Consider the following 115,343-nt stretch of genomic DNA (forward strand, 5'->3'; position numbering starts at 1 on the left):
AATGGATACATATATCACCGTGAAGAAAATGTAGAGGGCAACAAGATTTACAAATACACAATTCGTGTGAAAAATAGTTTAGGAGAAGTCATAAAAGAAATAGATGTAACGATAGATGCAGGACAAACTTCTCAAACAAATGATGAGGTGAAAAAAGAAGTATCTTGGGAGTCTACAAATGAGGTAAAACCGCCTGTAGACGAAACAAAACCACCTGTGGATGGAAATAACAACGAATCATCAAAAGACGAGCTTGGAACAAAAAAAGAATATATGGAAAACGGAAAGCTTGTTGAAGAAGTAACGATTTCAAAAGATTCATTAGATAAATATCTAAAGAACAATACAGGTAGTAAAACAATTAATGTATGTTCTTCTGATGCAGCTGAAGTACAAAAAATAAAATTACCTGTTGAAACAGTCGATACATTAAAAGAAGAAAAAGTAACTATTGAATGTGGAACCCAAAGTGAAAATATAAAATTAAAACCTGAGAATATCGTGCTTCCTTCGAAAGCAAAAGAAATACAAATAGAAACAAGTAATAATAAAAAAGAAGTACAGGAAAATCTTAATGGTGGAACTATAGAGGGTGATTTATGGGCAGGTATCGAGCTTACTTTTATTGATGAAACCGGAAATGAAATTGATATGTCCCATCATGAAGGTGGAGCAAAAGTAGAAGTTCCATTCTTCTCTAAAGAAGATATTCATGAATGGAATGTATACAAATACAACGAAGAAAATGGAACTTATGATGTAATTAGAAGCAAAAGCAAAGAGGGATACAAAGTGTTTGAAATAGAAGGCATCGGTGGCAATTACCTATTTGGTAAATTTGATAAACAATTCGAAGACATACCAGCTCGTCACTGGGCATCTAAGGTAATTGAATTCATGGCAGATAAACATTTTATTGATGGAACAGGGGATAAAACATTTGACCCAGATAATCAAGTCACTCGTGCAGAGTTTACTTCTATGTTAGTGAAGGCAATGGGATATAAGAATCCTTCGTTAAAAGAAAGTAAATTTAAAGATGTAAACAAGGATACTTGGTATTATCAAGATGTATTAATTGCCGAGGAACATAATTTAATAAGAGGAATATCGAATACTGCGTTTGCACCTGAACAAACATTAACTAGAGAGCAAATGTTAGCAATTCTAGTTCGCGTTATGGAAAAAGAAGGTGCAACATTAGACGTAGATGATGAAGATACAAAAAACGTAACTACCAAATTTAAAGACTTTTCGAATGTGTCTCAATGGGCAAGTAAATCCATTGCGAAGTCTGTTAAATATGGAATTACTGTTGGAACAAGCGAGTCTTCGATAACACCAAAAACAGATTCTACTCGTGCACAATCTGCTGCATTTATTCAAAGAACAATGAAGCAGTTAGAATGGTATTAAAAAGAAAAGGTTATCTTACCTTATGTTTTAGAAACAAATTAACAATAGTTCTTGTTTTTTGTGAGAAAAATCATAAATAATAATTCATTTAGAGTGCTGCTAAATCACAATGATTTTAGCACTCTATTTTTTATGGATAAAAAATAATTTTTTTTAACAAATAATTAAAAAAGCATGTATATTGTCAAAAAAACAAAGGATGATTAACATGAAAAAACTTGGAACTTTTGGAATGGTATTAACAATTGTGGGGTTATTATTAGTGATTCTCGTTGCAAAAAATGAGTTTTGCGGACCTAATAACATCATTGAAGTTAAACCACAAGCGGAAGATTTTCAAAAAGAAATTGAGAAGTCTAAAAAAAATCCATACGAAGGTATGGTTATTCACGATTACACAGAAAGAATTCCTTATCAACCTGAGGAATCAATGCAAATTTGGGAACAGTGGTATAAATAGTATTCTGTTTACCTATTACCTAAAACGAAACTAAAAACAACAAAAGCAGCGGAATTTCATCCCTCTGCTTTTTTTATTTATATACAACTTATGATAATTCTATTATTAAATAAAAAAGCATAGCAAAGGCTATGCAATAAATCCGATATTTATATTGGCTAATGCTCGCAATCGTTCATTTTGGATATCTGTTAATTTCCCCTCATGCCATAACAACATACTTTGTGCTGCATCTCGAACGAATTTCTTTCTATTTTCTGTATGTAAACATGTTTCTAAATGCGAAATATAATCCTCCAAAGATTTTTGTGGCACCATTCTCGATTTGTGTTTTATTTTTTTTGTTTGAGTTTTCATAGATATTTCATTCTCCTTATCTTTTTCAAATTATACTTGTTTTTTATGAAAAGAGTTGAAATATCTTAAATACATGTGGATATAACTGAAACGATTTTTGGAAATAATGATGAAAATTGAATCGGGGTGAATGTATCTTGACATTTGGTATGATAAATGAATGGAATGAAGAATGGAAACTGTTTATGAAAGAGCAACTTGAAGGTGAAAACCGTTTGAAAAGTGTGTTGTTATTTTCGGAACAGGTACAAGATTTCTTGAAAAATAGCATGTTTAAACAAGCATACACAGATATGGTATACGTCCTTGACTCGTTCGGAATGAAGGTATTCTATGTTGTAATATCAAATACACAAGAACAAATTTCATTTGAAATAGATAAATGCGGTAACATCGATGAATTGAATGCAATCTCACATATGGATGAAAAAGAACAATGTGCATTTTTGGACTTATTAAAAGAATTCAATATTGTTCAAAAGGTGATGGATTATTGGGAAAAACAAGAGAAACCGATAGACATAAACGAATGGTATAATTGGCATGAATTATAATAAAGAACAATAGGGTAGTATCTGATTGATAAACAAAGAAGGAAGACTGAATACGGAGCTCTTATATCTTTTATTTTCAGAAAATGTTTTACCCGTTTTTTTAAATTGTATATATAATTTAAAAAACCAAAGAAGGTAGGATATTGAATTATGATTAATACACAAGAAAACGAATTACATTACACAAAAGATGTATCTGAAGATGAGTATGTGGAAAGAAAGGTTTATGAATTAGGAATCATAATGGAACTAGGTAGTGAAGAGGAATTCTTGGAGCTAAAGAAAACAGAAAAAGAATTGATAAGTCAAATGCTTGAACAGAAAGCATCATTACCTAATTTCCTTGATTACGTAGTGTACGCAAAATCTTTAAACGATATCGAAAGCTCGGTTAATATAGATTTATCTATTGTAGATGATACTCTTTATGTTGAAGGAATGACAAGAGCTGAATATGAATCTATTCTAGAATATCGCGTTATTGAAGAAGTTGAAGGAAATTGTAATGATTTTTACTTCCCTTTCAGTTTACCTGGTCTATTCGAAGCTTTAAAAAAATTCAATGCACTTTATACAAAATTATCTTTTGAATAAATAAATCCTATCCAAATACACAAACAATCAATAACCATTGAAGCCTCTAACGAATATGCAGTTAGAGGTTTTTTAACGAAATCCCAAATTAAAAGAGGAAATTAATGGATTTAATTTCAACCTAAAATTTATATATATGGTACGATAATTAAAAAAACGTGAAAAGGCAATCATCCTTTTCCATTAAGGAGAATGTAAAATGAATCAAATTCTAGTTGAAGAAACATTAACTGAGGTTATCAAAAGTTTCAAGGAGGAATACAAGAATAATATCGGAACTTGTAGATTCCATAAAACAAAACCTAAGTATGGTGGTTATAAATTTCAAGTGGATTATGTAAAGGGCGAAATCGATATTAAAGAACAATCTATTAGCGCTACATTGGAAGTTGCGAGAGATGTAGATAAAATTCCATACTGTCTCGAATATTTAAAAATGGTTGCTGATGCATTAGGGTTTAAAATTGTTTCTATTAATTTAGAAATGGATTACACTTATCGTATTTCGGATTTAGAGGAACAAGCAAAAGCTGCTATTCTTGACGCAGGTTGGAAACAAAAAGACTTCGATGTATTCGGGTTATTCTACGTAAGACAATTCTATTATGACTTTACTAATACAATTGTAGATATTATTGATTTAGCAAATCGAATTTCTACTTACGTATTTATCAGACATGAAAAAGATTCCTTATTTGAACGTGATGCAACTTTACTCAAGGGGAGATTGTTTGCGTGGAAATTTGAATATAAAGGTTTCAAAGGGATTATATCGATTGTAAAAGAAGAAGACTCTATATATGTAACAGAAGAAACAACTGGTTACAAAAAACAAGTATCTCCTAAAACTTCGATGATTCGAATCGTAAACGAAATATTGGAAGACGGATTACAACAACAATCATTGCAACTACTTATTAAACCTTCTTTTAAATACTTTGAAGGAAGATTGAACAGTATTAGCGTTAAGTCTCATGAAATGGCAGAAAAGATGTTTGAAACACTTATCCAAGAAAGAGATGCAATAGAAGTTGAATCATATTTTTCAAAAGAATACATTCACTATGAGAGTTATGTAGTTGAAGGAAGTGCAGTTCTATTAACGATTTCTAGCTATATTTTTGTATTTTATGCCCAAATACCAGATACTTTCTCTGTTTTTACTGTAAATGAAATAGAAAAAGCAAAAACAAAGTTTCAAGAGTTGATAGGTATTCAAGGTATGCATAAACGAGAACATGCTATTGAACGTCTTAAAAACGAATTAAAGAAAAAAGGGAAAATGAATATATAAAAAGAAGCCTTTAATGGCTTCTTTTTTTCGTTTCAATGTCTATTTAAATACTAAACTTGTATTTTGGTTGAAAACAATAAATTGAAGTGAATATAAAGTTTTAATAAGGGGATTCTCATTACGTAGTGTTTGATTCTTTTCTCTTTCATATAATTTAAATTATAACCAATAGAAATTATTGACAAAAAGGAAAACTAATTTATAAATAAACAAATAAATACAAAAAAAGGATGATTACCGTGAAAAAAGATACAATAAAAAGAGAGATATTTAAAAGACAAATTACGAAAGTTATAATCGATGGAAAAGATGCAATGATTTATTACTTAGATGGGAAAAAAATTCGAATTTTAGAAAGAACAATTGATGATATTAATATTTCTAAAACAGAAAGTCATGTAGATGTAGTTGAAACAGAAATTCCTATAACAAGAAATAAAAAACGCATTGATTTTCAATTCGGAAACATCGAAGTAAATTTAAAAGACATTCAATACAAATAAACCTCTATTTATAGAGGTTTTTTTAATTTAAGTGTCTATGTAAATATTAATCTCCTATTTTGGGTAAAAACAACAAAATGCAGAAAATATAGATTCTTAATAAAATTATTACCATTAGGTAATTTTTTTCTATATAATGTAATAGAATCACCTAAAAATAACCATTAAATTCATTGACAAAAAGAAAATTTGAATTATAAATTAATAAATACCAAAAAAAGGATGATGACAATGGCGACACAAGAAGCAGTAAAAAAACAAATTACAAAAGTGATAATCACCGGAGCAGATGCGTTGATTTATTACTTAGATGGAAAAAGAATGCTAACGGTAAAAAAACCAGTAAATCTAATTGAGATTTCTGAAACGGAAAGTTCTTTAGATGTTACTGAAACTACAGGTTGGAAAAAAGACTTCCATGACTATGACTTTACCAACATCTTAGTGAAATTAGAAGACATTCAATACAAATAAACCTCATTTTGAGGTTTTTTGTTTTGCTCGTAAGTTTAAATACAATCTACCAAACAGTTATCTAAACTTGGAAAATAATGATAAAATGATAAAAAATGAAGATTGGAGATAGTAGATTATGACATATAAAAATGATTGTGTTCAAGAAAGCCAAGGAGGAAACGGTAATAAATTAAAACAACTGCTACATGTAAATATGAAAGCAGAGATATTGGATAGCGCATTACAACATGTCAGTTATCAAAATGATAAAAGATTCTCATCTGAACACATTGAAAAGGAAAAAGCGAAATCAATTTTGGGACGTTCATTGCTAAACTTATTATTTACCACTCATTTTTTACAGCATTCTCAAATAACTATACAAGACATAAATAAAATAGGTAACGTTGAGCAGCTAAGTAATGATATTTGCTCGTATTACAAAATAAGCGACTTTATATACTTAGGAAATGGGTTACAACAAGAACAAAAAATCTCGCATATTGATATATTAGCGAAAATTATTTATGAGATTTATCATCATTGCGGATACGAAGAAATTTATCGTATTGTGAAACCTGCTCTTCTTTTATTTAATCCTATAAATAATATGGACTACAAAACAAAACTACAAGAATATGCTCAAAGAAAAAAATTAAGCGTTTCGTATAAGTTAATCAAAGAAGAAGGAGAACACCACGATAGGACACTTACAATCAAAGTAGAATGTGGTAGTAAATACGCAATTGCTATAGGGAAAAATAAGAGAAAGACAGAAAAAATGGCAGCAGAAAAATTTATAAAAGAACAAAACATACCAATTGAAATAGGAGAAAAAAAGGAAGAATCGCTTATACGATTAGGGAAACTGAAACATGTTAATCCTAATAGAGTAAAGGAAATAAATATTTTAAAAAATTCTTTCGGTCTTTCTAATAAAGACATATCGGATTATTTATTAGACACATGTTTAATTCATAAATCATACAGAAATGAAGTGAAAAATAAAAACTTAGATACAAATGAGATATTATCTTTTCTAGGTTCATATGTATTAAGTTTTTATACGGAGGAATACCTCTTTGAAAATTTCACAACTTTTTGTCAAGATAGTTCTAAGAATTTAGCAAAAAGAAGGGCAACCATTATTAATAATGAGTTTTTACACTCTAATTTACATGATTTCAACAGAGAAAGTTGGTTGCCTTATATAAAAGGTACCAAGGGTATTGTTGACAGTGTGCCAGCGAAATCTCTTGCTCCAACTATTTTTAAATCTCTCATCGGCTCATTGTTTATTCATTCATATATTTACAAAAGCAACAGTATAGAAGATGCAAGGAATAAAATCTTTTCTATGATTTCCAAAATTTCCTCAGGACAAGAAAGTAGTATATTATATGGAGTTTGGATACAAGAGTTTTGTGCTCCATTGGAAATGGAATATGTATACAGAGTTAAAGAGAAAGGAATGTCTAATGAAAGAGTATTTTTAGGTGAATTAACACTATCTTACTCAAATAACGCTCTTCCAAAACAAGTATTTAAAACATCTGCTACAAACAAAAAGAGACTTCGAGAAGAATTAGCTAAGCTTATGTTTTTATATTGTGAAGATAATTTTAATTTAAATAAAATGCAACTTAAAATTCCAAATACGGAATCTTGGAACCTACTCTTGAGGGAAATCATCGAAGCTGCAATTGAAAATCGCAAAAAAAATAACGCTAACTTTAGTATTGTCTTAGGTGGGATGTGTTTTGCACATTGGGACTCACAAAATGCAGTTTCTATTTTAGGTCATTTGTATGAAAGAATGTTGTATCAAGAAATTATTGATATTTACATCATCTGGAAACAATTACATTCAGAAATAGATGTAAAAGAAGAGATTCAAAAGAGTAAGTATGTAAAAGAATTAAACTTCCTTCTGTGTGAAGAAGACAACGATTCGGATGAAGTTAACAATGTTGAATCTACAAATGAGAATGATATCGAATTTATAGATGGTCGAGATAAAGCACAAGAACAAACAACTTCAATTGAGAAGCCAATCATTCAACCGAAAAAAATGATATCAAAAGAAGTGAATAAAGAAGTGAATAAAGAAGAAATGCCTCTGGACATTAAGTCATCAAATTCATTGCAACAACCAAAAGTTATGAAGCCTATTGGAGATTCAGTTAACGTTGATGTGCCTGGATATATACCAAAACAGCAAAAGAAAACAATTATTTTTACAAAGATGTATGAATTCCAAACAAATAATTGTCCGTTTTGCGAAAGTTCATTAAATGAAACAGATAACTATATTCAAACTGTATATAAAAAGAATCGAATCATTATTGAACATAGTATATTGAGTTGTTCAATCTGTAGTATAAAAGGTGCATCGAGGAAAATCATAAAAGAGTTAGATAAACATGATTTTTCAGTAGAAATATACGGAGGTTCACCTTCTTACTATGCATCTACTATTATTGAGAAACGTAATGTGGTGACTTATGTAATTGAAAAAAGCAAACAAAAGAAAAAAACAAGTTCAAATACAATAACACCAGAAGAATTGGAAAAACAGTTAGAAATTAAGAAAAAAATAGGATTAGAGGGAGAATCTTATGTGTTTCTTGCAGAAAAAGAGCATCTAAAAAGTATAGGTAGAATGGATTTAGCGGAAAAAGTAACATGGGTTGCTAATGAAAATTGTAATGCCGGTTATGATATCCAATCCTTTTTCGAGGATGGTTCTTATAAATACATTGAAGTAAAAAGTACAACTGCTAGAAATGAAAACTTTTATTTAACAAATAACGAATTAGAAGTAGCTAAAATATTAGGGGATAATTACTTTATATATCGTGTAAGTAATTTAAGAAGTATTCCTCAAATCAATAAGATTCAAAACCCGTATGATTTAATCTCGCAAAACAAGATAGAATTAAAACCAACACAATATATGGTGACGGTAAAATAAGTGGTAATCAATATCTATTCGTACAACTAACAATATAAAACTTAGAAAAGGAGCACATGCTCCTTTTTTTGTATATACAGAGAAAAATATGAAAAAAGCGTACAAACGTTCTATCTTTTTAGAAGAAAATGTATTAAAATAAAAAGGTAACTAAGAGTTTTAGGGTGGGAGGTTCATTCCTTTTCATTGCGATTTTGCAACGAAAGGAGGTGAACCGAATGGATATTTTGATTCTCATTATTGTGGAAATCGTAAAGGCTGTAGTGCGAGAAGTCGTGACTTATTCGATTAAAGTCTTTGCTGATAAGAAACGAAAAAACGAGAAAACCACCCGAAAGCTCCGCAAAAGCAAAAAGGGTGGTCGTTCTCGTAAATAATTCTATTTTGCATGAACCAAACCCTTAAGGCTCGGTTACATAGAGGGCATCGATATTGAGAGTATCGGTGCTCTCTTTTTTATTTTATGCTGTTTGTTAGAATTTATACATACAAAGATGTTTGTCTTTATTTTATAACAGAGAGAATTAAAATTGCAAACACTTTAATAATATTTCAATATTAAAATCTCAATCACCCATAAATATCTGATAAATCTATCTATTATATTTTTTTATTTTTTATTTATTTTCTACAAGGATAACTAGATTTTATTTCCAAATTTAAGGCATACGATTGATGTAAAATTTATTTTCACATGAAGAGTTATTTTTTTTAGATGCGAGGGATAGTTACACATGAAAATGCCAAAATTCAATATGTCAAAAGGGAATATTTCTAAGAAAGGCTTGTGCGCAATATGTGCAGTTACGCTAGGCGTAGGAATATTATCAGGGTGTTCGTTTGACTCAAAAGATTCAAATCAAACAGAGAAAAAAGAGAGTATGTCTAAGGAAGAATTAGCAAAACAACAAGAATTGAAAAAGAAACAAAAAGAATTAGAAGAAGCAGAAAAAGCGAAGAAAGAATACCTAAAATTATATAAACAAACAGATGGGAAAGATTCTTCTAAAAAACCTGCGGTTCCTGTAAAAGCGGATGAAAAGGTAGCATATCTTACATTCGATGATGGACCTAATGAAAACACGAAAAAAGTATTAGAAACACTAGCAAAATACAAAATAAATGCTACATTCTTTGTTTTAGGAGATAATGCGGCAGAGCATCCTGAAACAGTAAAAGCTGCGCTAGAAGCTGGACATTACGTTGGTATGCACTCAATGAGTCATAATTTCAACAAACTATATAAACAAAAGCAGTTTGTTCCTGAAATGAAAAAAGAACAAGAGATTCTTTCTAGTAATGTGGGAATTACTCCACACTTAGTTCGTCCTCCATATGGTTCAAAACCAGGTTTAAAACAAGACATTAGAGACCAATTAGCTGCTTCACAATTCCATGTTTGGGACTGGACGATTGATTCATTAGATTGGACATATAATAAAAAACCAAAATCAGAATCAGTTCCTGCTATTGTAAATAACATATTAAAGCATGCAACAGGCAAACAAGAAATCATTCTAATGCATGACATTCACTCACAATCAGCTGCTGCATTACCAGCTGTTATAGAAGGTTTGAAAGCAAAAGGATATACATTTAAACCATACGATGAAAATAGCCACATTGAAATGAATTTCTGGCATGATAACCGCTTGTAAAGCGAATATAAAGAAGTTTCCAGTGTTTACTGGAAGCTTTTTTCATTGGTTCAAAGGCTATATTTTGTTAATTTTCATTTCATTATTTATAATGGATAGTAACACATAGATTGGAGGTAATTTTATGCTGAAACAAAGATGGCGTTTCACTGTAAAGCAAAATAATGACACTTATGGTATATATCGTGCCGAATACAATGATGGAACAGAAGAAGTATTTTTCGGTTTATTGCATAATGTCTTAAAAACTATTAATAACATTCCAATCGAAAATAAAATACTTTCAGGTGGTTCGTACGAAATTATTAGCGAATTCAACAGAGATGTACAGTTTCTCCGTGAGTTAAATGAAGATGATGTTCTTCTAACCGAAGTGTAAGATAAAATTCGAATTAATATTTAATATACATTGACTTACAAAACAAAAACACCGCTTATAGGGGAATCGCCAGCATTTTGGAAAAAAACCACGTTAAGAGTATGCAAGATTTTATACATTTTTTCGGCTCATTCAGTAACAAACGAGAACCTTAAAACCCACGCCAGGATAGGAATGTATAAAATGATGTATAGAATAATACAAAAAGAAAACGCACAAACCTAATTGTATCAAAGGTTTGTGCGTTTTCCTTGCTACCGATAATGAGACGTTATGTTAACCTCCTATGTATAAGATATACAAAGGAAAATCTAAGTAAAGCATCGAAGAAAATCACGAAAAGAGGGATACCAATGGAAAAATATTTTGAGGAAGCACATCGTTTCTGTTCTCGTAATAGAAAACTTTTAGAAAGGGATATTATATGTGGTTGTTTCCACTGCTTAAAAGTATTTAATCCTAAAGAAATAACAGATTGGTGGGAAAAGGAAGAAGATACAGCAGAATGTCCTCATTGTGGAATTGATTCGGTTATAGGAGAAAGTTCTGGGTTTCCCATCACAAAAAAATTTCTAGTAGAGATGAATAAGAGATATTTTTAAAGATTTATTGACTACCGACTTCGGTAGTTATGTAAATAAGCTGTCCATATGGACAGCTTATTTTATTTTTTTGCTTAGCGTGTTTTTTTCCGAAATGCTGGCGATACCCCTTATATGTAAGGGTGTTTTTGTTTTTATCTTTTAGTTAACATGCATGCTGTGTAGCCAAAAAGGGTGATTATCAACCGCCGGTATTACCATGAGAGGATTGTACTGAAATATCAACAATTGACTGTGTTTTCATCAATGTGCTTGTGTTGAAGAATACAGTAACAGCTAGTAGAGTTCCGATGAGACCAAAAGTTATTTTTTTCATTTTAAAGCCCCCAATGCATGATTTTGTTTGCTTGCTTGTACGCCTAAGTAAAAATAGCTACTTGCTTTGAAAGAGTTTTCTTCGTGATAGAATCGTAGTGCTAATTTCTCAGCGTATTCAATAACATATTCATATAATCTTTCTTTTTCGAAGTATTCAATACCTGCTTTTACAATTATTTCTAGTTCCGAACCTGGAATTTCTTGAGTAAGACCTTTTAGGATTTTAAAATGATGTTGATATTCTTCGTTTTTCAACTCTGTGCTAACCTTTAATCCTTCTTCAATTAATAGTAGAGCAATATCATTTTTTCCTAACTTTTCATACTCACATGCTTCGATGAACATTGCACGGTAATTTCTAGGTTGTTTCTCTATTACTTCTGATAAATAGCGTATCGCTAGTTCTGAAAGGTTTTGATTTGCATACATAAATCCTAAATTGTGACGAACATATAAGATTGCTTGTTCCTCATTGTGCTTTTGGAATATATCCATAGCAGAGATAAGATTCTCTTCTGCTAACTCGAATTCCCTTAAGTGAATACAGGCTAATCCATAGACGTTTTGGCAGTAACCAATATTTACTTCGTATCCATTGTATTTAGAATAAACCTCTTTTGCTTTAGAAACTTGTTTAAGAACTTCAACATATTGTTGATTATGGCAACTAAATGTAGAAAGTTTAAAATAAAACTCGGCGTGTTCCAGTTGGTCTGGAATGTGTTTTAAGCCACTTTCAGCTTTGTCATAATATTCTTTTGCTGCTTTATAATTACCGATTATATTTGCATGAATAGCTTTAAAGAAGTGGTAATAATATAACAAAGTTTCATCTGTTGTAATCTCAAAAGATTCAATTTCATCAAAACTGTCTTTCCCAACGCCTAAATTATCAACTAGGTATTGGTGACGGAATTTTAATAAAGAGTAATATAAAAGTATATTCTCCTCATTTGCTACATCTTCCATCTTTTTATCAACTTCATTTTTTAGTTGTTTAGCATTATGTATATTTCTTTTGCGAATTTCTGTGTGCCAATTTTCTAATAAAGACGCTAATTTTTCGTTCCCCTTCATTTGAACGTCCATAATATCCTCCTTTTTCTTACAAAGCTTTTATTATTCATAATCATAACAAGAATATAATATAATTTATATGGTATTTATTTATTTTTCAACAATTTTCTGATAATTTAATAAGAGTATGATTGTTTTGTCTATTTCTTTTTATGTAATTGTTATATGATATTGAAGCAGACGTTATATACTTACTTCCTAAAATATTTAATAAAGATTAAAAGCTTAAGAAAAATGAGATATTCTTCTTAAGTTTTTATATAAACAATATCAGGTTCTTTTCATAGAGCCGCAGAGAGGATGGGGAATGAGTTTGCAGACGACATTTAAAAGAGTGCCGATTGGGGAATTAAAAGTAAGTTCTGTTAGAGATGCAGTTATTGTAACGCAGCATCCGTGGTTTATGAGTTTATTAAAGGAGCATCATTTGTACTTCTTTAACGCGGAATTAGGTGCTATTACACCGATGCAATATCTCTTGTTCTATGAAACAACAAAGGAAGAAGATGGAGTTACAAATGAGAATCCTAGGCACATTGCTTATTGGGGGAAAGTAAAAGAAATTATTTATGATGTAAAACCAGTTGATATTATTCATATACCAGAACTTCATTCCATGACCAACGAACTTAAGTATTGGAATGAAATTAAAACGTGGAAAATGAATCACATTGTTTTATTAGAAGAAATCGGAGAATTTAAAACTCCGCTACCTCTTGAAGACAGTTACCAGGCACGATATCTTGTAAATAAAACAACTACATTCCCTAAACTAAGAGATGCGAATACAATAGACAAACTGTATAAAGAAGAGTAATGGTAAACAAGAAAAAGCCGCTAATCCTATTCAGAAATTAACGGCTTTTTCTATTCTTAAACCTTTTAGGCATGAACTTATCAATGTTAATTATCTCTATTAATGTATAAAAGTATATTCAAAGGGGATTGGGACATGCAATTGCAAAATTTAATAAAAAGAAAGAATTTTTGGACACTCATTATCAGTGTTTTAATTGGATTGGTAGCTGTGGTATCCATAGGGGTAAAATACGTAGAGTTGAAGAATGAAAAAGTCAGGATGGAAGCAAAAGAGGAAGAAACCAAGAAAGAAAATGAGAAAGAAACAGAACAAACAACAGTTGGTACTAATACAATATTTAATCTTGATTGGGAGACGTTTAAAAATCAATGGTATAACTACCTGAATGGTACCAATGGACATTTAAGTGTTATTACCGATATGGAAGAAAAACCAAGTGCATTTAGTATTCGTCATAATGGGAAAATTAGTAAGTCTTTGTTTGTTGGTGTAAATACGGATGAAAAGACCGGTAAGGTAATATACGCAGCGGTAATAGGAACTACAAATACAGATGTTGTTACAGCTTCTGCTAATTTAATCGCACTAACTGATTCATCCCTCACACCTGAGAAAAAGAAACAGATTATTCTACAGCATCTAGGTTTAGGGAATGGAAAAATAGAAACAGAAAAAATTCTTTCTTATTCTCATAATGGGATTACTTATCAAGCAGAATATGAACCAGCGAGTGGAGGTTTAGCGACTTTAACTGTTTCAGTTGAAAAACAAAATAAATAGTAAAAGTTTATGAAAGTTAGAAACACTTTGATAAATAATGCTGTATTATAAAAAGCTTTTGATTGCTAAATAAAATCAAAAGCTTTTTTGTTTTGGATGCATGTGAGTAAGATTACGATTTTAAGTGATAAAAGACAAAGACTTTAAAACTTGATAAGAAGTTATGAATAAGTGTTGTTTTTGTTTCAACAAGCAAGAAGTATTATAAGGGCTTAGAGTTAACCATAGAGTCTTTGTAAGAAAATCTAGATAATCAGACATTACCTTATTAAGTTTAGTGGGTTGACAGTATTTGTAAAAAATATTACGCTTGTTTTGTAAGATATAAAAATGCTTGAGGGGGAATTTTTATGTTGAAGAAATTAGTAGTTGGGGCATTAGCAACTGGTATTATGTTATCTAGTGCAGGTGTAGTAATGGCTGCAACACCTAATACTGAAAGTCCAAAGCAAGAAAAGGTGGCTAAAGCAGCGCAATTGGTTTGGCTGGTAAGAGAATATCCTTCTAGAGAGTCTATACCTAACACATTAACAGTGGATGGTATCAAGTATTACTTGAAAGACGCAGGACAACTAACGAGTGATAAATGGACAGCTTATTTTGAAGGCTGGAGTTATTAATTAAACTTATTTTTTATTTGTGTAAAATTATACAGCTGGTTTTTTAATGTTTAATGTTCTATTTTTTGATAACCAAATATTATTTTATTAAGTTTAATAGGTTGACAGTATTTGTAAATAAATGCTATGTTTGTTCTGTAAGATATAAAAATACTTGAGGGGGAATTTTTATGTTCAAGAAATTAGTAGTTGGAGCATTAGCGACTGGTATTATGTTATCTAGTGCAGGTGGAGCAATGGCTGCAACGCCTAATACTGAAAGTCCAAAACCGGAAAAGGTTACTATGGCAGTGCAATCAATTGAAAAGATTAGGAAATATGTAAATGGATATCCTTCTAGGGAGTCTATACCGAACTCATTTATAGAATCTAGTACCGGTATCACGTGGTACTTAAAATGGGCAACGGAAACAATGGATGGTAAATGGACAGCTTATTTTGAAGGCTGGAATTAATTAAATCTATTCATAATTTAAAAAAACCGTTAATTTCCGAATAGGATTAACGGTTTTTCTGTTTTTTAATATTTTAATAGCTTCAAAACTTGGTAAGAAGTAATAAAGTTTTCTATGATTCATACCCCCGCTCATTAAACTACTGCATTATAATCCAAAGTAATGCCTGAAGGCGCAGAGATTAATTTGAGCGATTCCTTATCGACATTTCACACAAAACCCTTATTAAGAAAAATAACGTGTTTAAAAGAAAGATAGAGGTATTATATAGAACGAACAATAACATATAACCATCCTTTTGAAATCTCACCTAATAAATGATTAATAGATTATAATATACGAAACGAACAAAGGGGTAATGATTACATGAACATTAAAGAACAAATTCTCAATGAAATCACAAACATATTTTCAAAGGACGATGAAACATTTGGTGAGCTCATTCCTTTTACAGAGAAAAAGTTTCAAGATGAAGTTGAAAAGTTTAAACAAAATCTATATGAATTTCTTCAAGAAGAACCTTTGGTGCAAAATTTAGAAAAAGCTGCTATCAAAAGACAAGAATACTTCCAACAAAGAAAACAAATGATGCATGCTTATCGTTTGTTATATGGTGGATGGAAAACAGATGGAATCAATACAATTGGTTATTATTATCTTGGCAATGACAATGGCGATACAATGAATGTATTTATTGTAAATGGTCAAATATATGAAGCCTTCACGAAAGATAAAATTAGTTTGAATGCTGTTTTATATCGTGTTCCGATAGAAAAATTCGTCGTTGAGCGTGTAGTGGAACTTTTCGCGAACAAAATACCTGGTGAATTAGCAGTGGATAGTGCGAGTGCAGAATCAAAACAATTCTTATCTTTGTTTGAATGGTAATTAGACTTTTATTTTCAAACCAAGCAATAAAAACTAATGCAAGAAGGTGAATTTTAAGATGGAAAAAATATCACAATCTATTCTTAATTTAAGGGATGAATATATCCAAAATCAATACGTAAATAATTATCAAGAAATTAACCGTGGTTGGTGTGTAGCTTTTGCAGAGGAAATAGAATCAATCTTTCAGAACTGTGAAGTTATTAGTAATGATTTCTTAATGAAAGATTTAGATGAAGGTTGGAATGGTAACGAAGATGACGATTGGGACATAAATCAATTAATGAAATATAATTCTCCTTCTCCCATTAACGTTCAAGAACTAAAAAACAAAATAAGAGGATATCATAGATGGATTTATTATGATGGAAAACACTTTGATGCAGAGTGTCCTTATGGAGTAAATAATTTGTTTGAACTACCATTCTTTAAAAGTCACTTAGAAGATAATTGATATACGATTAAATATCCTTGATTCTAAAGACTATAACAATACAATGCATTAGAACTACTAACAAATATATATAGAAAAAATACAATTGTGTAAACCTCTAGCTAACTAGGGGTTTTTATTATTTTAAGCAGGAAAGGTCCCTTTACGGAAAATACGTTTGAAATTGAAGTTAAAATCTCTGAAACACCCTGTATATGTTTATTAGCGAATGATATAATTGGAAATATAAAGAAAAAAATCAGTTATGTTTTGCGATTAGGGAAGCGATATAAGGATATACGACGCTATGCATAAAACAATAGACTTCACATCATAGAAGATACACTCTAACTATTAGTTTCAAACGATGAATATAGAAGGAGGAATTTTATGACTCGTTGTACAAATTGCTATGGAAAATGGAACGCTTTACAGGTATGGGCATTGTTCTTCGAAAGAGACGGTAAGGAGTGTCCATATTGCCTTAAGACTCAATATTTATCTGCGGATACATTGCAATATTTTAATGGAATTGATTTGAGAGGATATTTTATGTGGATGTTACCTGTATTAGCTACATTGAGTGACACAGACGAAACATGTAATGTGCTTTTTAAGGACAAATCAAATCCCAAATAAACCATAATATACACTGCTTTATAAAACCATTTTTTAAATAGGGCACGGTTAAGTACATAAGGTACTGTGCAGTATATGGGTAACACTTTGCATTACTTCGTGGAATATACACTCTAACTATAAGTTTCAAAAACTGAACTGAATATAGAAGGAGGAATTTTTATGACTCGTTGTGCAAATTGTAAAAAGAAATGGAATGCATTGCAGGTATGGTCATTGTTCTTTAAAAGAGAAGGAAAAGATTGTCCATATTGTCATAAAACTCAATATCTGTCAGCTGATACATTAAGGGCATTTGCAAGAGACGGATTAACTTTAACTCCAGTATTCTTGTGGATTTTCCCTATTTTCTCTAAATTGAGTAATAAAGATGAGAAAGACAATGTTATTAGACATAGTTTTAATAAAAAATAAAGCATATTACGCATAACTCTAAACTCGTGTTTTTTAAACGTATCAAGGTTTATGATTTCATGTTAATTCATTACATTATTATACTTAATACAGGGATGTTATTTCATCATTAGAATCATTAAGTAGAGATATTTAATTTATTAACAACAAGGAGGAGCAATATATGGCAGCAAAGAAAATAGAAGACCTTCCCGTTCATATGCAACAAATGTTAAAAGATATAAGAGAAAAATCCGAAAAAACACCTGGCAAAAAAACAAAAATGAAAGTAGAAGACCTTCCAGAAAGTGTTCAACACATCTTGAAAGTTATGCGAGGGGAGATTGAATTACCACCACGTAAACGTATTAAACCAATAGATTTCTATTCATATGAAGCTAAAGATGTTTTCCCAAACTCTCCTGATATGCAAAGATATTTTAATAAGATGAAAAAAAAGGAAATGGAACGTAGGAAATATATTAACGAAATTAAAAACAGATATTAAATAAAAGCTCTCCGGATTGGTATTTCACCCGTATCAAGGTCTAAATAAGAGAACGAGGAAAATGATTGGGACCTTTTTAGAAGTAGAACTGGTGATTATAGAAAATGATAATTGTGAGAACCTCTAGTTAACTAGGGGTTTTTATTGTTTTAAGCAGAAAAGTAAAAGGGAAATTACACCCAAAAAACAAAAATGAATTATAATTTTCAAAAACCCAAGGAGAAGATAAATATGAAAACAACAAAAACAATTTCAAAAGAATTAGTGAGCAATTTTTTAACGGAGAATGGATTAACTCGCGAGTTACTTCCCTTTACAGAAGATACATTTGAACATGAAGTTAAAACTCTTGAGAATGAGTTGTGCACTGTCATTGAAAACTTCTTTACTTCTAAAGAAGATAGTTCATCAACAAGAGCACATTCTATTGTAAAAAGCATTCAAGAGGCTGCAATCAAAAGGAATGAAGAAATAATCAAAAAGGATGAAGAAACAAAGAGAATAAAACAAAGCATCCATTCTTACAATATGGGACATGGAGGCTACATTCCAGATGAAACACATAAAATCGGATTTTACTTCCTTGAAAATAAAAATAGAGAAACAATGAATGTCTTCATTGTAAATGGTACAATTTATGAAGTTTTCATGATGAGAGATGGATTAGCAGCGTCTCCTTTATATAATATTCCTTTGGAAAGCTTTGAAATCAATAAAATTATTGAGTTTTTCGCAGATAAAGAAGCCGGGGAACTTATTTTAACGGAAGAAGAAGCGAACGAAGTATATCATCTATTTGATGTATTAAAATGTTAAAGGATATTACACCCTAACTTTTTCTCATATTTTATGTGTCGTTAACAAATATGGAGTAATGTATTAAACTAAACGAAAAACTAAAAGAAAATATCAAATGTAAAAGAGGAAAAGAAACAATGAACCAACAACAAATATTACACAGTCCATTTAACCTAGAGATTCACAAGAAAGAGTTTATTGATTACTTAGAAGTCATTATTGACGAAAACGGAACGATTATGTATGCCGTTCCTTCGCATCAAGAAAAATTGATTTCGATTGCATGCGATAAATTGAAAATAACAAGGGATGAACTAATTAAACGGTGCCCAGTAGAATATTATTTTGATGTGATGACTTGGTTATGCCAAGTATCTGATTGCGTTGCTTTATGGACTTCTAGAATGGAAGGAAAAGCGAATAAAAAACAAGAAGAAACAATTGAGAAATTAATTGAAGAAGATTTATATATTGGAAGAATATTTGTACAAGAAAATTCAAAAGTAATATCTCTCTTAAAGTAATAAGCATGAAAAATATATAAAAGCATATATAACGGAGGAGATAACAATGAATAAACATGAATTTGAAAAGTTAAACAAAATCCAAAAAGAAAAGGAACAGGTATTAACGATTGATGATTTAACAAATAAAGAGGATAGAACTTTACTGTATGGATATACTTGCGAAGGAAAAGCTCAGCATGTATACGTAAAGGATAATGCCATTTATACGGTTGTTTATAATTATGGTAATAATGCAGAGTATGTTGAGGTTGAATCGAATCAGGAGTATGTACCAGATAAGAGATTGTATCCAGAAAGATGTGATTTTGAATTCTGTAGTTTATTAAAACAAAAAGGTGTTTATTTGACTTTTACAACTTGGCAAGATGATATCAAAGAAGAAACATATTATGGACAGGTTATGGGTATCTAATATAGGTATTATATATAACTGAGATTCCAAAAACAGAATAAAACAAAATATATACAGAAAGCCCTTAATATAAGGGCTTTTATTTATTTTAAAAGTAAATTGCGAATATGGGGCATTACATTTCGTATTACTTGTTATATCATAGGGACTGAAAAGCACTTTAACATGAATTTTTGTAGATATAATCTACTTTTTTTATTTTCATTTTATCATCTCAAACTTGTAATTACGTAATTTTTACGGTATTGTAAATGCATAAATACAGGGGAAGAGGTGAAAATGCGTTATTCAAAATGAAAATTTTTCCTTTATCTACGCTATGTTATTGATGTTCCCCTTTTGTTTCCATATAATAGAAAACAAAGAGGGCTGTTATAACGTTACCGGAATATCCGAAGTTTGAAATCATTCATTTCCGTATAATAGTAAAAAGCTAGAGTTATACTCAAATACGCTTACCTGATTACAAAACAGTTCACTATTAAATTAACAGTATTTAAAACAGGGGGAAACAAATATGTCAATTTTAGAGGCTGATTTTCAGCTATGTGCAAATCAATTAAATCACATGTCCCAAAATGTTGATATGCATATGAGAGATGTTACTTCGGGATTACATACAATTTCACATAACATACAGGACGTGGCTTCGGAATTGAGCTCGGTTGCATATGGAATATCCGAGGTAAATGCTAGATTAGACATGCTGTTAAATGAATTTATTGAATTCCGAACAGAATCTTTCATCCAAAACGAAGTACGGAATAATCACTTGCAGCAAATAGAAATGACGTTAAAGAATCCAAACAAGACAGAAGCTCTAGAGCTTTTCCATACTGGAATCGAACTAATTCAACGTAAGCAGGTAAGATTGTCATTAGATTATCTTCTAAAAGCGAAACAATTAAACCCGCTACATTACAGAACTTATATTTACTTAGCGGCTGCCTATAGTTTACTTAATGAACATGATACTGCATTACAGTATGCAATGGACAGTTTAAGTCATGCCCCAACAGATTCAGATTTCAATTACAAAAGTACATCTTATCAACTAATAGGAAAAATTTATTATCATAAGGGACAATATGAAGAAGCATATAATTATGTGAATAACGCTTTACATATCTATCAGAATGCTAGTTTGTACTATGATAAGTCAAGATACGCTTCGTTAATTAAACGTACACAGGAAGCAGAGGACTATTTAGAAAAAGCTATTAAAGAAAACCGTGTATTCTTTAATTTGGCTTTGGTCGATACGGCGTTTGTATCTTTAGGAGAAAACAGAACGGTTTTACTAGAACGTATTAAGGTAGAAGCGCAGCAAACATTGAAGAATTATACAGCATCAATATCAAAAATAAAAATGCCTACACAAAACGAGGTACAACAAATCCTTCAAAGCTCTAACATGCTTGAAGACGGACTAATCAATATTATATCCTTTACGAGTAAAATGCCTTCATTAAAAGGTGTAGATTTAGTAATAGAAAAATACCGATATTGCCATAAGAATCTAAGCAAGGCAATGAGAGAATCTCAAGATTCTATAAACCATTACAACCAAACAATGAACTCTATATCTAAATTACTATCTTCAGAACACGAAGAGTTAGCAAAACAAATATCGACGTTACCAAATTACTGTGAGGGCACTTACGAAAATATTCAAAATGGTTTAGATAGAGCGGTTATGTTTAAGGAACACTTGCTGACTTTTCCAAATCGATTAGACGAAGTAATCCAAGCTTATAGAACTCACCTTATCAATATATTTAATGATGCCCAAGGAAGTAGAAATTCGTGGGTAGGAGGAAATGCAAGAACTATCGATTCTTATTGTCATGATTTAGATAAAGTTGACAATGAGTTAAAAACACTAAAAGATAAGTTTATAAAATTTAAACGCGTTCCTTTCTTTTCCGATAGAAAAAAAGAAATGGAGAAAGATATAATTAACAAAGAAATGCAAGTATTTGCATATGCTGCGAATGCTATGAGTATCAGGCATTACAAATATGGATATTCCTTATACCATACACGAATACCTCAAGTAATAGAGTTATACAAAACAGGAACTAAGTTAAAATAAATTCATGCCTATCTCTAACTTATATGATAAAGTACAGATAAAGCCCTTAATATAGGGCTTTTATTTATTTTAGAAAGAGATTTTTAATAAATGATAGGTAGGAATAATGGAAAAAATTGTGCAAATAATAAAATCAATTCTTATGGTAAAATGTATAGCAGTGTGTGTTAGGAGATTAATTTCTTTCGGAAATTAATCTTTTTTTCGTTTTTATCGCTAGGGTAAGATTTTTTTGAGGACAACAATGAATAGAGAAATTGAAGAAACTGAGATTAAAGAAAATAAAATTGTTATATTATAGGGAGTGTATTATTCAATTTAAGAAGTATCAATTTGGAAATCAATTTTTATCGTTAAGGATTAAAAATATATTGTTTTACGATAAAACATAAAAGGGTAATTAAAAAAAAGAATTAATTATACTGATAGGATGATAAGGCAGGTATCGCATGAATAAATACTTTCGATGCTCTTTATATCCTGTTTTTAAAAACAGAGGGACTTTTATGATGAAAAATAAATATTTTTTAGCGTCTATACCTTTATTTATGGGGATTTTATGTTTTGTATTAAAGATGATAACTCCTGAAACTCTTGAAGCAGATGGAACTTTAAGAGAAGCATTCTTATTGTTACCATTAGGTTACTTATTCCTTTTAAGTGGAATTATTTCATTATCAGTTACAGCCATTAAATCAAAATCAAAAAAACACTAACATCGTATTATAACTACATAATTGGTTCTATCATTTCGATTATAGCAGGAACTATGTTTAGTTTATGGTTGTTGCATAAGAATATTTAAAACAAGAACGGTGCATCTTATTTTGATGTTAGTTTTTCATTATTAAACCTAAATGTTCATTTAAGTGATATAATTTTACAAATCAAGAATGGCTATATAGTCATTTGTAAAAGGAGATACTCAAATGGAAAAAATGAAAGTGAAACTAACTAAGATTAAGGATGAAAAATGGGACGTTGAAGTAAATGGAGAAGTTGTAGGAGAATGCAATTTCAGTCCTTTGAAAGGTGGCTGCTACGAGGCAAAAATGAATGATGGAGTTAAAATCATGGCTTTTACCCAGCCATCATTAAAGGGAATGATTGAGAAATGGGCTACAAAATAGCATTAGAAAATAAAACATTGGATACAACAGAAAGGGAAATTTAACTTATGAATAAAAGAAACAATTTCAAATTACCAAAGGAAATAGATTTACAAGTAATCCAAGTAAACTACACTAAAATAGCTAGTATAGAATTTATCGGAATTGAATTTCGCTTAAAAAATTATGAAGAACAATTTCGTTTCGTTACAACTAAAGAACCCATAGAAAAGAGGCTTTATGAAATTCTTATAGTCGAAGAGACACAACTAACAGAAATATACTCGAATAAAAAACCGAAAAAAAATCACATACGTGAAGAAAGAGTAGATGATATTAAAGCAAAAATATTAGAATCAATTGAAACTAATGATGAATTTGCTGAATGTAAAATCGATTTACTTCTATTGTTAGCATAATAGTTATTATAATTACTTAAAAGTCGGTATTCATACTGACTTTTTTAATTACTGCTGCGAATGATGGATTACATAAAATTTATAACTAAAACTAAAAGAAGATGATAAAATTATACAAAAAACATTTAAGGAGAAAAACAATGAATATTGCAAACCCTGTAATCATAAAGGAAATCCAACAAACAATTAAAATGAAGAAAATGATTTTAGAAATCAGCAAGTTAAAAATATCTATGAAAATTCAATTGGGTAAAATGAAAGGTCATAATTACATCGTTCTAGCTGATAATGGTAAGGTTGTAACCAGTTTTAGTTCTTCGTGTTACCTGGATTTAATCCATAATTATAAACACATTGAAAGGTTTAATTTGAACGAAGAAACGCCCACTACCATTAGCCAAAAGTTACAAGAAGACATTAATAAATTACAGGGAGACATTAACAAAGGAAATGAAATCATTGAAAAATGGAATAGAGAAAACTCTACAGTTACTAAAAGTGATATAGTAAGAGTCGCAAACATGTGGAAAAATGGTGAGATAGAAGAACAGTATATCCAAAGATTTCATAACGATAACCCCCTTATAAAACGTAGGGTAATTGATGAAATTTGTTCTTTCGGACCAGATTTCAGAATAGCTGCGATTGAAAGATTAAGTTAAATTTTAAAAATATAATTAACTAAAAGTCGGTATTCATACTGACTTTTTTTAATTAATGCTACGAATGATGGATTACATAAAAGTTAATAATAAAAAAATAACCAAAACCAAAAGAAATCAGTAACTTCATATAAAAACATTAATATTAAAAAAGAATACCTGTAGAAATAAACTGCACAGAGCTCGAAACTGCATTTTTCAAACCAAAAGAAAAATCGATACTTATTTTGTTTTCTAATGAAAGGGATATTTAATTTATGAAAAGAAGAAAAACTTTCAAGTTACCAAAGGAAATAAAATTACAAGTAACCCAAGTAAAACATTATATATCGCAGGATGTTGTTCATGTTGATATTTATTTCCGTTTAGAAAATTATGAAGACGATTTTTGTTTCGAAATAACTAAGGAACCTAAAGAACAGAGTAGTTTTAAAATTATGATACAAAGACGATTGAAACCTCCAGCGCTCAAAGAAATATACTCGGATAACTCGTTAAAAAAATTTAGAAAATATATGGAAGAAGAAAGAATAGAGGAATTTAAAGAAAAAATATTAGAATCAATCGAAGCTAATGATGAATTTGCTGAACATAAATTAGAGTTGCTTCTATTGTTATCATTATAGTTATTATAATAAACTAAAAGTCGGTATTCATACTGACTTTTTTTAATTCACGCTACGAATACTTCTAAAATACACAAACAAAAGAAAAAGCAGTTAGTACACCAACTGCTTTTGTTTTTAATATTTACTTCATATTTATTTGGATATCTAATACTGCTCTTCTCCTTTAATTCTATCCCAAACAACTTGCTTGCGTTCTGTTGTTTTTAGACCTTTTGCCATTAGTTTTTCATATGGAGTTAATCCATCATCAGCCTTTAAAATAATTGAGTTACTTTCCTTATCAACACTGATTTCTAGTGATGAATCAACTTCTAATTTCAAATCATCTAAAATGTTTCTTGGTATTCTTATACCTAAACTGTTTCCCCAAGTTTTCACTTGTACTTTTTGCATAATACAATCCTCCTAATTTGCAGTATAGGTCTAATACAAAATAACTTTCACTTAAAACTACATTAATTTTAACAGACATTTCTTAAATCGTGAAATATAATACCTAAACAATATAAGTTATTGGTATGTTGATTCTGTATTTTTTTCTTTTTTAAACATAACATTTCTAATCTTATTCATTAAGATGATATAATCTATAAAATACGTAAACAAATGGATTTCTATCATGTGTCTATTTGTAAAAGGAGAGAATTATATGGATAATATCCAGGTCAATCAAACAAAATATTCGGGATTACCTTTATCTGCTTTAATTCATTTAATTAAAACCTCTGCACCAGTTAACCAAATGCTTCGTAGGGAGGTTTGGAAGGAATTATTCTATCGGTACTTCACTGAAGGAAGAACGTTTAACCTGTATGAATTATTAAACCGTAATCCACAAATGTTTGCTAATACAATTGGTTGGGAATTGAAAAGAGCAGATGTAGAGGTTCCTGTAGCGCATGCAGAATACTTTATGAAGAACTTACTTGAATTCATTGTTTACATAGATAAACAGGTATTACAATCAGGAGTTCAATTTGAGTGGCAGCTTCACGAGTTAAATGGTATGAAAGAAATGATTGAAAGAGTAAGAGATGCTAAAGTAAAGGATATGACTCTTCGACAAAATATAAATCTCTTCATAGATAAAATCAATCAAACTAGAAAAGAAAGCCTTTTACTGATTGAGGAAGCAAAACAGAAACAAACAAAACAAGAATCTTCGGTTAATAATGAACTGACTATTGTAAGAGAAAATACCGAGATAATGATTACTAAAGAAAAACATGAACTAATGAAACAAGAATTAAAGCGATTGTCTATTCCAGTATCAAAAATGACAAAAAAGCAATGGACAGAAGCAATAAATAACTTTGAAATCTATTATGAAGAAGACAAAAAGAAATTAATTAAACAAGGTTTAAGAAAATATGACTTTTATGACCATAGGCATGTAGCTTTATTGGCATTTAAATTAAATCTAGAATTCAAAATCCCTAATGTATCTATGAGCAATCTATTGTTTTATTCATTTAATTATTATAAACAACCTACTGAATTATTTGGTTCCGATGAAAACTTATACTATGTAATAAAAGAACTGTATTTCAGTGCGGCAGGAGCAACAAAAGAAGGCTGGTATGAATTTTCTACAGCATTTCTAAAAAAATTAAATGGAGACTTTTCTAAACAAAAGTTATTGAAACGTACAATTCAATTAATGGAAGAGGTATATCCTCTTGTGAAGCAATACTACAATTCAGCTTTATCTAAAACTCTACAAGATAAAATAGTGGATATGCTCGAAAAAGGTAGGGTTGTTAAAGGCATTCAGTATGAAAAAGAAATCGGAAATTGGGCTGTCGACGAAGTAGATTCTAAGGGGAAAGAAATTTCTGTATTTGAACAAATCTACAAAGTATTAGATTATATTCGTGGATATAATAAAGGTCATCGTATTGTCCAACACGATATAGAAACTTTTCCAAAGTCAGAAATCGAAATATCAGAAAATGTACCTTATCAGTATCATCAAATGATAAGAGAATTTTGTTTGTTCCCTTCATCTCTTGTGTTTGATGCAGGTGTATATGACTTAATAGATAAACCATATGTACATGAATTACTTCCGGACTTTTTCAGCAGGGGAAGAGGAGAATATCTATTATATTTATTAAAACATAAATACAATAGTGAACAGATTACAGATGAAGAGTTAATTTTCCTGTACAAAACAGATGAAGGACAAGATGTATTTAAAAAAATGACGAATCAAGCATCTGCTATGCAAGGTTGGTTGAAACGTGCAAGTGATTTCATCGGCAGGTTCTTTGACCGTACGCTAAACTTATTTGATTTCAGCAAAGAAGAGGATAGAAGGTTATTTTTCCGATTACCTTTTAGAATTGAAGATTTCTTCCGAGGTCATGGATATACAAAGAAAGAATATGTAGGGTGGATAGCTAATAAATTACGCGAAGAAGCTCCGCACGAATACAATTTAATCGCTGAATACTTTAGCAACATTAATGAGACGTATGAGGACTATAAGAGCTATGATGGGTTTGAATACCTTTCTGATTTCGAACGCTTAGTATTGGAGCGAGAAGGCGTTCAAACAGGTGAAACGATTAAACATCAAGGATATAAAGAAAGAGATATCTATTATTCATCTGAAGAAGCACAGAACAAGTTTTTAATTGAATACTTTCAAAAGTATTATGAGTAAACAAGACGAATGAAACATATACAAACATCCTCTATACCTGGATAGCTATTTACAGCTTCCAGGTTTTTTTATGTATTTAATATGACCTCACATTTATTGTGTAGATACGAAAGATATACATGCTTTAACAAAAAATCCAAATACAATTTATAATTGGATAAAACACTCAGGAGGAATACTTAGATGGAAATTCAATTTGTGGGAGATTATAAAGGATTAAAGCCAATGGGATATCGATTTTTAAAGTTATATGGAGATAACCGTATTTGTTATAGAAAAGAAGATGTTTGGATATGGAGAAGAGATAAATATGTCGAAATAAACGATTTAGATGTGGATTATAGTGCTTTGGCGTTTAAATACTTAATTGATAACAATTTCACAATTAATAACAAATTCAATATCATCGTGATTAATACAAAAACAAAGTCAGTAGAGGACTATGATGCAACAAAACACGAAGATTTATTTTTGTTTACGCAGTTTAATGATTCCGAGATTGATGGAGAATTAAACAAATTCCGTGAAAAATATAGAAAGACAAGGTTAACTAACGAAACAATAGAGTGCTTGAAAGAACTTTATGAGAAGCTGCTGGTTGTAATAGAAAGTGACGAATAAGGAAATTAAAATTTTAAGACGGGTATTATCCTGTCTTTTTTTATTTATTACATGTTGTTTGTTTCTATTTAGATAATAACCTTGCAAAGTTTGAATTTCATGGTAAAATTCCTTATAATTCTATATATCGAGATAATAATAAATTGAGAAAGGGGGATTTTTCATGCAAGTAAATTTAGAAACTATTAAGCAAAAATTAGATAGTGGTGACGAGGTTTTAGCAAACATACGGTGTTCTTTGGAAGTGTATATATATAGAAACACGATGCGACCAGGTATGCTCGTAGCAACTCAAAATAAACTTATTTTTTGTGCAGATTCTTTTTTAGGTGACGAATTCACTGAGATTTACGAGTATAAAAATATAAGTGATATTGCATTAAAAAAAGGAATAATAAACAAATACATTTCAATTAAATATAAAGAAGATGCAGTAAGATTTACACATCTAATAAACGATAATGCAGAAGACTTTATTGCTGCCATTAAGTCAAAAATAAGTAACTAAATGTCTAATGTTTATAAAACTAGATTTATATAAAATAAAAGTTACCACACATGGTAACTTTTATATTTGTATTGTTTGAAATTATAGTTCAATCTTTTCATTTTCCAAGAAGGAAAGAAGATTATAAAATCCAGACTTGCTCTCATATTCGGATGTTTTTTTACATAAATAAGATTTTAAGCTATCAAGAACATCGGACCATTTTTTCCAAAGAAGATATTTTTCACCTTCGTCAAAAATGTATTTACACCCAACGACAGTTCCATTGATATCAACTAAGATGTTTTTCATAGTAAAATCCGATTCACCAATTTCGTAATCGGGATATTCAATATCAAATACTACAGATTCTACCGAGAATTGGTTTTCACGAGCCCAATATTGAATATCTTCTTTAATTAATCTTATATATTCATATTTAACTTCTTGTGATAACGCTATTAATTTTTCCATATTTTTCATCCTTTTTTGTTTTTTTCATTTTATCATAAAATTCTTTGTTGATGTTATTAAAAGTTTTTGTTTCATTATCTGCTATAATATCAAAAAAGATAATGAGGGGAATATATGAAATTAGTTAAGCAACCAACAAATAGTTATATATGCGGGCAAACCTGTGTTTCCATGATTACAGGTATTCCATTAAATGAAGTAATCAAAGAAGTTGGACACAGAAACAGTACGTATACAAGAGAATTGATTAGTATAATGAAGAAATTTAACATTAAATGCGCAGATAAGCATATAGAGGTGGAACATAATAGTCCATACACTCTTCCTAATGTAGCTATCATACAAATTCGAAATAAACGAAAAGGTCATTATGTTATTCATAATAACGGTAAATTTTTTGACCCATACGGAAAAATTTATACATCTGAAGAAGAGTTATTTAAAACTTGTGAGGGTTATGCTATTAAGTATATTATCGAGGTGGATATACCAGGAACAACATTAACAGACAAAGAAGTAGAGTTAATTAATGAAAACCTAAATAAACCGGTAAAACACCATGTGGTTGAATGTGTGAATTGTGGTCATAAGTATAAAAAACAGAGAAAATCAAAACTTATCACTCAGATAGAACGTTATTGGTGTCATAAATGCGGACCTAAACTTGGTAAACTTGAATATAAGGGTTATATGTAATATTTACCTATAATACAGATTAAAAATACAATCAATAGAAAGTTGGTTATCGATGCCAACTTTTTTTCTTTTCAAACGAGAGGGCATAGAGTTTGAAATAATTTGATTATGTAAACTAAATTGTATAACAATTTGTTCTCAGACACAAAAAACTTTTCTTTTGCGACCTAAGATACGTTTAGCTACAAATTTCAGAAGCTCTTTTTTAAATAAAACGACCACAAATGTAGTCATATCAATATGTACAGAGGTTTTTTACCCTTAAAAAATAATGCATTTTATTTAGAATTTCTTTGATTTCTATACAAATGTGAGTGAAAAACGTAGTTTTTAACTTTCTGAACACCAAATAATTACAAATAAAAAAATTAGCAAAAGAAATTTTTAAAAAAGGGTTATTTTCTTTTTTAAAGCATTTACTACCATCAAGATAAAGGAGGTGGATGTAAGAACCATCCAACGACAATCATTGAATATAACAACCAAATGAACCAAAATCAAAATGAACAAAAAAATAAAATTTCAGATTCAGAGAATTTCAGTTTTTTGTATCCAAAATCAAGAAAGTATAAATTTCATCTTAGAAACAATTTTTTGTTGATTTTTTCCAATAGGAGAAATTTTAAAAATAAAACTAAATGAAAGTAGTTAAAAAATAAAGTTTATAATAATTTAGTTATGTAAACTAAATTGTATAACAATTTGCTCTCAGGCACAAAAAACTTTTTATTCATGAACTACGATACGTTTAACTTCGAAATTCAGGTGGTGTTTTTTCAAAAAAATCCACCTGAAACGTAGTAATACCAAGCCTTAGAACGTTTTTTTAGATGCAAAAAATATTGCATTTTCAAGTGTTTTTTCAAGAAAAGAGTGAAATTACATGTAATTTATCGAAAAATAACCACAGAATTAGTCTAGAGACAAGGTGCGATGATATAATGAACGAAAATGTTTTTATCTGTAGAGGAGAAATGTATGTTTACAAAATTTATAGATATATTAAACGCTGTTTTGGATGAAGAAAAACTCACTTCCAGAAATATTATTATTGATGCTCATTATGATTTTGTTTCTGGTGCAGTAATCCATGCAATTAACAGAAATATAAACGGAAATAAATATTCTCTAATTCATTTCGATGATTTCCCTGAATCATTGCAAGCAATTCCTCAAAATAGCATTATTATATTTGATTTGAATACGTTGCAAAAATACACAATCTTGGATATTTTTCGGTTTATACGCGTATCAGAACACCATCGTGGCGATTGTATCCATATAATCATAACTAAAACCGATGACCTCGAAGTCACTAACACTAATGAGTTTGGACTTTTGTACAAGGAATTTACACAGAAGTTATTCAATGTTAATTTAGAAACGAATATTACCGCTACACCAAATCCGCACGTTTTATGGAGCATTCTAGGTTCGTCCGCATTGTTGAACAATCAAAAGAAAATTTTAGTGGAGAGTTTATTGTATGAACAAAAATTTAAGCGGGATGTAATTCCAGAAGAAATATATGAAACCCAGGTTTAAAGACCTGGGTTTCATATATAGAGAAATTAAGATATGATAATACTTTTTTAGACTTTGGTAAAGATAATCCCTAATTATCATTACCAAAGTATTTTGCTTATAAATAGGAATTATTACGTTTTAAAACTAAGAAAGGAGAAACAACTGAGAAACTAGAATAAGACCTTTAAAACACAATTGACGAATACCAAATCCGTGTTATATATATAAAAAATAAAAGAACATATTGGAGGAAATAATATGGCGAATTCACATGATGATTTCTTAGAATTGATGACTGGAGTAAATTGGGGATGACTTGATTAAGAAACACAAAGTACCAACAGGTTCAGTAATCATAAATGAAGTAATAAAGAAACCTGAAACAAACAATGAAAGTTATATGCATACGATTGATGATGATACATGTAATCAAATGAATGAAGTTTTAATGCAATTACGAAAAGAAATTCATAAAAAAGTAATTGTTCAACAGATTAATGACAATTTAATCAGCATTAACGGCGTGTTGGTAAAAGGAAATCGTTATTATTATTTTGAATCTGGCGATTTAGTAGGTATGCCTGCAAAGGAAAAAATTAAGCGACATCGTAGATTATCCGGTTCAGTTATTCTTCCTTTTGATTTATTTTAAAGACTATAGACATTAAAAATAAAAAAGACTTTCAAATTGATTAAGTTCAAAAAGTCTTTTTTCTTATTTCATCTCACTCGACTAGTAATCTTAAAAAATTGAGACGAGATTCTGAATTTGTCTCAATCGAGTAGTATTCTTAAAAAAATGAGATATCAAAAATTAAAAAAGTTAAAACTTTAAATTACTTTAAAACGCTTTAAAATCCTTTGATTTTCTTTAAATTCCTGTAGCTAAAACTAAATAATTTTAATGAATCGGTACTTATTATAAATGTCCAGAAAGATTTCTTGTTATGAAATGATATTTCCTCTAATAACAATTTTTATAATAGAATCGGTCATAATTCAGAATGGTTTTTGATTCATCCGTATTAACATTTAGCCTTATTACTACATTGATTTACACTCTCCTCCACCTATCCCTTTCTGTTTGCACTCTAGTTTACATAATGTATTTATCGTAAACATTCTCCTGTCTATTGAATTATTTAGTAAAAAAACAAGACCAATTTCATTAGTCTTGTTCCAATGAGTATAATATCAAATAGTTTCTTCTTAATACTATTCATGTCATGTATGAATTCACTATCGTCTCCTAAAAACATCTATGCTTATTTTAAAATTCCGTTGGCATTCCAACCCCTTCTACATAAATTCCATCCTTTTCAACCGTTACTCTTATTATGCTTGTTACAATTATTAAAGTACCATCTGTAGCTTTTTGTTTATCTCCTATAACTACACCTACATACTTCGATTCCTTAGAAAATTCAGCTGTAAACTTCTTCATATTTGCTGCACTCATCTCTTCTCCTCCTTTGCTTGCTACATATTTATCAAATTATAGCATCATCTTTAATATTCGCTTCTATTTTCAGCAAAAACTTACCTAATCGTTTATAAATGAATCTTATGGTATTCCTATTTATTTATAAAATATTCCATTAATTTACCAGGTCTATTAATTTCTATATAATGTATATGAGATGACAGAATAAGGGAATGGGGGATTTTCATTGGAGAAAATAAACATAGAATTAGACAATGCATCTTATAGGAATATTCATTTATTATTACATATTTTAATTGAATTAACTTCTACGATATCAACTAGAACTCAATATTCTCCGGAACAATACCAGGGACTAATAAAAAGTATTCATGAGCCACTGAAAACTATAAAAATGACTTTAGAATCAAAGTAATATATTTAACTGAATGAAAAGTAAAAAAAGACCATTATCATAAATAATGGTCTTTTTTCATAAATTTAATTTTCTTTATTTAATGAACATCTGAAAATCTTAGAGATAACATCACAAAATGGAATACACTAGCTGCGCTATTTCAAATGCATTTTTCCCAGCAAGGTGTTTACTTTGGTTCTGTATCTCCATAAGTCCCCCATCTATGTATCTATAAAACAAGCGTATGATGCGTTGATTGCCAAAACATATTTGAATTTCAAAGGTCAGCCAGTTTGGTTCGTCTATCAACACCTCTTTTACCTCTGCATACACCAGGAGTTGAAATACTTCAAACATTTCATGTAATTCTTTTATAGCTTGTTCTTGAATTTCTTTGTTTGTTCCTTGCATGACACGTATCAATCGCAACATCTCCTTTTTAACTAGTATACCTTATATATTGTGCATAGCATAAGTAGTTCCACCTACATTAGACGACAAGCAATTATCTCATTCAGTCTAATATGCCTCCCCTCCTTATATTAACTTCTAACTATTTTTTAACCATTATCTAGAAATTCAATTAGAATAAGATAAAAACAAACCAAAGGAGCAATACAATATGTTTAATTTCAAGGTGTCTTATAAAATTGGTGATTCAGCAGTTTCAACAATCGAAAAAATCTCCACTACAGCTAAACTTGCAGGAGATTTAGTTGAAACGGAGTTAAAAAGACGTTTCGAAACTGCTAAAACTTCTGTTTCTATAGTAGGCGTCGAGTTATTACAGACAATGAAATTCAAAAAAACTTGCTAGTTAATGGTAAGTTTTTTTCTTGTATCCTCATTACCTTTGTAATTAGCTTCTTTACATTGTCATATAGAATAAAGTTGTTTCCTATTTAACATAAATACATATATCTATACCTCCCTCCCCTCTTCCCTATTATTTCTTTTGTTTTTTCGCTTGTCGTAAAAATGATTTTTTTAATCAGAATAGCTCCAGAATTGATTACATATGTCCATATTTTGAATTTGCACATGAGAATAATCAATATATGTATAAAAAAATCCTTAATCTATGAAAAAAAATCCGATTTTTGATTTTTTCTGGATTTGTATTTGTTAAAATAAATTCAACATCAATCGAATTGAAATTAAAGGAGAATTACAACATGAAACTTTTAGAAAGAGCTATTTCTTTAGCTTTAAAACATAATTCTGTATTAATTAGTGAAGAAGTGCCTCATCGAGATGAAAAACTTATATGGGAATGCCAAGAGGGACATCAATGGGAAGATACATATGGATATATGAGAACTGCATTTCGTTGTAAGGAATGTATGATACAAAAAAAGAGTAAAGAAAGAATTGCTTTGGCTCAAAAAATGGCTGCCGAACACAACGGTATGTGTTTATCAGAAGAAATGTTGTATTCAAAAGAAGGTACTTTAGAATGGAAATGTGAAAAAAATCATATTTGGAAAAGCAGTTTTTACTCTGTTAAAAACGGAAGCTGGTGCCCAACTTGCGCTATAAAAGGTCGTGGTCCAAATTCAAAAAAATGGACAATTGAATCTTTACAAAAGCTTGCTGAAAGCCGAGGAGGAAATATGCTTTCTTCTGAGTATATTGACCAATACTTGCACCTCAAATGGGAATGCGAACATGGTCATCAATGGAATGCAGCCCTAAACGATGTAAGAAATGGCTCATGGTGTCCATTGTGTAGAAAGGTATCATTGGAACAAGTACAAGAAGTTGCTGCTTTACATAAAGGAAAATGTTTATCTACTTCTTGGAAAAATGTTAAAGATAAACTTCTTTGGGAATGCGAAAACGGTCATCAATTCAAAAAACGTTATAATGAAGTTAAAAGTGGCTTTTGGTGTCAAGAATGCAAGAAAGACGAAAATTTACTTAATGCTCAGCGAAAAGCAATAGAGTTCGGAGGGAAATGCCTATCCGACAAATATGAGCATTCTAATAATAAATTGCAGTGGGAATGCGAACACGGACACACATGGGAATCTAGATATCATTCCGTTATGGCAGGGCATTGGTGTTACGTATGTAGTAGAAAAAATGCGAAACGTGGAGAAAATTTGAAACCTAGATTTACAATTCAAGATATGAATCAAGTTGCAGCAAAATACGGTGGAGAATGCCTTTCTGAGCAATATCAAAATGCAAGAGAAAAACTGAAATGGAAATGTGAGAACGGTCATATTTTCGAAAGAAGCCTTAATAACATAAGACGAAAACGCTGGTGTACAGAGTGTAAAAAAATGAATCAAGTACATGAACAACTTAAGATAGAAATTGATGCTCCGAGAAAATTAAAGTTTACTATTGAAGATATGCAAAATTTTGCGAAACAACTTGGCGGAGAATGTCTTTCAACGGAATATCTAGGTCAAAGAAATAAATTAACGTGGAAATGCGCGAATGGTCATACATGGGAAAGAAGCTTAAATGAAACTAGACGTGGATATTGGTGCACAACATGTAAAAAAGAAGAAAAGAAAAAAGTTAAGCTCTAAGTCTATATAGTCATAAATTCAGTCTCAAAAAGAAATACAGAAAAAAAACGCTGTTGTGTATATCAACAGCGTTTTTATTTTGTTATCTTAAAAAATGATATTTAATGGCTTTCTCTTGCTTAACGTTTGTAAATAGCAATCCAAGAACCATATCCATCTTGTTTAGGATATTTATCTTTTAAATAAAATGCCTTACCACATTTTGTTACTGAATTAGAAATTAAACTTTGAGACTTATATTCCATTTGAAATGCATCTGGTACAGTTTTGCTGCAATCAATCGTGCTTGCATCAACATATGCAAAAGCACTTCCTGCTCCTCCTAATAAAAAACCTGCTGTTAAAGCTCCTGCTACTAATTTCTTGAACATAAAATTTCCCCCTCAAATATTATTCATATCTTACATTTCAAATGTAACATATTTGGTGGATTTGTAAATATCTTGAATATGTAGAAACACTTATCGAAATTTTCGGAAAATATTCCCTAATTGGGGTGGAACGCCCATTTTCCGCATAGAAGTTTGCAGGTTTTTGTCGAAATTCATCCATCGTATATTTTTGATATTATATTTTTCGTTTAATCGGAAATAGTAAATGTAATTTTCTCAATAATAGTTATAATTTTCCGTCTTTTTCTTCATCAGTATTCACGGATGTGCTTTATATATAGGAAATCCTTACTCTCTCTAACTCGTACGCTAAAAAATTGTGTATATTACCTTTGATAATCTATTGTTGTGGAACTAAATGAAGGTCTTTTTTCAACAAAAAAGAAGCCATTTGGCTCCTTATGATTTTATTTTCCTTATTAAACTTTCTATTTCTATTTCATGTTCACCATATTTACGACTTAGAGATTTAATTTTAAATTTAGTATCTCTCAACTCTTCTTTTATTGCTTCAAATACTCTTTTGTTATCATTAAGTTTTTCTTCTAATTGCATAGTTAGATTATCTACCTTTTCTTCTATACGCACTTGACCTTTTTCTAATCCATCCAATTTTGAAAGTATTTGTTTTAACATATCTTCCATTTGTTATCACCCCATTTTCTTTTTATTATATCACTTGTTTTTTAGTCCAATCTTTAACTTTCCGCTGCTTCAGAATAAAAAAGTATTCCTTTCAAAAATAATATGCCTATCTATAATTAATTTAAATGTGCATCTAAAAAAGCCACCTGATTAAGGTGACTTTTATCATTCGTCAGGTACTTTTATACCTTCCTTGTTGTATCTGCGTTCTTTTCTCTTCTCTTTAATCGTTTTGATTGAATAGACAATAAGATATAAAGAAACTGCCGCAAAGAACGCTATAGTTAGTTTTAATATTAATGAAACAATAGCAGTATCTGTAATCGAATAAGCAAATAGTACAATACAAAGCACTAAAGCCCAGACAATGAATAGTTTTATAACATTAGCCAATTCATATGCTCCTTTTGTTTATATTATATATGTTCTGTCCAGTTGAAAATGTGTGTTGATGAACTTCCCGCCTCAGAGTACCAGACGATTGCAAGGTAGAGGAAGAATTCTTCTTTTTTATTTTATCACATCAGTTCCTATTAAGCATAAATAATCAATCCAGAATAGCACCTCCCTCCTCCCCTCTGTTCATAAAGAAAATGCTGCTACCGCATTCAGGAATACTTTATTGTGTATTTTTTCACCAAACCGCAAAAAGTCTATTATAATTAGTAAAAAAACATCTATATCTATGTATATAGCAAAAGGAGAAATTAACTATGAACAAATACACAATTGAAAGTTTAAAAGAAATTATGAGTAATGCAACATACGATTACAATCATCAAATCAAGCAATTCGATGTAGACAAAGCGAATAAATTGGTAAAAGCAATCGAAAGTAGTCGTAATGACAAATCACCACAAATTGGAGATATTGTAGAGTTTACCAACAAACATGGTGACTACTGTGCAAATGCTCATGTTGAAGAATTAAAAGAAGATGGATTATATATTTGCGAAAGACCTTCATCTTCCTTTGTATCTGTAAATGAAAGTAATAAATCTATTTACACTTCAACTGGAGGCGGAAGCTGGACAGATATCCCAATGAACTTAACTTATGTTGGAAAAAGAGAAAAAGCATTTGTCGCTTGGGGACATGGTGGAGCTTGCGGGAATGGTGCAATTACTTTTATTGCAGAAGTAAATGTGTGGGAATATAAAGAAGCTGATTTAACATACACGACAAAAACGCATGATAAATTCCATGTTTCAATTCGTGAAGATGCGGATTCTGCTCATTATAAATACGTTATAACAAAAGGTGCTTTAAGCCATACTGCATTTAAAACGGATGAAGAGTATCAAGCATGGTTAAAAACATATCATGGTGTAGAAAAAGATGGTGCTTGGGAAAACACTAAGATTGTTTGGACATATAAGCAAACGTCAAGCTGTATCCCTCTAGAAGAGTATTTAAAAATTGAAGGTGCAGTTTTAGATAGTGAATTATGTAACGGAACGATTCAACAATGCAAACGCATTTACGAAGGCACTTCTGTAACAACATTTTTACCATTTCAAAATGATAAAATCGAGCTTACAGGTGTAAAACAATATAAAAAGTCTTATGAAACAATGTAATTAAATATAAAGGTCCATTCTTAGAATGGGCTTTTTCTATCTTTTGTATAAATAATTAGCAAACATTGTTGTTTTTTAAAACTTTTTTAAAATAAAGGTTATAATTTAATCATAAGGAACAACTGACAAATAAAGTGCATATACAGGAGATGATAGTATGAACCTTGAAGAAGCAAAAGCACATAAGAAAGAGCTTGACGGTATAAATAGAAAACACTCAGAAGTATTACAACAGTTTGAAACAAATGGCATGGGATTAGTACCAGACAATATCAGAGCAACACCAGAATGGCAAAAAGCCAAACAAGATTTTGACCGTTCGTTCGCAGAGTTAAGAAATTTCAATGCATGGTTTGTAAAGGAATTTAGAAAGAAAAAAAGCAGATAAAATGTTGATTTTATTAGTTCCTATTGCAAAAAAATATTGCATTAAACACGTTAATAATAATTAGATAACAACTACTTACGGAGGAATCAATATGAGTGAAACATTAGATATCGCTACAAGAAGATTTAATATTTTTTTGAAAGAGTTAGCAAAAAAAGAAAAAGCGAGTGGTAACGACGAAATTGCACAAAAGTTATTGTTGTTAGAGGAAGAAACTAATAGTTATGTAGAAATTAAAGAGTTAGCAAATACATTCTATGAAATTTACCACAAAAAATAAGCAATTATTCTTATCTAAGCATCCATAATGGGATGCTTTTTCTATAGAACCTTTCATTCTATTTCTAAAACTATAATAGAATATAATAAATTTGATTATAAGGAACAAACGTTCTATAATGTTAATAATGTTTATATGGAGGTGTTATGAATGAGACCTATTCTTACAAAAGAAATTAGCATTCAGGATTTTAAAAATTATTATTGGTTAAAAGAAGAATTACAATCATTTTGTAGAGAACATGGAATAAGTGCATCGGGCTCTAAAATAGAGATTTCTGATAGAATCGAAACATTTCTTCGGACCGGAGAGATAAAAAAACCACAAAGAACTTCAAAGCCTACTAATAAAGTTCGAATGAATAGCGAACTAAGTCTTGATACAGTCATTACGGAAAATCATCGTTGTAGTCAAGATGTGAGAGCCTTTTTCCAAACAGTAATTCCAAAGTTTCATTTTTCTACCTATATCCAAAACTATTTTAAAAGCAATATTGGTAAAACGTATCGTGATGTTGTAGATGCATGGAATGAAGAAGCAGAACGTAAAAAAGACCCGTCATACCAAAAGAAAATCGCCCCTCAGTTTGAATATAACCAATTCACTCGTGACTTTTTCGCTGACTCAAAAAATAAAGGTAAGAGTCGTGCAGAAGCAATTGAAGCTTGGAATAAGATTAAGAAACTACCTGGAAGTAACAAATATATACCTGAAAGAGAATAATAAAAAAAGGAGCAAGTATATGCGCTCCTTTTTAGATAATAATGTCGATTGTTATTTAATTAGAAGGAATCTTTATTTATTATTCTATCCCCTCTTCACTCTTGTGATTCTAGCCATTTAGAAGCAACTAAAATCATTTCATCAAATGTCGTGATATTTTGAGAATCTGGTATATATACACCATAGTTCTCTGCATATATACCTTTCTCCTCACCTATAACATTTTCAAATGTTACACCTTCTATTACAACAGTCATACTTTTAAAGGTAACGTTCATTTTACCTCTCTCCTTTTTAAATCATTTTTATCGCATATGACTTATTTTGTAGTCTCTATCTTCTCTCTCCAATTCAATCCAAACTGTGAATTTGCAGCTTCTAAAATGGATTTATGAGAATAAGAAACAGGATAATCTAACTTAGTTGATTTGCATTTTCCTTTAAGATTATGAAGTTTCTGAAGGAGTGAATCCACTTCCGCCATCAAGTCTTTGTCTAACCTTTCTTCAACAACACTAAATGCTGTTTGTTCTGCTTCTGCTGGAAGTTTATCCTCCTGGTTAACAAATACCCAAGAATCACTTTTTACATTGGAATGCATGAAGAACCAATAGTTCTTTTCAGTTTTGATTTTGTAAATAGTAAACTCTTTATTAAAATGCTCCTTAAAGACTGGTAACTCTTCTTCAGGCATAATAAACTTGCTAATAACCTCTGTTGGTCTTAAGTATTTATTACCTTCTCTTCGTGCATCTTCTAAAATGGTTTTCATTTCAACGAATTCGCTTTCTGCATCTTCATTTACAAGAATTTCATTGAACTCGCGAATCATATCTTCCAATCTTTCGTCCTCTTTATTTTTAAATCTGAGAAGGAAATATTCATTAATCACAAATTTAAAGTTAACAATTGGTGGATGAAGTAGGTTATAAAGTTTTGTTTCTTCTTCAACCTTATCTAATACCTTTTTCATAACTCCTGCCTCTATAGGAAGACGAATCATTTCTTGTTTATTCTCATTATCAATCACAACAACATCATCATTTTCAACTTTTAAGTTGAAATATTTATTTTGATAATAGAAAGTTGTGTCGAGTAAAGCAAAAAAGGTATTTCTGAATTTCTTACTTGAAAAAGTAGGATTTTCTTCCTGTAGTTGATTTACTTCTTCCGTTAATAACAACATCTGTGCTAGTTTATTATCCGGTTGATTTTCTCTGAATAACTTTGAATTGCCGTTTGATGTATAAATAATAGAAAATAAGTTCTTTATTGGTGGCACTTCGGTTAAACCAGCGTTATCAGTTGAGTGAATGAAAGCTAACGTTTCGTTACTCATTCTAAAGAAGAGTCTATCAATGTCCTTTAACTGTTTATATCCTTTCCAATACTCAAGCAATGCAAGAATGCTTTTTTCTCTAAGTTGTAAATCTTCTTGTGAGTATTCACGATAAGAACGAACCTTACTTGTTGTTTCCAAGTTAATTATCATATAACTAGGAGACTCATTCTTTATTGAGATAGAAGAAGTTATATCTAGTCGAGTTTCTGTTGTTTTAACGTTTATCACAGCTTGTTTAACGGTATATTTCACTTCTACTTCTGCTTTCTTTGCCTCCGTTAATTTACTTGCTGCTTCTTCTACAATGTTTTGACAGTTCTTTTTTAATTCAGGAAGTTTCATTTTGTTATGCTCCTTTTGTTTTGTTTTTTTGGAAATTTTAACACAATATTTGAGATGTGAGTGGAATTAGTATAAAAAGAGAATGAAAAAGAAAAATACCCGCCTGTAAAAGCGCGAGTATCTTGATTGATGTACTATTCCTCTTATATAAGTTGTATCGAATCGATGTAAAACTACATCAAGCACTTCTCCTTCTTTTCTTCTTCTTTGTTTTAAACATCTTTTTGCGATTGGTATTCAGAACATCCGCAATGATATGCATGGCACTAGCTGCAACAATTCCGACAAATAAAGAAAAAAGAACGGTTTGATTCTTTATAAGATAATCTAGTAAATCTCCATGCATGATGAATGTATTTACTCCATATAAAACGGGTGACATTATAATGGCTAAATACATAACACGAATAATGTCTCCTAAAACAATCGTATGCGATAAAAAAGAACGATGAGGCATGATACGCATATATGGGTACCATAGAAAACGGAATATCCCCCATTTTCGATACGAATCACTTTTAATATCCATATCCGGCGTTATAAAATATGTACCTATAACATAACCCAATCCGAATAATACATAAAAGGATGCATTTGTAATCCCCCAAAGTAAGAGCGCCACTACTAAAGCAGGTAATGTAAAGAAATTAATTTTGGTGTGCGTTTTTCCAGATGGCATAAGGATTCCTCTCTAACAATAGTTTCATAGTCTATTCATAATTATAAAGAAAGGTTACAAAATTGGAAAGTATATCCGGAAAATTCTGCTTTAAATCCTTTGTTTTTTATTTTTATAATAGAAATCATATATATCTCTAGTTTTATGATAAAATATATAAAATCCATAGTGATTTTACACTAAATCGCAGCAAAAGGAGAGATAACATTGGAAAGACCAGAAAAGAAAGATTTTGAATTACTTATTAAATTAATGGAATACGATTCAAAATATACAATGAGAGTAGGTATTTCAACCAATAAATTGTTTTTAATGACTTCGAGAAACGAACTCATATTAGAATTTAATTATTCTGAAAAGGAAATTATCATTAAAAAAATTCTTATTTATAACCAAAGAAAAGGGATTGGTAGTTACATTATAGATTTCTTAAAAAAATATATGAAGCAAAAAGGATATACGAAATTAACATTATTACATGCACAATATTATGATATGAAATGTTTTGCTGAAAAATTGGGCTTTGAAGATGCATATACACATGATTTTCGTTATGAATATGTAATAGAAGAAGACAATTTAGAAGATGCTTCATGATTTGGTGAATTAATAATACAGAAAAGAATAGTTTTCTAATAATAAAGATACTTACAGATAGAACAAACGAAATTATTTAATAACAAAAGGTCGAATATATAATATATTCGACCTTTCCATTTTGAAATATATTGATTTTCACATCATACGTTATCGTATTTTCATTTCTTTAACTCTTATTTCGTGAGTACGAGTTTTTCTTTTTTATTCACCGTCAGTTCTATCTCATTTGCACTTTTTAAGGAAATCTCTACTGGCTTTCCGAACCATTCTGTTTTATAGTTCTCCCCAGGGGCACCCGCAACTTTTCCCTTTAATACATTACCTTCAGTGTCAAAGATGCCTATTTTCAATGATTTATCATCAGATGCCCTCATGCTTATTTCATTATCTGAGACCATCATAAAAAATTGTTGGTTATTCTGTTTGTTTATCCAATTTCCAGTTAACTCATTTTTGTATTTCGTGCTCTCTAAATCTGCACTTTTCAACGTAAGTTTTTTTGCATTTCCAACATATACGTCTAAACCACCATTACCTGTTGTTTTGATTGTTGCATCTTTCCCATTCCAATTAGAGTTCTTCGTCGAATTCACGACTTTCCCCTTATATTCGTTATTCGAAACTTTATTGATTTTAATATTTAATCCTGGGGAATCCATTGAAGAATCTTCAAAATATGTGAAAGTAATTTCATCGCCTGCATACCATACACGACTTATTTCTTCATTTATCCAGTTCTTCTTTACTAAAGTTTCTAATTCCCCCAAAAGTTCATCCCTTGTAGCTTTTTCTTTTCCCTTTTGCTGTTCCCATGCAGAACGACTTTCTGTTGCTTTTTGGAGTTTTATCGGTTTATTGTCTGCAATCATTTCTAAATCACCATTACTTTTCAATTGCAATGTCATTTTTAAACCAATAGAACGTTCTTGTGCTTTCGAGCTTGAATTAACCACTGTGGCTTCTACCTTATTTCCCTGTACACGCTGTGTTTCTAAAGTTAAGTCCCAATGATTCCCGTCATCTTCTAAACTCATCACGATATTGTCATTGTTTTTCTTGATTGTGATATACGTATCATCATTATTCCAATTCCCGACTATTTTGCTAACTGCATTTTTTTCATTTTTATCTTTTGATTCCGTTGATACCTGTTCTGCTTCTTTTTTTTCGGAACACCCTACAATACTTACCATCACCATTATTATTACTAGTGTCATCCATCCAATTTTTTTCATTATTTTCCCCCGTGTACATATTTTGAACGTTCTTCCTTCTATGGTTTGTTCACATATGACTATCTCACATGCATCTATTCGCCCCCTATGTCTCAATAATATGTGTAAATCTTACCATAAAAACATTCTTAATATTATAAAATGTTAGTAAATAATTATAGCAAAAGGTCGAGCACATTCGACCTTTTTCATTTAATAGATTTACATATTATTAAATGAACATAGAAACGCTATTTCTTAGAGGTTATTGTTTTTACTAGGTGTTTTGAAGAAGCAAGGGAATTATGGATATGAGGTGATAGAATTGAACAATTTTCAAATAAAATCTTTTGTGTTATCAGAACATGCAAAAGGTAAAAATGTTATTTTAATTGATACAGAAAATGAATACAAACAACTGTGTGAAAGTCTAAATGGAGCTTATATCACAAACGCAAACGAATTAAATACTGTAGAAAATAATTTCGTTGTAATAAATAAGTAGCAGCTGTTACCTTTTCATTACATAAAAATTGCTCAGAGCCAACAAAAAACTCTGAGCAATTTTATATCTATCGATGTGAGTATATTTGGCTATTTAAACCCCTCTCTCTTACTAGTGGCGGTCTGCTATTTTTTCTCTTCTCTAAATAGTTAAGCCAAGCCTGTATATGTAGATACATGTTTCTTCCAGGGTCTTTAGTCTTAAGCCCTTCGGAAAAATCAGGGTCTAGTAATAATTTAACTATAATCTTATCGGTAATTTCTCTTCGTTCTTTTGTTCTTGGTTCTGTGTTAAACATCATTTCGCTATCAATAATGTTCCAAACTACCTTCATTTGTTCTACTTCAGTCCAATTTGCATTCCCCATTTTAAACCCCTCCTTTTAAAATGAAACAACTCACAAAGTAAATCTTAAAATTCAATTAATATCATAACATCATAAGTAAATATTTTCCAACGCAAAAAATACGTAATTTTAGCATGTATGTCCTCTGTGTAAAATAAATGAATCCAGCTATTTCTATCGCAAAAATAAAGATTTCCCCTTAATTATCGTAAGCTAGTACACGAAGTGAGGTGAGGAAATGAAACCAATATTTTTAGAAATAACTATTAGACTGGAAGATTGGCTCAATAAGCAGATTAGCACTACGACTTATTCTCATTATACGGTTATAGTATGCGCGAAAGACGATATGTACCCTTTGTTAGAAAAAGGTCTGATTTATGATGTGATTACCTTTGAGAATAAAGATACAACTATTAATAAACATTCCGAAGAGTTTTGGAACATTATAAAACAGCTAGAACAAAAAAGGACAATCGCATCCAGATATGAAAGAATGATAAAAATGATTAAGAATACATATCCAGAACTTTTGGAAGAAGAAATACATGTTGTAGCTTTAGGAGGAATAAATGATTATTTGATTTATGTAGCAGTTATTGTAGTTTTATTAACGCTAGCATTGTCTCCTACGTATCAAAACATGTTGTTTAATTGGTTACATCATTTCATTTAAATAAGCCCAAATCGTCCAATATAAAGCCGCTGAGAGCATATATGAAAAAAAGCCGGAAGTCCCGGCTTTTTGTTTGGTAATGTTTCCTTTTAATTGTGTAAATTAAATCACTTATACAAACCTCAAACAATAATGATATCCACTATTTACAGAATCAACAGGTACCACAGTATCTGTGTACTTTTGCATTACATCATCTATTGCTTTTTCATTGAGTTCTAGTATGTGATTGAAAAAGTCTTTTTCTACTAAAACATGCTTTGCTTCTTCTAAGCCTTCTGCTGCTCTTACAACAAGATTAGAGAACGAATATGCTTCTCGTAATAATCTAGCATTATCATTTGGAACAATCCCAGCAAGAACCTCCTGGACCTCTTTTTGAAGCTTATCATCTTGCCTCCATACTTTGAAAGTATCTAAGTGATATGGAGTGTTAGGATTATTTTCTTCGCATGTTGTACAATGCCCACTTACAATATACAAATCGTTAATCGCATATTTTTGATAAAGACCTTTGTAAATGTCCTGTATGGTCTCTTTAGGGATTTGTATTTCTGTGCTAGTTTCAGCATTGTATCCATAGTTTTGTCCGAAATTATCAATTGCCCATTCTTTGAATGTATCTAGGTTCATATATTGATTCTCCTTGTATGAATGGATTCAACTTTATTTATCGCCATCTATTACATAAAAAGTTGTTTCTTCATAATCCTCTTCATCGATTTCTTCCATAAGTTTTATTATTTCCTCAATATCTATTTCTAATATTTCCATTACTTCAGCCAATGAATACTCTTCTTTCTCTTTCATACCCAAAAAGGTCACTCCTCTTGTTGGAAAAGTCAATCTTGCTCTTGAGCTGAATGATAAAACTGAACTGCTTCTTCCTTTGTGACTACCTCGATTTCATTATCGTTATAATAATCCCATGCATTATAATGGTCCTGAAAAACTACATTTTCATTTTTATCAAAACCGATAATTTCGTAATGAATACTGTTTGTGTCATCTTCATACTTGTATTCACACACCAAGGCAACTTGCTTATCAACGATTAGAAAATCATCTTTTTTTACAACTTTTCCGTTTTTATCTTTTCTCACACATAAACACCACTTTCAATTATTTCTTTATGTTTAATTTTTCGAATTTCCAAAAGTAAGCAGCATGTCCACAGTCCAGGCACCATTTAATTAGTTTCCCTGTTACTGTTTTATGTGGGCACAATGATTGTACACGCTGAAGCGCCATTTCAGTTTCTGTATTTGCTAATTCTAGCTCATTCCATTTCTGGATTCTATTATGCTCTGCATCTTTATATTGTTTTTTTGCTTCTTCAAAACGCATTTTTATTTCTCCTTTTTAATGAATGTTTTTTAATATGAATTGAATTGATAGATTGCTTTTCTACTGCGTTTTAAATATAAAAAACTGGTTGTTCGAAATACAGTTTTTTAGCATAACCAATTTCCCCTTCGTATCTTGCATTGATTTCTTCCTCAATTGCTACCAACCTTTGTCTTACTTGCTGTACTTCGTCATCATTTATATCTGCAAGTAACAGAATTTCAAAGTCATTAAAATCATTCCATTTGCTATCGTAGGTATAATTGATAAGGTTGACAATAGGAATAGCTTTTATTTGATTAATAAACTCATTTCTCATTCTTAAATGCAGCAAATAAGCTTCTTTTTTGTTATTTTGATATGTCTCTGCGCGTTCTTCATACCACTCATTTGAATGTGTTTCTTCTGGAATTACTCCATAAGTTTCATATACAAGACTCTTACCGAAATGATAATTGCTCATCGACAATTCCTGAAGCAGCGAAATCAAAATATCGGTATTTTGAATAGAAATCACCTTGTTTTTTACATAGCATTTTCCCATCTTGTCATACAGTTCATCAAAATCAATCCAAACAGAGATTTCAGAATCAGAATTCCGCTTAAAAATCACTGTTAAATCCTGAATTGTATTGTAACAAAAATTCGGAAGACCATAGTTTGTAGAAGGTTCTTTCCCTAAACTTATTTGTAATGCTTGTAAAAATGGTTCGAAAAATTCTTTTTGTTTTTTCTTTGCAATCCGTTTTTTCATGTTACATTCTCCTTTTTTCTAAATTATATCATCGAAATACATTTTAGAAGTTATTTGTAGCAAAAAAGCAGGTGCTCGCCACCTGCCTATATAAAACATATTGCGTCTATTGTACGTTATTTTGCTTCTTTCGTAATACTTGTAAGTAAATGTGTTTCTTCTGCATTAAAAACAACTTATTCTAGCAAATAACAATATTAAGCATCCACATAATCAATTAAGAAATTATCAAATGAAAATGTCATAGATTCATTCCATTCAACATATTGATTTTTCTCTGTGTAATTCACAAATTCAATTGTTGTGTCTACACCATAAACATTTCGTACCGCAATTTGCATGTCTTTGTACAATAGATTAAACCCATCATTCGCAAAACGTTGTTGCATGATGGAGTCTATTCCTTTGTATTTGTGTTTTACTGCATAAGTATGTAAAGCAGCAAATAATTCATAAAAGCTCTCTCTTTTAATACTTTTTTGTATGATTGGTTGTTTCAATTGAGTTTCTGAAAACACTTCATTACTCTTTAGATAAACATAGATTTGTTCCATTACTTCAGAAAATAACTCTATATTTTTGATTTGGTTTTCTAAGTCATTGTTTGAACCTTTTTTTAAGGCAGCTGTCATCGTTTTAATAACTGCATAGGCTTTCAGATTCCCTTTTTTTAATGCTTCTATTGGATGTTGCGTCATGATAGTAAAACCCCTTTGATTTTTTTATTATTATAGCTTTTTTTGGAGAGTGATGGATGAAAATAATGAAAAAAATAAAAAAGTCCTGCTCATTAACGAATGAGAACTAGGACTTTTGCGATTATAATGTATCAATCAAATTTGCAATTTCTTGTATTTCTTTTAATTCTGCTTGATGACGTTCTTCTTCTATCTGGTTGCATATAGATGTAAATTCAAAGATTGCTTCCTTTTTTGTTTTGTACATTTTCACATCACTTGTATCGATATGAATAACAAAATAGAATCCAAATAACTCAAAAAACAAAACGTGTTCTTGGTATCTCGTGATAGGTGGGCAATTTTTTACATCAACACTCATTTCTTCAATTTTCTCGAATTCAAATTCCTCTTCCAATAAGGTGAACATATTTCCTATCAAAGGATGTGGGAAATCAGATATCTTGAAAAAAATCTTATCAAAATATTTTCTAGAAGGTTTTACTAAAACTTTCAACCTCATAGTTGTTTCACATAGTTCCAATAACTCATCTATGACTTGTAGTAATTGGTCATTAGAATAAAGCTGTTGTTTAAATCCAAGTTCTTTTTCTTGCACAAAAATCCCATTTGGTTCATATAAAACACTTAACTTCCCCTCATATCCTGCATGATGAAAATTAAATCCCAATTGATTGTAAGTAGAATACCCTTCGATAAACGAAAATCTTTTGATTTCACTCTGTTTTTTCTCAAGTATATCTAATACTGTGCGATAAGTTTCTATTTTTTGATGCACGCAGCCTTTTTCTAACTCCAAAACATAATAGGGGTGATTTTCCTCAAGGTATCCAAATAAGTCGTTTATTTTATAACGATTCAAAGAGTTCGTAGGAAATAAAGGGACATTTAATTCTGCTGCACAATCCAAAGGAACCGGAATTTGATTGCGAATCACGATAGCTTGATAACCTAATTCCATTGCCAGTTGTTTTGCATATTGAATAAAATCATCCAGGAAAGGAATTTCACTCGTTATAATTTGAATTAAGTGATTGGAAAGAAAGTCGATAGTCACATGATAAGCCTGATAAGAAACATCTTTATCCGTGCTCTTGATGATAAATTCTTGTAATTCTTTGTTAAGAAATGTGTATTTGGTATCATCAAAATAAAGACCCGTTCTAAGAGACATATGTTTTGCTTTCAAGTGTTTTCTTAACTCTGTTAACGCTGTTTTCATTAGTTTTGTGTTAAACACACTATTTGACGCATTATCCTTAGACGTTTTTGTATACATAAGAAACCCTCCGTTTTTTCAAAGTATAACACGGTATTTAGGAATTTGCTGCAAGTCTTATATCAACGATTTCTCGCTAAAGAAAGAATGTTTATTCTTAGCTTTTTTATAAAATTGGGATTAAAAGTTTTGTATTTGCTATATTCCTCCTGAAATTTTTAAGAATATCTTAAGATTTTTATTCTGTATTTCTTAAGAAACTACCTTTAAAATTTAGAATGTCTTATTACAACGGATAATTATATCTATAGCAGAAACAGATGTAGATAAGGAGCAAGGAGCGAAATAAATGAAAAAGTTATTACTCTTAATCATAGGATTAGGATTCATCGTATATGTATTACCTTTTATTTTACGGGGGGATTTAGACAGAGCTAATCCGTTCTTTGAAAAAAAATATGTATATGCTGTTGCAGAGGGGTACGGAATACCTAATTCTCTTCAAAAAGGAAGATATTTATATGTATTAAACGGCGTTGATGAATCAGGAAAAGAAAAGGAATACGAAGTAGGGGTTGGTACTCCTAATGATTTTATAAGAAAAACATATTTAAGAATTACTGTACAAGGAAGGTATGTCTTCTCTTTTGAGAAGGTGTTAGAAAAAGAAATTCCAGAAAAAGCTAAAAAGAAATTAAATATATAGTATATAAAATGTCGAATTAAACATACTGTTGTCATGAACTAAAAGAACCACTGGTGTGGTTCACATCACACTACTAATGGTGGAGGTGAAATTATGAAGCATACTCCCCTTGATTCGTACAAACAACGAGCTACAGAGCGTATATTAAAACAATGTTTAAAAGACAAGAAAATAACCCAACAAGAATATCAACAAGCAATTGCAAGAATTGAAAAAATAAATACACTTGTGTAAAACAAGTGTATTTATTACCTATTATAATTTCTTTGTATTGTAATTCACTAGCTAATTTAACTGTTTAGCAGCTCATTGTATTTCTTGTAGTGTTCAATAAATATCTTGAATTCTTCTTTAGATAAATATCCGCACGAACTAAACATAGGATATCCATTTATTCCTCTTGGGAGCGCTTTTGAGTATTCTTCATATAATGCTACTGTTCCTGCTGGGAATTCGGCACCTAAAGATACTAAAAGCATAAATGCATTTGAAATTGATTCTTCATCTGAAGCCATAAATACTTCATTTGTAATTACTCGTTTCGCTAATTCTTTTAATTCTTCCGCAGTTCTCATATTATTTCTCCTTTAATTATATATTTTCATTTAGAAAAATCTTAAAAACAAAGTATTGTTCTCTATCCTAGTTTAAGAATTGTTTTTATAAGCCAAGAGTGAAAATTCACCACTTAACTTTGGATTAAAAAATCGCACTCCGTTCAGGAACCCTTGTAACATGAATTTTACTTCTTGTTCTATATGGATTAATCCCTTTTCTTTTGTACGTTTTAACGTGTCTAAATACCAATCAAGCTCTTTTCTTAAATCGTTTTCCGTTAGCACCATTTCATAGCATGTAGTAAAAGTATTAGATGGTTGTTTCAGTTCATCCCATGAAATACCAAACGTCTGCATGAGGATTGCATACTCGGATTGCTTTATTGACATGAGGTCAGCGAACATATAATTCGCTTGTGTTAGTTCCCTAATCTTGTTTATCAGTGTGGATTTTTCCATTTTCTCGTTCCTCCGTTTTAATTAGATTTTTTCTGATTTTTAAAAATCCCTCGACTTAGTTTTGAGTTCAATTTAGTACGTATCTTGTCTATTTTCTAAAGCTGATACATTATAAACCCAAAATGGATAAATGATTCAAAAAACATGCTTTACGAAAGCTAAGTAGTCCAAATAACATGGATAAAACCTGAAAAATAAAAATAAAAGCAGTTCAAATCGCAGTACATCACGTAAACTAACAAAAACCCACAAAGAAAAATGTTCTTTGTGGGTTTTAATTTGGTATTATGCAGTAATTGAATTTTCTTTGCACCAATCTTCATAAGCGCAGATTAGAAGGGTTACACTTACATGTTCCGCGAAATTACGAACCATATTATAAAGATTTGCTACATTATTAGCTGTTTTATCACCTTTTTTAATCTGTTCTTTCAATAATTCTTGGTTATCGTAAATACCTTGCATTACCTCTTTAATTGTCATTATTGTTCATCCTTTCTGCTTCCTATTCTTTCATATACACTATGAATTCAAGTGTATTTGTTATATTTAAATACGAATTTATTGGTATAAACCCGTTATTTTTATCATTTTAACCGAAATAAGTTATATCGAAAAATAAATACCTCTTGATTACATTGATTATATATGTTGTTGTGTATGTACTTTAATTGTGTTGGCGTTGCTGTGACAATACAAAATGGAACCATCTTTTTCTACTACAGTATACAGATTATCATTTACAGAGAAGATGTTTCCCTCGAATATAACTGTTTCCGTTTCTATATGAAACCTATCATCCGGATACTCTTTTCCATTTAAAACAACAATTAAATATTGCATCATTATAAACACGTCCTTGCTTCTTTGTATGTATTGTATTTCGCTATTTGCTATGAATAAATTCTGTATTCTTAAATTTATAACCAGAAAAGAAGTTTTTATGTTTGTGTAATGATTACAACAAGCCCTCCGATTTAAATGTGTGAATAAAGTAAATTTATCGTATGTAAAACAAAACAAAAAATCGTTCCATATACAATATATGAAACGACCATTTGTGAAGGGTAAATGGAGATGGCGGGAGTCGAACCCGCGTCCAAAGATGTTGCCACTTAAGCGTCTACGAGTGTAGCCGATACATTTGAAATTCGCATATGCACTAGCCTACCGACGAGCATTTGCATAGCTAGTCTGGTCATTCTCTTCCTTCGTTCTCAGACGGTGAACTCCGGCGTATCTCACTTCAGTGGACCCCTTAAAACTACGTGAGCAGCAATTATAAGGAGCTTAGCCGACTAAGCAGCTAAAGTTAGTTCTTGTTTGCCAGTTATAGGCGTTAGCGTTTTGTCGCGGGCGCAACCCTCGACTCGCAACTTAAGTTCAAACCACCCCTGTCGAATCCAGAAACATCCCCGTGATGGTAAAAAAATATTCAATTAATTACTTACAAATTCATAATACACGATTATTTAAGAAAATACAATCCAGAAAATTTATTTTTAATATATTTTTTTTAAAGATTGAGTTTCCTAACAAATATATATACAATGAACTGGTACACGTTATTCTTTTAGGAAAAAATAACAGAATCCTTTAAAGAAAAACCTGGTTTCAATAGATATAACGATGGGTTATACATAATCTGAATTCTAATTTAGGGGTTATACTTACATGCTTACTATTACTGAAATCAAGAACATTATGCAATCAATTGAATTTTCTAATTCGTTTTACATTGAACTTCTTATAGACTTCAATGTAATGAATTACAAAATACAGAATGCTTCATTTCCAGAAAAAATGGTAAATTCAACAGGGAAATATATAATTGGACTTATCTTGAACGAAAACGGTATGCATGTATACTCAGAAAATGAAGAAGTTTTCGGTAACATACCAACAATAGAAGAACTAATCGTAAGCCATGAATTAAAAAAACAGTCTGTGAAAGCAGAATTCATAGACCAAATCATAGGATTAGTTGAAAAAGAAGATAAGTTAAAACATTTTAAATTACCTTTGATATTCTTATCCAATGCCTGTTTTATCTAATATGTTTCAGTGTCATCTTGAGATTGGTACATATTTTTAAATAAAAAATGATTATTATAAGGAGATGTCCTAGAAATGACTACAGTTACAGACTTAACAACAAATCCAAAATACCAATTTGATGATTTACGAATCTTAATTATTGAAGCAGATAGTAATAATGAAGTTCTTGCCTTCGTAGGTAAGTATTCGAACCCTACTGACCACTTTGGACAAGGTTTGATTGATGCAAATAACCTTTGGAGACAAAAAGATTGTCCAAGTGTTTCTACAAGAAATCCTTCAAAACGTCCTGATGGTTATGTAATGACTGGCACTAAAAGTATTGATGGTTTCGGATATACATTAATGGTTAGTGCGGAGCATTTATCTATTATGAAAAATGAAGATTTTAAAGCAAAAGTAGCTCCATACGGATTTTAATACGTTCATTTTTATCGATATTGCTTTCAAATAGAAGCAGCATAAAAAGAAGCAGGAGAATTCATATGCAGGAAAAAATTAATCAAATTAAATCGATTTTGCCAACATACATTCAATCGTGGAATAAAATCCCTTCTGATATTGATGTATCTAATGTAAATATTATAGAAATTAGAAAAGTTGAAGGATTTAAAACAGAAAACGATTTAGCATGGATTGTTGGATTCGAAACAGATGTAGATATATATCGAGAACTATTACTAGATGAAGAATTAGAATATAGCATTGAAGAATTTAAAGAAATGATAGAAAAAGAAAATGAGACATATGGAATGTTAGCAAGAGATGTAGTTTGTTTTCAATTTTTTGATGAATATCCATTAATTTATCGTTCTAAGTAATTCGAGAAGACAGGCAGATGATTATATTAAATCATCTGCCTTTTCTATTTGTTAAGTAATCATCAAAAATGCTATGAGTTTTATTTTGATTCATTGTCGTGGTCTTTCCTTGCTTCTGCAATATTTTGTCTTATCCCACTAATAACAAATCGAAATATGGTTCTTGAAATTATAAATACGAAAATACCAAATCCCAAAATTGATACCCATACAATCATATTAGAAAAAAACATATTTCCAGATTTCATATTAAACGTTGCAATTTGTTCCTCGCTTGTTAATTCCTGTGTAGTTTCAACCCTAACAAGATATATATCAGTTTTTGGAATTTCAACCACATACATTGTTTGGATTCTGCTTCCATTAACCTCGGAATCCATATGTCTTTTTTTCATCGGAAGAGGTTCCCAAAAATCAGACATATTTTCTTCTTTTGATGGTGTTAAAATAGAAATTTTGTAATTATCTCTTTCCTGAAAAGCACTTGTTTTATTGAAATACAAAGTATATGTTCCTTGTTCTAAAGTGATAGCATCTTTGTCAGAAAGTGTTCTACCTGCATTATTTTGAAATACATAATCGGGATGTTCCCAGCTATTTTTTGCAAATTCACTGCCTATTGTAGTTATGAAAACCAAAGCTAAAAAAATAATTAGCGGTATTTTTATCTTTTTTAACAATTCCTGAGACCCCTTATCCATCACTTTCACTCCTCCTGTTCTGTAAACTTTCCATATTCTAGGGTATAACTTCAAAATGTCAACAAAACATTGAAATGAATTAAACTGGTTTGATGCAAACAAAAAAAGTAACGATGTTAAAAATCGCTACTTTTTGTTTATAATTTCATTTAATGATTGTTATTGGGTTGCTAATTATTCAACCCATTCCCAACCTTTTTCTAAACTATCAACCGTTCCATTAGCAACAGTATAATAGTCTCCTTCTTCATCAGTAATACGATATCTGGCAAATTGTTTATTAGCTCCCAAACCCATTATTGAAGAAGCTTCAGCCTCATATATTTTATCTTGTTGTAAATTGGTATATCCTTTTTTTAAATAACGAACTTTTTTTATTTTTTCACCAAGTGTATTCATTGCCATATTCTCTGTCTCCTTCGTACACATTTCATGTACATTCTTAGTTTATTTTAATTTGCACGCCTACAGACCCTTGATAAAAAGCTGTTGTAGTTTGTTTTGCAATTCCTCGGAGGAACCTTGTAAGTCTTTTGATACAATAATAGAACATTCGTATTTTTCGCCTTTGTCCGTTTCAATTTTGTATGCTACGAAAAAGTATCGATATAGTTTCGATTTACATTCATGAACACGTATACGTGATTTGCGAATAGAATCATAAGAATCTACGGTACAATCAAGTTTGTTTCGTTTGTTCAAAAATATAAATTCACTTTCTACTTGTTCCCAGTCCCCCAGTATGGAAAGTAGTGAATCGAACTCATGCTTATAATGTTCATAAGATGAAAGGCTATTGCCGTGTTTGCTAAAAAAGTTTTTAAAATGTTTCATTGGTGGTTTAACTAGGTGTTTTAACTTGTTTTCCTCTTTAATCTGCTCGATTACTTTCTCTACTGCATTTTTACTATTGTTTACAGGTGAAATAAGTAATACTTCTTGTTCCTTATTTTCATTTAATGTATAAAACATCAAAGTTTGATAATCATCTATTAATGTTAAAAAGAATTGCCAATCTTCATACTCAACAAGTATAGAAGCATTTTTTCTAATTAATGAGTCTATGTTATTACTATTTAGTTTAGGGATAATACGAATCAACGGATTTGTTGATAGAGCTTGTTCCAAAAATGATTTTGTTATTAAAAACTTTTGGATTTTGCATTCTATATTTTTCGATATTCTAGCTCCCAGTAATCGACCTTGTTGTAACATTGGATACGAAAATAAAAACCTGATAACGTCTTCTCTTGGTTCTTCTTCATCTGTGTCTGATTGAAAAATTGGTTCCAATTCACAGTCATTAAAATAATCGACAAGCAATACACTTTCATAGTCATTCAACGTAGCATATTCATGCCAATAATCCATTATGATAAGTAGTAATTCATCAAATTGTTCTTTGATTTCATCTGTTATTTCTTTGTTTTGACGACTAGAAAAAATAACAATTACCTGAATAGCATTCAATGTTTTGTCAGTTTGATTCATTAATTCTGTTCGTAATTGAAAACCGCCACATTTTAAGATAAATAATTTCTCGCTAATTTCTTTTATTACTCGTATGCCTGTTTCTTTACTCCATCCTTTAATGTTGTCTACATATAAATCTTGATTGGGTAACACTCTTTCTGTCATTTTTGTATTCTCCTTGGTTTTTTTACCAAGTATAGCATGCATTTTATAACCATCACAAAATTGGTTAGGATTTTTATTGTTTGTAAAAAGAACACCCCTGGATAGGATAATTAGCAGGAAATTTCGGCTGGCTGCTATAGATATTTTAATTTGTTCTGGCAGCTTGACTTCAAAATATGAAACGTTTATAGCTATATGACTGCTGCAATTCATTAAACATGAAATGTTATAGCTATATGATGGCTACAATTTATTGAACATGAAACGCTATAGCTATATGATGGCTACAACTCAACAAATATGAAACGTTTATAAGCTAAATCCTTTCACAGGAATTTTGTTTATTTAAATAAAATATAAGGTTGAATCCTTTTTAGAGAGGCGGAAGCAACTTGGGAGATATAATCGTTCATTTTGATAGAGAATGGGAAGGAAATGTAATGAGGATGGATTACAAGTGGGAAAAGGAAGAAAAAGAATATTTAATTGAAGATATACCTTGCAAAAAATTCCCGCTCGGAAACGAAGATTACTTAGAGGATTATGTTGCTTTGGCGTTGGATATGATAATTCATTTGCAAATGAATGGAGATATGGAAGAGACAGTTAGTTTCATTGAAATCGAAAAAATAGATGGATTTCTAGATGAATTAAAAAGCCATCTTGATAGTCAAAAAGGTGAATAAACCTCATAAATTTTCGAAATCATTGCATGTATAGGTTTGTCCAACAAAAAAACGTCTCTATTTGCATTGAGACGTTTCTTTCTATGTAATCTATGATAACCCTTTAATGATTGGGATAGTATCTATTTCTTCTTCATCACCTTCATAAACACCACGTTCTTTTAGGTATTCAATAAAGTATAAATCAGCTTCTTTTTCGTCATAAGGCTTAACGGATAAGACATATCCTAATTTGTTTTGTTCTGAAGACTCTACGCCGGACATATATACTCTAACTTTGTTTTGTAAGAACAATTCCTTCACGGGAATAATCATTTGATTGAACAAATGTTTTAATAAACTAATTTCTTCTGAGAATGTATACTTCTCAATGCTGGAAAGGTCCGCAAATACAACTCCAATGAATCCCGTATTAAAAATTTCATGATAATCTTTGTCTTTTCCTATGTAATGGTTCCGCTCTTTTAAATAATTAATAAAATAAGATTCGCCTTCTTTATTAGTAAAAGGTTTAGTTGATAGAATAATACCTATTTTTTTCTGTTTCGATAAATAGATACAAGACATGTAGGCAGCGACACCATGTTGTTGAAACATTAAACTAGATGCCTGCAAAAGACCATCTAATACTCGATGTGCGATTTTCATATGCTTACGAGCAAAATAATATTCATTTTTTAGAAGTTCCATTGTATCTGCAAACGCAGCTCCGATAAATCCTGTATTAGAAATGGTAGGAGGAGTTTTTTTCTTTCTTCCTCTTCTTTTACTTTGCGCCACAATCTTCATTCCTTTCCGCTCTGGTAAAGTGTCTGTTTTTACGAACACCAAACACTTGTTCTTATAACTAAAGTATACAAATAATGGAACGAAAAGTAAAGAACGAATTATTCATTTTTTGCATTTTTCACTCGTATGTCGAATTCGAACTTCAAGTGAAGGAGTATTACAGAAAAATAACCCCAAAAAATCAAATTAAGGCTATAATATTTTAAATAAAAGCGTTCCATTCATATATTGGTTCGCTGAATTGAGTAAAAATAAAACATGAAGAATCATTTAAAAGGAGTGTTCGAATTTGATTAAAATTAAAAAAGGGACAGTTGTTCAAGATTGGTACGGAAAAGACATAATGGGAACATACGTGGTTTCGATTATCCCATTAGGAAACCTATTAGGTGATAAGTGGGCTTTAGTTTCTCTTAATGGACAAGGTGTAGCAAACGGTTATCGCGATTCTTTAGAAGAGCTTGAAAAATCATTAAATAATAGTGGAACATGGAAAGCCCTTGATGTGAATCTAGAGGAATTAATTGAAGAAAAAACTGCTAATCAACTAGAATTGAATTCTTAATTTAAAATGAAACTATAATACAGGAAAAAACCACAATAGAATGAGTATCTAATTGTGGTTTTTTTTGTTATTTTGTTTTACCCATGATTTTCTTTACATTCTCTGCAATATAGACAATAGTGGCATCTATAGTAGCTGCACACCTCATATTTGCCACAGTCTTCGCATTTGTATCTGTCTGCTTCGAACTTTCTTCTGCATTCTGGACATTCATTGCTGTATCCGCCGTATCCCATATAGCACCTCCGCTCTTATTTAAGCTTTGATACATTACAGGAAAAATTTGAAAGATGCAATAAAAAATAGATATTTTTTATATAGATTCCTATCGATGTATATCTGAATTCTTTGTTACCTATAATGAGAAAAAAAGACCTGTTAAGGATGTGAAAATCATGAACATGGAGACGCAAATAAAAGATTTCGAATTATGCATTCAACCAAGAATAGATGTAATCAATCGACACGAAGTATGGATAAATGATAACCCGGAAAACATAGAAGGCATTCAACACCGGAAGCAACTTATCAAAGATGAGGAAGAAAATATTGAGCAATTTATGAAATTACATATACTCTATCATGCTATGCTGGAGAGAAAATAAACTGAAAAACGATAGCCTAAAGATAGTCTATTTATTTTAACGTATTTAACAATAAGCCCCCTACCTTGGGCGGAAACGGCAGGTAGGGGGCTTTATATGCTACATGAATTTAATTAAAGTAAAGCAATACATTTTCTATCTCAATCTGCTTATTTTTATGTTCTTCTCTTTCTGCCTTCAAGTGCAAATCTACTTTTAGCAAGTTATCTTGCGTGGAGACAAAGTGCAAATGTGTATCTCCCATATCCACTGTTCTTTTATCTTGTTCTTCATCTTCAATTAATTGCGGAAATACTTTTTGAATAAATGTCCATTCTTCATTTGAAAAATTTTTCTTTACGACAGCTTCATAAATAGAGGAGACACCAACGTCTTGGGTATTTGGTTTCATAAATTTTTTTATGAATTCATATTTCTCTTCGCTATCCATTTGTAAAAAGAATATTTGCAAACCACTATTAGGAATAGGTTTTACATAGACTGTTCTAAACGGCAACCTTTTTTTGAATAATCCAAAAAGCATAGAAAATGTAATTCTTTCTGGACCTTCTATTTCCAGCCCCCTTTGTATTAATCCGTCTTTGATTTCGTCCAATGAATCAGTAAACAGACATAAACCAAAAATTCCTCTCTTTCCTTGGTTGTATTTATCTACCCATTCACTTTTCCACCCACCACCATCTAAGTTTTTTAAATACGGTAATTCTAAATATTGTTCTCCTACCCAAAAATTTGCTACTTTAAATCCTTTTGTCCCTTTCCCTTTTTGAGGCTCAAATGGAAGGTTCAGTTTATCAAATTCTTTTTTTAATTGATTTATTTTTTCTAAATCATTATCAATATGTATGACAAAATGGTCTAGGCGTAACATTGTATGATTCCCCCTTCTATTTCGAACATATCTCTTAACACTCTATATACATATATTAACAAATAATCTTAAAAATTCTGTCGCTTCTTGGCTGAAAGTTCTAATTAAAACCATGATTCGTATTCATTGTAATAACCTAAATATCAAGAAGACCAAATCAATAAGATTTGGTCTTCTAATTATGATGCTATTTTCGATATTTATCTGCAAAAACAGAACTACTTAAACTATGATTCCGCTGCTTTTTCTTTTAATGAATACTTATCTCGAATTGGTAATGAAATTAAATACCATATACTTCATATACTACCTTTAAATACTCTTCTCTGTTGTTTACATCAACATTTAATTCCTGAGTTTTTTTTACAGCAATTTCTGCTTTATTTCTAATTTCATCGTCCGACAAATGACTAATATCTTTACCAAGACCTATAAATGATGATTTTATCGAATCTATTACTATTACTTCGTTCATAAAATAATCTCCTTACCTTCTTTGATTGCTGCTACGTAATATGAATTTACGTTGCGGCTGTTTTTCATATAATTATTTTATCGCATGTTTCTATAATTAGGCTGAAAATTACTAGTTTTATTCATTTACCGAACAAAAAAAGACGAAATCATCATATTATGATTTCGTCCAATTAAGTATATTACCAACTATGCTCCTATTTCTGATTTTTTCATTTCAGTCGTTACTGAATCCCAACATTCTACATTTGTTAGTCCAGGGATATTTTCTGCATAGAAAACAGGCTCTTTTCCTTCTTTTTTCTGTTTTCCATAATCACGTAAAGCAGAAAATGCCACTTTAGATAATAAAGTAATTGCTACTAAGTTTGTTAAACACATTAATGCCATGAATAGGTCCGCTAATCCCCATACAAAATCAAGACTTGCAACTGCCCCTACCATAACCATTCCTAATACAGCTAAACGATATACAAGAGATAAAACCTTATTTTCTCTAACGAAATCTAAGTTTGTTTGACCATAGTAGTAGTTTCCAATTACAGAAGAGAAAGCGAATAAGAAGATAGTGACTGTCATAAATATGCCTGCCCAATCCCCTACGTTTTGTTTTAATGATGCTGTTGCTAATTCAATACCTGTTAATTTTGTATTCTGCCAAGCATCTGATAATAATACGATAAATGCAGATGCTGAACAAATTACTAATGTATCTGTTAATACACCAAATGCTTGCATCAAGCCTTGTTTCACTGGATGTGATGTATCCGCTGTAGCAGCTGCGTTAGGAGCGCTTCCCATACCAGCTTCATTTGCGAATAGACCACGTTTGATTCCCCAAGTTAATGCAGCACCAATTGTTCCTCCAACGGCTTCATGTAAACCAAAAGCGCTGTCCCAAATCATTTTAAACATGGATGGTAATTCTGTAACGTTAATTGCCATTACATAACCAGCTAAACCTAAATAGAATAACGCAAGAACAGGAACGACAACTTCTGAAAAACGAGCAATCTTTCTAGCTCCGCCAAAAATGATAATACCAGTTAACACAACTAAGATACTTCCTGTTACTGCACGACTAATTCCAAATGTGCTTTCAACTGAAATTGCAATTGTATTTGCCTGTACAGAATTAAATACTAAACCGAAACAGAAAATAATTAAGATTGAGAATAAAACTCCCATCCAACGTTTGTTTAAACCTTTTTGCATGTAATAAGCAGGACCGCCTTTAAATCCTTCCTTATCTTTCACTTTATAGATTTGAGCTAAGGTTGATTCAATAAAAGCAGAAGCAGCTCCAAAGATAGACATAACCCACATCCAGAATACAGCACCTGGACCACCAAGAACGATAGCGATTGCTACACCGGCTATATTCCCTGTACCAATACGAGTAGCTGCTCCGATACAAAATGCTCCAAACGAAGAAATTTTCTTTTTACCATCTTCAGCAATGCTACTTTTTTCAAATGTTATTTTTAACATCTCTACAAAATAACGCAATTGTACAAATCCGGTTTTAAATGTGAAAAACAAACCTAGTATAACTAAAAATGGTATTAAAATATAAGTCCAAAGGTTGTCATTCACTAAACCGATTGTTTTATTTAAAAATTCTAACATCTCAACCTACTCCTTTCTAAAGTGTTTATTTATTTCTCAGCCGTTTCAGGAATACCTTTTTGAAATTTCTAACAAATCAAAAATCAAGAGCATTAGTGGTGAAAATACAAGATTAAATGGCATACTTTGTTGGTTAATCTCGTTAGTAACAAAATAAAAAAGCCCCATTCATAAGAATGGGGCTTCTACTCGTTTACTATTTAAATACTTGTACGTATTATTAACTGATTTCGTTGAAATGGAACGCTTGTTGTATATGTAAAGTTCAATAAGGACGATAATTATCGGGCGTCTACTGCATCAGATTCTTCATCTGACTCTAAATCAACGTAGCAGTCCATTGTATGAAGTGTTTTTTCTTCATGGTTTCCATAATAAATGGTAATACTCATGTTAATCTCTCCTTTGTTTAGGAATCCCTAAAAAAGCAATCTGATATTACTAAATTTATATTGTTTATTATATACTATTTCCCTATTCTCCACAATATACCAAAACAATCATTATGAGAATTTTTTCAAACAATGATACGCTTTTAGTCTGTTCTCCTATTGAAAAAAGTATACTACATCGTTTGTATTGTTCTTCATTGATATTTTCTTGCCTTTTTATTCTTTCAGAGGCAGTTTATCGTTGAAAATGAAAAAAGACTCTTGATAAAAAGAGTCTTTTATAAGTCGATTTAAATTTCATTTTTTTCAAGAGTTAAGAAAGAGTATTTATTTTCTAGTTTTCTTACTGCTCCTTCTACCGCTCTCCAAATTGCGTCTTCAAACTTATCACTGCCAAATCTTCCGAAATCCGAAGCATAATTCCAAGATAAATCTACAAATTTCACACAACGAATTTCTCCACCATCATTAAATAAGTCATTTAAAAAATTATTGAAATTTTTTAGTGTTATGCCCTTCAAAGAAACATTGTGATTTTGTGCTTGTCTCTCTAATGAAAGTACCATTCTGTTAATCGTGTATTCTAAATTTGACATTGTTTATTCCTCCAACATAGTTTATTATTTGCATTTCATTCATTACGAAAAGAGTCTAGTTCTTTGATATCGTTACAAATAATTCTTCATCGTTTGCATTGACAATACACGTAACTGGAATAAGGTCATCTGGATTTCCCTCACTGAACATATATCCCAATTTGAAACGTCTAAAACATGTAGGAATAAGTATCTTGTCTTCTTCTTGTGTTGGTATAGTTTCTCTTGGAAACATGGTTAATGCAGAAGCAGAAGCATAATGATTTTCATCGTTGATGTGATAGCCACTAAGTCTTAAATGTACAAAGTGATTGTCTTTAACGAAATTAGCAATCTCCTCTACAGTCCATTCTCCGTATTGTGCTTCTTTCCCGTCTCCAGAAATATATCTTCCTTGAATCTTTTTCATATAAAAGACACCTCTTTTGTTTTTTAAAAAATTATAAAGTAATTTCCCAAAAATGGTTAAAAAACAATTAGATTCTTAGGGTTGTTGTACGTAAAAATAAAAAAAGTGCTCAAAGTGAGCACTTATATGTTTGTAATATCTAATTTATAATCACCATAAAAGAACAGTTCAGAATCTCTGGTAAAAGTAGGGTCTCCTATGAATTGAAATCCATGTTTTGTTGCAAATTGATATGCTTCGTTTGTCATGAGGCTTTCTATCAAAATAGAATCATAGCCATTCGCTTTACCGTATTGTTTTAATTCCGATAATAAGTATGTTCCATAGCCAATTCTTGTGTGTTTAAATAAAATTCGTGCTATGGTAATTCTTTTTGAATGTTTATTAAAGCGTAACATGAGCTCGTTTCCTTCTCCTGTGATGAATAAACGTCCCATATTCGTTCTTACTTCTACTTTTTTGCCGTTATCTTTCTCAAATAATTCAATAATCGTTGGAAATTCTTCTATTTCAATTGTAGTAAACATCGTTCTTCTCCTCTTTGTTTCTCTTTTTAACATTGTATCATAGGGATAAAAATGAGGTTAAAAAGTGTAAACATAATGAGAATGATGAAATGCACCGATTCGACTAATGTATATTACAATGTGACATTACGCGAAGCGAAAAAGATAAAACGTATTGCATGAATGGTTATGAACTTGATATATTGATAATGAGTAAGAGTTTAGAAAGGGATAGGGTCAGCTATCAATTTCTATTTTGCAGCCTTTTACTTACGTTTGCGGGCTTTCTTTTGTGAAAGCCTTTTTTATTTTTCTGCTTCAATGGAAAGTCATTCTATAAAACTTCTTAACTTCTTTAGAATTAAAGATGTTTTCGTAACAATTCATTAAATCGTATTTTTCATAATAAAAACGCCGGAAACTCCGGCGTTTAATGATTTAATGAGAAAAAGTTTTCATATATGTTTCTAAATTTGTTCCAGATGTATACGCATCAGAAAACTTTGCAGACCAAGCCGACCAATCATTCACTTCTCCTGCTTCGATGTTAACAAGTGTTGCAATGTCATACCCTAATAAGCTTGTTAATTTATCTCGATTTACTTTCACTTTGTATGTACCAGCTGTTACAGATACATTTTGTAGTTCTGGAAAGTCTGCTAATATTCTTCCTGAAATATAAACGAGTGCTTTTTTAGTCTCTTCATCGCCTTTTTCCTTTAATATATTGTTCATTGAAGCTTCAACGTCTTTTCCTTTTACTTCAAATTCATCTGTCATGTACTCTGCATATGGTGTTTGTGATAAAGAATCTTTAATTAGTTTAGACATAGATGTTTGTTCTTCTAGTGGTAGTTTATATGTATGAATAGATGCTACGACATCACCACTTACTTTTGTAGGTACATTTTTAAAGTGAATGAATTTATTAATAAATCTCGTATTGCTGTCATATGCCTCATCGCTAATTTTGTACATATATTCATTTGCAAAATGACTTGAGAAGTTATCTCCCCAATCTGTATCTCCTTTTTGCTTTTTCAGAAGTGCCGTATCAAACCCTAGAACTACATCAAGTTCTTTTCGATTTACATCTGCTACATAATATTTACCTTCTGTATTCTTAGGCATATTTAAGATGATTCTATCTATTTGCGGATAATTAGCTAGAACATAAGTAGTTCTTGTGATTAAATACGAGTTTAAATCTGCGTAATTTCCTTCTTTTGCATAGTGGTCATATAAATCTGGGAATGTAGCTTCATTATAACGGTTGTTAAACGGTTGAGATTTTTTTAATTCAGAATATGAATTATGGAAATCTACAATAATTGTAGAGCCTCTTTGTTCAACAGATTTTACATATTTCCCAAATTGGTTGTGGTCTAAGTGGAACTTAAAAATGTCTTGTACTAGTTTTTCATGTTCGTTCATAGTTGTGCTTTGTGTTTGTTCTTGTTTTGTTTGTTGCGGTGTATCTGTAGAACCCTTCACGGTTTGTTTTGATGTATTTTCTAATGATTTTGTTTGTGAATTCGTTGTTGTTTCTTTATCGTTATCGTTACTGCAAGCAACAGATGTCACAATTGCAGAAGCAGCTAATAATACCATTATTTTTCTTTTCATTTTTTTGTCCCCCATTGATAAAAACTCTTTTCCTCTTATACGTTTGAATTGTTTCGTACATATTAGCATATTACTTGTTAATTGGGAGATTTCCTTTATGAAAACAGAATTATTGCGAATAATTATTCTTATTCTCGTAGAAGGGAATTTCTTTTCGGAAGTAACCAACATAATAATTAAGAAAATTTAGTTTACTTCAATTAACTCTTGAATTAGAATAGTAATTATTGGAATTTGGACATCAACTTATATTTAGAACTAGAAACTAAGCAAATGGAGGAATGGTTTATGACAGTTGGTAAGAAAGGTACATTAGATGATTTGAGCTTAATGATTCTGGGGAAAATAAGTTTATCATGGATACAAGAATGTTTAAACCCAGCCAATAAAGATGAAAAAGTGGGTGATTTATTAGAAAAATTCCAAAAGAACAATAATAACGCTAGTATAGGTAACCAAAGTATTATACTTATGGCAGCATATTTATTTTTTGTGTATCCAAAAGAAAAAGATTTTAAAATTGGAGATTATTCGTTTGTTGACGCATCAAAGTTCAATGTATCTAGTTGGGGTAAAAAACGTGGGAAATACCATCTTTGTAGAAGGATAAGAAATGCTTTGGCGCATTCAAGCGTTCATATCGATGAAAATGGGCAAATGACTTTTGAAGACACCAACCCATATGATGAAACAGATGTCTTCAAATGCACAATTTCGGTTGGAGATTTTGGAACATTCATTGAAAAATTTATGAATAAATCTAAAGACCGTTTCTTCGAAAATAGAGTTTAATAGAATAGTTGCTTAACTTACGGAACTCGATAGCCAGTAAAAAATCAAAAACAAGCTTTAAAAGAGCTTATTTTAAAAATAGAGTTTAATACATATAATTTTGGAAATAATATAATTAAACCTAATTTTACTGTTAAATAGGCTTATTCGTGCCCACCTCCCAATGGGATACGGACTGAAACGAACTAAACCAGCAAAAGAAACTGCCCTTTACACCTGTTTCTTTTGTTGGTTTGTTTGTTATAAACAAATAAACCATTAATGAAAAAACGCAAGTGTTTAATTAAACGCTTGCGTTTCGTTTTTTTACTGTCGGGTTGTACTATTCGATATCAAAGCTACTATCGCAATTTTTACAAACTGTATGTTTCCCCAATTCATCGATATGAATATCTTTCTTTTCAACATTTTGTAAATGACCACAATTTAAACATGTAACTTTTTTAGACATAATCTTTTCCCCTTTTCACTCGTTTTTTTCTCTATAATTTTATACTACATTATCATTTTTTGGGAAAATAACCTTGTTTTTTACTCATATGACAGACGATACTTATCAAACCTATATAGGATTCTAAAAAAATCCAAAAAAGTTAAACTGTTTAATTAAGATAAAGAAATTTTTAAAACGACAGAGAATTAGTTAAACAGTATAATAATTTCAAGGGAGAACTCTTGGAAAATAAGAGTGCAACAACATTTGGAGGGGAAATGATAATATGAATGACGAGATTATTTCAATCATTACTTTATATGAAAAAGATGGCGATTTTACGGGAGGAGTAAATGAAGAGACGATTCAACAAGCAGCGCAACTTCTAAACATTTCATTCCCAAGCAGTTATCATTGGTTTTTAAAACAATATGGTAGTGGCGGTCTTGACGGGATGGAAATACACGGTTGTGAAAGTACAGCAGTGGATTCATCTGTAGTCTATCATACAGAATCGTATAGAAAGAAATATGACCTACCATTACAATATATTGTTTTAAACGATATAGATGGCTCCGTAACATGCCTAGATACAAGTCAAATGAAGAACGATGAGTGCCCTGTTGTTTTTTGGAGCCGTTTTTCAAAGACACTGTATGCAGTTACCTACGACAATTTTAAAGATTATCTATTAGATGCTTTACAAGAAACTGTAGATAATCTCTATGATGAAGATTAATTAGTTATAGAATGTATACTATCGAAACTGTAAAGAATCGTAATGGAGGATTATTATGTCAGTTAATCATGAATTACTCACCAGGTTTCTTGTGGAAGCCAAAAGAAATACATACGATTAATCTGAAAAGGCGCATTAACTCCTAGGCGAGTTTTTTCGCCTTTCTTTTAGATAAAAATCCAAAATAAAAAAGAGGGAATATCCCTTCTCGATTAAGCTCGCACTATCGCCACACCGATTTCATTTGTCCAATCATTTTCAATTGTGTGCTTGATATAATCAACTAAATCTTTTTTAAGGTCTTCGCCTTCATGCCACTTATAGTTATAGAAAAGCTCTGTACCTTCGATGTGTCTATAATGCTCTTCAGTACCACCAAAAGCTTCAACAATCATGATTTCAACTCGTTCAATCGCTTCATCTAGCATGCCATGATTTTCATCTGCACCTAAAGCCTTAATAATTACATTCAGACCAATTTGTTTGTTTACCAATTCATCTAATAACTCAAATAAAGAGTCAATTTGTTTTTCATATTTATTCATTAAAGTGTATCCTCCCTTATCCTACTTCAATTATATTTTAACACAGCTGATACGATGTTTCTTCCTTCGAAATTTCCGTTTCTAATTCTTTGCACTTTTGCTGCAATTCTTCCTCACTTATCCATTCCGTGAGCGTATGTTTAACAGCATGGAACCTGAATAGACGATACCTATTTGCTCCAGAACAATTTCGTGAACATATCCATCTTCCCTGACCTCTTCTTTTGGAACCATATTCAAATACTTCGCAAATTGAGAAGATTTTTCCTTATTCCCTTCTAAATTATACGACATTCCAACTGCATTAAAAATTTTCTAGATTCAGCATCCAATTTCGGTTTATCCCCTTTTAACTCTAAATATCTCTTGCTATATTCTAACGTTTTTACGTAATACATTAAATATAAGATAAAAAGTTTATTATTTTTATCTTAAAAAAGCATATTAATAAGAAAAAGGAACCAATAGGTTCCCTTTCATGTTTATTACTTTTCGTTTTTTTGCATGCGGCGAAGTTCTTCGATTTTTTCTTCTTCCAATTTAGGGATAAGTTTCATTATTTGTTTATTAGAAAATCCTTCAGAAATCATATTTAAAATAATTTCTTTTTCATATTCCTTTATTTTATCACCATAGAGAATTTCATCGTAAAGAGAGTTCATCTCAAGCGCCTCCTTAATTAGCTTTTTAACTTCATCTGTAAATTTCTTATCTCCCATAACTAAAACATTGCTCATAATAGCATACTGTTCTTCTTTATCCTCTAATACAATAACTGTATCTAGGATTTCTAGTGCTCTGTCATTAACACTTACTTTGTTATTTTTAAATGCATTGTACAATAATTCGATTTTTTCTTCTTCGTCGAGTTGAACCTTTGGATTTTCTTTTATTTTAGCAGAAATTTTTTGGAATTTCTCGTCTCCATCGGTTTCGTCTCCTACAAAATAAGTAAGCATTTTGAACGAACCTGTACTATCTTTTATAGTGTCGATAACACCTGATTCTGGGCGTTTACATAGATATACAACCAATGTGTAAAAGTCCTTGAATTGTCCTTTGAATTTCTGTCTAAGTCGAAAATAATACTCGTAAAAACGCTCTACGTTATCATCCTCATAAATCGATTGATTTTCCCAATTGACTAAGGTATCTCCTTCAAACCAAAGAACTAAATCAGGTTGCTTTCCAAACGTGTATACAACTTGGTCTAATTGAACATTTTCCACCCGGTCAAATTTCTTAGGTCCAATTCCAAAGAAATCAGGAATTTCATTTCCTGATTTCAATCCCCCTATTACATGTTTTTGGGCAATGTCATAGTTGTTGTGATGAACAAATTCATCCTTTTTACTTTTATCCTTTCCATTTTTGCTCAAATTCTTTCTCCCTTTCGTCACATATTGCACATTTTAACTTTGATTTTGTGCATAGAAATTCTAACACAGATGCATTTTTTATAAAGAAATAATTGGAAATTCATTCATCTGTTCTCTCAAGAGAAACTTTTAACCTTCCATCGACTACCATATCCAAATGCCACCACCATTCTTCAAGACGTTCTGTAGAGCGAGCGGAAAAATCGTAAATCCGTCTAATATGTTCAAACATATTTTTAGCATTAGCAAGCAATTTCCGGTCATTCTCTCGTAATAATTCCGATTCTTCTTCCGAGAGATTATGTATATTTTCTTGCAGCCAGCTCCTTTGGTGTAGCATATTCACACTTTCAAAGGCGCTAATTTCTGTATCAATTGCATCTTCTCCATAGTATTTAATTTCTTCCATATATTCGGACAAGTAAAAAACCTCCCCTATTTAAATAAATTTGTTTCATTTTATATTTTATATCTAAGAATTCAACAAAACTAAAAAAACACCTGTTTAAGAGCATTTTTGTTTATATTGCGGTTTTAAAATCATTATCTTACTATTTATTTACAAGGAAGAAATTAAAAAAGAGATACAATGCCCATTCTTTTTACCTTTTTTTATAAATTTTATTCTATTTTCTTTATTAGTTATCTTCTTTATCTAAAATTAGGTTTTCTTTTTTTAATTTAGTGTTCGAGAGGTATCTCTTCTCACCGACTTAACAAAAAAAGAAGTTCGAAGAAAATGCGCAGCCGGAGAGTTTATAGGCTATCAAAATGGTGGAGAAAACGGAACTTGGTCTATTGATTCCGAACAATTAATGAAATGTTTGAGAGTTCGAAAAAAGTGGCGGAACTTGCTACACAGTTGTGGAATGAAACAGCTAAAGATTAAGTGTTTTCATAACAAAAAACTTGGGAATTAATTACTTTCCAAATTTTCATTTGTATTTACGCCTGTAGCATTATTTTCTTTAATGATTAACTCTACATATAAAGAAACTATTTCTTTTTTATCTAATCCTTGAAACGCAGCCATAACATTATCTCCTGTTAGTGGTTCATTTTCAGGTATAGATTCTTTTAATTTTGCGATAGCGGCTTGTATTCTTGTTTGTTCAATTTTTTACGATAGTCCATTCTTCCTTTGTTAGACCAAGAATTTCTAAAATCTGTTCTTTTTCTCCTGGTACTTCGATTTTTCCATTAAGTACGTTCCAAGCTCTATCCATTCGTATCTTTCGTCGTATTCCTTCTTCCCAGTTTTCTAATAAACCCATAACTTCCCTCATTTCATTCTCTTATAGGGTTTTCCCATCCCCCGAAAAGGGAGAATAAGAACAAAGTACACTCTATCATTTTTTATTTAAGCGTTCTCGCTTTCTTTCTTCGTACCATTCTATGAATGGCTGTTTAGGGTCCCTAGTAATCCATTGGTCTTCTGGTAAATCTGCTCGACTACCAAATCGTTCTGATAACTCGGCGTCCTCTCTAGCTTCTTCATTTTCCTCAAATTTGTTCTCATCCGTACTCATCTATTATTTCACTCCCTTATTTATAATTATCTATTCTATTTTACGGCTATTTTGAATCTAGTGGTAGGGTTTCTTTGTCTATCCTCTCGAAAAGGTGGAATAGTAAAAAAACTTATATTTGTATTGTTAACTTATCTTTTAACATTGACCTATATGAGTTAATTTCATATTTTGTATTATTGATTTTTTCTTTTTTTATTTTTAACATATCGAATATTTCTAACTCTAAATCCCTTCTAGCTTCAAGAACTTTTATCGTTCCTTCTACACCTGAATGGTTATGTTCTTTCCCATATCCTTGGTTCGTGTAATATTCGACAAATCCTGTGGACCATTCTGGAGCTCTTTCTTTTAATGCCTTCCTAAATGAAAGTTCAAGATTATCTTGTTCTACATACAATAACATCGGATTCAGATTCTCTATGATTTTTGCAACTTTCATTACATGATTTATTATTTTTTCTTTTTGTTCACCATATTTAATCATCCCAATTGTTACTGGATTTTGTATGAAACAACATTCAAAGATATAAACCTTATTGCTTTCTAGAGCACCTTCAGCAAAGTCATTCCATTTGTCAGCAATTAATTCAACATTTTTATCGAATGGTAATTCGTATATATCATTTTTAGAAATAACGTTAAATAATTCGTCCGAAAACTGGTCGCCAAACTCATTTTTTATCTTTCTGTATGGTAATAAATAATTGCTTTCTTTTTTTATAACTCTTTTAAGAAACACTTCTTTAAAATCTCCACTGTTAGATAATAATCTATCGAATTCAAATTTATTAAAACAAGATACACCATCATAGTCGGATGGGTGGTTCAAATTTCCCTCTAAAAATAGTTCAACTTCAATTTTATTTTGACTTAGAATTTCATTTATTAGTTTTGCAGTGGTTGATTTTCCAAATCCAGGTAAACCTTCTACTATTATTAGTTTTGTATTCATAGATATAAGCCCCTTTCTTCAAAATATGATATTCACCATTTCCTTTGAAACATCCTTCTTAAAGTAGAAGACTCCCTATTTGCAAGTAATATTGCCCACGGACATTTAACAAGCGAAGACGTTGATGTAATCGCTGATAATATTTCAAAATTAAACTTATAGACCACGATTTCTCGTGTTTTTTTTTCTATGATTTTTAACTTTTTTAACCCATATATAATCTTTTGCTATACAATATATGAAATTTAAAGAAACTGGAGGGATTTGATGAGGTATCATACTCATGTTGTTACATCTTGCATTGCCGGAATTACCGTTGCGAACCTTACAGACACTCACCTTACAGCTCCTCTTGTTGCTGGACTTATTGTAGGAAGTCTATTCCCGGATATCGACGAACCAGGTTCATATGTTGGTAGAAGAAGTTTAGGAACATCTTATATTATTAACTTTCTATTTGGTCATAGAGGTCTCACTCATTCGTTGTTTCCGGTTGCGATTTTAATATTTTTATTTTGGCAGTTTCCAATTTCGCTTTTACTCGGATTTACTGCGGGTTATTTATTTCATATTCTAGGGGATTTATTCTCTAAGTCTGGGGTTCCGTTGTTCTTGCCATTTAGCAGCAAAAAATATTCCATACCCATTTATACGACAGGAGGCATGATGGAACATATTATTTTCGTTATATCTGTTGTGTATTTGTTAAAAATCACGGGTATTTTTGACATTATGAAGTTATTTTAATCGAAAGTTGAAATTTATAAAAATGTTTGGTATTCCAAGCATTTTTTTGATTAACTTGTTGGTTATTTTCTCTGTTTTATATTTTGTTAAAAAGAAATTCGATACGTGAAATTAATTTAGTCATCGAAATGATTGGGAAAAGATGCATTTCTTCCACAAAATCGGATAATTTCCTCTAGAAATCCCCGTATGTTTCTGAATTAAAATCGAAATTAAAACATGTATTTATTAAAAAATATTTTATTTCTTTTGGTATCTAAAGTTTGACTATGTTTTAAGTTAACAGTTATACTAGTATTGTCTTGTTTGGTTCATAACTATGTGGCAATAGTTGTGATATGACACTCATAATAATTAATCACTCCAGATTAAAAACTGCGACAAAAAACGACCTTTCTGAATCCAGAGAGGTCGTTTTTTATTTCAAAATATTAGAACCTCATATTTAAGAAGCCTATCATCAAGGATAGGCTTTTCATACAAATTGTTTTTATTTTTCCTTATTTATTTTGTTCTCTAATTCTTTACATCTTTGTTCCCATTCTTCTTCAGTCATCGAGCCTCTAAGCTTATACTTCTCTGAATGTAAACAAAATAATCGATAACGGTTATAACCCATGTATTCTGCCAAAACAGCTTCGTGAACATACCCATTTTCATTGAGCGCGGATTCCGGAATTGCATCAAAATATTCAGCGAATTGAGGGAAACTCTGCTTTGCGCCTCTTAAATTGTAAGACTTATCGCTTTGCATCAAACCATTTCTCATTTCTTCACTGTGGTTTATCTGTGGTTTGTTCATTCTTTCATCCCCTATTAAGATATTAGAAACAAAGTACAAATCGATTTTTTGTTTCCTTTTATAATATACCATTTTTTAGGGACCCAGATGAGATTATCACTATTTATGTTTATTTTTATTTAATTATTACTCTCCAAATTTCATGTGTTTCTTTAAGGTTTTCTTTTTCCCTTCTGTATATTTTCCTGAAGTAGTTTAATCTTAAATGACCTTCCAACAAATGAAATGGACTTCCTAGTAATCTATTTTCATGACTTACATACTGATTTTCTTTATTTTCAAGAATAATAATTGGTGCATTCCAGGTCATGTGTTTTAACATAAATCTTTGTAACCAAGATTTATCTGCCCTATCATAAATTTGATATCCTAAGTTGTTAATCATGCCTTCATCGTAGGATTTTATGTTATTGTAAATATCTTCTTTCGACCATTCTTCTTTTGTGAATTGCATTTTTTCAAAGTTTAAGAATGGATAATCTATAATCACACAAGAATAATTGCTATGTATCCAATTTTTTAACACACATTCGGGCATATTAGGAAGTAATGAGCCCACTCTTCTTTTGTATAATTCAAATGGTTCTATATCCAAAGTATCATTACCTTCTGGTTCAAGCATTTCTAAGATATTTTTATTGCGTTCAGATTTCATTTATAATCCCCCTTTTCTCTAGTGCTTTTATAATCTATTTAAGAAATACTCAATATTATCTGTTCTTGCTGCTATCGATGCAAGAACCATCAATCTATGTTCATCTTTTATTTGATTCAATTTTTCGCGTAATTCTGTTTCATTGAATTCAATATCCTCTGTTTTCAAATTGTAAACGATACAATCATGAAGTGCTTCTAACCTTGCTTTTCTTTCAATCTCAGGGTTCCACAATGTATCCACTGTTCCTCACTCCCTCCTAATCACATCGTTATCTCGGTACTTTCTTACCAATATTATAACAATTATTTTCAACCTATTTTATGTATATCTAATTGTACATTTTTAATTTTTGTTTTTTGTTTTGTTAAAAAATAAATTCGATACGTGAAATTAAATTAATTATCTAAAGAAAAAACCAGTTAGAAGGTTTGAAAGTTTGATTTGTTAAAATAAGTTAAGTTTTCTTTTGAATTTATTCCTTTCAATATGTTGTTTCATTAAACGAAAATCATCCGGTTTCTACCTTGCACACATAAATGCTTGAGTTTTTCATTCTGTAAAAATAAATGGAACAAACATTTTATACTCTAGAATTTGCTCTAATTTTCTTTCTAAAGTCTTACGTATTTTATTTCTGATATTTTTATCTCCTAAATTAACTTTCTCATTGAATTCATTTTCTATTTGACTGGACATGTGAACCTCACCCACCAAATCATAGATTTGGAAGGTGCATCTCTTATCTTAAATACGCCGCAACATTTCGCTGATAACTCCCTTCGGGAATTACAATGCCAAATGAAGAGCAATTAATGAAGACAAGGTTTGTTGCGTTCTTTTTGCCAAAACAGGAACTTTTGCCTGAAGAGACAACCATTTCTTTTCAGAAGTGGATTTTTGATAAGCACGAATAAAATATCGCGCGCCAATATTATAAGAAGCCGCTAAATCAGCATGATAGACTTTGCCCGTTGTAAACGTGGCAAGGTCTTTTTTATTATTTCGTTCTACTTTGCCGGAACCATCAAATGATAAAGCACTTGTATTTCTTGCATTGATACGAGAAATACGAATGCCAAGATAGTGCGCCATTTCTTCTACTTTCTTTTGAATACCTTTTTTTCTCCAATAGCGGAGCTTGAAACGAAGTTTCTTTGCTCCCCAGAAACCTTTTGGAGTTTTTATTTTGTCTAAGTATTCGAAGACAATGACATCGCATTGATGTTCTTTTGCAAAGGCTACGATTTGATGACATGTATCATTTACAATGTGAGTTTGTAATCCATTAATTCGTCTCCAGTAATTAGGTGCTGAAACCCATCCGGAGGTAGATTGTGCTTTTCTTAGTTTGTTTGTCATACGATACAAACGGTCTTTTTCTGTTGCTTGGTTAATGAATTTTCTAGCAACGACAGTTCCTTTTGCATCTAAAACAGAACATACAGCGGAATTTGTAATTCCTAAATCGACAGCACAAATTTTTTGGTCTTTTACCTTTGTTTTATTTAACTTAATATCTTTTTCATAAGAAAAACAAAGGAAATATTTCTTGCCGACCGCAACCAGTTTTGGATTGCATTCTTTCCAACCCAAAACACCACGTTTTTCTAAGTTTTGTGGTTTGAATTTTACATCAATCCAAACCCAATCATTTTGATGAAATACCTTAATAGAAGCTGTCACTTCTGATGTTCTTACGAACATATTTCCTTTATAAAGTACAGGAAACTCTTTATGTTCGAGTTGTAAACGTGGCGGATTTTTCTTAAATTTCTTTCCTTCTGCTTCTACTTGTTTTTTTTCTTCCCACCAGTTTTGGTAGTTAGAACGAAAACTTTGCACCTTTCCAAACGCAGCAGCAATAGCTGTGCGTCTAAAATAAGAAGGGAATTTATGAAATTTTTGATTAAATTCTATATATTTAGGATGAGGGTTCGACTTTGTAGCATGAATAAGCTGTTCTACCAACGTAACCATATCTTTAATTGAAAATGGTTTTAAATCCCAAAACTCTTCATCTATTACCTTAATAATAAAAAATAAAGCTTGATTATAGATTTCTACGGTTTCATCAAAAATACGAGAATGATTTGTAATCTTATGTTTTAATGTTTTTGCTTGTTTCATGAGTCGACCCCCCCTTTCCAATTGCGTCATATTTTGGTAAGTCGATTATAGCAAAAAACAAACACCAGTTCTAGTGTTTGTTTTAAAAAAGCCGCTAAACCCCACCAAATCATAGATTTGGAAGAGGAATGCGCGGCTAAGTTTTGTTCAAAAAAATCTTAATAGAGCTTATTTATGAAAAAAACCATACTCTCTTAATTTCTTCACATATTTGTCCATATCCCGCTGATTAACCAAAGCATTTTACACAGCCAAACGATAAATATCTTCTTTACTAAAACACAAAATATTTTTCCAGAAAAACGACTCAAAAACACGTTTCATTTTGCTATAGTATGTTTAATAAGGAGATGAAAAGAATGAAAACTTTACGACGTAGAGCCTATGCAAAAACTTGTGGTCTGACTTACAAAAAGACTAGAAATGGTGAATTTGCTCTAGAGGGATTTTATGGTGGAAATAGGATGTCTAAAAACACTAGTGATAAATTGTTCCTACTTTGGGTGGATAAGTTTCGCAGACGAGTCAAACTATGAATAACAAGCATTTTTTCTCCAATAGCAAAATAAATGATATACTTTTATAAAACAAACACTAAAGGAGAAAAAACATGGATTTTTCTACAATCTTTAAAATTTCTAACGTCGATATCACTGAGGAGGACTTAATTCCAGCTTCCCTTATTACAAGTGAAGAAGTGAAAAAAGAATATGAGAAACTAACAGGAAGAGAATTAATGTTTTATTCAGAGATATGCCAAATAGGAGAAAAACTAGGATTTAATCCACAGAACATTTATTTTCTAAATCGAAACAAAGCATTATCTACATACTACTATTATGATTTCCCTGTATTTGTGGATATACATCATCTATCTGAAGAAGCACTTGAAATGTTCCAAATACCTGAAAAAATAAAAAAAGGAACTGAGTTTTTCAATGAATATCTATCAAACAAAGAATACGGAACTGTTATATCACTTGTTGATAGTAAAATTCGAATTCTAACTTTAAAAAAATTGTATCCTCTTATTCCGGACGAAGAGAAATATGAATGGTTTTTAGAAGTATACACATTTGAGGATTACGGATTCCAACAATTCTCTCCTGAATTAATGGAAGATGCATTTGGAAGAAGACCACAAAGTATTAAAGAAAAATTAAAGAAGAAACTGGATGAAATAACACAAGAGCAAGAATTGGTAATATACCGCGCACAAGGTACAGAATCTACCCCTCTTGATAAAGCATATTCTTGGACATTAAGTTTCAACTTTGCAAGTAAATTCGCAGGGAACTTGGGCATGCATGGAGATGTTTTTGTGGCAAAAGTAAAAAAAGAAAACGTCATAGATTACATCACAAGAAGAAACGAAGATGAAATCTTAGTAAGACCTGAGCATGTTTATGATATTCAAGACATGCAAATGGTGAAACCAGAAGAGGAAATGAATCGTCTAGGTATGTTGGGTTATCTTTCTGATTATCATCGATATCTAAATGAATTGCATCCGGATTTATTTTTCAATCCATATGGAATACATGGATTAAAACATACAGAAAGAGTCCTACTGCATGTTCAGTCTTTATGTTTAGAACTTGAAGTAGATGATTTAGATACAATAATTTTATCGATAGCTGCTCTATATCATGATATTGGAAGAAAAAATGATGAAGTTGACCCTTATCATGGAGAAGAAAGTTGGAAGAAGCTAATAGCGTTAGGATTGATTGATACTTTCGAAGATAAATATGAACTATACGACGATGACATACAAATACTGAAGTTTATCATCGAGAATCATTGTTTGAATGATGAATTAGTATGGAGTAATTTAGAAAAGCTAACATTCTATCGTTCGAAAGAAGAAGTGAAATTTTTAATGAAAGTATTTAAAGATGCAGATGGTTTAGACCGTGTTCGAATTGGAGATTTAGATACTAAATATCTACGATTCGAAGAATCAAAAAGAAGATATTTATTCGCAAAACAAGTATTTAGAGAAATACGATAAAATAAGATAATAAAAACAAAGGGGCAGCAAAAGCTGCCTTTTTTTGATTCACAATATTCATTTCTAAAATTTATATATATCTAAAAAAATGTAGAGATTACAAGAAAAGTATTGAAAATCAAAAAGCCTCAATCAAAGATTGAGACTTAATTTTAAAATTGTCCATTTATTTGGTCTATGAAATCAATGAAATTATTTGAAAGAAATAACTGTATTACGCCAAAAGCTTGTTGAAATTCCGTAAATACTATTCACTCCATACCCTCTCATACCGTCAATATGCGCTCTGATATATTCAGAAGGGATTTCAACGTCTTTTTCAAGAGAAATCTCTAATGGACCACCAGCTCCGTTCCATAAATCATATAGTCCGCATGAAGTATTTGAAGATAACACTAAAGAATTCGAGTTGTCCGCAAAATTGATGAAGTCTTCCAATGTCATTTGAACAAAAAACGCAAGTGCATTCATATGACTGGTTACATTTACACACTCAGTGTGAACAGATTTCAAAAGTTTACTATCGTTATGGTAATTAGAATGTTTGATTGCTGCAAGTAATTGTTCCTTTGTATATCCTTGTTTTTTAACTAACCATAAAATACTGCTTTCTTCCTCTATTTCTTCGTCTTCACTGGAATTGTATGAAGCAAAATTATTGAGAGTGTAGTCATGATTTCCATCACCTGTATCTACAAGTAGATTCACACATATATTTTGTTTTAAGTAATGTTCATATGGGAATTGAAAATCTACTACTTCACCAATATGTTCATTAATAAAATCCGAATATAAATCATATTCACCATGTTCTTCTGTATTCCAACTTCGTCGAATAATGTTTATCAATTCATCGCGTTCGTTTTCTACTGAATCTGATACGAAATCAGATAAAGCATCATAAAAATATTCCATTTTGTTCTCGGATTGCGAAATGTCCTTTAGTTGTTTTTCTGAAACTCGGTCTTGATAATCTACATACATAGTATATTCAAAACGTGCTCCAACTTCCTTTAAATGGTTTTCAACTAAAATCTCTCTTACAATTTTCTCAACAACAGTATTTTCTAACATATTATCCATCCTTTTCAAATGTTTTTTATATATATTAAACTAATTTGATTTAATGTGTTAAAAAAAAATAGAAAAATCAGCATAAATAATGTGTTTATTTGATGTTAAAAAAAGCCCCAATCGATGATTGAGACTTAATTGAAAACTGTCCGTTTATTTAAATTTCTTCCACATCAACAAGAAAATATGGCTTTTCTTCGTCTTTGATATGAATAATATTTGTTATAAGAAAATCAGTGCCGATAAATGTTACTTCTTTTTCATGAGCCCAATTTGCAAGACCCCATTCAATAACTAACTTATCTACATTGATAGCTTGTTTGTTTTCTTTTAATCGGAATACAACTTCAGTAAATAGCTCGCAAGCATCATTTACTTTATAATCATGCAATAATGTTTTGTTTTCTCCAAGTTCATTCACATAATCTTCATTGATATATCCGTCATAAGCGAAATTTTGAGCAACATCAAATTCTTTCGACCAATGCGAAGAACCATGCCATTCTTCTAATTTCCCTCCCTTTTTTAAGAGATGCATAGGGAAATTCATGCCTCTATATAATATACAGTCTAAAGGTGCTTTTAATGAATTTAAAAACTCTTCTAATTCCGGTGTTAAAGTCCTACTTCCTAAAAATTCGTCTAATTCACGTTTTAAAATATCCTTTTCTATTAACATTTTCTAGCTCCTTTTATATTCTTATCGTTTCGTTTAAACAGCAGCTCGTTTTGCGAAAAGTGCTGTTGCATCAATAACATTATTTCTGATAGAAACTTTAGGAATTTCTTTTTTTACCTCTGTTTTTACTTCTTCAATCATCCCTAAATCTAGCTTTGTATCTTCAAACAAATCTTTGATTTCTTTTGCGAATAAAAGTGTCGCCTCTGTTCTCTTTGCATACCAACACTGTCCAAATTTGGACCAACGAAACTTATTATCACTTACCATTTGCAGAATATGTTCAGCTGGTTTGCGAGAAAATCTAATTTCAATTCCGTTTTTCTCTTCGTTTTCAGTAAGAGTAACTTCAATAGGAGTATTTGTTTCCTTGTTTTCGTTATCAAGATTTTTCTTTGTAACGCTTGAAGTTTTTCCGCTGTTCTTTTTCTTTTTATTGTTTTTAGTTGAATCAGCTGTAAGTGGAACATAAACATCGTAAACTAAGTTTGAATGGATACTAATTGAAATCTCATAATGAGTTTCTTCTTTCTTAACAGAGCATCTGTCTGCGCCTACAAAATTCATTTTATCTACAATCGTTTCTCCACTGACTTCTCCTTTTCCAAAATTATTTGCATTGTCCCATGCGTAGTCATCTGTGTAATAAAAGCGACATTTAGCTTTTAGAAAAGCACCTCGTTCTAAAGCGCGTTTTACTATGTCTTGACGAATAGTATGTGAACTATAATTTGGGTGTTTCTTTTCTCCTGCTTTAATTGCATTTTCAATAGATTGAATAAACTTTTTCATGTCCATTCTCCTTCGACTTTTTTCATATCTTAACAGTAAATGAAAAAAATTGTGAAAAATGATAAATATAATTCTTAAACACAGAAAAAAAAGATGACTTCTTCATGAAGTCACCTCAATTATGTGTCTAGTTGTTTACTTTAGTTTCTTGTATATGAATATATACCTCTTTACCATCTTCATCAGAAGACAAGTTATTAAGAATGTTTTTTGCTCTATGAATTGCCTGTTCTTCTGTTTCATTTTGATGTACAGTGATATAAAAATGAGCGGAAACGAATACTTCTTTTTTCATTATTTTGAGCTCCCCTCTTTTAGAGATTCTAGATGAAAAATCATATTATCGATATGTAACTTTCCTTCGACTAAAAGTTGGGATAAATCATGACCTTCTTCAACCATTTTTTTAATTCCCTCTAATTTATTGTACGCTTCGTGTATTTTGACTTGTTCTTGTGAAATTGCCTTTACAATATCGGAACGGAACTGTTTTTCTTTCTCCTTCTGTTTTTTAACTTCTTCTTGTGTTTCGAATCGTTTATTTCCTAAATCACTTAATTTATGAATCCACTTTGCTTTGGATTCTTTAGCATCAGATAGTAATTCTGTTTTCTCAGAAATAAGTTTCTTAAGTTCAGAAATTTTTTCTACTTGTTTACCAAATGACATCAAATCCACCATTTGATTTGTAAGTGAATTAATTTCTGAATTAATACTCTCGATTTTTTGGCTAAATAAATTAATTTGATTCTTACATTCTTTGATTTCTGAAACAACAAATTCCATATAAGTATCAATTTCAACAGATTTTATTACGAAAATTCCTTCGTTTTTTGTATTCTCATTAGTTTTATTATTTTGTGCGTATGCTACTGTCATTTTTATATCATCCTTTTCTAATTTTATTTTCAATATTATAGCAACTTCTAAAAACTTGTGTGTAAATTTACAAAATTTAATGAAATTAAAAAAGGAATCGAAATAAATCGATTCCTTTTTTAGTGTTATTCAGCATCCTTTACGTCTGATACTTCTGCTTCAACTGTTTTAGAAGAAGAGATTTCACTTGCTAAGTTATCAATGCTATTACGAACGTTTCCTTTGCCAGCAAAGGATTCAAGTAGTTCTTTCACATCAATACCAGAAGATGCTTTAAGTGTTTCTTGCACAGTTGCCATAAGGTCAGTCGCATACCCAGCTACCTTCCCTGCGCCTCCATTTTTACCGCTACCACCAGTGTCTACCACTGTGATTTTATCGATGTTTGCAAGAGGACTAGCAACTTGTTTCGCATACTCTGGAAGCATACGTACCATCATATCCATGACAGCTGCTTGACCAAATAATTCAAAGGCTTCTGCAATTTTTTGCTTCGCTTCTGCCTCAGCTAAACCTTTTAATCTTGTAACTTCCGCTTCAGCAGAACCTTTTGCTTTTTCTGCTTCTGCTGTTGCAAGACCTTGCGCTTTTTCGATTTCAGCTTTTGCCAAACCTTCTACTCTAACTTCTTCTGCGCGAGCTCTTGCTTCTGCTTCAATTTTGTATTGCATAGCATCGGCTTCTCGTATTTTACGAGCTTTTTCTGCTTCGGCAGATTGTTCTACAGCATAACGGTCAGCATCTGCTTTCTTCTTCACTTCTGCGTCATATTGCTTTTCACGACGCTGAATTTCTTTGCCTTCCAATTCAATTTGCTTTTCACGCTCAATGATTTGGACTTTCATTTCTTCTTCTTTAACTCGTTGCTTTGAAATTGCTTCTTGTAAGTGATACGCTTGGTCAGCTTCCGCTTTCGCAACATCTTGTTGCTTACGGTAGTCAGCTACTTTCAACTCTTTTTCTTTTGTTGCTTCTGCAATTTGAGTATCACGTTGAAGTTCTGCTTCTTTCGCTTCTTTCTCTGCTCTTGCTTGTTCAATACGAGCTTGTTTTGCAGCTTCCGCATTGGCAATAGCAGCATCACGTTTTACCGCTGCGATTTGTGGCTCTCCTAATGCAGAAAGATAACCTTTTGAATCTTTAATTTCTTTAATTGTTAAAGAAACTACTCGAAGACCCATTTTACTGAAATCAGTTGATGCGACTTCTTGTACTTTTTGAGCAAACAATGTACGATTACCATTCGCTTCTTCAGGAGTCATCGAAGACAGAATGCTACGTAAATGACCTTCCATAACTTCTTTCGCTTCATTTTTTAACTCTTCAGGATTTTTACCTAAATATTGTTCAGCAGCTGTAGAAACCTCTTCAATTGTTGAACCAACCTTGATAATGGCAATACCTTGCGCACTTACAGGAACACCTTGTTTTGTGATAGTGTCTTGTGTGCCTACTTCTAGCTTGTAGTTTAATAGACTTAAAGGTTCAGCCTGCTGTAGAACTGGAACAATGAACGTTCCTCCACCGCGAATAATCTTTACCTTTTTCCCATCCTCTGAAGTTACTACGTTTGCTCCATTTCCTAACATGCTACCTGTAACGATAAGTGCCGCTTCCGGTCCTACCGTATGATACTTCGCCATAAATACAAGGATACTTACAACAACGATTGCTAAAGCTACTCCACCAATAATTAGAGTCATTTTGTTTCCTCCTAAATTCCGTTATTTGTTTTTCAAAGAGCGAATAGGTTATTTGTCGATGTTATTTTGACCTTTAAACAACATCGACTTTTATTCTGACTACTATTACTTGTTGCCCTTATCATAAATTGCGATAAGAGACTCTTTGTTTCCTGTTTTCATTACTGCTGTGATACCTGTAACAACGATTGCTAAAGATAATCCACCGATGATTAAAGTCACTTTGTTTCCTCCTGATTTTCCTTGATGGTTTTTCAAAAAAACCAATCGGTTATGTATCGATGCGCTCTACAACTAGAACGACACCATCTTCTATTCCAACTACTTTTACTTGTGACCCTTCTGGTATTTCTGAATTGTCACTGCTTTTAGCAGGTTGTCCATTATTTCCGAATTTGGATTTCAATAATACTTCGCCTAAGCCATCTTCTGGAATAGTAATAATAACTTCGCCTACTTTTCCTTTAGAGTCTTCCATGCGACTTGCAGTATTTTGCTCTGCTTTTGACAGAGGTGCCAAAATAAAGAAATGAATGATACTTACCAACACTAATGCAATTAGAGTTGAAATAACGAGGATAGTGATGTTTGCCATTGAACTAGTCGTTTCAAAAATATATCCTGAAGCTCCTAATATAGCAAAGAAACTTAATACAACCGTAGGGTTCACTACAGAACCTGGGCTTATACCCCCACCTATTGCATGCAGTAGGTCTCCAAATAGCATGTATAGAAGTGATAATGAGCCACAAATGATTAGGGTGTATAAATAGATAGTTTGAATATCCATTCCCCACAATTGCATCAGTTTCCGAACCATTTTTTCAGCATGGTTCGTCCCCCCTCTATTAAATTATCAAACGACATTCTGAGTTTGTCGTTCTTCATAAATCCATAATAACAAATCCAGAAACTAATTGGTAGAGTTTCTGGATTTTTTATTTATTTTTTTATTTATTTCATTATTTTCTGTTTTGAATATTGTAATTTGCAGAGTACGAACCCCAAAATGAATTATAATTTTTTGTAATCTCGTATGTGGTTATCATTCTGATTGTATGTAATTTCATATTGTTTCTGTGCTTGAAATGCATCGCAAATTGCTTTTGTTTTTAAACTATCTTCACTTCGATAGGTAAAAATTTTCAATGAATCCTTTTCTTTTGCATGAACATCACAAACGTATTCTGTACGTAGGAATTTGCCCGAACGTACTTGTTCTTCTTTTACTTTTGTTTGAATGACTTCTACTAATGCATGTGTATCTTTCGAATAATATTTATCTTTATTGAAGAATGACCATGCACAAAAAATCAATACTATAAATATAGCAACAACGATTATATATTCAACAATTGAAGCTTTCAACAAAATCACCCCCAAAATCAATTTCATTATTGCGATGGACATACCTTTTAAAGTTTTAGTAGCAAATTATACATTCATAGTAGAAGGAACCGTTTTAATTGTTCCTCATCAAAAAAATCCGCATTTACTAATGCAGCTTTGCGTTTACATTTTTCATTTAACAGGAATTGATTTAGATGCAATTAATTGTTAAAAAAACAGAATGGATATGGAGGGAGAATTTTATGATATTTTTTGTTTTTTTTTATCTTATTTTTGATTATTTTCTATTTTGTTTTCATATGTGTACCAACAAAGCTATATCTACTTTCTCTTTTTTATTGTAAACGGGGCAAACACGCATTAGAAGACCATTATTATGATGAAAATTGTTATTATTGTGGTATTTGCGAGGGAACATTTCCTAAAAAAATTTAAATAATGATTAATTCTAAAAAGGATTATTTTATGTTTGTTAGAAATATTAATAGTAATAGTTAATAACTTATAACTTTAAGAAGAGTGCGTATTTAAACGCACTCTTCTTTTTTTCTCTATGTAAATACCAAAAACAGTTATCTTTTCTTTGTTATTATATACAAACATTTACTTTCAATAATTCTTCGCTTAATTTAGGAAGAATCTCTTCATCATAGCGTATTTCTATTAATGGAATCCCCTGCTCTTCACAATAAGTTCGTTTGATATTATCTCGTAATTGAGTTAATTCAAATGCTTCTTTCCCGCCAAAATAATCAATCTCATGATAGTGTTGGGGTCCATTATATTCTACCAACGCTTTGACATTCCCTTCTACGTAAACAGCAAAATCGAAACGCAAGGGTCGTTTATGCTTACATTCTTCAAAACTTTGTTGCGGAATGAACTCAATGTTATTTTCTACAAAAATATCATTAATTTCTCTTTCACCTTTGCTCATTCCTAAAAATGCACATTTTGGACACCTAGTTCCTCTTAGAAAATTACCAGGAGTTGTTTTATATTTGGTCCCGCACTCAGTATGTATCAAAGCGATATGTGTATGATTGTTTGTATATATTTCTCCCGGTGCAATTACATATTCGCCTTTGCCATTTTCCTTAACCGCTTGTTTAAACTCATCATGTGTTCTTTTAATCCCGCCGTTGCAATTGGGGCATCGGCTCCCTCTAATAAAAGCAGCAGGATACGAATTCCAAACATGACCGCAAATAATATGTCGCATTTCAATCGGTGTATCTGTATTTATATATACAGCGTTTTTTGTTAGTTCATATTCTTTATTTCCGTATTCAAGAACCTGCTGTTTAAAATCCTCTAAGTTCTTTCTTGTTTTTTCTCCCCTTGCTTTTTTACTGCAAGCGGGGCAACGTCTTCCTCTTAGGAAGTTACCAGGACGAACTGAATATTCATGTTTACAGACATTATGTATGACGATTATAGGAGAAGAATTATTAATATACACTTCTCCCTCTTTCACTTTGTATTCATTTTGAACTAATTCATACATTTCTTTTTTGAAGGTATCTAATGTTTTTCTTTTCTTACTAGCACGATTCTTTAGCGCACATGATGGACAACGAGTTCCTAAGAGAAATGATGCAGGCACAATATCCCATTCATAACCACATAACGAGTGTTTCATTTTAACCTTTGTATTCGTGTTTATATAAGTTCCCAAAACAGAATATTCCTCTTGAACTACATCTCGTACTTCTTTAACAAAGATTTCATGTGTCTTGGTATTTCTTCGACTTCGATTGAGGTCATTGCAGTTCGGACACCTTCGACCTTTTAAAAAATTGGCTGGTATTACTAGATATTCGTGACCACAAGTAATATGCCGCATTTGTACATGAGTCATATTATTTATATATACTGTTCCCTCAACCAACTCATAATTGCCTTCACCATTTATCAGAACCTCTTCGGAAAACTCTTTGTGAGTTTTTTTCTTCCAAACTTGTTTTTTTCTAAAATCTATTAAACAATTTGGGCACCGAGAACCCTTTATGAAATAATCTGCAACAGTGGAATATTCATAACCACATGTATTGTGACGCATGACTATAGAACTTTTTAAGTTCATGAAGTCGGTTGATTCCAAAACAGAGTATTCGTCACCAACTAATCCCATAATTCGTTCTTTGAATTGAATAAATTTTTCTGGATTATGAGTCGATTTATTATTATTCTTACATTGAGAACAACGGAGATGCCCTCTAAGGAACGAATCTGGATTTATAGAATATTCATAGCCACATAGTTTATGACGGATTTGAATAGGAGTTTTCCCGTTTACGTAAACTTCTCCATCCAATAATTCGTATTCCCCTAAACAACTATCGGAAAATTCCTGCGCAAATTGCTCGTAGGTCTTTTTTGAAGCGCTACGGTCCCGGCATTTCGGACAACGAGAACCATTTTTGAAATCATCTGGACGAACTCTATAAGCATTGCCACAATTTTGATGAACGAGTTGCAAGTGATGTTTTGCGTGAACAAACATCTCCCCTTCTAAGATAGTGTATTCACCATCTGTAGACTCTTGAAGAAAAATTTTGAACTCTTCATGTTTTTCTTCGCGAATCTTTCGCATTCGCTCTTCTTTAGAACAATAGAGACAACGTTGTCCCGACATAAACCTTTTTGGACTAATAGAAGTAATTCTTTCACACGTTTTATGTATAGTTTGCAATTTTTGGTTGTTTCCTTGATATATTTCACCATCTACCAGTTGATATTCATTATTTCCTAGTTCATTTAAAATTGAAATATATTCTTCTTGCGTTCTTTTCATTCGAGTCATTTTTCTTTCTCCTATGCAGAATCAGTTTCTGAGTTTCACATTAGCTTTCATTATTTTAGCAAAACAGAAATTCAGAATGATGAAAAATGGATTTTTTTTATGTTATTCTCAAAAAAATATTGAAAACAACATAGATATTATTCAAATTTACTTATTATGCACTCTCTCTTTAAATATAGTCCGGTTGTACAATCTCTTTTTCGTGGTTGCAACCAAAGAAAAAAATGTAAGGATATTTACACATACAAAAAAACCATACCTATATAGATATGGTCAGCAGATTTTGCAATGCATGTATTATTTACAAAAATCTTAGTGATAAGGATTTTAAGTCATTTAATGACTTCGTAAGTATAGATAATCTAAGTACCCTTCTGAAATTAATTCTTCAAGATATTGTTTGATGTTTACAATAACATCGTCTAAATCATATTCGAATACATGCGGAATTAGCTGAGAAACTTCTCCTAAGTCTTTTTCGCCTTTTAGTTCTTCAAGTAAAGAACTCACTTCAAAAACATGTTGATTTCTCACTAACAAAAACGTTAATAAACGAAATGATACAGGTATATCCCCTTTCATCATTCTTATCTGTTCTTTATCCATTTTCCCCATATAGAATAGACCCGTCGGTATAATAGACGTATCAAAACATAACTTATCTCCTGGTGGAGCAGTTAATACTAAAGTTGGATTGTCTTTCACTACAAATCACCTCCAAATCCTCTATTTACTAAAACGACAATTTGCTTAAAAACATGAAGTCATGTTAGAGTGTTTAAAAATTAGTCTATTTCCCTATTTTTTTATTTTTGCTCTGTGTATTCGAGTATTTGTATGATATTTGCCCCAAACAGAGAAAAACGCATAAAATCATTGCCATTTAATTAATAATTTGATAGATTACAATTAGAACGTCAGTTCTTATCCTAAAAAATGGCGATAAAAAACTTAAACAGTACAAATATAATAGTGTTTTACCTTTATGTTTACAAAAAATTTACATACAGCTATTGAATATCAAAGTTTTAATGTATATAATATGTATATACATGGTATAGATGCGTTATAGATTCAATGCATATACTCTATTTTAATTGTTTTAAGCCATAATAAAAAGGCTACCGAAGTAGCCCTCATATTAACATCATTTCGAAAAAATATACTTATTGTAGAAAAGAAAAACAAGAAAACAATTTGCTATACTAATAGCTAAAAGAATAGGAACACCATTAATTGTAGCTAAACCTAATTCAGGAACAAAAACAGCGATGATACCGCATTGAACAAGAAAATAGAAAGTGATAGTCACTATGTGTTTAAGAATAGGTAATAATGACTCATATTCTTCGCTTTTTATTTCTTTATATAAGTCGCTTTCCCTGAATGACCTTACAATCGTATTTCTAACAAATATAGTAAGAGGTATGCTGACAATAAAGAAAATAGGTATGTATACAGGGATAGATGCAAATTCATATGTGAGAACTTCAGGACGAACATAATTTGTTAAACAGTAAAGAGCATAATAGGTAAAGAAAAAATATAATGTTTTACGGATTAACAACTCACCTTTCATTATAAATGTAATCCTTTCATTGTGTTTTTTCATATCTATATCCCCTGCCTTTCTCTTTTTTATATATTATAAAGACTTATTTTCATGCCTGATACGTAGTACATACAATGTCTTCTAAGTATATTGAATGATAAAAGATATTTAGTTTTAAACTATGAAACTTAGTTTCTAAATTATGTTTTCACTTCCTTTCTTTTTTTTATGTATTCTAGATAAATATACCAATTTTCATTAGGTTTTTCTACCCATATTTCAAAAAATGGTGTATAAAATATAAAACACAAGGGGGTTGTTGAAATGACAACGACAACAAAAGGAAAAACAGGGGTAAAAGCAAAAAGAAGGTTTATTGCATTATTTTCATTATCATTTCCAATAGCGTTATATATTATGGTACAGGCGGCTTATGTCGTATCTACTCCTTGGTATATAGATGCATTTTTCGTAGTAGGTATTTCTACTGCATTTTCAATTGGTCTTGGATTACTTGGAGCAATGAGATTGGAACAAATGAAAGGTAGCCTTGGAGTATATGTTGCTGGTGCAGGAATTGTTCTAGCAATAACGATTCAACTACACGATGAGGTTATGTATTGGCATTCATTTTTGTTGATGTCAGTAATGTTTTTCATCGGAGGAGTATTAGCAAAAGAGAAATTAGAAACATACGAGTAAGTCCGTGAATTTCACGGGCTTTTTTTAATTTAAGCAGTATTTCATAAATAAATTGACTAAATAATATTTAATGATATGATTTTAAAAACTCCGAGGAGGAAATAAAGTGAATCAACTGGAATTAGTTGTATCATTTATTGAAATGATGAAAGAGGTAAAGGGTGTTCGTATTAACGAGGCAGAAAATATGGCTGAAATCTATGCTATAGAAGAAGTATATTATCTTCATGCTATTGTTAAAACGGATAAAACTATGTATGTCATTAGTGTAGAAGGTGGAAAACTATTAAACGATACAATTCTAGAATCTACCGATGTAATAGATTTCTTTACAAAGAGAAAATCAAGACTAGCGGTTTGATAAAAACGAAAAAATACATATAAAAAGTAGCTTATCCTAGCTGCTTTTTAAATACTCAACTTCACTCCCCTCGTATTCCTCTAACTAAGTTCATATCCGAAAAAGATATTTACGCTAAGAATAAGAAAAAAAGGAATGAATAGTCATTCCTTTTAGTTGAATTCTAATTTGATTATTTTTGGAGCTTAGATTGACGCTCATTCCACCATTGTTTCCCGAACTCATCTTTACCTATTCTGTTAAATGAAGATAATGAATTACTAAAGCCATAACTGTTTGTTTTAAGTTTTTTGTTGCTTTGAATGTAATTCATTGCTTCGATAATTTGTTCTATCTTTTCAATTAAATCAGGGTCTCTTCTTTCTTCAAATATACTTTCTACATCTTCTTTTAGTTCTTCAGGAATTCCTTCTGTTTTTTCTGGATACAACCATATGTTTCCTTCATTTTGAGAATACATCACATGCCAGAAATACTCATCTGTTTTAAACGCCCAAATTTTAAATTCGTCACTATATATTTCTTCGAAAGACTTTTTACTCTCCCTATCCAAAGCATAATTGTCTATCTGTTTTTTTGTTACATGACGAGATGAACCATATTGGCTATATTCAGGTCTATGTTGATTAATCATCTGAAGGATACGAAACAGTTCGTTTTCGGTTTCTCCTACTCCTATTTTTTCATCAACAAAACGAATCTTTTCTTCTAGTAAATTTTCTTCAGGTTCAAATTCCAAATGTGTTTTACAGAATTCCTTTAAATGTTTTACTGGTGGTTTTAATAAATTAGAAAGCTTCATTTCTTCTCTTACAGCAGATAAAATATTCTCTACTACATCTTCTGTTAATGAGAAATGTTGATTCTCTCTTTCGTCTCTTTTTAATACCAACACATTTTGGTCATCTTTCTTTTCCCAATCAATAGAAAACAAATCGTTTTCATAATAATATGTTGTCGTGAATGTTGCGATGAGACCAGAGCCGAATTTTTCTACTGTAAAAGATGGATACTTCATTTTTGATTCCTCAATATATTTTTGCACAAATTCTGCAATATCAAGCTTACCATCAACTTCATTTGAACGAAATACAATCAAATTATTGGATTTATGTCCATTTATAGAAATAATTTCGCTTGCATTTAAAAGCTCTCTATATTGAAGTAATTCCATTGCTTTTTTAAAGATGCTAACATCAAGTGAATCTCGATAATTAGACCATCGAAACAGTACACGTTTTGAATCCTTAAATTTATTATATTCCAACCAATAAGAACATAAAATAGATAACACAGACGCAAGCTGTTCATCTGTTGGCTTATTGCTACCAGACCATTCCGTTGTAGGTTTTATGTCTACTCGGATATATAGGTTTTCTGAATCTTTTTCGTCTATCTCAGCTGAGAAAAGAGCTGTTCTTGAAATATAGCGTCTTTTTTCATTTGATGCTTTAAGATATAACTCTGCCTTTTTCACTGTATAATATGTATCATCAATCACAAAATCTTGATTATTAAAATCTTGTTCCATGCTATAAGCTCGTAATTTTTGATTGATGTGAGTTTGAATATCAGAAACCTTTTTGAATTTTAATCCTTTTGTCATGATTATTTCTCCTTTTTGTCCAACTTTTTTTAACTATTATAACTTATATTTTAAAAAACGCATGAAAAATAATTTTTTATTAAATCCCGAATAATTCTGAAAAGGACTAAACCTCAAGAGAAATTATAGGATTATTTTATCACTTTTTTTGAATTTTTAAAGTCATAATCCAAAACAAAACAACCCTTTCATTTAAGAAAGGGTTGTTCTATTAAGGTGTAAGTGATTTCGGAATAGGCATTGCGTAATTTTGGAAACTGGTTCTTCTTGCATTAATTACGTAGAATTCGCCGCCTCTTGTTTTTTCCATTAAGATATTTGTATTTAAACTTAGATATTTCACTTCGTTTCTATCTACATCTATTTTTTCGTCGTAATCTGGATAAATCGTGATTTTATTTGAGGTAATTGGATATTCTTGATACTTTCCATCTACCCAACAATCATATGTTTCATTTTGGATAGTTAGTTTATGTGATTGTCCACTTGCATTACCTGTTGCAGTATCACCACTGCTTTTACATGTTACTTTCGGATTGTCGATAAGTAGATTCCAGTTTAACAATGCTTCGTTTTTATCTAATGGATTTCTTTTTCCTTCTAATGTCAACTTATGTTCTGTTTTATCTATATTAGAAACTGTGATTTTTTTCAAATAAGCTTTATAGGATTGACTATGTTTTGCTATGATGTCCCCATTTTCAGTAAATGTATATGCACAAGGTTTCGCAGAACATGTCAATTCATTGTCATTTTTGATATAAGAAATTGTATTTGCTCCATTGATTGAAAGAGCTACATTATCTTTCATTACTTTAGAAGTGTTATAACCACTATCAAAAGTAACAGTAGGAGCAGAAATAAAGGCAATGTTTCCAGTTGTGTTTCCTGCAATGTCTGTTATCGCAACCGAATTAGGTTTTGTAGTTAAATTTGTAATTTTGTATAGCTTCGTACTCGAATCATAATTTAATACTTGTCCTGTGTCTAATTTAACTTCTTTAATTCCTTTTCCATCCATTGGGTCTACTGTAACTTCGTACTTATTTGGCTCATATTCATAGATGATTAATCCGGAAACTGTTGGGATAGTTTTATCTATGTTTTCAATTTTACTTACATAGGTTTCCTGATTCCCTGCATTATCTTCAATAATAAACGTATATTCACCATTTACACTAACAGTATATGTTGCTTTGTTAGAATTAACAGATGTTCCGTTTGGAAGGATAATTTTTTTCACACCAGAGTCTGCATCTCCTGTTAATAACGAGATATCAACATTACCATTTGTTAAATTTTCTGGTGTTTTTGTTTCATGCCAAACGAAAGGCTTAATGAATTCGATATTATTAACTGTATACGTTTTATCATAATAGTTTCCTGCCACATCATAGAATCTAAACGTATAATCTCCATTTACAGGAGCATCATATGTTGCTTTTGTGCCTTTTGTAAATGTACCATCTGGTAATTTAATTTTATCTATTCCTGATAGAGTATCAGAACCAATTGCAGTAATAGTAACAGGTTTATTTGTCCAACCAGTAGGAGCTGTTAAGTTTCCGGTAGGATTCACTTTATCTATTTGATAGACCCCGCTTCTAATCACCTTTTTAAGTCCTGCATTTGTTGTAACTTCCGCTTCTATTACATATTCACCTGTTGCTGAGAAGGTAATCGTATTTGTTACATCCCCAACTATAACTGAACTCCAAGCATTCCAACTTGTCCCTTTATCTGAAGAAGTACGATACTTCCATTCTTTGATACCTGAAGGACCTGTTTTAATTGGGTCAATTGTTACACTGATGTCCTTATTCGTCCAAGACACAGAATTAGGGTTAAACGATGCATCTGGTAAAATCATATCGATGTAATAAGTTCCACTTGTTACAATGAAAACATTGCCTGCATTATCAGTTACTTCGGCTTGTACTTTCCATGTTCCATCGGATGATAAGGTAATAGTTCCATTTGTGTCTCCGGTTGTATAAGTAGACCACGCTCCGTATGTACTTCCGTTGTCTGAAGACGTACGGTATCTCCATTGTTTTACTCCTGAACCACCTGTATCACTTGGGTCAAAAGTTATAGGTACATTAACACCTATCCAAGGTGAACTATTTGGATTAAATGTTCCTGATGGGTTCGTAAGGTCAATATTATAAACACCGCTTGTAACCGTATTAATATTACCAGCAATATCAGTTACTTCAGCTTGTATTTTCCATTGTCCTTGCGTATTTAAAGCAACCGTTCCCGTTGTATCTCCTGCTGTATAAGTTGACCATGCTCCGTATGTGCTTCCGTTGTCTGAAGAAGTGCGGTATCTCCATTGTTTTACTCCTGAACCACCTGTATCACTTGGGTCTACGCTTACAGAAATTCCAGTGTTTCTCCACACAGCAGAATTCGGATTAAACGTTGCAGTTGGTAATGACATATCAATTTGATGAGTTCCACTTGTAACGGTATTAATGTTTCCTGCGTTATCCGTTACCTCTGCTTGTATTTTCCATTGCCCTTGCGTATTTAAGGCAACCGTTCCTGATGCAGTTCCTGCTGTATAAGAAGACCATGCTCCATATGTGCTTCCATTATCTGAAGAAGTACGGTATCTCCATTGTTTTACTCCTGAACCACCTGTATCACTTGGATTGAAGGATACTGATACACTAGAATTTGTCCAAGGTGTACTATTTGCTGTGAATGTTCCACTTGGATTTGTTGTATCTAATTGATGAGTTCCACTTGTAATCGTGCTCACGTTTCCTGCATTATCTGTTACTTCTGCTTGTATCTTCCATTGTCCTTGTGCGTTTATAGGAATCGTTCCTGTTGTGTCTCCTACTGTATAAGAAGACCATGCTCCATATGTGCCTCCATTGTCTGAAGAGGTACGGTATCTCCATTGTTTTACTCCTGCGACTCCCGTATCACTTGGGTCGAAGGATACTGATACACTAGAATTTGTCCAAGGTGTACTATTTGGTGTAAATGTTCCACTTGGAGCGATTTTATCTATATTGGAGACAGTGTATGATTTCGTCAATATGTTTCCATAATTGTCTTCGAAATCAAATGAATATGTTCCATTTGTTGTAGCCGTGTAATTCGCAGTCGAACCACTTGCATATGTTCCATCCGGACGTTTTATTTGTTTCATTCCTATTTCACTATCCGTACCAGTTGCTGTTAGTATTACATCACCGTTTGTTAGTGTTGTAGGAGAAGCAGTGATTGTTCCAGTTGGAGCAGTTGTATCTAGTTCATAATTTACCGTAACATTGTATGAATAATAATCACGGTAAGATGTCCCGCCTTGATAAACTGTTCCATCATACTTTTGTGTATAAGTTGTTTCTTGTTTCGTCCAAGACCACATTGTAATATAAAATGGAGCTGTCCATGAATTTTCATCCATATAGAATCCATTATTATAACCACCATAATCACGACACTGCCTTGAAGTATAGTAGCAATAATCCCAAGAATAATCTCTTCCCCAGTAATACGAATATGCTCCTCCTGCTGATTCCCAAGGTCCAGTATCTTCACCATTATAATTTACATAAGTACCAAAACTGTAACTGCTTGAGATTTGGTCCCAAACATAAACCCTAGTTGCACTTACAGTTCTGTCTTTTGACCAGTAACCTTCTGATGTAGGTCTAGAAGAAGGTTGTTGTGATGAATCAAAAGTATACATTACTTTTTCTGTCGTATAATTTGGGTAATATGACGTATTAGAAGTAGAAGAACCGCTTTTAGACAATGTTCCTGAGTATCCACTTCCATCGCTATAATCAATAGAATCCGAAAACCAACTGTTACCAATTTGACTTCGAGATTCGGATACATATTTCGAATACTTATAAGGGTCGTAATAAGATTCTTGTCTGGTAGTAGAACCATTATTAACATTAATCGTTACATTCGTTCCATTTACACTGTAAGAAACATTTCCGTTATCTGTTGTTACAGATTTTATTTTATAAAGTTTTGGAATATTAATAGTTTGGCTACGAGATTGGCTTGTACTTTCTGAAAAATTAACAACTTGCGTTCCAGGAGTTGCTGCTTGAGCTATATTTGAGTCGAAAAGACTAGTAAAAACTGCAAATGAAGCAATAATAGTGCTTATTGTTTTATTTTTTCTTTTCATAATCCACCCCTTTTCTAATGTTAACCTGTTGAAAACAAAACTTATTTTAAAAAATCAAGTTTTATCATTTCTTTTAATAACACAAATTGAGAAATATGCAAATAAATATTAAAAAAACACTCTCAAAATGAGAATGTTTTTTGTTTCAATATCTCCTTTGCTTGATAAAGATTCTTTCTTAAGGAACAAGGGATTTCGGAATAGGCATTGTGTAATCTCTGAAATTACTTCTTCTTGCATTAATTACATAAAACTCTCCACCTCTTGTTTTTTCCATCAACACATCTGTATTTAATTTCAAGTGTTGTAATTCGTTTCTATCTACATCTATTTTTTCTTCATACTCTTTATAAATGGTAACTTTATTTGAAGTAAGTGGATGTTCTTTGTATGTGCCCTCTACCCAACAATTATATGTTTCATTTTGAATAGTTAGCTTATGAGATTGTCCGCTTGCATTACCTGTTGCTGTATCAACATTGCTTTGACATGTTACTTTTGGATTGTCGATAAGTAAATTCCAATCTAGCAATGCTTCGTTTTTATCTAATGGATTTCTTTTTCCTTCTAATACTAATTTATGTTCTGTTTTATCTATATTAGAGATAGTGATTTTTTTCAAATAAGCTTTGTAATTTTTCAATGCATCATATTGACTATGTTTCGCTATAACATCCCCGTTTTCTGTAAATGTATATGTACATGGTTTTGCAGAACAATTTAACTCTGTCTTATTTTTAACAAAGGACAGTGTATTTGTTCCGTTAATATCAACTTCGACATTTTCTTTCATTGTTTTCAAAGCATCGTAACCAGTCTCGAAAGTAACAGTTGGAGCGGAAATGAAAGAAATGTTTCCTGTCGTGTTTCCTGCGTTGTCTGTTATCGCAACTGAACTAGGTTTTGTAGTTAGATTTGTAATTTCGTACAGTTTTTTATCAATATTATATTTTAATATTTGCCCTGTATTTAATTTAACTTCCTTGATTCCTTTTCCATCATTTACATCTACCGTAACTTCAAATTGATTTGGCTGATACTCGTATAATATTAAACTTGAAATAGTCGGAACATTTACATCTATATTATCGACTTTACTTATGTACACTTCTTTATTTCCAGCATTATCTTCAATAATAAACGTATATTCTCCATTCAAGTCAACGGTATAGGTTGCTTTATCAGAGTTAACAGATGTTCCATTTGGAAGAGTGATTTTCTTTACGCCAGAGTCTGCATCTCCTGCTAATATCGAGATATCAACTTTACCATTTGTCAAAGTACCCGGCGTTTTCGTTTCGTTCCAAACGAAAGGTTTAATCGTTTCAATATTACTTACTGTATACGTTTTATCATAATAGTTACCCGCAACATCATAAAATCTAAACGTATAATCTCCATTTACAGGGGCATCGTATGTTGCTTTTGAGGCTTTAATAAATGTGCCATCTGGTAGTTTAATTTTATCTATTCCTGATAAGGTATCCGAACCGGTTGCTGTTATTGTCACAGGCTTATTTGTCCAGGCAGTAGGAGCTGTTATACTTCCAGTAGGATTCACTTTGTCTATTTGATAAATGCCACTCTTAATCGTCTTTTTAAGCCCTGCATTTGTTGTAACTTCTGCTTCAATTATATATTCACCTGTTGCTGAGAAGGTTATCGTATTTGTTACATCTCCAACAATAATAGAACTCCAACTGTTCCAAGTTGTTCCTTTATCTGAAGAGGTTCGATACTTCCATTCTTTAATACCAGAAGGACCTGTTTTGATAGGGTCAATTGTTACGCTTATATTTTGATTTGTCCAAGAAGCGGCGTTAGGATTGAAAGAAGCATCTGGTAATAACATATCAATATTATAAACGCCACTTGTAACTGTATTAATATTTCCTGCATTATCTGTTACTTCGACTTCTACTTTCCATATTCCACTTGATGACAAGGTAATAGTTCCATTTGTGTCTCCTGCTGTATATGTTGACCATGCTCCGTATGTGCTTCCGCTGTCTGAAGAAGTACGATATCTCCATTGTTTTACTCCAGAGCCTCCATTATCACTTGGGTCAAAAGTTATAGGTATATTAACACCTGTCCAAGGCGAACTATTTGGATTAAATGTTCCTGTTGGGTTTGTGAGGTCAATATTATAAACACCGCTTGTAACCGTATTGATGTTTCCTACGTTATCAGTTACTTCAACTTGTATTTTCCATTGCCCTTGTGTACTTAAAGAAATGGTTCCCGTTGTGTCTCCTAATGTATAAGTTGACCACGCTCCATATGTGCCTCCGTTATCTGAAGAAGTTCGATATCTCCATTGTTTTACCCCCGAACCTCCAATATCATATGGGTCTACACTTACAGAAATGCCAGTATTTCTCCATGTAGCAGAATTTGGATTAAACGTTGCAGTTGGTAATGACATATCAATTTGATGAGTTCCACTTGTAACGGTATTAATGTTTCCTGCGTTATCCGTTACTTCGACTTCTATTTTCCATTGACCTCCTGTGTTCATCGCGATACTTCCTGAAGCGGTCCCTAATGTGTAAGAAGACCATGCTCCATATGTACTTCCGTTATCTGAAGAAGTTCGATATCTCCATTGCTTTACTCCTGAACCACCAGCATCACTTGGACTGAAGGATACTGATACACTAGATTTTGTCCAAGATGTACTATTTGGTGCAAATGTTCCACTTGGATTTGTTTTATCGATTTGATGGGTTCCACTTGTAATCGTGCTCACGTTTCCTGCGTTATCTGTTACTTCTGCTTGTATTTTCCATTGACCTTGTGTATCTAAAAAGATGCTGTCCGTTTTATCTCCTATTATATAAGAAGACCACGCTCCATATGTGTTTCCGTTATCTGAAGAGGTTCTATATCTCCATTGCTTTACTCCTGCGACTCCTGTATCACTTGGGTCGAAGGATACGGATACATTAGATTTTGTCCAAGATGTACTATTTGGTGTAAATGTACCACTTGGAGCCAATTTATCTATATTGGAAACAGTATATGATTCAGTAGAAATATTTCCGCGATTATCCTCGAAGTCAAATGTATATGTTCCATTTGTTGTAGCAGTATAATTTGCAGTCGAACCACTTGCATATGTTCCATCCGGACGTTTTATTTGTTTCATTCCTATTTCACTATCCGTACCAGTTGCTGTTAGTATTACATCACCGTTTGTTAGTGTTGTAGGAGAAGCACTGATTGTTCCAGTTGGAGCAGTTGTATCTAAATCATAATTTACCGTAACATTGTATGAATAATAATCACGGTATGATGTTCCTCCACTATATACTGTTCCATCGTAGTTTTGTGTATAAGTTGTTTCCATTTTCGTCCAAGACCACGTTGTAATATAAATAGGAGATGTCCATGAATTCGAATCCCATTCGAATCCCCCCTTGTCACTACCTGCATATTTATAACCTCCGTGATTGTTGTAATAATCCCACCAGTCATAAATGTCTCCCACAGGCGAGAATGCCCCTCCGGCTGACAGCCAAGGATTAGGACTGTCCCATGTAGAATTTTTATAGGTTCCAAAACTATAACTATTTGCATATGAATCCCAAACATAAACCTTAGTTGCAGATACTGTTTCAGTTTTTGTCCAGTAACCTTCTGGTGTAGGTCTAGAAGAAGGTTGTTCTGAAGAATCAAAAGTATTTTTCACTTTTTCTGTCGTATAATTTGGGTAATATGATGTATTAGAAGTAGAAGAACCGTTTTTAGACAATGTTCCTGAGTATCCACTTCCATCGCTATAACCAATAGAATCCGAAAACCAATTGTTACCAATTTGACTTCGAGATTCAGATACATATTTCGAATACTTATAAGGGTCGTAATAAGATTCTTGTCTGGAAGAAGAACCATTATTAACATTAATCGTTACATTTGTTCCATTTACGCTGTAAGACACATTTCCGTTATTTGTTGTTACAGATTTTATTTTATAAAGTTTTGGAATATTAATCGTTTGGCTCCGAGATTGGCTTGTACTTTCTGGAAAATTAACAACTTGCGTTCCAAGAGTTGCTGCTTGAGCTATATTTGAGCCGAAAAGACTAGTAAAAACTGCAAATGAAGCAATAATAGTGCTTATTGTTTTATTTTTTCTGTTCATAATCCACCCCCTGCTTATAACTTACAGAGAATATAACTTAATTTCCAATAAATTCAAGACATTTTTACATTTTATAGAAGTTGCTAATTGTATAATCATTGCAAAATAACAATTAATATTAAGACAAATTCGGAATTTACACAAAAATGTTTATTGAAAACAAAAACGCCCTAATAAGTTGTAACGTTTTTTCTATACCCATAAGAATTTTCGTTACACCCTATAAGGACGTTTGTATTTATCGTAAAGTTTTTACTGACGGAATATGTATACAGTTTCCTCGTCAATTTTCTTTTTGTAATTCACATCACTAAAACCTTCAATTTTAATAGCATTCATTCCCTTTTTCATTGGTACCCCAATACTGAATTGTCTCCAAGAATACTGAATTGTTGCTGGTTTCCCATTTACTTTTACTGCTTTAATAGTTCCGTTTTTAACTAATGCCCCTATCCATTCCGTACCCTTTTTTGTTTTAGGAGCATTTTGTGTTTTGTTACCAACAGGAGTTGTAAATTTGTAATTAGATATACCTTCCGGAACAGTTACAGTATATTTTTTCTTAGCAATATAAGTATACGGAGCCCCTTTATATGTACCTTCATATGTCGCTTCCAATACAAGTGTGTTTTTCCCAACTGGAAGTATCACATTTTTAGAAAACTGTCTCCAAGCATATAAAAGGTCTGTTTTTTCTCCATTGATTTTCAAAGATTTGTAATTAGAGTATTCAAGAATTCCAGATACCTTCAATTCTTTTGTATCTAATTTTATTGTTGGAGAACTTGGAGATTGTACTGTAAAACCTTTATCATTAAAAATGAAAACAACTTCTTCGAATAATTGATTTTTATAACTTGAATCACTGTATCCTACCAATTTAATTTCATTTAAACCAGGTCTTAAGTTCGCTGCGTAAGAAAACTTTTTATCTGAGCCAATTGATACTGCTGCTCCATTGATTTTCAAACTTTTTACCGTACTATCAATAACTGTACCTTTTATAGGCTGCGTTGTGTTGCTTGTTTGCGGAGCCTCAGGAATTGTATAAGATACGGGTGTATCAAATTTAAAGCTCGGTTTATGAATAGTATATGTTCTATTAAATACTTTTGTATAAGGATAACCATTTATAATATCTTCGTATGTAGCTTCCACCGAAATATTATTATTTCCAGGTTTCGATAAGGTAATAGGTTGGTCGAATTGTCTCCATCCGAATTTAAATGTTTGGTTGATTCCGTTAATTTTTAAAGTTTTTAATTTAGGACTTGCTGCATAACCAGTGAACGTAAATACATCTTTAGTTGTGTTTACATATGTTTCTTTAGCAGTTGTCATCACTAAATCATTATCATTGAACAAATAGACTGTTTCCTCTACTATTTTATTTTGGTAATTGCTATCGCTATAACCTGTTATAGTAAATGCATTAAAACCATTCTTTAAACTTACAGGATGTCTAAATTGATTCCAATCATATAGTAAAGTTACTTTTTCTCCATTTATTTTTAGACTATTGATACGAGTATCTTTTATAATTCCCTCTACAAATGCTGATTTACCAGTAATTTGACCCGCATTGGTTGGAACATAGTTTACACTATTTAAGAAATTGAAACTTGGTGCATGAATGTTGTATTGATTGTGAATAGGAAAATACACCTTTTCTCCATTTAAATTCACGTACTCGTAAATAGAATCTACATAGAAAGAATTATCCCCGTAACCAAAATCTAGTGGTTGGTCAAACTGTCTCCAGCTAAATTTTAATGTTTGATTCATTCCATCTACTTTTACCCATTTCAAGTTAGGTTTTTGCAGTAATCCTGTAATCGTAGCTTTATTAGAAAAAATAGATGAATTGTTTGCTGAAGGAGATGTAACTTTCATATCTCCGTCCTTAAACACATAAAATGATTCTTTCGTGATAAGTTTCCCATTGCTGTCGTAGCCTTCTAATACAAACTCGTTTAAACCATTTTTAAGAATAATCGGTTGGCTATCAAATTGTTTCCATCCCCATTTAATTGCTGTTGTTACTCCATTGATTTTAAGAGAAGCAACATCTTTATCTGTTACCAATCCTGTTAATAAGATTTGAGATGCATTTGAAATCGGTGCATTGATAGCTCTTTCGCTTACAGGTGTTGAGAATGTAAAGCTCGACTTTTTATATACAAAGTAATCATAATCTTGTTGTGTTCCATCTTTCATAGAAACTGTAATGTCGATTTTATTAACACCTTTTTGCAATTTTATATTTTCATTAAACTGTAGCCCTTTAGAAATTCCATTTATGGAAATAGAATTAACCTTTGAATCTGTAACTGTGCCTGTAAATGGTAAATTGCTATTATTTGTTTCGCTATTATTCTTCACAGATAAATTAATTCCACTTGGAATATTATCAATAATCGGATGTTGAACAATAATTGGATGTTTTACAACTTCCTTAAAAGCAGCTTCAGATTCTACTGAAGAATTAATAGGTAAACCATTTTCTGGTTCTCCATTAAACCAAATTACTAATTTTAAGTTCGGATATTTTTCTTTTATTTTTTCAAACATATCCCCGATGAAATACGGTTTGTTTCCAGCTGCTTCACTACTTGCAAATTCACCAATTAACATTGGTTTATTAGCAAATGAACGCATATAAGTTTTGTACAAATCTCCATATAAATCATCAAAATACTTAAAATCTTTTCCTGTCTTACCAAAATTATAAGCCGTCATTCCAAGCCAATTTACATAATTATCACCTGGATAATACATAGCAGCAGCATTCCATGAATAATCTGGTTTAGAATAATCGTTTGGATTCCATACAAAGTAAGCATTTGTTACATCGTGTTGTTTATAGACATTTATAACGTGACGATATGCTAATTTATACAAATCAGGGTCGTTATAAGAATTTTTATGACTCCAACTCGTCCAGTTGCCATTCATCTCATTTCCAACTCTAACTAATACAGGGCTTTTCGTATTTTTAATTCCCTCTGCCCAGCTTGTAATTTGTGTGTCAAATGCTCCATTGATTACTTTTTGAACATTATCAGAAGTATTTGTATTTTCATTAATGTAATCAAAATGCATTGTTACCAAAGGAACTCTTCCTTCTGAAACCATTGTTTCTACATAACTATCATATGGTTTGTCAATTGGTTTATAAAACATTTGCGCACCAAAACGTGTTTTTAAATTAGTTTCCACATCATGAATACCTGATGCTTGTCCTGGCTGATATATTCCAAAAGCAATTTTATTTGGTTCGATTTTTAAAGTACGTTTCTCTGCCTTCAATTCAATATCTGGAGATGTTTTATTTGGTGCGAATGAATCATTTACATTATCCATTTTCCCTTCGAAGAAGGATGTATCAGGAGAAGTTAAAAGTTTAATTATCTCTTGTTTTTTATTCTCAAAATTATTATCAAACGTTTTAAGCTGCAACGTATAAACTTTATTTCCGGAAATTACAAAAAAGTATGAATAAGAAGTCATATCATTTTGTATCCCAGATAAAGGACTTCTTTTGTAATCGAATGTTCTTATTTTCAATCCTGAATTCGTATTATAAGTCCCTTCTTTTGTAATCAAAGATTTAACAGGTTCTATGGTTTCATTTATATACTCATCCACTTTTTTATATTTCTTTCCTAAATCATCAAAATAGATATCCAATCGAAAATCCTCATTAAAGAAACGTGTGTAATTCGGGACTTGGTGTCTATCAACCTCCCAATTTGATGGGATAGATAGCTTATAACCAAATTGATTATTTGTATAAACTCCGCTTATAAGATTATCCAAATTTTCGGGATTCAAACTTTTACTAGTTGCTTCATCTTTCCATAATTGATAAGAATCTGATGTAAGCGCTTGGGTTAGTTGAGCAGAAAAAATTAAAGATGTTGCAACGAACCCTGTTATAAACAGTTGTTTTGTTTTCATGTATGTCATCACTCCTTTTGTTCAAAAACATGAATTTGACCTAAAATATCATGATTATAAAAATTGGGTAAATATTTCTTATAAATAAAAAGGAATACATATATCATTAAAAGATAACAAGGATTACAATCTGCTACAAAATTGCAATCAAAAAGAAAACGATTAAAAATACAACTTCTAAATCAAATATTTGTTTATAACAAACTGGATTCATTACTTTTATAGGAAGAAAAATAACTTAAATTATGTCTTTTTATATTAATTTAATGAAAATAAGAGTTTTCATAGTGTTTTTGGACGTTCCTGAATCTGTGATATAATAAGAAAAAATGGAGGGTTAATTACGGATGAAATTATTATCAAAGCCATCAAACTTAGACTACAGTAAACAGAAACAATATGAGGAATTTCGATTTTTCAAGTTAGCACTTACGGAAAGAAATTGGTCCGGAAAAGAGTATATTACAAAAGAAAATTGTTCTTGGTTTATGAATCAACTAAAAGAATTAGACGATGTGTTCTACAAACTATTTGGAAACATTTTATCTACTACTCGATTTACATTTTTAATGGATACATCTATCTTTGCAGGAAAACTACCCGAAAACAATAAATTAATTGAATTTCTTGAAGAACTAGATGATTTTCAGGAGTATGATATTGAAAATCCTGTTGAAGTCAAAAAAGCGAATAAGTATCTAAACAAATTAAAAAGTTACAAAAACAAAATAGAAAACCTTACTTATATTTACAGATGGGCGCTAAACAATGAAGAACACCCATTTGCAGCTGAAATAAAGGAATCAATTATAAAAGAGGTTGAGAAAAAAGGGAATTCGGCTAAGACACTTTGGGATAAAGATATAAAAAGCGTAACCTTAAAACGTATGAAACTCATAAAACAAGGAGCATCTCAAAAAGACTTCGCGACAAAAATGAATAGTGAAGGAGCTCGATTAGTTACAGAATGCGAAAAACGAGATATCCATTTTGTAAGTCAAATTTTAAAATATGGATTAGATGAACCTTCCCTATTCTTCTATGGTATTTATTTTATTGTTATCTACTATAAACAATTAGAAGGTTTGATGAAACCAGGAATTGAATTCATTTCATTTGAAAAAAAAGAAAACAAAATAGAAGTATTTTTAAAGGACTCTACAAGTTATCTTGATGAACAATTTTTAAAACATGAAACGTTCATTAGTACACTACCTAAAGCCAAAAGAAGAGCTGATGGACGTGTCACTAAATATGAGAGTTTATATGATATAAATGGAGCTGAATTTGATAACGAGGAACAAATTAAAGGAGTTCTACGAACGATTTCAAATTGGATTATCTATCGTATTCCTTCTAATACAACCATCAAATTACCACATAAAAAGTGGGTCCATACAGTAAAAGGGGAATTATTTACTTCTTTAGGATTAGATAAGATGTATTTTGAACAAGTCTCCTTTATTGGCGGTCCAGAAGGACCTGAGCTATTGATAAAATCACATGCGTTTCTAACAAAAGGGACATATGATGTAGATTTATTGTTCCCGTTGTTTGACCCAGAAAGCTGGGAAAACTTAAACGCCATTCAATGTGCTATTATCACATATGCACTATGTCTATTCCATGACATTACAATAGAAAAGAATTATGACTTAGTAAAAAATACATTTAAATCATTTATGGGAGAAATTTTTGAATATGAATTGGTAACTCGTGAAAAGTCAGGAAGCGTATCTTCTTTACAGTTCTTAAATGCATCACAAAAAACAGGAATTAAAAATAACAATGATACAAATACAAGTCATGAAGATACACATAAGAAAACAGAGCATTGGGTTAGTTTTCACTTCAGAAGATTAAAAACTGGGTCTAATGCTTCTGATAAACAAAAATCAGTAGCAGCGAAATATGGAATTAAGGAGTTGCCTCCTGGATTCACATTTGTAGATTCACATGTACGAGGAGAACGAAATATAGACAAAGATAACATGCATTTCTCTGCTCTAGACATACTGAATAAAACACTTGGAAAATTAAATCGTTACTACGAAGAAAATCATGATAAAGAACAAGAAACAATAAATTAATCAAAATAAACTTATTGAAAAAGCATCTGTCTCCAGATGCTTTTTTGTTGTTCTTACCACTAGAATCAAGTGTCTAAATACAAGTATTTTTCAATTTCGGGATATTCTTTGCATGTTTGTAGCATATCTTCTTCAGTAAGAATTTGCACAATGTTCACCCCTTCACCTTGCTCGATGAAAATACTGATTTTCTCATCATTAATAACATAAATGGATAATTCGTATCTTTTCCAATTAATAAAATAACGAATAACTCGAAATGGAATAATCGGAAATGCTTGTTTTTTTAAATCCTCTGTACTTAAATCTAACTTTAATTGCACGTCCTTAGATTTATTATATCTTCTAAGTTCAGGAAAATTTTGCAAGCAAATATTCATAGAAATTCGACCATAAAATGTAACAATTGAAATTTCCTTATTTCCAGTCCATTCATAAATAAACAAAATGTCATTATCTATATATCCATAATCATCTCCTGCAAAGCAGACGCGATTTAAACGAATAAGTTGTTTTATTATGGTTGATAATTCTTCTGCTGTTGCATGAGGACCCACTCTTTTATTCCAACGGATTAAAGCATGTTCGTATATGGAAATTTCTGCATTTTTCAATTTCTTTTTTATAAATTTAGGAATACAATATGTTTTTCTTAAAAAATTCTTCCCGTTCATAATATTTTTTAAGCGAGCGACATCATCTCTAGTGGGTGAACAGTTTGGAATTAGCTCGAAACTCTTACTCCATACTTCCAAATTAATCCCCCCTTACCAATAAATACAATTTATTTATATCATATTTTAGGATTATTTTGGTAAATCCTTTTAAAAAACAAAAGATGTATGTATCGGTACAGAAATAAATTCAGAATATTGCATCCGGGAAAATCATTGCTGAATAAAAAACACCACAAATGCAGTGTTTTAATTTTAATTAGTTTTTAATTGAAGTACATTAATACTTTGTAAAGTCCTTCAAGAGCAAATCTTCCACATATTTGATAAACAACGATAGCAATTAGCGCAGATATATCAATAAATCCAATTGGTGGTATAAAACGTCTAAATAAAGAAAAATACGGTTCTACACATCTAGAAATCAAATCAAATATTTTATTATCTCTTAAGTCCGGCAACCACGAAGTAATAACATAAATTATCATTAAGTAGTAATAAGTTTGGAAAGCAAGATTTCCAACTTTAAATATAATATAATCCATTCAAATCCCTCCTTTGTATGTATCGAATTGAATAAGAATAGAGTTTAGAAAAAACAAAAACCTTCTTATAAACTCGATGTAAATGGTTTATAAGAAGGTATACATGTACTTTATTTCTTTATAAAATTTCATTTCAATTTGAATCCCCTAAAATTATCTTATTTTTCTCTAGTGCAATTTTTACATAACTTATTATTAACTGTCACAGGAATTGCTTTGCCACAATCTAAACAAAATTCATAACAATTATAGCAATACAAATACCCATTGATAAGTTCCATCTCTTCTCTATAGTTGTAATCTTGACAGTTGTAACAATTTTCAAGCTTCATACCTATATCTCCTCTTTAATGAAAAGTCAGCTCATGGATTTAACTTTGAATCATAAAATTCATATAATCTCCAAATATATTCACATGACATTGAAAGCAATAACTTTTAAAATAAAGCAACATCAATTGGGATGTATTTTATGTATAAAGAATTATTTCTTTTATAATACAGCTTAATTTCCGCATAATATGTACCTTTTTCGGGTATCTTTATTTTAACCACTAAAAAGTTTAGCCGATTGAGATGTAACAATAAGTTCACCGTTTTTTAGTAAATGGTAGCATTTATTGTAGTAACTCCTTCATTTCCAAATACTCTTTATAATTCATAAATTTCATTTGGCTCTTTTCTTTTTCACAAACCAAACATTTTTCATTTACTATTACCATGCATCTTGTGTTTTCTTCTTTTGGGTTTCTATTCGTTATAAATGCATGCTCAATATTCGATAAAACATATTGATGTTTATGATTGCTTTTCTTATTATTATGTTTGGTTTTCTTTCGATGTTTTGGAACTTCACTTTCGTAATTATACAAATAAATCACCTCTCCCAAGTTGCTTACATACTATATATACTATGATAAGATTTTGTGTGAAAATTTTTCTGCTTTTTAAATTGTTAACGACCTACAAGATTTAATGAAATAAAAAAAGGTTCTTCTCAAAGTTTTTCAACTTCGAACAAAGAACCTTCTAAGATACCATGATTTTTTTTTTGAAAAAAACGTTCCATAAATTGAAACAATACTTTTTTTTGCGAAATTGAATACTGGAAGATACTCGATGAAATATTCTTAAATTCCCCTTCTTCCATCATAATATTCAAGTCCCATAAAATTTTCTTGTTAGATACAAACTTCACATAACATATATATTTGTTTAAAATCTTTTTTACATCAAAATTACGAATTTCACTTTCTTTTAAAAGCCTGTAAGTATCATCTTCAATGTATACAGCATAATAGAGTCGTAACTCGCTTTCGTGAATTTCCTTTTCAAGAAATGGTAGCCACTCGCGATTTAATTCTTGTATTAATGCATTACTATTTGCTTCTATCATATATATCTTCCTTTTTCCTATACCTGATAATTAGTAATAAAACAGCTTCGCACGTTTCATTTAATATATATTAATTTCATTATAGAGGAAGCAGAAAGAACATGCTTCTATTAATTTTTTCCATCTCTTTATCTAATTTTATAAAACTATTTTTTTCTTCGTAATGCCCTTTCAATATCTTCCCAAGGAAAGGCATTTAAACAATAAAAAAGAGCATCTCCTTCGTATGTTGTTACTTCAAATGACTCTCCAGAACTTTTATCATTTATATAAACTATCCAATACGATTTTGAAGAAGGTAAAAAAGGTCTACTTAAACTTTTGAACAATCGAATAGACGCACCTTCTACTTTTCCAGAAACACTAAGAATAGAAGAAGATATCACATCGGAAAATTCCATATGAAGTAAGACATCGTAAAAAATTGGGTCTTCAAATAAAAAAACCATCTTGTTTTGCTCTATGTGTTTATTCCACTGCTTATGTAATAATGCAATATCATCCGAAGTGGGATTACTTATAGATTCCATCATAATATATATCTCCTTAACTAAAAATCCTATATGGGTCCAAACTTTCGAGTTTTTTTCTACTATTGTTATTTTTAAAATAAATACCTTCTCGATTAGATATAGGATTAGAGCGCTCCCCGGAGAATATCATTAAAGGGAAACACTTATATTGTGAGGTGAATAACTTTGAAAAAATGGTATGTAGGTGTAGATATTGGCGGCACTACAATCAAATTAGCATTTATAGATACAATGGGTAACATTATGAATAAATGGGAAATACCAACGAACATCCATGATAATGGTTTACATATTGTTCCGGATATTTGGAATTCAATTTTAAATAAACTATCTGAATTACATGAAAAGAAAGAGTTGTTATTAGGTATTGGTGTAGGTGCTCCTGGATTCATCAATATGGATACAGGATTTATATACCAAGCAATAAATATTGGCTGGTATAACTACCCTTTACGTGAAGAATTAGAAAAAATATCAGGTATTCCTGTAAAGGTAGACAATGATGCAAATTTAGCAGGGGCAGGAGAACTATGGACAGGTTCAGCTAAAGGAATGAATGATGTATTGTTTGTAACGCTTGGAACAGGTGTTGGAGGCGGCATTATTATCGATGGAAAAATTGTTCATGGAAAATTAGGAATGGGTGGAGAAGTCGGTCATATCACAGCTGATTACGATGAGAAATTCAAATGTAATTGCGGTAAAAAAGGATGTTTAGAAACTCTTGTTTCAGCAACAGGAATCGTCCGATTAACTATGGAAAAACTAGAAAAATATCCTAAATCGGTTTTACATGACACAATAAGCGGCAATCAATCATTAACAACAAAAATAATTTTTGATGCTTACAAAATACAGGATGCATTAGCTGTTGACGTTGTATATGATGTTTCTAAGTATTTAGGTATTGCTATCGCAAATCTTGCGAACATATTAAATCCTGAATGTATTGTAATTGGTGGTGGTGTTTCGAAAGCAGGAGATTTATTATTAACACCTGTAAAAACAGTATTCCAAAAACATGCTCTTCCTAGAATCAAGGAGAATACAGATATACGTATAGCTTCTCTCGGAAATGATGCAGGAGTAATAGGTTGTGCATGGTTAATTAAAAATAGTTTAAAATAACCTTTCACTCTCCACGTTTTAGGTACAGTAAATAGAAATATAAAAAAGCAGAGGTATGTCCCTCTGCTTTTTTATATTGATTAAGTAATCGAGATGTAATGCGTTTTTAAATATAGTTATGACCCTATACACCTGTTGGAATAGGAACACTATTGTTAGTAGTGTTTTTTGTTTTTGAATTTATAATATAAAAATCACCTAGTCCATTTCTCTCTACAAATATGTTATTAGTATTAAATGTTTTTACAGGTAATGAATCGCTTGGTTTAGTGAAAACAACAGGTTGATTAAAGTCAGCAGAAAAAGTCAGCCAATTTGATTTAACTGCATTTCCATTTGAAGTTCCCTCTACCTTACAAGTATATTCGAAGTTTTTACCTGCGATACTATACGATGTCCCTGTAACATTATAGTTTTTAGTTCCTTCTGGTGTCTCACAAGTTACAGCTCCACTACTAAGCGACTTGTTCCATTTCAAGTCAATTTTATTTGCGTTTACAGAGTCTCGGCTGCCGCTTAATGTAAAATTAACTTTCCTTTTATCTATATTATTCACTTTTAACATTTGTATGGCAGTTTGATTCCCACTTTCACTTATAATAGATAGAGTTCCATTATCTGTAATTGTCGCATTACATGGTTTCGAAGAACAAGAATAAGTTTTGTATTCTTTTTTATAACTAAGAGTTCCTGTTCCATTCAATTGCAGTGTTACGTCTTGATTAGTGGGTGTTACTATGTTTCCTGAATAAGAAGGTATAGCCAAGAAAGTGATATTACCTGTGTTATTGCCTACACCATCTTTAATTTGGATATAAGTAGGTATAGTTGTTAAATTATTAATAAAATAATGCGATGGGTTTTCTATATCCCTTGTAAGAGCTGCCCCCGTATTCATTAACACTGAAGAGATTCCAGAATAATCCGATGTTCTTACATGTATCTGGTACTTGTTATTTTCATCTTTTATCAAAGCTAAAGAATCAATTGTAGGTGCAGTTTTATCTATATTTGTAACAGTTACAGTATGTTGCGTTGTTCTTCCTATGCCATCTTCAATGATAAATTTATAATCACCATTCTGAGTTGCAACATATGATGTATTTGGTTGCGTAACTACAGTTCCGTTTGGAAGAGTGATTTTTTTTATTCCAGAATCTACATCACCAGCATCTATATAAATAGTAACACTTTGATTTGTTGTTGTATCTGGGTCTATTTTAGAAGACCAAACAAATGGAATATTTTCATCTATATTAGTAATCGTAATTGACTTTGAAGTTATAACCCCTAAATTGTTCTCAAAATCAAAAGCATATGTTCCATTTTTATTAACGGTGTAAAGAGCAGAAGAACCAGCTGTATATGTTCCATCTGGCTTTTTAATACGTTTCATTCCATCAGCATCAGCACCGACTGCACTAATCGTAAGAGATGTAGTCCAACCTGTTGTACTTGGAGTTAATGTTGTTGTAGTAGCAGCTTCTACCACGTTACTATGTTTAAAATATGGATTGTAGCTAAAACATGAAAGTAAGACCGTTGAAACCAGAAGAACCTTGGCTGTTTTTTTGACGATTGACATAAACACACCTCCCTTTTATTCATTATCTTTTTCTTAATAGCACATTTTCAAATGACGTGCTTAATTTCGCGTATATTTTAATACATTTTTTTTGATTACTAGTCAAATATTTTAATGATTTTAATTAAAAATGAGATAAAAAATAAGACCACGAAAAAATCGAGGTCTTGCTTAACTTATAATGTTTAACGTTGTTATCTTATAAACTACTTTTTTCTTGAAGTAACAAATCCTATAACAAATAAAACCAGGATACTAATTACCCAAACGTACCAATAGTCAACAAACAAACTCCATTTTTGTAAAGTGATGTTCCAAAGACGTTCGAAAAAATCCATAATACTTCCTCCATATTGTTCAGCATGTCTTGGTTATTTCTTAACAAAGTATGCCTTAAGTCTTTGATATTTGATAAATACATTTAAAATACGATACGTGAAATTAATTTAAAAATTTCCTTTTTGTAGCATAGCTCGAATCCTTGTTCTTTGTGACAAAAGAAAGAAAAAAGAAGCCATTTTGAATGACTTCTTCATTTACTGATATATTTATCTATTATAGATATCGAATGAATCCTGTGCTTTACTTGTCCATGTATTCATCTATTATAGATATAACCTTTTCTCGAAACTCATTATCTTCGCTCTGGCTCTGTTTAGGTTGGCTTCTTATAACGATTGCACCATTCTCGTAACTTATGTAAACATAGTCGCCTTCGCCAAGATTCATTCTCTTCAGCATATCTTGTGGAAGCGTGATTCCTCCCATAGCATTACCGACCCTTCTTAACTTGCGTTTGATTTCCATAATAACCTCGCACTCCCTTAATAAAGAAATAGAGTGGAAATAATCCACTCCACTCCTTCATTATACCACAAGTGGCAATTACTTCTGAACGTCCACTAAGTTCGTGTCGATTGCATCAATATTAGCTGGTTGAGCATCTTTAGCTTTTTCTTTCTCAGCCTCTACTACTTTACCATGTTTTTCAACCTCAGTATTTGCCTTTTTAACTTCGCCTTCTAATCCGTTTACAAGTTCATCAGTTTTTACTGCATCCTTTGCAACTTCATCAAGGATTGCGTTTAGAGCTTTGATTTTAGCGTAAGCTCCGTTAAGTTCAACTACTTTTGCATTGTAGTCTTCAGTCTTTTTATCAAGTGCTTTTTTAGTTGCTTCTAATTGCTTTTTAGTTGCTTCTAACTCTTTCTTAATTGATTCTTGTTCTTTTTTAGCCGCTTCTAGTTCGGCTTTCTTAGCTTCTAATTCTTTTTTAGATTTATCTAGTTCAGCTTTGAATTCTGATTTAGCTTTTTCTAGTTCAGCTTTGAATTCCGCTTTAGATTTTTCTAACTCAGCTTTGTATTCTGATTTAGCTTTTTCTAGTTCAGCTTGATGTTCTTTATTAGCTTTTTCTAATTCAGCTACTTTTGCATTGTAATCAGCAGTCTTTTTATCAAGTGCTTTTTGAGTTTCTGCTAATGCATTGTTAGTTTCTTCTAGCGCTTTGCTAGTTTTTTCTAACTCTCCGTTCACTCTATCTAACTCTTTATTAGTTTCGCTTTGTTCTTTATTAGCTTTTTCTAATTCAGATTGTAAACCTTTAACTTGTCCATCAAGGTCACTAGCAGTTTTTTCAAGTTCAGCTTTCTTAGTTTCTAATTCAGAAATAGCTTTCTTTTGGTCTGAAATCACACCGTTAGCAGTTACGATTTTGCCATTAGCATCCACTTTTAAAGTATCAATCTTGCTAATTAATTTATTTTCATTATCTTTGAAAATCACTAAACGTTGTGAGAAATCTTTAGCTGTGTTTTCAACATCTTGAAGAGTAGGAACACCATTAAATAATAGTCCTAAACCTCCTAATGTAACTACTCCACCTGCTAAAACTGACTTAAAAATCGCTGATTTAAAAACTACCATCCTTAATCAAATCCCCTTTGTATATATATTTTTATAGCGGTGGATTAAATTATCCAACTGCTATTACATTCATTATGTTATTACAAAGTAATTACTTTGTAAATACCTTTTTCAAAAAAAATCCAGAATATTTTAAGGAGCAATAAAAAATATTCGAAATACAATGCGGGAAATTAGTTCATAATTCCCCTTTTTGTAACATAGCTCGAATAGTTGTAAGATGTTTGCAATACACTTTAGCAGGATATAAAGGGCTATCATTACCTACATTATGAGTGATTTTAGAATTCCCTGTAGATAAAAGCGCTTCTCGTGACTCTTTATGTTGTGTATATTTGCACTTTTGCGCTTCAAAAATTAATTGATGATGTTCTTTTGTTCCTGCTTTAATTTTTCTGCCATTAAAATAAACAAATGTAGTTGGTTTCGAATAGTTCTTAGCATAGATTCCAAACGTTTGAAATATATGATTTTGCATTTCTTCACCAGAACGCTTAACCCCCTGGTAAAATCCCTCTATAGAATGACACTTTCTTCCTTCTATTATAAATTCGCTGTAAGCTAAGTTACTTATTTGTCTTTCTGTCTGATTATTAGATTTAAATGAAGCGTTTATAGCCATCAGAATTCTCTTCTTTCTTAATTAAAAAAGCCAATTTAACATTGGTCATACATTAATTGTAATGTTTTAAAAAAGGCGGATAACAGGATTTGAACCTGTAAGTCTTTTAGACATCAGATTTTAAATCTGATACGTTTACCGTTCCGTTATATCCACAGGATTCATATAATCTTATGTATTTATTAGTTTACTACTTAAACATTACATTTTTCTCATTCCCTTCTTGAATTCATAAATTAGTTTCTGGATTTAATATCATTTTTATTTTTCACTCCGATTTAGGTTTAATGATATTCGGAACAACTGGTTTACTCATCCAATGTTCATCTGTTTGGACATGATTCTTTCTCACAAACTTTGCTACAGCATATTTAAAATCATCATAATGAAAACTATCAGCTAAACGAATTACATAACCCTCTTGTACCCCGCCAAGTAATGACTTTTTGGTATAACAAGATTTGATTTTTTCTTCATCAAATATGCCTCTGTACAATACAGGAACCGTTTGTAATTCTAATAATTCAGCCCATTCTACAGTTTCATCCCATGATAGACATTTATTTTCATCCGTCCAAATTGAAAATAAATAGAAATAGCTCATTAATTCCTGGTAGTAGATTGAATGCATCGCAAATGCGTTTTCGCCACAAATTCTCCAATTTTCAGGTATTTGATAACCTATGGTAGCTTGTAACATTTTAACCCAATGACGAGATGGGTGGTCTTTGCTATCGATTGAACGAGCATGTGTAAAATCACGATAAATTGAAGTGTTTTCACCATCAATTTTTTCGGTTACAACCACTTCTTTTCCGATAAAATGGTCAACATTACGTAA

Annotated in this window: 137 protein-coding genes, 1 tRNA gene and 1 other RNA gene (2 of these 139 running past the window's edge); 61 read left to right on the forward strand and 78 right to left on the reverse strand. The window is 31.2% G+C overall.

Features of this window, described 5'->3' with window-relative positions:
- Both PDL00_RS04215 and PDL00_RS04220 read left to right on the forward strand, forming a co-directional pair.
- Positions 1-1,416, forward strand: the final stretch of a protein-coding gene (locus PDL00_RS04215; protein WP_270726746.1) for an S-layer homology domain-containing protein. Its footprint begins 2,277 nt before the window's first position; the window shows 1,416 of its 3,693 coding nt (coding positions 2,278-3,693); the start codon falls outside the window, past its left edge; it ends in the stop codon at positions 1,414-1,416.
- A 208-nt stretch (positions 1,417-1,624) separates the two neighbouring features.
- The gene (locus tag PDL00_RS04220; RefSeq protein WP_098516806.1) at positions 1,625-1,876 is read left to right on the forward strand and encodes a hypothetical protein; all 252 of its coding nucleotides are present in this window, start codon (positions 1,625-1,627) and stop codon (positions 1,874-1,876) included.
- Between the two features lie 129 nt (positions 1,877-2,005).
- Here PDL00_RS04220 and PDL00_RS04225 read toward each other — a convergent pair whose 3' ends face one another.
- Positions 2,006-2,233 (reverse strand): hypothetical protein, encoded by a 228-nt coding sequence (locus PDL00_RS04225; RefSeq protein ID WP_270726749.1) that lies wholly within the window; start codon positions 2,231-2,233, stop codon positions 2,006-2,008.
- 137 nt (positions 2,234-2,370) lie between these two features.
- Between PDL00_RS04225 and PDL00_RS04230 the strand changes: the two genes are divergently transcribed.
- The 10 genes from PDL00_RS04230 (at position 2,371) to PDL00_RS04275 (ending at position 11,247) form a co-directional block, all read left to right on the forward strand.
- Positions 2,371-2,787, forward strand: coding sequence for a hypothetical protein (locus tag PDL00_RS04230; RefSeq protein ID WP_270726751.1), 417 nt, complete (start codon positions 2,371-2,373; stop codon positions 2,785-2,787).
- 150 nt (positions 2,788-2,937) lie between these two features.
- Positions 2,938-3,381, forward strand: coding sequence for a hypothetical protein (locus PDL00_RS04235; protein WP_270726753.1), 444 nt, complete (start codon positions 2,938-2,940; stop codon positions 3,379-3,381).
- Between the two features lie 199 nt (positions 3,382-3,580).
- Positions 3,581-4,675: a hypothetical protein gene (locus tag PDL00_RS04240; protein ID WP_270726756.1), complete on the forward strand. Its 1,095-nt coding sequence runs from the start codon at positions 3,581-3,583 to the stop codon at positions 4,673-4,675.
- Positions 4,676-4,914: 239 nt separating this feature from the next.
- Positions 4,915-5,178 carry a hypothetical protein gene (locus tag PDL00_RS04245; protein ID WP_270726759.1) on the forward strand — a complete coding sequence of 88 codons (264 nt, stop codon included), beginning with the start codon at positions 4,915-4,917 and terminating at the stop codon, positions 5,176-5,178.
- 231 nt (positions 5,179-5,409) lie between these two features.
- Positions 5,410-5,652: a hypothetical protein gene (locus PDL00_RS04250; protein WP_270726761.1), complete on the forward strand. Its 243-nt coding sequence runs from the start codon at positions 5,410-5,412 to the stop codon at positions 5,650-5,652.
- A gap of 118 nt (positions 5,653-5,770) precedes the next feature.
- Positions 5,771-8,608 (forward strand): protein NO VEIN domain-containing protein, encoded by a 2,838-nt coding sequence (locus PDL00_RS04255; RefSeq protein WP_270726764.1) that lies wholly within the window; start codon positions 5,771-5,773, stop codon positions 8,606-8,608.
- 218 nt (positions 8,609-8,826) lie between these two features.
- Positions 8,827-8,985, forward strand: coding sequence for a hypothetical protein (locus tag PDL00_RS04260; protein WP_270726767.1), 159 nt, complete (start codon positions 8,827-8,829; stop codon positions 8,983-8,985).
- A 357-nt stretch (positions 8,986-9,342) separates the two neighbouring features.
- Entirely contained in the window at positions 9,343-10,266 is a 924-nt protein-coding gene (locus tag PDL00_RS04265) for a polysaccharide deacetylase family protein (RefSeq protein ID WP_270726770.1), read from the forward strand.
- 124 nt (positions 10,267-10,390) lie between these two features.
- Positions 10,391-10,645 (forward strand): hypothetical protein, encoded by a 255-nt coding sequence (locus tag PDL00_RS04270; RefSeq protein WP_270726773.1) that lies wholly within the window; start codon positions 10,391-10,393, stop codon positions 10,643-10,645.
- A 353-nt stretch (positions 10,646-10,998) separates the two neighbouring features.
- Positions 10,999-11,247 (forward strand): cytoplasmic protein, encoded by a 249-nt coding sequence (locus PDL00_RS04275; RefSeq protein WP_270726776.1) that lies wholly within the window; start codon positions 10,999-11,001, stop codon positions 11,245-11,247.
- 181 nt (positions 11,248-11,428) lie between these two features.
- Here the strand turns inward: PDL00_RS04275 and PDL00_RS04280 are convergent, their stop codons facing one another.
- Both PDL00_RS04280 and PDL00_RS04285 read right to left on the reverse strand, forming a co-directional pair.
- The gene (locus PDL00_RS04280) at positions 11,429-11,563 is read right to left on the reverse strand and encodes a hypothetical protein (RefSeq protein WP_255301847.1); all 135 of its coding nucleotides are present in this window, start codon (positions 11,561-11,563) and stop codon (positions 11,429-11,431) included.
- Positions 11,560-12,654, reverse strand: a complete 1,095-nt coding sequence (locus tag PDL00_RS04285; protein ID WP_270726779.1) for a response regulator aspartate phosphatase — start codon at positions 12,652-12,654, stop codon at positions 11,560-11,562. The genes PDL00_RS04280 and PDL00_RS04285 overlap by 4 nt, the downstream gene beginning before the upstream one ends.
- A gap of 295 nt (positions 12,655-12,949) precedes the next feature.
- On the opposite strand from PDL00_RS04285, the gene PDL00_RS04290 reads away from it, so the two are divergent.
- From PDL00_RS04290 to PDL00_RS04375, 18 genes are all read left to right on the forward strand, one after another.
- A complete protein-coding gene (locus PDL00_RS04290) occupies positions 12,950-13,459 on the forward strand; it encodes a hypothetical protein (protein ID WP_270726782.1) in 510 nt (169 codons plus the stop codon).
- Positions 13,460-13,594: 135 nt separating this feature from the next.
- Positions 13,595-14,242 carry a hypothetical protein gene (locus PDL00_RS04295; protein WP_270726784.1) on the forward strand — a complete coding sequence of 216 codons (648 nt, stop codon included), beginning with the start codon at positions 13,595-13,597 and terminating at the stop codon, positions 14,240-14,242.
- 350 nt (positions 14,243-14,592) lie between these two features.
- Complete coding sequence (locus tag PDL00_RS04300) at positions 14,593-14,862, forward strand: LCI family antimicrobial peptide (RefSeq protein WP_270726787.1); 270 nt, start codon at positions 14,593-14,595, stop codon at positions 14,860-14,862.
- A gap of 170 nt (positions 14,863-15,032) precedes the next feature.
- A complete protein-coding gene (locus PDL00_RS04305) occupies positions 15,033-15,317 on the forward strand; it encodes an LCI fold-containing protein (protein WP_270726789.1) in 285 nt (94 codons plus the stop codon).
- Positions 15,318-15,683: 366 nt separating this feature from the next.
- Positions 15,684-16,205, forward strand: coding sequence for a hypothetical protein (locus tag PDL00_RS04310; protein WP_270726793.1), 522 nt, complete (start codon positions 15,684-15,686; stop codon positions 16,203-16,205).
- A gap of 58 nt (positions 16,206-16,263) precedes the next feature.
- A complete protein-coding gene (locus tag PDL00_RS04315) occupies positions 16,264-16,659 on the forward strand; it encodes a hypothetical protein (RefSeq protein ID WP_270726795.1) in 396 nt (131 codons plus the stop codon).
- Positions 16,660-17,028: 369 nt separating this feature from the next.
- Positions 17,029-17,277: a hypothetical protein gene (locus PDL00_RS04320; protein ID WP_270726798.1), complete on the forward strand. Its 249-nt coding sequence runs from the start codon at positions 17,029-17,031 to the stop codon at positions 17,275-17,277.
- Between the two features lie 162 nt (positions 17,278-17,439).
- Positions 17,440-17,691 (forward strand): hypothetical protein, encoded by a 252-nt coding sequence (locus PDL00_RS04325; protein WP_098006472.1) that lies wholly within the window; start codon positions 17,440-17,442, stop codon positions 17,689-17,691.
- A gap of 163 nt (positions 17,692-17,854) precedes the next feature.
- The gene (locus PDL00_RS04330) at positions 17,855-18,178 is read left to right on the forward strand and encodes a hypothetical protein (protein ID WP_270726800.1); all 324 of its coding nucleotides are present in this window, start codon (positions 17,855-17,857) and stop codon (positions 18,176-18,178) included.
- A 231-nt stretch (positions 18,179-18,409) separates the two neighbouring features.
- A complete protein-coding gene (locus PDL00_RS04335; protein ID WP_270726803.1) occupies positions 18,410-18,994 on the forward strand; it encodes a hypothetical protein in 585 nt (194 codons plus the stop codon).
- Between the two features lie 119 nt (positions 18,995-19,113).
- Positions 19,114-19,500, forward strand: a complete 387-nt coding sequence (locus tag PDL00_RS04340; RefSeq protein WP_270726806.1) for a hypothetical protein — start codon at positions 19,114-19,116, stop codon at positions 19,498-19,500.
- A 46-nt stretch (positions 19,501-19,546) separates the two neighbouring features.
- Complete coding sequence (locus PDL00_RS04345) at positions 19,547-19,915, forward strand: hypothetical protein (protein WP_270726808.1); 369 nt, start codon at positions 19,547-19,549, stop codon at positions 19,913-19,915.
- Between the two features lie 517 nt (positions 19,916-20,432).
- Positions 20,433-22,010 (forward strand): tetratricopeptide repeat protein, encoded by a 1,578-nt coding sequence (locus tag PDL00_RS04350; RefSeq protein ID WP_270726811.1) that lies wholly within the window; start codon positions 20,433-20,435, stop codon positions 22,008-22,010.
- Positions 22,011-22,516: 506 nt separating this feature from the next.
- Entirely contained in the window at positions 22,517-22,726 is a 210-nt protein-coding gene (locus PDL00_RS04355) for a DUF3955 domain-containing protein (RefSeq protein ID WP_333563526.1), read from the forward strand.
- Between the two features lie 213 nt (positions 22,727-22,939).
- Entirely contained in the window at positions 22,940-23,140 is a 201-nt protein-coding gene (locus tag PDL00_RS04360; RefSeq protein WP_270726813.1) for a hypothetical protein, read from the forward strand.
- A gap of 47 nt (positions 23,141-23,187) precedes the next feature.
- Positions 23,188-23,538 (forward strand): hypothetical protein, encoded by a 351-nt coding sequence (locus tag PDL00_RS04365; protein ID WP_270726816.1) that lies wholly within the window; start codon positions 23,188-23,190, stop codon positions 23,536-23,538.
- 140 nt (positions 23,539-23,678) lie between these two features.
- Positions 23,679-24,200 carry a hypothetical protein gene (locus tag PDL00_RS04370; protein ID WP_270726818.1) on the forward strand — a complete coding sequence of 174 codons (522 nt, stop codon included), beginning with the start codon at positions 23,679-23,681 and terminating at the stop codon, positions 24,198-24,200.
- A 257-nt stretch (positions 24,201-24,457) separates the two neighbouring features.
- Positions 24,458-24,826, forward strand: coding sequence for a hypothetical protein (locus tag PDL00_RS04375; protein ID WP_270726821.1), 369 nt, complete (start codon positions 24,458-24,460; stop codon positions 24,824-24,826).
- Positions 24,827-24,973: 147 nt separating this feature from the next.
- Here the strand turns inward: PDL00_RS04375 and PDL00_RS04380 are convergent, their stop codons facing one another.
- Entirely contained in the window at positions 24,974-25,222 is a 249-nt protein-coding gene (locus PDL00_RS04380) for an AbrB/MazE/SpoVT family DNA-binding domain-containing protein (RefSeq protein WP_270726823.1), read from the reverse strand.
- A 256-nt stretch (positions 25,223-25,478) separates the two neighbouring features.
- On the opposite strand from PDL00_RS04380, the gene PDL00_RS04385 reads away from it, so the two are divergent.
- From PDL00_RS04385 to PDL00_RS04395, 3 genes are all read left to right on the forward strand, one after another.
- Positions 25,479-27,497, forward strand: coding sequence for a hypothetical protein (locus tag PDL00_RS04385; RefSeq protein WP_270726825.1), 2,019 nt, complete (start codon positions 25,479-25,481; stop codon positions 27,495-27,497).
- 183 nt (positions 27,498-27,680) lie between these two features.
- Positions 27,681-28,118: a hypothetical protein gene (locus tag PDL00_RS04390; RefSeq protein WP_270726828.1), complete on the forward strand. Its 438-nt coding sequence runs from the start codon at positions 27,681-27,683 to the stop codon at positions 28,116-28,118.
- Positions 28,119-28,281: 163 nt separating this feature from the next.
- Positions 28,282-28,626 (forward strand): PH domain-containing protein, encoded by a 345-nt coding sequence (locus PDL00_RS04395; RefSeq protein ID WP_270726831.1) that lies wholly within the window; start codon positions 28,282-28,284, stop codon positions 28,624-28,626.
- A gap of 81 nt (positions 28,627-28,707) precedes the next feature.
- Here the strand turns inward: PDL00_RS04395 and PDL00_RS04400 are convergent, their stop codons facing one another.
- Positions 28,708-29,079 (reverse strand): hypothetical protein, encoded by a 372-nt coding sequence (locus PDL00_RS04400; protein WP_270726833.1) that lies wholly within the window; start codon positions 29,077-29,079, stop codon positions 28,708-28,710.
- Between the two features lie 114 nt (positions 29,080-29,193).
- Between PDL00_RS04400 and PDL00_RS04405 the strand changes: the two genes are divergently transcribed.
- From PDL00_RS04405 to PDL00_RS04415, 3 genes are all read left to right on the forward strand, one after another.
- Entirely contained in the window at positions 29,194-29,775 is a 582-nt protein-coding gene (locus PDL00_RS04405) for a hypothetical protein (RefSeq protein ID WP_270726836.1), read from the forward strand.
- Positions 29,776-30,753: 978 nt separating this feature from the next.
- Positions 30,754-31,320, forward strand: coding sequence for a hypothetical protein (locus PDL00_RS04410; protein WP_270726839.1), 567 nt, complete (start codon positions 30,754-30,756; stop codon positions 31,318-31,320).
- A gap of 298 nt (positions 31,321-31,618) precedes the next feature.
- Positions 31,619-31,954: a hypothetical protein gene (locus tag PDL00_RS04415; protein WP_270726842.1), complete on the forward strand. Its 336-nt coding sequence runs from the start codon at positions 31,619-31,621 to the stop codon at positions 31,952-31,954.
- A gap of 618 nt (positions 31,955-32,572) precedes the next feature.
- Here the strand turns inward: PDL00_RS04415 and PDL00_RS04420 are convergent.
- Both PDL00_RS04420 and PDL00_RS04425 read right to left on the reverse strand, forming a co-directional pair.
- Positions 32,573-32,761: a hypothetical protein gene (locus PDL00_RS04420; protein WP_270726845.1), complete on the reverse strand. Its 189-nt coding sequence runs from the start codon at positions 32,759-32,761 to the stop codon at positions 32,573-32,575.
- A gap of 511 nt (positions 32,762-33,272) precedes the next feature.
- A complete protein-coding gene (locus tag PDL00_RS04425) occupies positions 33,273-33,566 on the reverse strand; it encodes a hypothetical protein (protein ID WP_270726847.1) in 294 nt (97 codons plus the stop codon).
- A gap of 199 nt (positions 33,567-33,765) precedes the next feature.
- On the opposite strand from PDL00_RS04425, the gene PDL00_RS04430 reads away from it, so the two are divergent.
- On the forward strand, positions 33,766-33,960 hold the full coding sequence (locus PDL00_RS04430; RefSeq protein WP_270726850.1) for a hypothetical protein: 195 nt from the start codon (positions 33,766-33,768) through the stop codon (positions 33,958-33,960).
- 358 nt (positions 33,961-34,318) lie between these two features.
- Positions 34,319-35,686 (forward strand): hypothetical protein, encoded by a 1,368-nt coding sequence (locus PDL00_RS04435; RefSeq protein WP_270726853.1) that lies wholly within the window; start codon positions 34,319-34,321, stop codon positions 35,684-35,686.
- 119 nt (positions 35,687-35,805) lie between these two features.
- Here PDL00_RS04435 and PDL00_RS04440 read toward each other — a convergent pair whose 3' ends face one another.
- The 3 genes from PDL00_RS04440 to PDL00_RS04450 all read right to left on the reverse strand — a co-directional run bounded on the left by PDL00_RS04440 (position 35,806) and on the right by PDL00_RS04450 (position 37,116).
- A complete protein-coding gene (locus PDL00_RS04440; RefSeq protein ID WP_270726856.1) occupies positions 35,806-36,057 on the reverse strand; it encodes a hypothetical protein in 252 nt (83 codons plus the stop codon).
- Positions 36,058-36,477: 420 nt separating this feature from the next.
- The gene (locus tag PDL00_RS04445) at positions 36,478-36,723 is read right to left on the reverse strand and encodes a hypothetical protein (RefSeq protein ID WP_270726858.1); all 246 of its coding nucleotides are present in this window, start codon (positions 36,721-36,723) and stop codon (positions 36,478-36,480) included.
- A gap of 165 nt (positions 36,724-36,888) precedes the next feature.
- Positions 36,889-37,116: a hypothetical protein gene (locus PDL00_RS04450; protein ID WP_270726861.1), complete on the reverse strand. Its 228-nt coding sequence runs from the start codon at positions 37,114-37,116 to the stop codon at positions 36,889-36,891.
- 320 nt (positions 37,117-37,436) lie between these two features.
- Between PDL00_RS04450 and PDL00_RS04455 the strand changes: the two genes are divergently transcribed.
- The 4 genes from PDL00_RS04455 to PDL00_RS04470 all read left to right on the forward strand — a co-directional run bounded on the left by PDL00_RS04455 (position 37,437) and on the right by PDL00_RS04470 (position 39,694).
- Complete coding sequence (locus PDL00_RS04455; protein ID WP_270726863.1) at positions 37,437-38,303, forward strand: DUF4121 family protein; 867 nt, start codon at positions 37,437-37,439, stop codon at positions 38,301-38,303.
- Positions 38,304-38,460: 157 nt separating this feature from the next.
- A complete protein-coding gene (locus PDL00_RS04460; protein ID WP_270726865.1) occupies positions 38,461-38,691 on the forward strand; it encodes a hypothetical protein in 231 nt (76 codons plus the stop codon).
- A gap of 91 nt (positions 38,692-38,782) precedes the next feature.
- Complete coding sequence (locus PDL00_RS04465) at positions 38,783-38,971, forward strand: hypothetical protein (protein WP_270726866.1); 189 nt, start codon at positions 38,783-38,785, stop codon at positions 38,969-38,971.
- 150 nt (positions 38,972-39,121) lie between these two features.
- A complete protein-coding gene (locus PDL00_RS04470) occupies positions 39,122-39,694 on the forward strand; it encodes a DUF6434 domain-containing protein (RefSeq protein ID WP_270726868.1) in 573 nt (190 codons plus the stop codon).
- A gap of 95 nt (positions 39,695-39,789) precedes the next feature.
- Here the strand turns inward: PDL00_RS04470 and PDL00_RS04475 are convergent, their stop codons facing one another.
- The 3 genes from PDL00_RS04475 to PDL00_RS04485 all read right to left on the reverse strand — a co-directional run bounded on the left by PDL00_RS04475 (position 39,790) and on the right by PDL00_RS04485 (position 42,057).
- Positions 39,790-39,972, reverse strand: coding sequence for a hypothetical protein (locus tag PDL00_RS04475; RefSeq protein ID WP_098006094.1), 183 nt, complete (start codon positions 39,970-39,972; stop codon positions 39,790-39,792).
- 41 nt (positions 39,973-40,013) lie between these two features.
- Positions 40,014-41,378 (reverse strand): hypothetical protein, encoded by a 1,365-nt coding sequence (locus PDL00_RS04480; protein ID WP_270726873.1) that lies wholly within the window; start codon positions 41,376-41,378, stop codon positions 40,014-40,016.
- A gap of 178 nt (positions 41,379-41,556) precedes the next feature.
- The gene (locus PDL00_RS04485) at positions 41,557-42,057 is read right to left on the reverse strand and encodes a metal-binding protein (protein WP_270726876.1); all 501 of its coding nucleotides are present in this window, start codon (positions 42,055-42,057) and stop codon (positions 41,557-41,559) included.
- A 207-nt stretch (positions 42,058-42,264) separates the two neighbouring features.
- On the opposite strand from PDL00_RS04485, the gene PDL00_RS04490 reads away from it, so the two are divergent.
- A complete protein-coding gene (locus tag PDL00_RS04490) occupies positions 42,265-42,654 on the forward strand; it encodes a GNAT family N-acetyltransferase (protein WP_270726878.1) in 390 nt (129 codons plus the stop codon).
- Between the two features lie 176 nt (positions 42,655-42,830).
- On the opposite strand, the gene PDL00_RS04495 is transcribed toward PDL00_RS04490, so the two are convergent.
- The gene (locus PDL00_RS04495; RefSeq protein ID WP_270726880.1) at positions 42,831-43,892 is read right to left on the reverse strand and encodes a hypothetical protein; all 1,062 of its coding nucleotides are present in this window, start codon (positions 43,890-43,892) and stop codon (positions 42,831-42,833) included.
- Positions 43,893-44,196: 304 nt separating this feature from the next.
- Between PDL00_RS04495 and PDL00_RS04500 the strand changes: the two genes are divergently transcribed.
- Positions 44,197-44,376 carry a TraG/VirB4 family ATPase gene (locus PDL00_RS04500; RefSeq protein WP_270726883.1) on the forward strand — a complete coding sequence of 60 codons (180 nt, stop codon included), beginning with the start codon at positions 44,197-44,199 and terminating at the stop codon, positions 44,374-44,376.
- Between the two features lie 67 nt (positions 44,377-44,443).
- Here the strand turns inward: PDL00_RS04500 and PDL00_RS04505 are convergent, their stop codons facing one another.
- Positions 44,444-44,743 carry a hypothetical protein gene (locus PDL00_RS04505; RefSeq protein ID WP_270726885.1) on the reverse strand — a complete coding sequence of 100 codons (300 nt, stop codon included), beginning with the start codon at positions 44,741-44,743 and terminating at the stop codon, positions 44,444-44,446.
- A gap of 217 nt (positions 44,744-44,960) precedes the next feature.
- Between PDL00_RS04505 and PDL00_RS04510 the strand changes: the two genes are divergently transcribed.
- Entirely contained in the window at positions 44,961-45,398 is a 438-nt protein-coding gene (locus PDL00_RS04510; RefSeq protein ID WP_270726887.1) for a hypothetical protein, read from the forward strand.
- Positions 45,399-45,509: 111 nt separating this feature from the next.
- Here PDL00_RS04510 and PDL00_RS04515 read toward each other — a convergent pair whose 3' ends face one another.
- The 7 genes from PDL00_RS04515 to PDL00_RS04545 form a co-directional block, all read right to left on the reverse strand.
- A complete protein-coding gene (locus tag PDL00_RS04515) occupies positions 45,510-46,031 on the reverse strand; it encodes a hypothetical protein (protein ID WP_270726890.1) in 522 nt (173 codons plus the stop codon).
- A 33-nt stretch (positions 46,032-46,064) separates the two neighbouring features.
- Entirely contained in the window at positions 46,065-46,214 is a 150-nt protein-coding gene (locus PDL00_RS04520; RefSeq protein ID WP_270726892.1) for a hypothetical protein, read from the reverse strand.
- Positions 46,215-46,240: 26 nt separating this feature from the next.
- Positions 46,241-46,501: a hypothetical protein gene (locus tag PDL00_RS04525; RefSeq protein ID WP_270726894.1), complete on the reverse strand. Its 261-nt coding sequence runs from the start codon at positions 46,499-46,501 to the stop codon at positions 46,241-46,243.
- Positions 46,502-46,520: 19 nt separating this feature from the next.
- On the reverse strand, positions 46,521-46,745 hold the full coding sequence (locus PDL00_RS04530; RefSeq protein WP_270726896.1) for a hypothetical protein: 225 nt from the start codon (positions 46,743-46,745) through the stop codon (positions 46,521-46,523).
- Positions 46,746-46,815: 70 nt separating this feature from the next.
- Positions 46,816-47,499, reverse strand: a complete 684-nt coding sequence (locus tag PDL00_RS04535; RefSeq protein WP_270726899.1) for a hypothetical protein — start codon at positions 47,497-47,499, stop codon at positions 46,816-46,818.
- 197 nt (positions 47,500-47,696) lie between these two features.
- Complete coding sequence (locus PDL00_RS04540) at positions 47,697-48,197, reverse strand: hypothetical protein (protein WP_270726902.1); 501 nt, start codon at positions 48,195-48,197, stop codon at positions 47,697-47,699.
- A gap of 121 nt (positions 48,198-48,318) precedes the next feature.
- Positions 48,319-49,476: a hypothetical protein gene (locus PDL00_RS04545; RefSeq protein ID WP_270726904.1), complete on the reverse strand. Its 1,158-nt coding sequence runs from the start codon at positions 49,474-49,476 to the stop codon at positions 48,319-48,321.
- A 289-nt stretch (positions 49,477-49,765) separates the two neighbouring features.
- Between PDL00_RS04545 and PDL00_RS04550 the strand changes: the two genes are divergently transcribed.
- Together PDL00_RS04550 and PDL00_RS04555 are read left to right on the forward strand one after the other, a co-directional pair.
- Positions 49,766-50,122: a YxeA family protein gene (locus PDL00_RS04550; protein ID WP_270726907.1), complete on the forward strand. Its 357-nt coding sequence runs from the start codon at positions 49,766-49,768 to the stop codon at positions 50,120-50,122.
- A 93-nt stretch (positions 50,123-50,215) separates the two neighbouring features.
- Positions 50,216-50,356 (forward strand): hypothetical protein, encoded by a 141-nt coding sequence (locus PDL00_RS04555; RefSeq protein WP_270726909.1) that lies wholly within the window; start codon positions 50,216-50,218, stop codon positions 50,354-50,356.
- Between the two features lie 56 nt (positions 50,357-50,412).
- Here the strand turns inward: PDL00_RS04555 and PDL00_RS04560 are convergent, their stop codons facing one another.
- The 5 genes from PDL00_RS04560 to ssrA form a co-directional block, all read right to left on the reverse strand.
- On the reverse strand, positions 50,413-50,697 hold the full coding sequence (locus PDL00_RS04560; protein WP_270726911.1) for a hypothetical protein: 285 nt from the start codon (positions 50,695-50,697) through the stop codon (positions 50,413-50,415).
- Between the two features lie 72 nt (positions 50,698-50,769).
- Positions 50,770-51,138 (reverse strand): hypothetical protein, encoded by a 369-nt coding sequence (locus PDL00_RS04565; RefSeq protein WP_270726915.1) that lies wholly within the window; start codon positions 51,136-51,138, stop codon positions 50,770-50,772.
- 285 nt (positions 51,139-51,423) lie between these two features.
- The gene (locus PDL00_RS04570; protein ID WP_098006123.1) at positions 51,424-51,621 is read right to left on the reverse strand and encodes a hypothetical protein; all 198 of its coding nucleotides are present in this window, start codon (positions 51,619-51,621) and stop codon (positions 51,424-51,426) included.
- Positions 51,622-51,780: 159 nt separating this feature from the next.
- A complete protein-coding gene (locus PDL00_RS04575; RefSeq protein ID WP_098517844.1) occupies positions 51,781-51,984 on the reverse strand; it encodes a hypothetical protein in 204 nt (67 codons plus the stop codon).
- Positions 51,985-52,207: 223 nt separating this feature from the next.
- Positions 52,208-52,555: a transfer-messenger RNA gene (gene ssrA, locus PDL00_RS04580) on the reverse strand.
- A gap of 257 nt (positions 52,556-52,812) precedes the next feature.
- Between ssrA and PDL00_RS04585 the strand changes: the two genes are divergently transcribed.
- The 3 genes from PDL00_RS04585 (at position 52,813) to PDL00_RS04595 (ending at position 54,017) form a co-directional block, all read left to right on the forward strand.
- Positions 52,813-53,193 (forward strand): hypothetical protein, encoded by a 381-nt coding sequence (locus PDL00_RS04585; protein WP_270726918.1) that lies wholly within the window; start codon positions 52,813-52,815, stop codon positions 53,191-53,193.
- Between the two features lie 75 nt (positions 53,194-53,268).
- The gene (locus PDL00_RS04590; RefSeq protein WP_270726921.1) at positions 53,269-53,616 is read left to right on the forward strand and encodes a hypothetical protein; all 348 of its coding nucleotides are present in this window, start codon (positions 53,269-53,271) and stop codon (positions 53,614-53,616) included.
- A 65-nt stretch (positions 53,617-53,681) separates the two neighbouring features.
- The gene (locus PDL00_RS04595) at positions 53,682-54,017 is read left to right on the forward strand and encodes a hypothetical protein (protein WP_270726923.1); all 336 of its coding nucleotides are present in this window, start codon (positions 53,682-53,684) and stop codon (positions 54,015-54,017) included.
- 80 nt (positions 54,018-54,097) lie between these two features.
- Here PDL00_RS04595 and PDL00_RS04600 read toward each other — a convergent pair whose 3' ends face one another.
- The 3 genes from PDL00_RS04600 to PDL00_RS04610 all read right to left on the reverse strand — a co-directional run bounded on the left by PDL00_RS04600 (position 54,098) and on the right by PDL00_RS04610 (position 56,356).
- Positions 54,098-54,721: a hypothetical protein gene (locus PDL00_RS04600; RefSeq protein ID WP_270726926.1), complete on the reverse strand. Its 624-nt coding sequence runs from the start codon at positions 54,719-54,721 to the stop codon at positions 54,098-54,100.
- Between the two features lie 171 nt (positions 54,722-54,892).
- Positions 54,893-55,123, reverse strand: a complete 231-nt coding sequence (locus PDL00_RS04605; protein WP_270726928.1) for a hypothetical protein — start codon at positions 55,121-55,123, stop codon at positions 54,893-54,895.
- Positions 55,124-55,183: 60 nt separating this feature from the next.
- Positions 55,184-56,356 (reverse strand): hypothetical protein, encoded by a 1,173-nt coding sequence (locus PDL00_RS04610; RefSeq protein WP_270726930.1) that lies wholly within the window; start codon positions 56,354-56,356, stop codon positions 55,184-55,186.
- Between the two features lie 392 nt (positions 56,357-56,748).
- Here PDL00_RS04610 and PDL00_RS04615 point away from each other — a divergent pair, with 392 nt between their 5' ends.
- Positions 56,749-57,042, forward strand: a complete 294-nt coding sequence (locus tag PDL00_RS04615) for a hypothetical protein (RefSeq protein WP_270726931.1) — start codon at positions 56,749-56,751, stop codon at positions 57,040-57,042.
- Between the two features lie 90 nt (positions 57,043-57,132).
- Here PDL00_RS04615 and PDL00_RS04620 read toward each other — a convergent pair whose 3' ends face one another.
- The gene (locus tag PDL00_RS04620) at positions 57,133-57,822 is read right to left on the reverse strand and encodes a hypothetical protein (protein WP_270726933.1); all 690 of its coding nucleotides are present in this window, start codon (positions 57,820-57,822) and stop codon (positions 57,133-57,135) included.
- Between the two features lie 298 nt (positions 57,823-58,120).
- Here PDL00_RS04620 and PDL00_RS04625 point away from each other — a divergent pair, with 298 nt between their 5' ends.
- On the forward strand, positions 58,121-58,396 hold the full coding sequence (locus PDL00_RS04625; RefSeq protein ID WP_270726936.1) for a hypothetical protein: 276 nt from the start codon (positions 58,121-58,123) through the stop codon (positions 58,394-58,396).
- Between the two features lie 67 nt (positions 58,397-58,463).
- On the opposite strand, the gene PDL00_RS04630 is transcribed toward PDL00_RS04625, so the two are convergent.
- A complete protein-coding gene (locus PDL00_RS04630; RefSeq protein ID WP_270726938.1) occupies positions 58,464-58,610 on the reverse strand; it encodes a hypothetical protein in 147 nt (48 codons plus the stop codon).
- A gap of 181 nt (positions 58,611-58,791) precedes the next feature.
- On the opposite strand from PDL00_RS04630, the gene PDL00_RS04635 reads away from it, so the two are divergent.
- The gene (locus PDL00_RS04635; protein ID WP_270726940.1) at positions 58,792-59,001 is read left to right on the forward strand and encodes a hypothetical protein; all 210 of its coding nucleotides are present in this window, start codon (positions 58,792-58,794) and stop codon (positions 58,999-59,001) included.
- A gap of 109 nt (positions 59,002-59,110) precedes the next feature.
- Here the strand turns inward: PDL00_RS04635 and PDL00_RS04640 are convergent, their stop codons facing one another.
- The 7 genes from PDL00_RS04640 to PDL00_RS04670 form a co-directional block, all read right to left on the reverse strand.
- A complete protein-coding gene (locus PDL00_RS04640; RefSeq protein ID WP_270726943.1) occupies positions 59,111-59,872 on the reverse strand; it encodes a VOC family protein in 762 nt (253 codons plus the stop codon).
- A 283-nt stretch (positions 59,873-60,155) separates the two neighbouring features.
- Positions 60,156-60,347: a hypothetical protein gene (locus PDL00_RS04645; protein WP_270726944.1), complete on the reverse strand. Its 192-nt coding sequence runs from the start codon at positions 60,345-60,347 to the stop codon at positions 60,156-60,158.
- A gap of 188 nt (positions 60,348-60,535) precedes the next feature.
- Positions 60,536-61,975, reverse strand: a complete 1,440-nt coding sequence (locus tag PDL00_RS04650; RefSeq protein WP_270726946.1) for an alanine/glycine:cation symporter family protein — start codon at positions 61,973-61,975, stop codon at positions 60,536-60,538.
- Positions 61,976-62,657: 682 nt separating this feature from the next.
- Positions 62,658-62,963, reverse strand: a complete 306-nt coding sequence (locus PDL00_RS04655) for a hypothetical protein (RefSeq protein ID WP_270726948.1) — start codon at positions 62,961-62,963, stop codon at positions 62,658-62,660.
- Between the two features lie 55 nt (positions 62,964-63,018).
- On the reverse strand, positions 63,019-63,372 hold the full coding sequence (locus PDL00_RS04660; protein WP_270726950.1) for a hypothetical protein: 354 nt from the start codon (positions 63,370-63,372) through the stop codon (positions 63,019-63,021).
- 122 nt (positions 63,373-63,494) lie between these two features.
- Positions 63,495-63,899, reverse strand: a complete 405-nt coding sequence (locus tag PDL00_RS04665) for a hypothetical protein (RefSeq protein ID WP_270726952.1) — start codon at positions 63,897-63,899, stop codon at positions 63,495-63,497.
- 417 nt (positions 63,900-64,316) lie between these two features.
- On the reverse strand, positions 64,317-65,504 hold the full coding sequence (locus tag PDL00_RS04670; RefSeq protein ID WP_270726954.1) for a hypothetical protein: 1,188 nt from the start codon (positions 65,502-65,504) through the stop codon (positions 64,317-64,319).
- A gap of 288 nt (positions 65,505-65,792) precedes the next feature.
- Here PDL00_RS04670 and PDL00_RS04675 point away from each other — a divergent pair, with 288 nt between their 5' ends.
- On the forward strand, positions 65,793-66,296 hold the full coding sequence (locus PDL00_RS04675; protein ID WP_270726956.1) for a hypothetical protein: 504 nt from the start codon (positions 65,793-65,795) through the stop codon (positions 66,294-66,296).
- A 322-nt stretch (positions 66,297-66,618) separates the two neighbouring features.
- On the opposite strand, the gene PDL00_RS04680 is transcribed toward PDL00_RS04675, so the two are convergent.
- The gene (locus PDL00_RS04680; protein WP_270726958.1) at positions 66,619-66,747 is read right to left on the reverse strand and encodes a hypothetical protein; all 129 of its coding nucleotides are present in this window, start codon (positions 66,745-66,747) and stop codon (positions 66,619-66,621) included.
- A gap of 268 nt (positions 66,748-67,015) precedes the next feature.
- Here PDL00_RS04680 and PDL00_RS04685 point away from each other — a divergent pair, with 268 nt between their 5' ends.
- Entirely contained in the window at positions 67,016-67,468 is a 453-nt protein-coding gene (locus tag PDL00_RS04685; protein WP_270726959.1) for an SMI1/KNR4 family protein, read from the forward strand.
- Between the two features lie 212 nt (positions 67,469-67,680).
- Here PDL00_RS04685 and PDL00_RS04690 read toward each other — a convergent pair whose 3' ends face one another.
- The 6 genes from PDL00_RS04690 to PDL00_RS04715 all read right to left on the reverse strand — a co-directional run bounded on the left by PDL00_RS04690 (position 67,681) and on the right by PDL00_RS04715 (position 71,876).
- A complete protein-coding gene (locus tag PDL00_RS04690) occupies positions 67,681-68,013 on the reverse strand; it encodes a hypothetical protein (protein ID WP_270726961.1) in 333 nt (110 codons plus the stop codon).
- A gap of 485 nt (positions 68,014-68,498) precedes the next feature.
- Positions 68,499-69,392 carry a hypothetical protein gene (locus PDL00_RS04695; RefSeq protein WP_270726963.1) on the reverse strand — a complete coding sequence of 298 codons (894 nt, stop codon included), beginning with the start codon at positions 69,390-69,392 and terminating at the stop codon, positions 68,499-68,501.
- A 100-nt stretch (positions 69,393-69,492) separates the two neighbouring features.
- Positions 69,493-69,813: a hypothetical protein gene (locus tag PDL00_RS04700; RefSeq protein ID WP_270726965.1), complete on the reverse strand. Its 321-nt coding sequence runs from the start codon at positions 69,811-69,813 to the stop codon at positions 69,493-69,495.
- Between the two features lie 691 nt (positions 69,814-70,504).
- Positions 70,505-70,666 carry a hypothetical protein gene (locus PDL00_RS04705; protein WP_270726969.1) on the reverse strand — a complete coding sequence of 54 codons (162 nt, stop codon included), beginning with the start codon at positions 70,664-70,666 and terminating at the stop codon, positions 70,505-70,507.
- A gap of 75 nt (positions 70,667-70,741) precedes the next feature.
- Complete coding sequence (locus tag PDL00_RS04710; protein ID WP_270726971.1) at positions 70,742-70,921, reverse strand: hypothetical protein; 180 nt, start codon at positions 70,919-70,921, stop codon at positions 70,742-70,744.
- Between the two features lie 112 nt (positions 70,922-71,033).
- On the reverse strand, positions 71,034-71,876 hold the full coding sequence (locus tag PDL00_RS04715; RefSeq protein WP_270726973.1) for a hypothetical protein: 843 nt from the start codon (positions 71,874-71,876) through the stop codon (positions 71,034-71,036).
- A 267-nt stretch (positions 71,877-72,143) separates the two neighbouring features.
- On the opposite strand from PDL00_RS04715, the gene PDL00_RS04720 reads away from it, so the two are divergent.
- Positions 72,144-72,623 (forward strand): metal-dependent hydrolase, encoded by a 480-nt coding sequence (locus tag PDL00_RS04720; RefSeq protein ID WP_270726975.1) that lies wholly within the window; start codon positions 72,144-72,146, stop codon positions 72,621-72,623.
- A 490-nt stretch (positions 72,624-73,113) separates the two neighbouring features.
- On the opposite strand, the gene PDL00_RS04725 is transcribed toward PDL00_RS04720, so the two are convergent.
- The 5 genes from PDL00_RS04725 to PDL00_RS04745 all read right to left on the reverse strand — a co-directional run bounded on the left by PDL00_RS04725 (position 73,114) and on the right by PDL00_RS04745 (position 76,210).
- Complete coding sequence (locus PDL00_RS04725) at positions 73,114-73,425, reverse strand: hypothetical protein (protein WP_270726978.1); 312 nt, start codon at positions 73,423-73,425, stop codon at positions 73,114-73,116.
- Between the two features lie 115 nt (positions 73,426-73,540).
- Positions 73,541-74,080, reverse strand: coding sequence for a hypothetical protein (locus tag PDL00_RS04730; protein ID WP_270726981.1), 540 nt, complete (start codon positions 74,078-74,080; stop codon positions 73,541-73,543).
- A gap of 27 nt (positions 74,081-74,107) precedes the next feature.
- Entirely contained in the window at positions 74,108-74,323 is a 216-nt protein-coding gene (locus tag PDL00_RS04735) for a hypothetical protein (RefSeq protein ID WP_270726983.1), read from the reverse strand.
- 309 nt (positions 74,324-74,632) lie between these two features.
- A complete protein-coding gene (locus tag PDL00_RS04740) occupies positions 74,633-74,779 on the reverse strand; it encodes a hypothetical protein (protein WP_270726986.1) in 147 nt (48 codons plus the stop codon).
- A gap of 90 nt (positions 74,780-74,869) precedes the next feature.
- Positions 74,870-76,210 carry a transposase gene (locus tag PDL00_RS04745; RefSeq protein ID WP_270726989.1) on the reverse strand — a complete coding sequence of 447 codons (1,341 nt, stop codon included), beginning with the start codon at positions 76,208-76,210 and terminating at the stop codon, positions 74,870-74,872.
- 610 nt (positions 76,211-76,820) lie between these two features.
- On the opposite strand from PDL00_RS04745, the gene PDL00_RS04750 reads away from it, so the two are divergent.
- A complete protein-coding gene (locus PDL00_RS04750; RefSeq protein WP_270726992.1) occupies positions 76,821-78,224 on the forward strand; it encodes an HD domain-containing protein in 1,404 nt (467 codons plus the stop codon).
- A gap of 192 nt (positions 78,225-78,416) precedes the next feature.
- Here PDL00_RS04750 and PDL00_RS04755 read toward each other — a convergent pair whose 3' ends face one another.
- The 11 genes from PDL00_RS04755 to PDL00_RS04805 all read right to left on the reverse strand — a co-directional run bounded on the left by PDL00_RS04755 (position 78,417) and on the right by PDL00_RS04805 (position 89,119).
- Positions 78,417-79,298, reverse strand: coding sequence for a hypothetical protein (locus PDL00_RS04755; protein WP_270726994.1), 882 nt, complete (start codon positions 79,296-79,298; stop codon positions 78,417-78,419).
- A gap of 157 nt (positions 79,299-79,455) precedes the next feature.
- The gene (locus tag PDL00_RS04760) at positions 79,456-79,977 is read right to left on the reverse strand and encodes a hypothetical protein (RefSeq protein ID WP_270726996.1); all 522 of its coding nucleotides are present in this window, start codon (positions 79,975-79,977) and stop codon (positions 79,456-79,458) included.
- Positions 79,978-80,010: 33 nt separating this feature from the next.
- Positions 80,011-80,769 (reverse strand): hypothetical protein, encoded by a 759-nt coding sequence (locus PDL00_RS04765; protein WP_270726999.1) that lies wholly within the window; start codon positions 80,767-80,769, stop codon positions 80,011-80,013.
- A 127-nt stretch (positions 80,770-80,896) separates the two neighbouring features.
- Positions 80,897-81,064 (reverse strand): hypothetical protein, encoded by a 168-nt coding sequence (locus tag PDL00_RS04770; protein WP_270727002.1) that lies wholly within the window; start codon positions 81,062-81,064, stop codon positions 80,897-80,899.
- On the reverse strand, positions 81,064-81,681 hold the full coding sequence (locus PDL00_RS04775; protein WP_270727005.1) for a hypothetical protein: 618 nt from the start codon (positions 81,679-81,681) through the stop codon (positions 81,064-81,066). Before PDL00_RS04775 ends, PDL00_RS04770 begins: the two co-directional genes overlap by 1 nt.
- A 92-nt stretch (positions 81,682-81,773) precedes the next feature.
- Positions 81,774-83,351 carry a flotillin family protein gene (locus tag PDL00_RS04780; RefSeq protein WP_270727007.1) on the reverse strand — a complete coding sequence of 526 codons (1,578 nt, stop codon included), beginning with the start codon at positions 83,349-83,351 and terminating at the stop codon, positions 81,774-81,776.
- Between the two features lie 271 nt (positions 83,352-83,622).
- Positions 83,623-84,141, reverse strand: coding sequence for an NfeD family protein (locus tag PDL00_RS04785; protein ID WP_270727010.1), 519 nt, complete (start codon positions 84,139-84,141; stop codon positions 83,623-83,625).
- Positions 84,142-84,365: 224 nt separating this feature from the next.
- A complete protein-coding gene (locus tag PDL00_RS04790; protein WP_270727012.1) occupies positions 84,366-84,719 on the reverse strand; it encodes a hypothetical protein in 354 nt (117 codons plus the stop codon).
- Between the two features lie 571 nt (positions 84,720-85,290).
- The gene (locus PDL00_RS04795; RefSeq protein ID WP_270727014.1) at positions 85,291-87,498 is read right to left on the reverse strand and encodes a hypothetical protein; all 2,208 of its coding nucleotides are present in this window, start codon (positions 87,496-87,498) and stop codon (positions 85,291-85,293) included.
- A gap of 345 nt (positions 87,499-87,843) precedes the next feature.
- Positions 87,844-88,212: a hypothetical protein gene (locus PDL00_RS04800; protein WP_098007297.1), complete on the reverse strand. Its 369-nt coding sequence runs from the start codon at positions 88,210-88,212 to the stop codon at positions 87,844-87,846.
- Positions 88,213-88,654: 442 nt separating this feature from the next.
- Positions 88,655-89,119: a hypothetical protein gene (locus PDL00_RS04805; RefSeq protein ID WP_270727017.1), complete on the reverse strand. Its 465-nt coding sequence runs from the start codon at positions 89,117-89,119 to the stop codon at positions 88,655-88,657.
- Between the two features lie 264 nt (positions 89,120-89,383).
- Between PDL00_RS04805 and PDL00_RS04810 the strand changes: the two genes are divergently transcribed.
- Positions 89,384-89,761 carry a hypothetical protein gene (locus PDL00_RS04810; protein WP_270727019.1) on the forward strand — a complete coding sequence of 126 codons (378 nt, stop codon included), beginning with the start codon at positions 89,384-89,386 and terminating at the stop codon, positions 89,759-89,761.
- Positions 89,762-89,867: 106 nt separating this feature from the next.
- A complete protein-coding gene (locus PDL00_RS04815; RefSeq protein ID WP_098007300.1) occupies positions 89,868-90,122 on the forward strand; it encodes a hypothetical protein in 255 nt (84 codons plus the stop codon).
- Between the two features lie 172 nt (positions 90,123-90,294).
- Here the strand turns inward: PDL00_RS04815 and PDL00_RS04820 are convergent, their stop codons facing one another.
- From PDL00_RS04820 to PDL00_RS04835, 4 genes are all read right to left on the reverse strand, one after another.
- Complete coding sequence (locus PDL00_RS04820; protein WP_270727021.1) at positions 90,295-91,728, reverse strand: hypothetical protein; 1,434 nt, start codon at positions 91,726-91,728, stop codon at positions 90,295-90,297.
- Positions 91,729-91,939: 211 nt separating this feature from the next.
- Positions 91,940-95,896 carry an Ig-like domain repeat protein gene (locus tag PDL00_RS04825; protein ID WP_270727023.1) on the reverse strand — a complete coding sequence of 1,319 codons (3,957 nt, stop codon included), beginning with the start codon at positions 95,894-95,896 and terminating at the stop codon, positions 91,940-91,942.
- 178 nt (positions 95,897-96,074) lie between these two features.
- Positions 96,075-100,043: an Ig-like domain repeat protein gene (locus tag PDL00_RS04830; RefSeq protein ID WP_270727025.1), complete on the reverse strand. Its 3,969-nt coding sequence runs from the start codon at positions 100,041-100,043 to the stop codon at positions 96,075-96,077.
- 252 nt (positions 100,044-100,295) lie between these two features.
- On the reverse strand, positions 100,296-104,003 hold the full coding sequence (locus tag PDL00_RS04835) for a glycosyl hydrolase (protein WP_270727027.1): 3,708 nt from the start codon (positions 104,001-104,003) through the stop codon (positions 100,296-100,298).
- 347 nt (positions 104,004-104,350) lie between these two features.
- Between PDL00_RS04835 and PDL00_RS04840 the strand changes: the two genes are divergently transcribed.
- Positions 104,351-106,093 (forward strand): hypothetical protein, encoded by a 1,743-nt coding sequence (locus PDL00_RS04840; RefSeq protein WP_270727030.1) that lies wholly within the window; start codon positions 104,351-104,353, stop codon positions 106,091-106,093.
- Between the two features lie 65 nt (positions 106,094-106,158).
- On the opposite strand, the gene PDL00_RS04845 is transcribed toward PDL00_RS04840, so the two are convergent.
- From PDL00_RS04845 to PDL00_RS04865, 5 genes are all read right to left on the reverse strand, one after another.
- Positions 106,159-106,848 (reverse strand): hypothetical protein, encoded by a 690-nt coding sequence (locus PDL00_RS04845; protein ID WP_270727033.1) that lies wholly within the window; start codon positions 106,846-106,848, stop codon positions 106,159-106,161.
- A 185-nt stretch (positions 106,849-107,033) separates the two neighbouring features.
- Positions 107,034-107,312, reverse strand: a complete 279-nt coding sequence (locus PDL00_RS04850; protein WP_270727035.1) for a YggT family protein — start codon at positions 107,310-107,312, stop codon at positions 107,034-107,036.
- Between the two features lie 617 nt (positions 107,313-107,929).
- A complete protein-coding gene (locus tag PDL00_RS04855) occupies positions 107,930-108,184 on the reverse strand; it encodes a hypothetical protein (RefSeq protein ID WP_098879075.1) in 255 nt (84 codons plus the stop codon).
- Between the two features lie 125 nt (positions 108,185-108,309).
- Positions 108,310-108,708, reverse strand: coding sequence for a hypothetical protein (locus PDL00_RS04860; protein ID WP_270727038.1), 399 nt, complete (start codon positions 108,706-108,708; stop codon positions 108,310-108,312).
- Between the two features lie 146 nt (positions 108,709-108,854).
- Complete coding sequence (locus PDL00_RS04865) at positions 108,855-109,241, reverse strand: hypothetical protein (protein ID WP_270727040.1); 387 nt, start codon at positions 109,239-109,241, stop codon at positions 108,855-108,857.
- 165 nt (positions 109,242-109,406) lie between these two features.
- Between PDL00_RS04865 and PDL00_RS04870 the strand changes: the two genes are divergently transcribed.
- On the forward strand, positions 109,407-110,369 hold the full coding sequence (locus PDL00_RS04870; RefSeq protein ID WP_270727043.1) for an ROK family glucokinase: 963 nt from the start codon (positions 109,407-109,409) through the stop codon (positions 110,367-110,369).
- A 124-nt stretch (positions 110,370-110,493) separates the two neighbouring features.
- On the opposite strand, the gene PDL00_RS04875 is transcribed toward PDL00_RS04870, so the two are convergent.
- The 7 genes from PDL00_RS04875 to PDL00_RS04905 form a co-directional block, all read right to left on the reverse strand.
- Positions 110,494-111,954 (reverse strand): hypothetical protein, encoded by a 1,461-nt coding sequence (locus tag PDL00_RS04875; RefSeq protein ID WP_270727046.1) that lies wholly within the window; start codon positions 111,952-111,954, stop codon positions 110,494-110,496.
- Between the two features lie 206 nt (positions 111,955-112,160).
- The gene (locus tag PDL00_RS04880) at positions 112,161-112,292 is read right to left on the reverse strand and encodes a hypothetical protein (RefSeq protein WP_270727048.1); all 132 of its coding nucleotides are present in this window, start codon (positions 112,290-112,292) and stop codon (positions 112,161-112,163) included.
- 244 nt (positions 112,293-112,536) lie between these two features.
- Positions 112,537-112,761, reverse strand: coding sequence for an AbrB/MazE/SpoVT family DNA-binding domain-containing protein (locus PDL00_RS04885; RefSeq protein WP_270727051.1), 225 nt, complete (start codon positions 112,759-112,761; stop codon positions 112,537-112,539).
- Between the two features lie 78 nt (positions 112,762-112,839).
- Positions 112,840-113,880: a hypothetical protein gene (locus PDL00_RS04890; RefSeq protein ID WP_270727055.1), complete on the reverse strand. Its 1,041-nt coding sequence runs from the start codon at positions 113,878-113,880 to the stop codon at positions 112,840-112,842.
- A 178-nt stretch (positions 113,881-114,058) separates the two neighbouring features.
- Positions 114,059-114,502: a hypothetical protein gene (locus tag PDL00_RS04895; RefSeq protein ID WP_270727058.1), complete on the reverse strand. Its 444-nt coding sequence runs from the start codon at positions 114,500-114,502 to the stop codon at positions 114,059-114,061.
- 74 nt (positions 114,503-114,576) lie between these two features.
- A tRNA-Leu gene (locus PDL00_RS04900) sits at positions 114,577-114,658 on the reverse strand.
- Between the two features lie 112 nt (positions 114,659-114,770).
- On the reverse strand, positions 114,771-115,343 hold the 3' portion of the coding sequence (locus PDL00_RS04905) for an RNA ligase family protein (protein WP_270727062.1). The gene runs 69 nt beyond the window's last position; only the last 573 of its 642 coding nucleotides appear in the window; the start codon falls outside the window, past its right edge; it ends in the stop codon at positions 114,771-114,773.

The organism is Bacillus cereus group sp. TH152-1LC (assembly GCF_027710505.1).
GTDB classification, from domain to species: domain Bacteria; phylum Bacillota; class Bacilli; order Bacillales; family Bacillaceae_G; genus Bacillus_A; species Bacillus_A mobilis.

Excerpts from the sequence above, each read along its gene's own strand:
- PDL00_RS04220 (WP_098516806.1), top strand. The coding sequence starts at position 1,625 with ATGAAAAAACTTGGAACTTTTGGAATGGTATTAACAATTGTGGGGTTA.
- PDL00_RS04225 (WP_270726749.1), bottom strand. The coding sequence starts at position 2,233 with ATGAAAACTCAAACAAAAAAAATAAAACACAAATCGAGAATGGTGCCA.
- PDL00_RS04235 (WP_270726753.1), top strand. The coding sequence starts at position 2,938 with ATGATTAATACACAAGAAAACGAATTACATTACACAAAAGATGTATCT.
- PDL00_RS04240 (WP_270726756.1), top strand. The coding sequence starts at position 3,581 with ATGAATCAAATTCTAGTTGAAGAAACATTAACTGAGGTTATCAAAAGT.
- PDL00_RS04250 (WP_270726761.1), top strand. The coding sequence starts at position 5,410 with ATGGCGACACAAGAAGCAGTAAAAAAACAAATTACAAAAGTGATAATC.
- PDL00_RS04255 (WP_270726764.1), top strand. The coding sequence starts at position 5,771 with ATGACATATAAAAATGATTGTGTTCAAGAAAGCCAAGGAGGAAACGGT.
- PDL00_RS04260 (WP_270726767.1), top strand. The coding sequence starts at position 8,827 with ATGGATATTTTGATTCTCATTATTGTGGAAATCGTAAAGGCTGTAGTG.
- PDL00_RS04265 (WP_270726770.1), top strand. The coding sequence starts at position 9,343 with ATGAAAATGCCAAAATTCAATATGTCAAAAGGGAATATTTCTAAGAAA.
- PDL00_RS04270 (WP_270726773.1), top strand. The coding sequence starts at position 10,391 with ATGCTGAAACAAAGATGGCGTTTCACTGTAAAGCAAAATAATGACACT.
- PDL00_RS04275 (WP_270726776.1), top strand. The coding sequence starts at position 10,999 with ATGGAAAAATATTTTGAGGAAGCACATCGTTTCTGTTCTCGTAATAGA.
- PDL00_RS04280 (WP_255301847.1), bottom strand. The coding sequence starts at position 11,563 with ATGAAAAAAATAACTTTTGGTCTCATCGGAACTCTACTAGCTGTTACT.
- PDL00_RS04285 (WP_270726779.1), bottom strand. The coding sequence starts at position 12,654 with ATGGACGTTCAAATGAAGGGGAACGAAAAATTAGCGTCTTTATTAGAA.
- PDL00_RS04290 (WP_270726782.1), top strand. The coding sequence starts at position 12,950 with ATGAGTTTGCAGACGACATTTAAAAGAGTGCCGATTGGGGAATTAAAA.
- PDL00_RS04295 (WP_270726784.1), top strand. The coding sequence starts at position 13,595 with ATGCAATTGCAAAATTTAATAAAAAGAAAGAATTTTTGGACACTCATT.
- PDL00_RS04300 (WP_270726787.1), top strand. The coding sequence starts at position 14,593 with ATGTTGAAGAAATTAGTAGTTGGGGCATTAGCAACTGGTATTATGTTA.
- PDL00_RS04305 (WP_270726789.1), top strand. The coding sequence starts at position 15,033 with ATGTTCAAGAAATTAGTAGTTGGAGCATTAGCGACTGGTATTATGTTA.
- PDL00_RS04310 (WP_270726793.1), top strand. The coding sequence starts at position 15,684 with ATGAACATTAAAGAACAAATTCTCAATGAAATCACAAACATATTTTCA.
- PDL00_RS04315 (WP_270726795.1), top strand. The coding sequence starts at position 16,264 with ATGGAAAAAATATCACAATCTATTCTTAATTTAAGGGATGAATATATC.
- PDL00_RS04320 (WP_270726798.1), top strand. The coding sequence starts at position 17,029 with ATGACTCGTTGTACAAATTGCTATGGAAAATGGAACGCTTTACAGGTA.
- PDL00_RS04325 (WP_098006472.1), top strand. The coding sequence starts at position 17,440 with ATGACTCGTTGTGCAAATTGTAAAAAGAAATGGAATGCATTGCAGGTA.
- PDL00_RS04330 (WP_270726800.1), top strand. The coding sequence starts at position 17,855 with ATGGCAGCAAAGAAAATAGAAGACCTTCCCGTTCATATGCAACAAATG.
- PDL00_RS04335 (WP_270726803.1), top strand. The coding sequence starts at position 18,410 with ATGAAAACAACAAAAACAATTTCAAAAGAATTAGTGAGCAATTTTTTA.
- PDL00_RS04340 (WP_270726806.1), top strand. The coding sequence starts at position 19,114 with ATGAACCAACAACAAATATTACACAGTCCATTTAACCTAGAGATTCAC.
- PDL00_RS04345 (WP_270726808.1), top strand. The coding sequence starts at position 19,547 with ATGAATAAACATGAATTTGAAAAGTTAAACAAAATCCAAAAAGAAAAG.
- PDL00_RS04350 (WP_270726811.1), top strand. The coding sequence starts at position 20,433 with ATGTCAATTTTAGAGGCTGATTTTCAGCTATGTGCAAATCAATTAAAT.
- PDL00_RS04355 (WP_333563526.1), top strand. The coding sequence starts at position 22,517 with ATGATGAAAAATAAATATTTTTTAGCGTCTATACCTTTATTTATGGGG.
- PDL00_RS04360 (WP_270726813.1), top strand. The coding sequence starts at position 22,940 with ATGGAAAAAATGAAAGTGAAACTAACTAAGATTAAGGATGAAAAATGG.
- PDL00_RS04365 (WP_270726816.1), top strand. The coding sequence starts at position 23,188 with ATGAATAAAAGAAACAATTTCAAATTACCAAAGGAAATAGATTTACAA.
- PDL00_RS04370 (WP_270726818.1), top strand. The coding sequence starts at position 23,679 with ATGAATATTGCAAACCCTGTAATCATAAAGGAAATCCAACAAACAATT.
- PDL00_RS04375 (WP_270726821.1), top strand. The coding sequence starts at position 24,458 with ATGAAAAGAAGAAAAACTTTCAAGTTACCAAAGGAAATAAAATTACAA.
- PDL00_RS04380 (WP_270726823.1), bottom strand. The coding sequence starts at position 25,222 with ATGCAAAAAGTACAAGTGAAAACTTGGGGAAACAGTTTAGGTATAAGA.
- PDL00_RS04385 (WP_270726825.1), top strand. The coding sequence starts at position 25,479 with ATGGATAATATCCAGGTCAATCAAACAAAATATTCGGGATTACCTTTA.
- PDL00_RS04390 (WP_270726828.1), top strand. The coding sequence starts at position 27,681 with ATGGAAATTCAATTTGTGGGAGATTATAAAGGATTAAAGCCAATGGGA.
- PDL00_RS04395 (WP_270726831.1), top strand. The coding sequence starts at position 28,282 with ATGCAAGTAAATTTAGAAACTATTAAGCAAAAATTAGATAGTGGTGAC.
- PDL00_RS04400 (WP_270726833.1), bottom strand. The coding sequence starts at position 29,079 with ATGGAAAAATTAATAGCGTTATCACAAGAAGTTAAATATGAATATATA.
- PDL00_RS04405 (WP_270726836.1), top strand. The coding sequence starts at position 29,194 with ATGAAATTAGTTAAGCAACCAACAAATAGTTATATATGCGGGCAAACC.
- PDL00_RS04410 (WP_270726839.1), top strand. The coding sequence starts at position 30,754 with ATGTTTACAAAATTTATAGATATATTAAACGCTGTTTTGGATGAAGAA.
- PDL00_RS04420 (WP_270726845.1), bottom strand. The coding sequence starts at position 32,761 with ATGAGTGCAGCAAATATGAAGAAGTTTACAGCTGAATTTTCTAAGGAA.
- PDL00_RS04430 (WP_270726850.1), top strand. The coding sequence starts at position 33,766 with ATGTTTAATTTCAAGGTGTCTTATAAAATTGGTGATTCAGCAGTTTCA.
- PDL00_RS04435 (WP_270726853.1), top strand. The coding sequence starts at position 34,319 with ATGAAACTTTTAGAAAGAGCTATTTCTTTAGCTTTAAAACATAATTCT.
- PDL00_RS04440 (WP_270726856.1), bottom strand. The coding sequence starts at position 36,057 with ATGTTCAAGAAATTAGTAGCAGGAGCTTTAACAGCAGGTTTTTTATTA.
- PDL00_RS04445 (WP_270726858.1), bottom strand. The coding sequence starts at position 36,723 with ATGGAAGATATGTTAAAACAAATACTTTCAAAATTGGATGGATTAGAA.
- PDL00_RS04455 (WP_270726863.1), top strand. The coding sequence starts at position 37,437 with ATGAACAAATACACAATTGAAAGTTTAAAAGAAATTATGAGTAATGCA.
- PDL00_RS04460 (WP_270726865.1), top strand. The coding sequence starts at position 38,461 with ATGAACCTTGAAGAAGCAAAAGCACATAAGAAAGAGCTTGACGGTATA.
- PDL00_RS04465 (WP_270726866.1), top strand. The coding sequence starts at position 38,783 with ATGAGTGAAACATTAGATATCGCTACAAGAAGATTTAATATTTTTTTG.
- PDL00_RS04470 (WP_270726868.1), top strand. The coding sequence starts at position 39,122 with ATGAGACCTATTCTTACAAAAGAAATTAGCATTCAGGATTTTAAAAAT.
- PDL00_RS04475 (WP_098006094.1), bottom strand. The coding sequence starts at position 39,972 with ATGAACGTTACCTTTAAAAGTATGACTGTTGTAATAGAAGGTGTAACA.
- PDL00_RS04480 (WP_270726873.1), bottom strand. The coding sequence starts at position 41,378 with ATGAAACTTCCTGAATTAAAAAAGAACTGTCAAAACATTGTAGAAGAA.
- PDL00_RS04485 (WP_270726876.1), bottom strand. The coding sequence starts at position 42,057 with ATGCCATCTGGAAAAACGCACACCAAAATTAATTTCTTTACATTACCT.
- PDL00_RS04495 (WP_270726880.1), bottom strand. The coding sequence starts at position 43,892 with ATGAAAAAAATTGGATGGATGACACTAGTAATAATAATGGTGATGGTA.
- PDL00_RS04505 (WP_270726885.1), bottom strand. The coding sequence starts at position 44,743 with ATGGGGAATGCAAATTGGACTGAAGTAGAACAAATGAAGGTAGTTTGG.
- PDL00_RS04510 (WP_270726887.1), top strand. The coding sequence starts at position 44,961 with ATGAAACCAATATTTTTAGAAATAACTATTAGACTGGAAGATTGGCTC.
- PDL00_RS04515 (WP_270726890.1), bottom strand. The coding sequence starts at position 46,031 with ATGAACCTAGATACATTCAAAGAATGGGCAATTGATAATTTCGGACAA.
- PDL00_RS04530 (WP_270726896.1), bottom strand. The coding sequence starts at position 46,745 with ATGCGTTTTGAAGAAGCAAAAAAACAATATAAAGATGCAGAGCATAAT.
- PDL00_RS04535 (WP_270726899.1), bottom strand. The coding sequence starts at position 47,499 with ATGAAAAAACGGATTGCAAAGAAAAAACAAAAAGAATTTTTCGAACCA.
- PDL00_RS04540 (WP_270726902.1), bottom strand. The coding sequence starts at position 48,197 with ATGACGCAACATCCAATAGAAGCATTAAAAAAAGGGAATCTGAAAGCC.
- PDL00_RS04545 (WP_270726904.1), bottom strand. The coding sequence starts at position 49,476 with ATGTATACAAAAACGTCTAAGGATAATGCGTCAAATAGTGTGTTTAAC.
- PDL00_RS04550 (WP_270726907.1), top strand. The coding sequence starts at position 49,766 with ATGAAAAAGTTATTACTCTTAATCATAGGATTAGGATTCATCGTATAT.
- PDL00_RS04555 (WP_270726909.1), top strand. The coding sequence starts at position 50,216 with ATGAAGCATACTCCCCTTGATTCGTACAAACAACGAGCTACAGAGCGT.
- PDL00_RS04560 (WP_270726911.1), bottom strand. The coding sequence starts at position 50,697 with ATGAGAACTGCGGAAGAATTAAAAGAATTAGCGAAACGAGTAATTACA.
- PDL00_RS04565 (WP_270726915.1), bottom strand. The coding sequence starts at position 51,138 with ATGGAAAAATCCACACTGATAAACAAGATTAGGGAACTAACACAAGCG.
- PDL00_RS04570 (WP_098006123.1), bottom strand. The coding sequence starts at position 51,621 with ATGACAATTAAAGAGGTAATGCAAGGTATTTACGATAACCAAGAATTA.
- PDL00_RS04575 (WP_098517844.1), bottom strand. The coding sequence starts at position 51,984 with ATGATGCAATATTTAATTGTTGTTTTAAATGGAAAAGAGTATCCGGAT.
- PDL00_RS04585 (WP_270726918.1), top strand. The coding sequence starts at position 52,813 with ATGCTTACTATTACTGAAATCAAGAACATTATGCAATCAATTGAATTT.
- PDL00_RS04590 (WP_270726921.1), top strand. The coding sequence starts at position 53,269 with ATGACTACAGTTACAGACTTAACAACAAATCCAAAATACCAATTTGAT.
- PDL00_RS04595 (WP_270726923.1), top strand. The coding sequence starts at position 53,682 with ATGCAGGAAAAAATTAATCAAATTAAATCGATTTTGCCAACATACATT.
- PDL00_RS04605 (WP_270726928.1), bottom strand. The coding sequence starts at position 55,123 with ATGGCAATGAATACACTTGGTGAAAAAATAAAAAAAGTTCGTTATTTA.
- PDL00_RS04610 (WP_270726930.1), bottom strand. The coding sequence starts at position 56,356 with ATGACAGAAAGAGTGTTACCCAATCAAGATTTATATGTAGACAACATT.
- PDL00_RS04630 (WP_270726938.1), bottom strand. The coding sequence starts at position 58,610 with ATGAATGTCCAGAATGCAGAAGAAAGTTCGAAGCAGACAGATACAAAT.
- PDL00_RS04635 (WP_270726940.1), top strand. The coding sequence starts at position 58,792 with ATGAACATGGAGACGCAAATAAAAGATTTCGAATTATGCATTCAACCA.
- PDL00_RS04640 (WP_270726943.1), bottom strand. The coding sequence starts at position 59,872 with ATGTTACGCCTAGACCATTTTGTCATACATATTGATAATGATTTAGAA.
- PDL00_RS04645 (WP_270726944.1), bottom strand. The coding sequence starts at position 60,347 with ATGAACGAAGTAATAGTAATAGATTCGATAAAATCATCATTTATAGGT.
- PDL00_RS04650 (WP_270726946.1), bottom strand. The coding sequence starts at position 61,975 with ATGTTAGAATTTTTAAATAAAACAATCGGTTTAGTGAATGACAACCTT.
- PDL00_RS04655 (WP_270726948.1), bottom strand. The coding sequence starts at position 62,963 with ATGTCAAATTTAGAATACACGATTAACAGAATGGTACTTTCATTAGAG.
- PDL00_RS04660 (WP_270726950.1), bottom strand. The coding sequence starts at position 63,372 with ATGAAAAAGATTCAAGGAAGATATATTTCTGGAGACGGGAAAGAAGCA.
- PDL00_RS04665 (WP_270726952.1), bottom strand. The coding sequence starts at position 63,899 with ATGTTTACTACAATTGAAATAGAAGAATTTCCAACGATTATTGAATTA.
- PDL00_RS04670 (WP_270726954.1), bottom strand. The coding sequence starts at position 65,504 with ATGAAAAGAAAAATAATGGTATTATTAGCTGCTTCTGCAATTGTGACA.
- PDL00_RS04675 (WP_270726956.1), top strand. The coding sequence starts at position 65,793 with ATGACAGTTGGTAAGAAAGGTACATTAGATGATTTGAGCTTAATGATT.
- PDL00_RS04680 (WP_270726958.1), bottom strand. The coding sequence starts at position 66,747 with ATGTCTAAAAAAGTTACATGTTTAAATTGTGGTCATTTACAAAATGTT.
- PDL00_RS04685 (WP_270726959.1), top strand. The coding sequence starts at position 67,016 with ATGAATGACGAGATTATTTCAATCATTACTTTATATGAAAAAGATGGC.
- PDL00_RS04690 (WP_270726961.1), bottom strand. The coding sequence starts at position 68,013 with ATGAATAAATATGAAAAACAAATTGACTCTTTATTTGAGTTATTAGAT.
- PDL00_RS04705 (WP_270726969.1), bottom strand. The coding sequence starts at position 70,666 with ATGGGTTTATTAGAAAACTGGGAAGAAGGAATACGACGAAAGATACGA.
- PDL00_RS04710 (WP_270726971.1), bottom strand. The coding sequence starts at position 70,921 with ATGAGTACGGATGAGAACAAATTTGAGGAAAATGAAGAAGCTAGAGAG.
- PDL00_RS04715 (WP_270726973.1), bottom strand. The coding sequence starts at position 71,876 with ATGAATACAAAACTAATAATAGTAGAAGGTTTACCTGGATTTGGAAAA.
- PDL00_RS04720 (WP_270726975.1), top strand. The coding sequence starts at position 72,144 with ATGAGGTATCATACTCATGTTGTTACATCTTGCATTGCCGGAATTACC.
- PDL00_RS04725 (WP_270726978.1), bottom strand. The coding sequence starts at position 73,425 with ATGAACAAACCACAGATAAACCACAGTGAAGAAATGAGAAATGGTTTG.
- PDL00_RS04730 (WP_270726981.1), bottom strand. The coding sequence starts at position 74,080 with ATGAAATCTGAACGCAATAAAAATATCTTAGAAATGCTTGAACCAGAA.
- PDL00_RS04740 (WP_270726986.1), bottom strand. The coding sequence starts at position 74,779 with ATGTCCAGTCAAATAGAAAATGAATTCAATGAGAAAGTTAATTTAGGA.
- PDL00_RS04745 (WP_270726989.1), bottom strand. The coding sequence starts at position 76,210 with ATGAAACAAGCAAAAACATTAAAACATAAGATTACAAATCATTCTCGT.
- PDL00_RS04750 (WP_270726992.1), top strand. The coding sequence starts at position 76,821 with ATGGATTTTTCTACAATCTTTAAAATTTCTAACGTCGATATCACTGAG.
- PDL00_RS04755 (WP_270726994.1), bottom strand. The coding sequence starts at position 79,298 with ATGTTAGAAAATACTGTTGTTGAGAAAATTGTAAGAGAGATTTTAGTT.
- PDL00_RS04760 (WP_270726996.1), bottom strand. The coding sequence starts at position 79,977 with ATGTTAATAGAAAAGGATATTTTAAAACGTGAATTAGACGAATTTTTA.
- PDL00_RS04765 (WP_270726999.1), bottom strand. The coding sequence starts at position 80,769 with ATGAAAAAGTTTATTCAATCTATTGAAAATGCAATTAAAGCAGGAGAA.
- PDL00_RS04770 (WP_270727002.1), bottom strand. The coding sequence starts at position 81,064 with ATGAAAAAAGAAGTATTCGTTTCCGCTCATTTTTATATCACTGTACAT.
- PDL00_RS04780 (WP_270727007.1), bottom strand. The coding sequence starts at position 83,351 with ATGACTCTAATTATTGGTGGAGTAGCTTTAGCAATCGTTGTTGTAAGT.
- PDL00_RS04785 (WP_270727010.1), bottom strand. The coding sequence starts at position 84,141 with ATGGATATTCAAACTATCTATTTATACACCCTAATCATTTGTGGCTCA.
- PDL00_RS04795 (WP_270727014.1), bottom strand. The coding sequence starts at position 87,498 with ATGAAAAGAACGCAAGAAGAATATATTTCAATTTTAAATGAACTAGGA.
- PDL00_RS04805 (WP_270727017.1), bottom strand. The coding sequence starts at position 89,119 with ATGAAAAAACACAATGAAAGGATTACATTTATAATGAAAGGTGAGTTG.
- PDL00_RS04810 (WP_270727019.1), top strand. The coding sequence starts at position 89,384 with ATGACAACGACAACAAAAGGAAAAACAGGGGTAAAAGCAAAAAGAAGG.
- PDL00_RS04820 (WP_270727021.1), bottom strand. The coding sequence starts at position 91,728 with ATGACAAAAGGATTAAAATTCAAAAAGGTTTCTGATATTCAAACTCAC.
- PDL00_RS04825 (WP_270727023.1), bottom strand. The coding sequence starts at position 95,896 with ATGAAAAGAAAAAATAAAACAATAAGCACTATTATTGCTTCATTTGCA.
- PDL00_RS04830 (WP_270727025.1), bottom strand. The coding sequence starts at position 100,043 with ATGAACAGAAAAAATAAAACAATAAGCACTATTATTGCTTCATTTGCA.
- PDL00_RS04835 (WP_270727027.1), bottom strand. The coding sequence starts at position 104,003 with ATGAAAACAAAACAACTGTTTATAACAGGGTTCGTTGCAACATCTTTA.
- PDL00_RS04840 (WP_270727030.1), top strand. The coding sequence starts at position 104,351 with ATGAAATTATTATCAAAGCCATCAAACTTAGACTACAGTAAACAGAAA.
- PDL00_RS04850 (WP_270727035.1), bottom strand. The coding sequence starts at position 107,312 with ATGGATTATATTATATTTAAAGTTGGAAATCTTGCTTTCCAAACTTAT.
- PDL00_RS04860 (WP_270727038.1), bottom strand. The coding sequence starts at position 108,708 with ATGATAGAAGCAAATAGTAATGCATTAATACAAGAATTAAATCGCGAG.
- PDL00_RS04865 (WP_270727040.1), bottom strand. The coding sequence starts at position 109,241 with ATGATGGAATCTATAAGTAATCCCACTTCGGATGATATTGCATTATTA.
- PDL00_RS04875 (WP_270727046.1), bottom strand. The coding sequence starts at position 111,954 with ATGTCAATCGTCAAAAAAACAGCCAAGGTTCTTCTGGTTTCAACGGTC.
- PDL00_RS04880 (WP_270727048.1), bottom strand. The coding sequence starts at position 112,292 with ATGGATTTTTTCGAACGTCTTTGGAACATCACTTTACAAAAATGGAGT.
- PDL00_RS04885 (WP_270727051.1), bottom strand. The coding sequence starts at position 112,761 with ATGGAAATCAAACGCAAGTTAAGAAGGGTCGGTAATGCTATGGGAGGA.
- PDL00_RS04890 (WP_270727055.1), bottom strand. The coding sequence starts at position 113,880 with ATGGTAGTTTTTAAATCAGCGATTTTTAAGTCAGTTTTAGCAGGTGGA.
- PDL00_RS04895 (WP_270727058.1), bottom strand. The coding sequence starts at position 114,502 with ATGGCTATAAACGCTTCATTTAAATCTAATAATCAGACAGAAAGACAA.